Genomic DNA, 115,343 nt, shown 5'->3' on the forward strand with positions numbered 1-115,343 from the left:
TTTGCGATAGCACGCTTTCATCATCAATCCAACCGCCGGGCGTACCGGCTCTAACATCATTAAAATCAATGATCGCAATTATCTGGCGTAGTAATACGCTCTTTTTATTGCCATTATCCTGGTAACTAAAGGCGCGAGGTTCATCGCCCAGACGATATTTGGTCATAGCTCATTTCCATGTTGCGCACCTTAGTTAAACGTAGCAAAGTTTTCCGCACTGGCTAAATTCGTAGAAATTCCATAAAATGTATTTCAAATATACTTTAAAAAATAAACAAAATGAGTAAGAACAAGCAAAGTGAGCGAGTCCTCAATCTTCCGGCCGGTTATTTTGGCATGGTACTGGGTATCATCGGGATGGGGTTTGCGTGGCGTTATGCCAGCCAGGTATGGTCTGTAAGCCACTGGATTGGCGACGGTTTAGTGATCCTCGCAATGGTCATTTGGGGGCTGTTGACGCTGGCCTTTATTAGCCGTTTACTGCGTTTTCCTCATAGCGTATTGGCGGAAATTCGTCACCCGGTGATGAGCAGTTTTGTCAGTTTGTTTCCAGCCACAACGATGCTGGTCGCGATTGGTTTTGTCCCGTGGTATCGACCGCTGGCGATTGTGTTGTTCAGCATCGGCGTGGTGATACAGCTGGCGTACGCGGCCTGGCAAACGGCAGGATTATGGCGTGGCGAACACCCGGAAGAAGCCACCACACCGGGTCTGTATCTGCCAACCGTTGCCAATAACTTTATCAGCGCCATGGCCTGCGGTGCGCTTGGTTTCAACGATGCCGGGTTGGTGTTTTTGGGCGCAGGAGTATTTTCCTGGCTCAGCCTGGAGCCAGTGATTCTGCAACGTTTACGAAGCTGCGGCGAGCTGCCGACGGTTTTACGGACTTCACTTGGTATTCAGTTGGCCCCCGCGCTGGTGGCCTGTAGCGCCTGGCTTAGTGTGAACGGTGGCGAGGGGGATACGTTAGCCAAAATGCTGTTCGGCTATGGTTTGCTGCAACTTCTGTTCATGCTACGCCTCATGCCGTGGTATTTGTCACAGCCGTTTAATGCGTCTTTCTGGAGCTTCTCGTTTGGCGTGTCGGCCCTGGCGACGACAGGATTGCATCTGGGACACGGCAGCGAATCAGGATTTTTTCATACGCTATCGATCCCACTGTTTATTTTTACCAATTTTATCATTGCATTATTACTGGTACGTACGTTTGCACTGTTGATGCAGGGAAAACTGCTCATCCGCACAGAGCGTGCTGCATTACTGAAATCTGAGGATAAATAATGACCCTTTGCGACGAAAACTACTTTACTGAAAAATACGATTTAACCCGTACGCATTCCGATGTCGTTGAAGCGGCAAAAATTGTCAAACCGGGCAAAACGTTAGACCTGGGTTGTGGTAACGGTCGTAACAGCTTGTACCTTGCGGCAAATGGCTATGACGTGACTGCATGGGATAAAAACCCCATGAGCATCGCTAACCTTGAGCGCATCAAAGCGGCAGAAGGGCTGACCAACCTGAACGTGAAGGTCGCTGACCTAAATGCGTTACGTTTTGATGGTGAATACGATTTTATTCTTTCTACCGTTGTGCTGATGTTTCTTGAAGCCAAAACTATCCCTGGCCTTATTGAAAATATGCAACGTTGCACTAAACCGGGTGGATATAACTTAATCGTTGCGGCGATGGATACCGATGATTTTCCGTGCACAGTTGGTTTTCCGTTCGCGTTTAAAACCGGAGAATTACGCAACTATTACAGCGGGTGGGATCTGCTGAAATATAACGAGGACGTAGGTGAACTTCATCGTACGGATGAAAACGGTAACCGAATTAAACTGCGCTTTGCCACCATGCTGGCACGCAAAACTTCCTGAACCTCCCGTCTGGCTTAACTCTTTCTGCGTTCAGCATTTTTTGTGCTGAGCGCAGAGATAAAATTGTGCGGTGCTTACCATTTTTAGTACATCCAAAATGAAACTGTTTTGCTATCCTTTTTAGGCATCATTGCGAAAACTAAAGGGATCGTTTCATGCGTACTCAAACTTTATTTAAAGTTGCAGTGCTTACTGGCTTGTTGGCATTATCCGGTTGTGCGTCAAAAGTGACCGAGCCGGATAAATATTCTGGGTTTTTAAAAAATTACTCTGATCTGAAGGAAACAAAATCAGCATCGGGACAAACGGTACTCCGTTGGGTTGATCCGAGCTACAACGAATCCAAATATGACAACATCGTATATAACCCGGTAACGTATTATCCGGTTCCTAAACCTACTACGCAGGTAGGGCAGCAGGTTCTTGATCAATTACTGACTTATACCAATACACAGTTGAAATCCGCCATCAGCAAGCGTAAGCCTCTGGTTACGACCCCTGGACCGCGTAGCCTGATTTTCCGCGGGGCGATTACCGGTGTAGCGACCAGCAAAGAAGGGCTGCAGTTCTATGAAGTGGTCCCGGTTGCACTGCTCGTTGCGGGAACGCAAATGGCGACGGGTCACCGTACCATGGATACCAACCTCTATTTCGAGGGTGAGTTGATTGATGCGGCGACCAATAAACCGGTGATTAAAGTTGTACGTAAGGGTGAAGGTAAAGACCTGAACAACGAAAGTACGCCGATGGCGTTCGAAACGTTGAAGAAAGTTGTTGATGACATGGCAACCGATGCTTCCATGTTTGATGTGAACCAAAAACCACAATAAAGATGAACGCACCATCTCAGGATGGTGCGTTTTTTTATGCCACGCGACGACGATAGAATAGTTTACCCATCAGCGCTTCCGGTCGGGCAAACATCACCATGTTACCCAGTAAAATCAACACGAGTCCGGCAATCGCGTTAACTTGCCAGATGTATCCTTCATACAATGTTGACAACGTCAGCGCCACCAGAGGGAACAGCAGCGTGCTGTATGCCGCCTTGCTGGGGCCAATGCGACCGACCAGTGTGAAATAAGCGCCAAAGGCAATCACCGAGCCGAAAATAGCCAGATATAACAGCGCGCTAAGATAGCTGAATGTCCACTGAGGCGTGAAGTTGTCCCCACGAACCAATGCAATGGCAGCGATTAGCAGCGTACCGTACAGCATGGCCCAGGTATTGGTCGTTAATACTTCCAACCCTTTTTTCTGGTGACGCAGACTTATCATATTGCCCAGTGAGAAGCCGAAGGTTCCCAGAGCGCTCAAACCGATACCGAGCAGCAGTGAATGATTAAACCCGCTGTTGAGCAAATCCTGCCAGAACAGAGTCACAATGCCCGTCAGTCCCAGACCCGCTGCAATATAGAAACGCAGCGGTGGTTTTTGCCCAAAAAAGATGAAGCTATTGACTGCATTGAACAGGACAGCCATTGAGAAAATCACCGACTCCAGTCCGGTATTTATCCACGCCGCAGCTGTATAAAAACACCAGAAGTTGAAGCAAAAAACGCATCCGCCCTGTAACAGACAAAACAGATGATCTCGACCAGACAGTTTGCGTAATTTACCGCTTAACAATAGGATCACTATCATCACTGAGCTGGCAACGGCGAAGCGCCAAAAGATAGAAACCGGCGCAGAAACCGGACCTTGCTGCAAATAAATCGCAATCCATGTCGTTCCCCAAATAACCACCACCAGGCAGTACAACAGTGCGTTCATACAACTCTCTCTTTTTGTAGTCAGGCTCACACTGTGTCATGTCTGGCTGCTGGAGGCTTTCATGGGCTTGCGGCGGACTTGCAAAATCTTGCGCTTTTTTAGCGTAAAAGCGAAAAGGCAGCTGTTAACAATATGTGGCTGTTATAGACTGAACGCCTGCTAACTTATTTGAATGTGATGGTATGCCTCAGTCCTACGATGCCTTTGAAAACTTACGCAAACATAATGCCGTGCTGCATGAATCGGTTGCGTTACATTCAGGGATCCAACTGGCGGCCTGGTCGAACAAGCGCGATACCATCACCCAGTATTGCGATCATCATACGCTCAGTTTATACATCGCAGATGGCTACGAGAGTTACCACAAAACGGCGGGAGGCTGGAAGAATGGCGGCGGGCCGGACCGTTTTTGCCTGATGCCGAAAGAGAGTGAGTCCAGTTGGGATATTCGTGACGATCTTTCCTTTGTCCATCTCTATTGTACGGACGCTCATCTGCGCGAAGTGGGTGAAAAAGTCTGGGACAAAAGCCCCTATAGCTTCACGCTGGACGAGCACACGTTTGGCAGCGATCCGGGGATCACGGCGGTTTACCGTCAGTTTTTGCTTGGTAACGACTGGCAGCAACCCGCTAATCACCTCACGCTTAGCGCGGCATCTTCACTACTGTTAACGCATCTGATCCAGCATTACAGCAATGTGCAATGGCGACTTCCCGTTGTCACCGGGGGGCTTGCGCCTGCCACATTGCGTAACGTGCTGGCCTATATTGAAGCGCATCTGGCATATCCCATAACGTTGAGCGATCTGGCAAGCGAGGCTGCGCTAAGCGAATTCCACTTTGCCAGAATGTTTCGCCAGTCAATGAATATGGCGCCGCATCAGTACGTTATGCAACGCCGTATGGCGCTGGCGCAGCAACTGGTCCGCTATTCATCACGCAGCCTGTCAGATATTGCAATGGCCTGTGGATTCAGTTCAGCGAGTCATTTCAGTAACCGGTTTAAACAAGTGACGGGTAAAACGCCAACGCAGCTACGCGCGGCGAAATAACGTCAACACTGCGTAGCAGATACCGCCGACGACCAGCCCCCAGAATGCCGAGCCAACGCCAAATACCGTCAGACCACTGGCCGTAACCAGAAAAGTCACAATGGCCGCATCGCGTTCTGCTTCATTATGTAAGGCTTGATATAAACTACCGCTAATCGTGCCAAGCAATGCCAGACCAGCCAGCATCTGGATCCAACTTACGGGCAGGGCTGCCATCAGTCCTGTGACCGAACCGCCAAACACTCCAGCCAGAAGATAGAAAACACCCGCGGCAGCAGCGGCGAGCCAGCGTCGATTGACATCAGGATGGGCTTCGGGGCTTTGACAAATTGCGGCGGTTATGGCGGCGATGCAGATGGAATAGACGCCAAACGGCGAAAATAGCAGTGCCAGCAGACCCGTAAAAACAATCAGGGGTGAAACGGGTAACGAATATCCCGATGCTTTCATAGTTGCAATACCGGGGGCATTTTGCGAAGCCATAGTGACCAGAAACAGCGGTAGCGCAATGCTGATACTGTGGGCTAATGAAAAGTGTGGGGCAATAAACGCTGGCATAACCGGTGACAGATTAACACCATCGGTGACAATGTCACCTTTAACCAGAGCGATGGCAATACCCACCAGCATCGCTGCGATAACGGCATATCTTGGGGCAATCACTTTTAGCACCAGCCATGCTACCAGCATACTACCGCACAAAATAAGCTCACTGTTCAGGCTATTAAATGCCTGCAACCCAAAACGCAGCAAGATCCCGGCCAGCATGGCTGATGCCAGCGAGTGGGGAATGATTTTCATCAGGCGGGCAAACAGTCCGGTTACTCCGCACAGCACAATCAACGCATTAGCCACGATAAAAACGCCGATGGCATCCTGAATAGATACCCCGTGCAGGCCCGTCACCAGCAGCGCGGCACCGGGCGTTGACCATGCGGTAAGCACAGGGGCGCGATACCACAATGTCAGCGCCAGCGTACTGACCCCCATTGCTAGCCCAAGTGCGGTCATCCAGCCCGCAATTTGTCCGGTCGTCGCACCTGCGGCGAGCGCCGCTTGCCAGATAATGGCCGCCGAACTGGCATAGCCGACCAGGACCGCCACAAAACCCGATAATACGGTAGGCAGGGGGATGGAAAATGTGCGCATAGCAACTCCGCGTGCGTTATAACGGTCGATTACTGTAACACTGTGCGTTATAGCGTACAAGTGCTAAGCTGTAACCCTGAGAAGGGAGAGCAGGAAGGAGAAAAATGGACAACTTAACCCACTATCTGGCCACAACGCTCAAGACGCTCCGCCACCAGCGTGAATGGAGCCTTTCGCGTCTGGCGGAGGAAACTGGCGTTTCAAAAGCGATGCTGGGGCAGATTGAGCGCAACGAATCCAGTCCAACGGTGGCGACATTGTGGAAAATTGCCACCGGACTGAACGTCCCGTTTTCAACGTTTATTTCACCGCCGGAGTCAGACTGCGCGCCAACATTCGATCCCCAGCAGCAGGCGATGGTCGTCACGCCGTTGTTCCCGTGGGATCCGCAACTGTGCTTCGATCATTTTTCGATATTGTTGGCACCCGGCGCGCTCAGTGAATCAACTCCGCATGAGACCGGCGTAATAGAGCACGTGGTGGTGATAAATGGGCAACTGGATATGTTTATTGAGGGCCAGTGGCGCACCCTTAAATCCGGTGAGGGTGTCCGTTTCGCCGGAGATACGGCACATAGCTACCGTAACAGTAGCGACCAAACGGTTCATTTTCACTCGCTGATCCATTACCCACGTGGTTAATCGGGAAAACTATTTCGAAACGCCGCGCTTGTGACTACAATAACTGCCATTTTTACCGCTTGTGGATGGTAACAACTGTATGCGCCAGCAGCCTCATCACCTTGAATTGTTAAGCCCGGCTCGGGATACCGCCATTGCGCGCGAAGCCATTTTGCACGGCGCAGACGCCGTTTACATTGGTGGACCGGGTTTTGGCGCGCGTCATAACGCCAGTAATAGCCTGAAAGATATTGCCGAATTAGTGCCTTTTGCCCATCGTTACGGGGCAAAAATCTTTGTGACGCTAAATACGATCTTGCATGATGATGAGCTGGAGCCCGCACAACGATTAATTACCGATCTGTATCAGACCGGTGTTGATGCCCTGATCGTGCAGGATATGGGGATTCTGGAACTGGATATTCCCCCGATTGAACTGCATGCCAGCACCCAGTGCGATATTCGCAGCGTTGAGAAGGCTAAGTTCCTATCCGATGTGGGATTCACCCAGATTGTGCTGGCGCGCGAACTGAGCCTTGAGCAGATTAACGCTATCCATCAGGCTACCGATGCGACCATTGAGTTTTTCATTCATGGTGCGCTGTGCGTTGCCTATTCAGGCCAGTGTTATATTTCACATGCGCAAACCGGACGCAGCGCAAACCGCGGCGACTGTTCCCAGGCTTGCCGTCTGCCGTATACCCTGAAAGACGATCAGGGGCGCGTGGTATCCTATGAAAAACATCTGCTGTCGATGAAAGATAACGATCAGACCGCCAACCTCGGTGCGTTGATTGATGCAGGTGTGCGTTCCTTCAAAATTGAAGGGCGCTACAAAGACATGAGTTATGTAAAGAATATTACCGCCCATTATCGCCAGATGCTCGACACCATTATTGAAGAGCGCGGCGATCTGGCCCGTTCATCAGCGGGACGTACCGAACATTTCTTTACCCCATCCACAGAGAAAACCTTCCATCGCGGCAGCACCGATTATTTTGTGAATGCCCGTAAAGGGGATATTGGCGCATTCGACTCACCAAAGTTTATCGGCTTGCCGGTTGGCGAAGTCCTGAAGGTGGCGAAAGATCATCTCGATGTTGAGGTGACCGAACCGCTGGCAAACGGGGATGGCCTGAACGTGTTAATCAAACGTGAGGTTGTTGGATTCCGCGCCAACACCGTGGAAAAAACGGGGAACAATCGTTATCGGGTATGGCCGAATGAAATGCCTGCCGATCTGCACAAAGTGCGTCCGCATCATCCGCTGAATCGCAACCTCGATCATAACTGGCAGCAGGCATTGACCAAAACTTCCAGCGAACGCCGTGTTGCGGTCGATATTGAGCTCGGTGGCTGGCAGGAGCAGTTGATTCTGACGCTCACCAGTGAAGAGGGCGTGAGTATCACCCATACGTTGGACGGTCAGTTTGAGGAAGCGAACAATGCGGAAAAAGCGTTGAGTAACCTACAGGACGGACTGGCAAAACTTGGGCAGACAGTGTACTACGCCCGCAATATTCAGGTGAATCTGCCGGGCGCGCTGTTCGTGCCAAACGGTCAACTGAATCAGTTACGGCGTGAAGCCGTTGATATGCTGGATGCAGCGCGCCTGCAAAGCTATCAGCGCGGTAGCCGCAAACCGGTATCTCAGCCAGCGCCGGTTTATCCGCAAACGCACTTGAGTTTCCTGGCTAACGTCTACAACCAAAAAGCGCGTGAGTTTTATCATCGTTATGGCGTTCAGTTGATTGATGCAGCCTATGAAGCGCATGAAGAAAAGGGCGAAGTGCCGGTGATGATCACCAAACATTGCCTGCGTTTCGCCTTTAACCTGTGTCCGAAACAGGCGAAAGGGAACATCAAGAGCTGGAAAGCGACACCGATGCAACTGGTTAACGGTGATGAAGTTCTGACGCTGAAATTTGATTGCCGACCGTGCGAAATGCACGTAATCGGCAAGATGAAACATCACATTCTGAAGATGCCGTTGCCGGGCAGCGTAGTGGCTTCGGTCAGTCCGGAAGAACTGATGAAGACTCTGCCGAAGCGCAAAGGGTAATCGTTAGCTCAGATGTGTATCGGGTTTGCGTGATTTTTGCCAGTGATGGTGTTCACGAAGATCGGCGGCGGATTCTTCCGCCGTCACTCGCAGCTCATCGCTGTCGGCCGTGTGTCGTAATAAGTGATCGGCATCCTGCACCTGAAGATATTCATGTCCCTGATTAGTAGCGAAAAGTTGACCGGAAAAAAGCGCGCAGGCCAGCAATAACACCGTTAACCCTTTCTTAAACATCATGCACCCTCTGGTACGTTAGCTGCGGAATTGGCGATAATTTCGCCTGGTGACTATTCAATATTTTAATCGGGAAAATGACAATCTCTGTTTTGCCATTTCGATGTTTTTTACATTTTTGTTTAGCTAACGTTAGGGTTTGTCACAACCGAGCAATGCAGTGCTGCCCGGTTGTTAGCAAGCAGGGAATCAGGACTTAAATCCTGCGGCCGTCATCAGGAGACGAAAGAACATGCCAACAGCGGCGAGGGCCAGCACGCTGCCGCCCCAGAGGATCACCAGCCACATCAGGCGTTTCCAGATTGTTTGTTGCATCAATGATACCCCTCACCATGTTGAACTTTCCCGCGGAAAACGTAGTAGCTCCAGAAGGTGTACACCAGGATTATCGGGATAATCAGCAGTGCGCCGACCAACATAAAGCCCTGACTTTGTGCCGGAGCCGCCGCCTGCCAGAGCGTAATAGACGGTGGAATGATGTGTGGCCAGATACTGATCCCCAGCCCGCTAAACCCGAGAAAAATCAGCCCCAGCGTCAATACAAAAGGCAGCGTATGGCTGTTTTGCTGGCCCAGTGAGCGCCACAGCCAGATGCTGATAAGCGCAACCAGCAGTGGAACCGGCATCAGGAACCACAGATTCGGCAGGCTAAACCAACGCTCGGCGATTGCACTGTGTGCCAGCGGCGTCCACAGGCTGATAATGGCAATCACTACCAACATTGCCAGCAGCAGTTTTTTGGCCACACGACGCATTTTATCCTGCAATGGATTTTCGCTTTTCATCACCAGCCATGTCGCCCCCAGCAGGGCGTAAGCCACGACCAGACCAACGCCACAGAACAGCGTGAACGGTGTCAACCAGTCGAAAGGACCGCCGCTGTAGCTGCGTCCGGTAACGGAAAATCCGTTGAGTACGGCACCCACCACGACACCTTGCGTGAATGTCGCGAGGATTGAACCGCCGAGAAAGGCTTTATCCCAGAAGGGGCGATGCGCCGGTGTGGCTTTGAAACGAAACTCGAACGCGACGCCGCGAAAAATCAGGCCGATCAGCATCAGAGTTAACGGGATCGTCAGCGCATCGACAATCACCGCATAGGCCAGGGGGAACGCGCCAAATAATCCCGCTCCGCCCAACACCAGCCAGGTTTCATTGCCGTCCCATACCGGGGCGACGCTGTTGACCATTACATCGCGGTCATCAGAGTCCTGAATCGCCGGGAATAAGATACCGATCCCAAGATCAAAGCCGTCCATCACGATATACATCAGCGTGGCGAACACGATAATTACAAACCAGATAACTGATAAATCGATACCCATTAGCGGTGTGCCTCCGGTTGAGAATCGAGGACGGCAGCAGAAAGCGGCCGTGCAGGCGTGCCGGTTGGCGGAATGGTCGGGTCATCTTCCTGTGGTCCTTTACGGATCAGGCGGATCATGTAGCTGTAACCCACTCCAAACACTGAGCCGTACACCACAAAGAAAGACAGCAGGCTGATGCTCATATGTAAATCGCCATGTGCGGAAACCGCATCCGCCGTACGTTGCAGACCGTAAACAACCCACGGTTGACGGCCAACTTCAGTGGTCACCCAACCGGCAAGGATGGCAATCAGACCGGAAGGACCCATCCACAAGGCAAAGCGCAGGAAAGGGCGCGAGGTAAATAAACGCTGCTTATAGCGCAGCCACAGGGCAAACGCGCCCAGCAGAATCATCAGCATGCCTAGCCCGGCCATTATGCGAAACGACCAAAACACCATAGTTGAGTTAGGCCTGTCTTCTTTAGGAAACTCTTTTAGAGCCGGGACCTGTTTGTCCAGACTATGGGTCAGGATCAGACTGCCCAGCGCCGGGATTTCCAGCCCATAGCGGGTGCGTTCCTGCTCCATATCCGGCCAGCCGAACAGCAGCAGCGGAGTCGGTTCACCAGGGGGATTTTCCCAGTGTCCTTCAATCGCGGCAATTTTTGCTGGCTGATGCTTCAGGGTATTCAAACCGTGCATATCGCCAATCAAGGCCTGCAGCGGAGCGACGATTAATGTCATCCACAGCGCCATCGAAAACATTGCGCGAATAGCCGGGGTGTTATTCCCACGCAGTAAATGCCATGCGCCCGACGCCGCGACAAACAGAGCACTGCTCAGGAAGGCGGCGACCGACATATGCAGCAGACGATAGGGGAATGAAGGATTGAAAATAACGGCGAACCAGTCGACGGGAACGACCTGGCCGTTAACTATTTCATAGCCTTGCGGTGTCTGCATCCAGCTGTTGGAGGCGAGGATCCAGAAGGTTGAAATAATGGTACCCAGCGCGACCATGCAGGTGGCAAAGAAATGAAGTCCTGGACCAACCCGGTTCCAGCCAAACAACATCACCCCAAGGAAACCTGCTTCGAGGAAGAAAGCGGTTAACACTTCATAGGTCAGTAACGGCCCAGTGATACTCCCGGCGAACTCGGAAAAACCACTCCAGTTGGTACCGAACTGATAAGCCATCACCAGCCCGGAAACCACGCCCATCCCAAAGTTAACGGCGAATATTTTCGACCAGAAATGGTATAGCGACCGCCAGGTGGGATTTTTCGTTTTTAGCCATAGCCCTTCAAGCACAGCCAGATAACTGGCGAGCCCGATAGTAATAGCCGGAAAGATGATGTGAAAGGATACCGTAAACGCGAACTGGATCCTTGCCAGGTGAAACGCGTCAAGACCGAACATGCTTAACTCCGCAGGCAAAATTGATTTAGCGCAATTCTAAGCCGCGCCACATCTGGGTTGCAGAAACAGAACCAGTCTTTTTTCCCATAACAGTTACCCGACTGTTATGGGCCTTCCCCAAAACTCCTCCCCAATAATGGCTAAAATTAAGTCGCCAGAATCACCCAACCATCATTCCGTTCATCGTGATATTTCTCGGTCATTTTGGCCGATTTATGACCCAGCAGTCCTGCGTGCAGCGTTGTCCTTGCATTACCGCCAGCTAGCTATTCATACGGTTGAGCTCTCATGGCGGTGTAGTGAGGGAAAGAGGGGGAATGGCATTACTGAGTTTCGGGTGACATCCGGTTATCGTATCAATCAGACTGAAATGAAAATAGCGATCTGCGACCAACAACGGAACTGCCCGGTATCTGCCTGGAATTTTTATCCCTGGTGAGCGTTATTCTTAAAATGAACAGTCCCGAGCTGTCTAATTATGGAGTGTACATAAAATGATCGCTATGATTGTGTTTAAAATAATACCATATGGACCTTAAGGGATGGGATACGCAAAAAATTTGGCAAAGGAAATGCTCTCAGCTCTGAATTTAGAAAATGAAGGGATGCTGGTTGCATACATTAAAGGCTTGATTCACTTTCCTGTAGACTTGTATTCTCTCGCATCCGATTTTATCCATACCGATGACAGACGGCAAAACATGGATGATAATATGAGGATTGCGGGACTAGTGAAGCGGGCAACATCAACGAAAAATATTAACATTGTGGAAAAAGCGGTCAATGTATTCATTGATGATTTCATGCAGCACGTTAATTTATTTGATATCGTAACAAATGTAGCAAAAGACACTGTAGCTTCTACATTGGGTAGTTATACTTTCGGTGAACTTTCTGGTTTAAAAATTGGAGCCTTAATCTCTTCACGGATCACCGTGTCTATTGCTTTTAGTATGTCTGTCAGCACATTGTTAATGATTGGTGGTGGAGTATCAAGTGCTATACATGCTTCGAGATACCTAAAAATATCAAACTATGAAGTTTACCGGAAGCTTAAGGACTTGGGAGATTTAGATCTTCTCTATTTTGCTATTCAGGAGCGGGTTGAGCCATTTGAGAAAGCAACCAGATTATCAAAAGAAAATCCTGCTTTGTTCAAACAAGCGGTAGAGTATTTTTTTAAGGGGATGTAGCTCATCAAATTTTTGTTAAGCGATAAAGCAACCAGCAAATAAGAATCATTGCTGCCGTAAATGTCCAACGTCCAAATATAAACATATAAGCATATTTGTCCCCGAAAGAATCAGGATAAGCACTAAACATTAGTATTACATTTGATAATGTTGATGCTATTGCTAAAAATGCTGCTAAAGCGATCCCAACCCAGATTAAGAAAGATAATACTTGTTTCATTTACTAATCTCTTATCGGTTGCCAGATATTTTTATCTGGCAGTGTACTGAATCGAAACTAATGAGTAAATAATTAGATGCAACAAATTCATTTAGCCTAATTAATTGAATTGTCATGCTGTAACTCGCTGATTATCTGTGGATATTTTTCCGCAAACTCCATCGGCAACCTCTCACTTTCGGTGTGTCGTTAAATACTCCCTGTGGGATTTGCAGAAATTGCAGTTGCTTTATTCCTGTTACTGCGAAAACCACAAAAGCGAAAGCAGGTCACGTTATAGAAAGCAAAAACTCCACTATGGTGTCAAATGACGCAGGCATCCGTGATGCTGCAACGCGTCGTGAACGTGGGTTGAGTGTTCTGTGCCTGGCTGATATGAAGTCTGGAAGCTGGTTCCTGTTATATTAACTCAGGGAGAAACCCGCCATGAGGCTTTGCAAGCTGCGCAGGGTGCATTGGTTACCGCTTTTGAATTCTATTTCGACGATAACGAACCGATTCCTTTACCTTCTGCAGTAGGTACTGAAGCTGACTATGTGGAAATACCACTGAGCGTTGCGTCTAAAGTTCTGTTGTTAAATGCCTTCCTTGAATCGAATATTACCCAGCAGGAACTGGCAAACAGGATCGGCAGGCCTAAGCAGGAAATCACTCGCTTATTCGATTTACAGCACGCGACAAAAATTGATGCTGTGCAGATAGCTGCCCGCGCCTTAGGCAAAGAATTGTCATTAACGATGTTGTAAAACTGTTAACTATAACAGTTATATAAAATATCCTGATTATGTAAACTGATATACACAGTGGTTGTCACCGACACCGGTAATCAGGACAAAAAATGAAAAAGTACCAGCGACTGGCAGAGCAAATTCGCGATCAAATTGCGTCTGGCGTATGGCAGCCAGGCGATCGCTTGCCATCCTTACGTGAGCAGGTGGTCAGCAGCGGCATGAGCTTTATGACCGTCGGACACGCATACCAGCTGCTGGAAAGTCAGGGGCGGATTATTGCCCGGCCACAGTCAGGTTACTATGTCGCCGCGCGTCCCGAACGTGAACTGGCAGCGCCGCAGGTGCAGGTCATGCGCGATGAAGCGGTGGATATCAATACCTATATTTTTGATATGTTGCAGGCCAGTCGGGATGCGTCAGTGATGCCCTTTGCCTCCGCATTCCCCGATCCGCGTCTGTTTCCACTTCAACAGTTGAACCGCTCGTTGGCGCAGGTGAGTAAAACTGCTACTGCCATGAGCGTGATCGAAAACCTGCCGCCGGGAAATGCTGAGTTGCGTCATGCCATTGCCCGTCGCTATGCTCAACAGGGGATGACCATTTCACCTGACGAAATCGTCATCACCACCGGAGCGCTTGAAGCCCTTAACCTGAGCCTGCAAGCGGTCACTGAACCGGGTGACTGGGTGATTGTCGAAAACCCCTGTTTTTACGGGGCGTTGCAGGCCCTGGAACGATTACGTCTGAAGGCGCTGTCGGTGGCCACCGACGTTAACGAGGGGATCGATCTTGCTGCGTTGGAGCAGGCGTTGCAGGAGTATCCGGTAAAAGCCTGCTGGCTAATGACCAACAGCCAAAATCCGCTGGGTTTTACGCTCAGCGCAGAGAAAAAGGCGCGTCTGGTTGCCTTGCTGGAAAAATACCACGTAATGCTGATTGAAGATGATGTTTACAGCGAGCTGTACTTTGGCCGCGAAAAACCGCTGCCTGCCAAAGCCTGGGATCGCGCCGACAGTGTTCTGCATTGTTCATCTTTCTCGAAGTGTCTGGTGCCAGGATTTCGTATTGGCTGGGTGGCAGCTGGGAAACATGCCCGGCGTATTCAGCGACTCCAGCTAATGAGCACCCTATCTACCAGTTCCCCCATGCAGCTTGCACTGGTTGATTATCTTTCAACCCGGCGTTATGACGCGCATCTGCGCCGCTTGCGTCGGCAACTGGCGGAACGTAAACAACAGGCCTGGCAAACGTTGCTGCGTCATCTTCCGGCGGAAGTCAAAATTCACCACAACGACAGCGGTTATTTTCTGTGGCTGGAGCTGCCGGAACCGCTTGATGCCGGTGTGCTCAGTACCCATGCGCTGGCACATCACATCAGTATTGCACCGGGGAAAATGTTCTCGACCTCGGGAAGCTGGACACGTTTTTTTCGTTTTAATACTGCATGGCACTGGGGAGATCGCGAAGAGCAGGCTGTAAAACAGCTTGGCAAATTAATTCGTGAAATGATGAAATAAACCAGAACGCGCTATTCAATATAAATGAATAGCGTGTTCTTATTTTCGAAATAGTGAATGCTGAACCACGTTATTATTTAGAACGGGTGCGGCCATACAAAATATCAATAGTTAATACTATTGCCACCTCTGCGTCTAACTCCTTGTCTATACTCCAGAAGATTACCCCCAGGTCAGAGTCTGTAACGTAATGAGCGTTAGCTCACAACCTGATTAAATTTCCTTGCGCCAGCAGGAACGCTTACAACACCCCGACTATTTTTAGAAAAGGACATATATTTACGGCAAGGCTGCCGCTCAATATTTTTTAGACAGGAGTAAGACGTTATGAGCAAGCAGTTTGCCCTCAGTAGCCTGTGCGCACTCAGTATGACGCTGATGACTGCGCAGGCAGCCGAACCCCCCACATCATTAGATAAACCGGAAGGCCGCCTGGATATTATTGCCTGGCCGGGTTATATCGAACGTGGACAAACCGATAAACAATATGACTGGGTCTCGCAGTTTGAGAAAGATACCGGCTGCGCGGTTAATGTAAAAACGGCAGCCACATCTGATGAAATGGTCAGTCTGATGGCAAAAGGCGGCTACGACCTGGTTACCGCTTCTGGTGATGCCTCACTGCGCCTGATTATGGGAAAACGCGTTCAGCCGATTAATACCGCGCTGATCCCTAACTGGAAAACCATCGATCCGCGGGTGGTAAAAGGCGAATGGTTTAACGTTGGCGGAAAAGTTTACGGCACGCCGTACCAGTGGGGACCAAACCTGCTGATGTATAACACCAAAATTTTCCCAACGCCGCCGGATAGCTGGAACGTGCTGTTTGTTGAGCAAAAACTTGAGGACGGGAAAAGCAATAAAGGGCGCGTTCAGGCCTACGATGGCCCGATCTATATTGCCGATGCCGCGTTATTCGTTAAAGCCACTCAGCCGCAGTTGGGTATTACCGATCCCTATCAGCTCACTGAAAAGCAGTATCAGGCGGTGATCAAAGTCCTGAGCGACCAGCACGCGCTGATCCATCGCTATTGGCACGATACCACCGTGCAAATGAGCGACTTCAAAAACGAAGGCGTGGTGGCGTCAAGCGCCTGGCCTTATCAGGCTAACGCCTTGAAAGGCGAAGGTCAGCCAATTGCCACGGTCTTCCCAAAAGAAGGGGTTACCGGATGGGCTGATACCACCATGCTGCACAGTGAAGCGAAGCACCCGGTTTGTGCTTACAAATGGATGAACTGGTCATTAACCCCGAAAGTACAGGGCGATGTAGCGGCCTGGTTTGGTTCTCTGCCCGTGGTGCCTGAAGGTTGTAAAGCCAGCCCTCTGTTAGGTGAAAAAGGCTGTGAAACCAACGGCTATAGCTATTTCGACAAAATTGCCTTCTGGAAAACGCCGATTGCCGAAGGTGGAAAATTCGTTCCTTACAGTCGCTGGACGCAGGATTACATCGCCATTATGGGCGGTCGTTAATTCCGCTGGGGGTTTTATGACGTACGCAGTGGAGTTTCATAACGTCTCGCGTTTGTATGGGGATGTTCGTGCAGTAGATGGGGTGAGTATTGCGATTAACGACGGTGAGTTTTTCTCTATGCTGGGGCCATCCGGCTCCGGCAAAACCACCTGTCTGCGCCTGATTGCCGGGTTTGAGCAACTGTCAGGTGGCGCAATCACCATATTTGGCAAACAGGCCAGTGAATTGCCGCCCTGGGAACGGGACGTCAATACGGTATTTCAGGATTACGCGTTATTCCCACATATGTCGATTCTCGACAACGTCGCCTATGGGCTGATGGTCAAAGGCATTGATAAAAAACAGCGCCACGCGAAAGCACGTGAGGCGCTGGATAAGGTCGCGCTCGGTTTTGTTTATGAACGTAAACCATCGCAGCTTTCCGGTGGTCAGCGGCAGCGTGTGGCGATTGCCCGGGCGCTGGTCAATGAACCGCGCGTTCTGCTGTTGGATGAACCACTCGGGGCATTGGATCTCAAACTGCGTGAGCAGATGCAGCTGGAGCTGAAAAAATTACAGCAATCTCTTGGCATCACCTTCATTTTTGTTACCCACGATCAGGGTGAAGCCCTGTCGATGTCCGATCGTGTGGCGGTGTTTAATAATGGTCGCATCGAACAGGTGGATTCTCCGCGTGAACTGTATATGCGCCCACGTACGCCGTTTGTGGCAAGTTTCGTCGGGACGTCAAATGTCTTCGATGCGACGATGTCGGCGAACGTTTGCGGGCTACAGGGGATGTTCTCCCTGCGTCCGGAACACATTCGCTTGAATGATACCGGAGGAGAAGTTCAGGCCAGGGGTGTTATCCAGGCGGTGCAGTATCAGGGGGCGGCGACGCGGTTTGAACTAAAACTCGCCGGAGGGGAAAAATTGCTGGTTAGCCAGGCGAACCTGACGGGAGATATGCTGCCGTCAACGTTGTCGCCGGGTCAGCAGGTGATGGCATCCTGGTCACGCGACGTGATGGTACCGCTGGTTGAGGAGAGGTGAATGGCTATGAACGTCTTACATTCGCCTCCACAGTCGACAAGTCTGAACCGGATCTCAGGTTACTTCTGGCGTAATCCGGCGCTGGGGCTGTTTTTGCTGCTCCTCGGACCGCTGATGTGGTTTGGCATCGTCTACTTCGGCTCATTACTGACGCTGTTATGGCAAGGTTTTTATACCTTCGACGATTTCACCATGTCGGTCACACCAGAGCTGACGTTGGCGAATTTGCAGGCGCTGTTTAATCCCGCTAACTACGACATCATTTTGCGCACCCTGACGATGGCGGTAGCTGTCACCATCGCCAGCGCGATTCTGGCGTTTCCGATGGCATGGTATATGGCGCGCTATACCAGCGGCAAAATGAAAGCCTTTTTTTACATTGCCGTCATGTTGCCAATGTGGGCCAGCTACATCGTTAAAGCCTATGCATGGACGCTGCTGTTGGCTAAAGACGGCGTGGCGCAGTGGTTTTTAACCCACCTCGGGCTGGAGCCGCTGCTGCTTTCGTTCCTGACGCTGCCTGCGGTAGGCGGCAATACGCTGTCGACTTCAGGGTTAGGGCGTTTCCTGGTGTTCGTCTACATCTGGCTGCCGTTTATGATCCTGCCGGTACAGGCCGCGCTGGAGAGACTTCCGCCGTCGCTATTACAGGCTTCTGCTGATTTGGGCGCGCGTCCGCGTCAAACCTTCCGCTATGTGGTGCTTCCATTGGCGATACCCGGTATCGCAGCGGGTTCGATCTTTACCTTCTCTCTGACGTTGGGTGATTTTATTGTGCCGCAACTGGTGGGGCCGCCGGGCTATTTCATCGGCAACATGGTGTATTCGCAACAAGGGGCGATCGGCAATATGCCGATGGCGGCGGCATTCACTCTGGTGCCGATTGTGTTAATCGCACTGTATCTGGCGTTCGTGAAGCGTCTGGGAGCTTTCGATGCACTCTGAACGCGCACCCTGGCTACTCAAACTGGCGGCATGGGGCGGGGTTATTTTCCTGCACTTTCCCATCCTCATCATCGCCACCTATGCTTTTAATACTGAGGAGGCTGCTTTTAGTTTTCCACCCCAGGGATTAACGCTGAAGTGGTTTAGCGTTGCGGCGCAGCGTAGCGATATCCTGGAATCTGTGACGTTGTCACTTAAAATTGCTGCGTTGTCGACGGCTATTGCCCTTGTTCTGGGGACGCTGGCCGCGGCCGCGCTGTGGCGTAGGGACTTTTTTGGCAAAAGTGCAATATCGCTGTTGCTACTGTTGCCGATCGCGCTGCCGGGCATTATTACCGGACTTGCGCTGTTGACGGCGTTTAAAACCATCAACCTGGAACCGGGTTTTCTCACAATCGTAGTGGGCCATGCGACGTTTTGCGTGGTGGTGGTGTTTAACAACGTTGTGGCGCGTTTTCGCCGTACCTCATGGAGTCTGGTCGAAGCGTCTATGGATCTTGGCGCCAATGGCTGGCAAACCTTTCGTTATGTCGTGCTGCCAAACCTGGCATCGGCACTGCTGGCGGGAGGGATGCTGGCGTTTGCCTTGTCGTTTGATGAAATCATCGTGACAACGTTCACCGCTGGACATGAAAGAACACTTCCTCTGTGGCTGCTCAATCAATTGGGCCGTCCACGGGATGTGCCGGTCACCAACGTTGTGGCATTGCTGGTAATGCTGGTGACAACACTGCCAATTTTAGGGGCCTGGTGGCTAACGCGTGAAGGCGACACTCTCGCCGGAAACGGTAAATAAACGACGATATGGGAAATTGCTATGCAACATCAATTACTGATTAATGGCGAGCTGGTCAACGGTGAAGGTGAAAAGCAGCCAGTCTATAACCCTGCCACTGGTGAACTCATTCTGGAAATTGCCGAGGCCTCAGCCATGCAGGTTGATGCCGCGGTACGTGCGGCAGACACCGCGTTTGCCTCCTGGGGGCAAACCACGCCGAAAGTCCGCTCTGAACTGCTGCTGAAACTGGCGGACGCTATTGCTGATAACGCGCAAACCTTCGCTGAGCTGGAATCACTCAACTGCGGTAAACCGCTGCACTGCGTCCTCAACGATGAAATTCCCGCTATTGTCGATGTTTTCCGCTTCTTCGCCGGCGCGGCGCGTACGCTGCAAGGACAGGCGGCCGGTGAATATCTGGAAGGGCATACCTCGATGATTCGCCGTGATCCACTGGGCGTGGTGGCCTCTATTGCACCGTGGAACTATCCGTTGATGATGGCGGCGTGGAAGCTGGCTCCAGCGTTGGCGGCGGGAAACTGCGTGGTGATTAAACCGTCAGAAATTACCCCGCTGACGGCGCTTAAATTGGCCGAATTTGCCAAAGACATTTATCCGGCAGGCGTTGTCAACGTGCTGTTTGGTCGTGGTAAAACGGTAGGGGATCCGCTGACCGGCCATGAAAAAGTGCGTATGGTTTCGCTGACCGGCTCCATTGCAACCGGAGAACACATTATTCAGCACACCGCGCCGTCAATTAAGCGTACGCATATGGAACTGGGCGGAAAAGCTCCGGTGATCATTTTTGATGATGCCGATCTGGATGCAGTAGTGAGCGGCGTGCGGACCTTTGGTTATTACAACGCCGGGCAAGACTGTACCGCCGCTTGCCGAATTTATGCTCAGAAAGGCATTTATGATGCATTGGTCGAAAAACTTGGCGCTGCGGTTGCCAGCCTGAAAATCGGTCCGCCGAATGATGAATCGACCGAGCTGGGACCAGTGAGCTCGCAGGCACATCTCGATCGCGTGACTAAAGCGGTCGATGAGGCTAAAGCGCTGGGCCATATTAAGGTCATCACCGGCGGTAAAAAAGTGGATGGTTCAGGCTACTATTTTGCCCCGACGCTGCTCGCTGGGGCGAAGCAGGAAGATGCCATCGTACAGCGGGAAGTTTTTGGTCCGGTGGTCAGCGTGACCGTATTTGATGATGAAGATCAGGTGCTGGCATGGGCCAACGATTCGAAATACGGTCTGGCATCCTCCGTCTGGACCCGGGATGTTGGGCGCGCGCATCGCTTTAGCGCTCGCCTGCAATATGGTTGCACCTGGGTCAACACCCATTTCACGCTGGTTAGCGAGATGCCGCACGGTGGGCAAAAACAGTCCGGCTATGGTAAGGATATGTCGGTTTATGGGCTGGAGGATTACACGGTTATTCGCCATGTCATGATCAAGCACGAGTAATATCTTAAGCGCGAGCGGTAAATGGGGCACGGATAGCTAAATATTGGCAAGCGTGTGTCTATACTATTTCGCGCCACTGGCCTCGTCGCCATCGGACGGCGGTAAGTTGGAAATATCCGCGAGGTCAGGCTAATTGATAAAATAAAGCCCCAGCATATCGCCGGGGCTTTGTGCTTTCAGGAGCGCCATCGGGTTTATCTGCGGCCCAGGCTGCAAAGCCAAGCGAGTAGGGCACAGACGCTCAGAACCAGCCCCAATTGCTGCACCATGCCTGCTAAACCCAGCATCATTCCCAGTAACAGGTAATAGCTTAATCCGAACAATGCACCGGCGGCCCCGGCCTGTTCACGGTAGTGACGCAGCGCCTGACTCAGCACATTGGGAATGGCGATACCATAGGCAATCACCACGCCGAACACCGGGATCAGGATCCACGCGGAGTGCTGTAAACACCACGCCGAACACCGGGATCAGGATCCACGCGGAGTGCTGTAAACACCACGCGACGAGACCTGACAACGCTGCCAGCACACAGGCATAACGTACCAGTCGCTCCGGCGTCAGACCTGTCGTTAACAGTCTTCGGTTCAGCAGACTACCCGACAGAGAAGCAAACGCAAGTAGCAAGCCCGTCCAGCCAAAGGCTCTGGAGCTCCATTCTAATTGCCCAAAAAGAAACGGCGCCAGGCTGTAATAGCTAAACAGCATGGTGTTCAGTAGGGCAACCAGCATGGCATTTTTCCGCAACTCATTGTCCCGCATCATGCGGGAGAACAATCCGGCAAGTTTCGGGCTGAGCGTATGTTCGGGCCGGGTTTCTGGCAGCATGGTCGCTGTTAGTATTAGCAGTAGCAACGCCAACAGCACAAGGGCAACAAAGACACCGGTATGACCATACAGGCTTACCAGCCAACCGCCGCTTAGCAGGCCAAAAACCGGACTCAATGCCAGCGCAGCACCCATTACGGAAAAGACGCGGGATAGCGCAGTTGATTCATAACAGTCCCTTAGCATGGTCTGTACCACGACCGACCCAGCAGCCGCACCGATGGCGGAGATCATCCGCGCCAGCAGCAAAACGCTGAAGTCGGTGGCAACAACAGCTGCTGCGCAACCTGTTCCATAGCAGATAAGTCCTGCCAGCATCGCCCAACGTCGTCCGATGCAGTCGCTCAGCCAACCCCACATCGCTACGCCGACGGCGAAAGCAACAAAATAAACGGAGAGCGTTTGAGCCGCGCGCTCACTGCTTACGTGAAAAGAGGTAGCGATACCCGGCAATGCTGGGCTGTAAATGGTTTCCACCAGTTGTGGAAACATAATCAGTAGCGTAAGAAACCACAGGGGTGGGCGACGAAGTGTGTTCATAGCAATATCCAGAGAGGCATAAAACAGGTGGGCATTATTGCTGAAAAGGATATGTCGCATTACCATTGTCAGGACTTTAAATATCAAATATCGGACAGATAATGAAAATTGCCCCCGATGATGCTTTTGATGCGGATAGCTTTGATAAACCGGTAATCGGTATTGCTGCCGATATGGGTGTACATGATTCCGGGCGGCACAGTCATCTTCGTCATCAGCTACTTTTTTCGGCAGCGGGAAGCATTACGATTGAACTGGAGCAGGCCCTGTGCCTGCTACCGCCACGTCGTGCGGTTTGGATCCCGGCAGGCACGGTACATCGCGCCATAATGCGTGGTGTCATGGCTTATCGCTCTTTGTACTTTTCAACCACATTGCCGTTATCTGAGTTACCGCTGCAGATAGTTGAAGTTAATCCACTTTTTTTTGAAGTGATTGAACGTATGGCCTTCTGGCCATGGGAAATGCCTGCCGCACAGCAGTCCAGCCTCATTACCGTTTTTTGCGAGGAAATCCGTGCCGCCCGCAGTGAAAACTGGACATTGCAGTATCCCTCAGATCCGCGGCTTAACGTGTGGCTCAAGGGCTTACGCATGGGTGAATTGCCACCACGACTGAATCAATTGTCCCGACAGGTTGGAGCATGCGAGAGGACGATCAGCCGAATATTTATCAGGGATACCGGGATGAATTATCAGGACTGGCGGCAGCAATTCAGGCTGTTAAAAGCCATGGAGATGTTGGCTGACGGATGCCATATCAGCCAGGTCGCGCAATATCTGGAGTTTGTCAGCGACAGTGCTTTTATTGCTTTCTTCCATAAACATACCGGCACAACACCAGGCCGTTATTCGGGCAATATAATGCCGCAGAAGGATTAGGGGTATTACATATTAAGGATAATTTACCCGGTGATGGCAGAGTGGGAAGATCGTTTACTGATGGCAGAGAGATGATCCTCTCTGCCAGCGGACGCTGCAATTAATCGAGAAGAGTTACATCAAGCAAACCAGCCGAACCTTGCGGATATCAGACTGAAAAGTCCTACAGCAGCAAATATATTTATCAGCACCACAGTTTTACTGGAAACATTCATTTTTGCCACCTTTCGTTTTAACCCTTATGGGTATAGTACGGCTTATAACTATCCGCAATAGTACGAATTCTGAACATAATGAAAATGAGGTGTTTTACGGCCGCTTTTCTTAAATTAATTAATAAAACTTGATGTGAGTCATGAAAAAGAGCATATTGCGCGCGATTTTCCCTTCCGGCCAGGATGCCTTAAATGTCCCTATACCAAAAAATGTTGGTTTTTTATGCGGTGATGGCCGTCATCACGGCAATCATCACCTGGTTTCTTTCCCGCGATAAAAAGCGGATCCGCTTTCTTAGCGCGGTATTAGTTGGGGCGACCTGGCCGATGAGTTTTCCCGTTGCGCTGATGTTTTCTCTTTTCTGATGACGGCGTATATGCCGTTTCAGGAGGAAAGCAGGGCATCTAATCGTTTTTTGTCGGTTTCAGTGACATCCTGTGGATGCTGATATCCCACATTCTCATTCGCGCGGGTGTACAAGGCAACCAGCCAGTCGTAAACATACCGGCTTGCACCGTGGGAAGGTTGTTCATCCAGCTTCGTCAGACGTAACATCGGTTGTTGCTTCGGCGCGCTAAAAATAGCCGATCCTTTTTGGATCCTGCTGGCAGGGCGCTGTTCCTCAGCAACGTCGGCAAATCCAAGCCAGGTAATAAAATCACCAATATCGGCGTGTAGCTGCGCGGCACAGACGTTTTCTCGCTGCATAATGCGCTGTAAGCGTTGTGGCATCTCCAGTCGATAGCTGGTGGTGACAAGGATGTCGGCAACCTGCCTTAACGTACGAGGATCGAGTCGTAAACGGCGGGCATTGTTTTCATCGCGACACCACTGACGCACGTGGTTAATCCACATTTTGTGTGCCTGATATCCGGTCTCCTGGCTTTCCGGCGAGTGCAGTGTGTCACGCACCTCGGCAAAAAGATCAATTTCTTCATTAAATAAACCGCTTACCTGCTCCTCGCGCGGTTGCTGAATACGCAGCAGCGACTCAAAAATACGCATCGGCGGGAGCAAACCATCCAGCAGTTCGCCATGTTTTGCAGCTTGTGCCTGTAACTGGCGGATCACCGACTCATGGCTACCCGATTCGGCTTGAGCGGGATTAATCCAGCTTATCAGGGTTTCGCGGATGCGCTGTTGATGCTGCTCGCGTAGAGAAGTCAACCTGGCCTGGCGCTGCTGTGGTGAGGTTGCCTGTGTCAGCCATTCGACAAGGCGTTGTAAGCTATGTTTATCCAGCGCCTGCAATGTACCCCAATGCAGCCCGGGCTTGCCCATCAATTGCTGCACGGATTCATCAAGGTTTTGCTGGGTACTAAAACGCGCATCCTGCGGGGTAATGGCCCAAACCACGCCCGGTAATGCGGCATCATGAACGGGTTGGGTATCGTTGACCCAGCCCAACAGCTTGCGGGTGATGGCGGGCGTCTGGGCGCGGGTAGAGACTGCATTGCAGATTAAGAGCACATCCGGTTGCAGGTGCTGGCGATAATGTTCCAGCATCCAGCCTAATTTTGCCTGCCACAGTGGATGCGAATGAGCATCCGGGGCGAGGGGAATATCGAGCAGATCGACATTCTCCAGCACCGCGTCTTCAACCGTCAGGACCAACTCGCGTGTGAGCAGCGCCAGTGACGCCTGAGAGAGGCTGACCGCATTGAGCAACTGATGGTTTTCAATGGGATGAACCACCACATCGCTTTGCGCCTCATTATTGCCGGTCAATGCCACCTGAGTCAGGAAGCTTTCGGCAGGTAAACCAAAATGGTCAACCAGCAGGCTCAGCGGGGCCGCTAATTCTTGCGCGTGTCCGGTTTGTTGCAACGTGTGCGCCAGCGCCAGCCACTGCTGCGTCAGCTCTGGTTGTTCTCCCCACAGTAACGCCCAGGCGTTTGCCCGGGTAGTCAGATCCAGTGCGGGCAGCAACGTGGCAAACTGATGCCATAGCGCATCGTCAATTTGCTGCTGGTTTGCCGGTACGCAGGAGCGCCAGAAACGACCGATTGCCGCGACATCATGTGCGGTAATGCCCGGCACCGGGTGACGCTGACGCAACGTTTGCCATTTTTCCAGGCGCGCCTCAATAATCGATTTCTCAACCTGTCGGTTGTCCGGGAGCGCGCTGAACTGGGCGATAAATAGCTGTACCAGTTCAGCTTCACTGAGTAACCGCAGACGCAACGGCCATTCGCTATCATGCGGATTTTCATCGCGCGTAAAGCGGATCGCCATATTGGTTGGCGCATGGCCCGGATTAATATGCGAGAAATAATCAAAGCTGCGATCCGGGGTAACAATATTCACTTTGCCAGCGGCATTGCTGCACAATGCCGCAAGCAGATGTGCTTTTGCCGATTGTGAATGTCCGTATAACCCTATACATCCTTGCGATGAAAAGGTCGTCTTCAGCGCAGATTCACTCACTGCGGCTAGCGTAAGCTGTGCCAGCAGGGCATCCGCTTCATCATCAAGACGCGCCGCACGTTTACGGGTATCTACCACCCACTCGATGGCGGCCTGCGCGGTATTTAACATCTTACTCATTTCAGGTACACGCTCCCGCTATCAATCCAGTAATGGCTACCGCTATGGCGACGGTCTGCCAGCGTATTCAGTTTTAACGTTAAGGCATTGGCGGCAACGGGGGTGCCATCCTGTAACCAGGCATCGCTCAGGACGAAGAATTCCGGGCCATTTTCTTTGCTGCCGCCGCGTAGCTGCAGCCGAACATTCAACACGCCATCTCCGGCGATAGTTTTTGCCAGTTCGGCAGAGTTTATGCTGAGCGTATACAGCGGTGTGGCAGGCCAGCGGCTGTTTGCCAGTTGGCGGAATCCTAACGTCACGTTGCCACGTAACGGGAAGTGCAACCGGGCATCCAGCTTCGCACCGGGTTTATCCAGATCGATATCGTGATACCAGATGTTCTCATCGCGCAGGGTATTGACCGTATTATCCAGCACACCGAGAAAGCGTACGGTTGAGTAAGCGCCGATATCGGCAGCTTTAAAGTTGAAACGCGGCAAGCGTAAATCCAGCGCCAGGCTGCACAGCATAGCGCCTACAGCAGCGGTGGATTTAGGGTTACCAATCCGCCCCTGTTGGCTGAACGGATACCACTCATGCACGCGATAGTTATCCATCCAGATCATACGGTTAACCGGAACAGGTTGCAGATGGCGGATCAACGCCTGTACGCCCGGCAAGCACGCGGGCCTGCCGGTAACTAATAAGATATCGCAGCGATAATGTGAAATGGCCTCACAAACCGCGTGCAGCGGGGAGGTCAGGGTAAATTGCCCCGCTAATAGTGCTTCTTGTAACTGCCTGAACTGTACCTGCAACGGCACGCTTAGAACATCAAACGCTGGCGACCCTGCTGGTAACGCATGGTCGATAGCCTGTTGAATGTAGTTCATCACGTTGCGCGTGGGTCGTTGGCTCAGGAGTTCGCCAAAGGTGGCATGCAGACCGGCGACTGGATCGTTAATATCGCTTTGTTCCCAGGCAGAGAGGACCGCATGACCGAGCGGCATAAAGAGCTGCAATGCCGTTTGTTGGCGCAAAATCGCCTGGGTATCGATGCGCCCGGAATCGCCAAACAGCGTGGCCAGCAATGCGGCGGCGTCGGTCACGCCAGCCTGTTGTAAGCGGGTTTGTAGCGCAGGTAACACGCAGCGCTGAATCACGTCCAGCAGCATGTCATCGCCCGCAACTTTAAAGCCTTCGCGGAACAGCAGATGCGGGGTAATTTTGACGTTCGCGCCAACGCCGTCATCAAGCTGGTAATGAACGACGGCCATATCCGTTGTCCCGCCGCCAATGTCGATCGATGCTACGCGCAGCGCACGGCCTTTAGTCTCACCAGGCTCCGGCAAACGGTCCGGGCGGGCAAGGGCGTTAAAGAACGATTCGGTGTGGCCATCGTAGTGAGAGATAGCCTCGTTATACAGCCACACCAGTTGTCCGCAGCTGGCTTCATCCCATTCCATCTGAATTTCAGGAACGGGAACCACACTCTTTTCCTGCTGCTTGCGGGTGGTGAAGTCTTCATCCTGCGGGTGCCAGCCCATCGCTTTCCAGACCAGGGCAATAGCTTCAAACATGCGCAGGCGGAAAATCTCGCGCTCCTGTTTGGGCATCGCCGACGGTAGGGTCAGGATCAGCGTCCGCAACTGACGCGGAGACGCCGGGAATCCGAGGCGCAAACGCGTCGCTACGCTGTTAATTTGCCCCAGCGCCTGGGCCAGTATTTCACACAGCATATGCGTCATCAGCGTGCTGCGGCTGTATTGCGGTGAGAACACAGGCAGACGATCGTCCTGAGGCAGGCTGAACAGTGGTTGCCCGTCATCATTCATCAGGTTCATCAGCGGGAAGGCGGTAGCCAGCGGTTCGCGCTGGGTTTTGCCATTCATCTGACTAAAGCGCCAGTCATGCAGCACCGGCGTTTCATCCCACAGATAACGGCGTGGGCTGGAAATCCCGCTGTTGCCCTCGGTGCCCATACGCTGCATCGCCAGCTTACGGGCTTCATCACCTACTCGCACAATCGATGGCCAGATAAAGGCGTCATCACGTCCGCTCTCAACGGAAAAGTGCTGCTTACCAAAGCGCGCTTCGGAAAACTCCAGCCGACTGGTGAACAGCGGATCGTTGAGAAACTGCGGCTCGCTTAATGAACGGACCTGCAATTCAGCGGTCTGACGCAGCCCGTCATTGGCATCCCCGTGATCTTCAATCAGGACGCCACAGGTATGGGTATTACCGATATCCAAAATAAGATCGACGGGAATGGCGGGCGTACTAAGGGTGTGCGTAACCAGTTTCACTTCCGGGACAGAAAGCTGCTCGCCTAACAGGGTCAGCACATTCAGCCAGTGCGCCTGGTATTCAAAGTTTCGCAGTGCCTGCTGGATCTCTTGTTCTGAGCGGTTCTCATGTTGGGTGACATGGTGCATAAAAGATTCGCGCAACCAGCCGTCAATCCAGGTCTGGTCGAGGAAATCAGCAATTTCGTTGTCATGCCAGGCCAGCGCAAACCGCGTACCGTTAAGCAGATCATTTTCGTTGGGGGTTAACGCCGCAGGGGCATTTTCAGTAAGCTGGCTGTCAAGCGCTACGGTAACACGGTGGGTGTTGCCCGCGCTGTCCGGCTGCGCCAGCTTTCGCACCTGCACGCGTGCCCAGTTATCCGGGCCTTCAACAAATGTACGCGGCGGGTTAAAGCGCAAAAACGGCAGCGGCAACCAGACACCGTCGAGCACGTCCAGCGAATAGTGCAGCGTCTGAGTACTTTCCGGCTTCACCACTTCGGGTTGCGCGCCGGTGCTGCCCGGCAAGGTATAGCGTCCTGACGTAAGATCGAAGTCTAGTCTCAGTAGTGGACCGTTTGCCGTTTTGCGCACAAAGCGTCCATGGTGCGCAGATTCCTGCGGCGTGAGGCCGAAATCCAGGAATTGCACACCGCTATTGGCGATGAGCGTCACGCTCTGTTTGTAATCACACAGATTCACCAACATAAAATCAGGCACCTATCTTTTTGATCGTCAGAGGGATTTCCGCGTGATCGTCATAACGCGCGGTACAGGCGGCGACGTCATTGGTTCCCGCTTTGCAGGTAATTTCAGGCATCGGATAACGTGACCCGTCGGTACAGCGGGCATTGCCACGACTCTTAATCATTAATTCACCCGACTGGTGCAAACCGGAGAAAATCTCGGCACGACAAACAATATTGTCACCATGAACTACGCGCGCAGTGCCTTTATTAGCCTGGATCTGATAGCGCAGCGACGGCGCTTTGCCGCTCACCGGATCTTTAACATCGACCATGACGCGCCAGTTACCGTTGAGAAAACGCGTCGTTCCTGCCTTCATCTGGTTGGCATCCATCACCAGCGCATCTTTTGGAATCGCGGCAATCACCACCGGTCCTTCTACAGGCTTCTCTTTCTTCACTGCTGGAGTCACTTCAGCACGATGCAGGGGCAGTGCAGATGTCAGTGCTGGCAGCGGTGCCATATCAACCTTAGCGACTTCAATAGCGGCGGCTGCGGGTACGGGCTGGGTGGTCTGTTGCTTCCACAGCAGCGGCCCAACGATGGCTGCAATAATCACTGCAGCAACGGGCAGGCTCCACAGCGGCAGGCGGCGTATGGGCTTCTCCTGTACCGGCGGCGCAGTGACGTCAGGTTCGTTAACAATGACCGGGGGTTGAGGTTCAGGTTCTGGTTCAGTCGGTTTTGGCAGATCAACGACCGGAGTCAGTAAGGGGGCATCGGCCTCGGCAAAGGTAATTTCCGGTGCGATTTCTTCTTCCTGTTCCGGCTCTGTTACGGTAACCACAGGAGGGACATCGGCAATGCGCAGGCAGTCGAGCACATCGTCGCGGGGATTTTCATTCAGATTGACGAAGCCCCAGAACGTAATAACGGGTTTGCCATCAACCAGAAACACGTGGTTTTCACCGGGAAACTGGATGGCTTTTTCGAGCAGCGAGCCAAACAGCTGTAGTGAGGTTTTCCCCGATTGCAGACTTTTACGGCTCAGGACCGCCGCATTTTCCAGCGTGCTTCCCAGATAGCGCAGCGCACGAAAACGTGCCTCTTCATCAGCGGCTTTCCACGCCACGGCTTTCCCTTCTATCGGGGAATACCAGTCAACCCGATCGCCGTTGTCGTTAATTTGTGGGATCGCCAGACAATCCACCATCGCCTGCTGTTTACGCAGACGAAGCGTTTCACGAATTTGCAATGCTGAATCAAACACGGCCTGACCACCGCCGCCCACGGCCTGATAGTCATCCAAATTGCCGCTGCGCAAGAGAGTTTTTGCCACGTTGTTACCCCTTAGACTTCTTCACGTATCTACTTTACGTTTTATAAATACGAGCAAACGGCGAAAGAGAGGCAAAAAGGGGCTAATTTTCACGGCATAGAGTGCTGGGAAAAATCTTGACGTTTTGAAAAAGACTTAAGGGAAATTAATTCGCTTAGGGTGATGAATTATTCAGCGAAATACACCGGATTAGAATAACCTGATAGTGATTTGTTATTGGTCAGTTTTTGTCAGCTATGCTCTGATATCCCTGTTAATAATAAAATAAGAAGGCTTATAACCATGATTGCAAGGAAAACGTTACTCGCGCTGGCTCTCAGCACCGTCTTACCGTCAGGTGCAGCATTTGCGGCCAATACTGATACCATTATCTATTGCTCTGAAGCATCGCCGGAGTCATTTAACCCGCAAATCGCCAGTTCCGGTCCCTCATTTGTGGCCAGTTCACAAGTACTCTACAACCGACTCATCAACTTTGATCCGGTAAAGAATACCCCGATACCGTCTCTGGCAACGGACTGGACGATTTCCCCGGACGGTAAGACTTACACCTTTACCCTGCGTCAGGGCGTAAAATTCAACAGTAATAAATTCTTTAAACCGACCCGCGATTTCAACGCTGATGACGTGATTTTCTCGGTATTACGGCAGAAAGATGCCGATCATCCGTATCACAAGGTTTCTCAGGGAAGCTACGAATACTTTAACGATGTTGGTCTGGATAAACTGATTAAAGAAGTGAAGAAGGTCGATGAATATCACGTTCAGTTTGTCCTCAATGAACCTAACGCTGCGTTTCTTGCCGACTGGGGTATGGATTTTGCCTCCATCCTTTCTGCGGAATATGCCGACGTGATGCTGAAAAAAGGCACTCCGGAAAACGTCGATAATTGGCCGATTGGCACCGGGCCTTACGTGTTGCAGCAGTACAAGCAGGACTCGCAAATCCGTTATCTCGCTAACCCGAACTACTGGGATGGCGCTGTTCCAACGAAGCATCTGATCTTCTCAATCACGCCAAACGTCCAGACGCGGCTGGCAAAACTGCAAACCAATGAGTGCCAGATAATCCCGGCGCCAGCCCCCGTACAGTTTGACGAGATTAAAAAGAATAAAGATTTGACGCTGCATTCGGTTGAAGCGCTGAACGTTGGGTATCTGGCGTTTAATACCGAGAAAAAACCGTTTGATAACGTGCTGGTGCGTCAGGCCTTGAACTACGCGACTGATAAAAAAGCCATTATTAACGCCGTCTTCTTAGGTTCAGGTACGGTGGCAAAATCGCCGATTCCACCGAATATGATGGGATTCAATAAAGATCTGCAGGATTACGCTTACGACCCGCAAAAGGCGAAAGACCTGCTGAAGCAGGCAGGGCTGGAAAATGGCTTTGAAGCGACACTATGGTCAATGCCGGTTCAGCGCCCTTACAACCCGAACTCCCGACGGATTGCTGAGATGATCCAGAGCGACTGGGCAAAGGTGGGCGTGAAGGCGAAAATTGTGTCGTACGAGTGGGGGGAATATCTCTCCGGAATGCGTAAAGGTGAGCATGACACCGCGTTGTTTGGTTGGATGTCAGACAACGGCGATCCGGATAACTTCGCCGATGTACTGCTGGGCTGCGACAGCATAAAAACCGGATCTAACGCCGCGCGTTGGTGCGATAAAGAGTATAATTCGCTGGTTGAAAAGGCGAAGCTGGTGAGTAAACCGGAGGAGCGCGCCGCGCTTTACCAGCAATCGCAAGAGATTTTCTACCAGCAGGCTCCGTGGATAGCCCTGGCAAACGGTAAAACGTTTTATGCTACGCGCAGCAACGTCAGCGGATACAGCGTCAGCCTGATGGGCAGTGATTTTTCAAAAGCAAAATTAAATTAATGAGTTAAGGAGAGGTTATGTCGCATCTGGATGAGGTCAGCGCACGTGTTGATGCCGCCATTGAAGAGAGCGTCATTACGCATATGAATGAATTGCTGATTGAGCTCAGCGATGATGTCGCGTTGAGCCGGGAAGACCGCTATACCCAGCAACAGCGTTTGCGTACGGCTATCGCACATCATGGTCGTCAACATAAAGAGGATATGGAAGCCCGTCGCGAACAGTTGACCAAAGGCGGCTCTATTCTTTAATTCGTTATTACTGTATCCGGCCTGTATGTTCAGGCCGGATAAATTCTGTAGGCCTGATAAGCGAAGCGCCATCGGGCAATTAAAACGAACGTCTCGCTACCAGCCACGCTCCGATGACCAACATTACCGCGCCACAGATGGGGCCTACCAGCGCCCGCAGCGGCACGCCATGGCTGCGCAGAATATCCAGCACCAGCCCGCCGATTAACTGGCTGGCAACCAGTACCGCGATCGTCGTGGCGGCACCTACATTTTGATATCCACTGATACTGGCAAAAACAAAGAACGATCCCAGCAAACCGGGGATGAGCGTCCACCAGCGCACGCTGGAGACCAGTTCTCCAAATCCCGCAGCTCCTTGCTTAAACCACAGTATGCTGACAAACAGCACGATCCCGACCAGCGAGTTAAGCAACATGGCGATGAGGATCGTCGAGGACGTCTGCGTGATGCGTACCATCAGGGTATTTTGCACCACCAGACCAATACCTGCGGCAATTAGAAAGGAGAGGGTCAGCGTCTGGTTCATCTGCCGGCATCCGGATCGCGGCGATCGTCTAGCTGCAACTGCATGAAGGTCAGATCCAGCCAACGCCCAAATTTGGTGCCAACCTGCGGCATTTGCGCGGTGGTTTTAAAGCCCAGCAAGCTGTGCAGATGCAGTGATGCCTGATTCTGAGACTCAATACCTGCCACCATCACATGCTTGCCGCATGCGCGGGCTTCGTCTATCAGTCTGCTGAGCAGTGCCCGACCGAGCCCTTTTCCCTGATGTTCAGGATGGACATACACCGAATGTTCAACGGTATGACGGAAGCCATCAAAGTTACGCCAGTCGCCAAAGGAGGCGTATCCCGTAACCACGCCATTCTCTTCACTCACCAGCACCGGATACCCCATCAATTGTCGGGCTTCATACCAGGAAATACGGTTTTCGGCATCGACCGTTTGATCGTTCCAGATAGCCGCCGTATGCAGTACCGCATGGTTGTAGATTTCTGCAATGGCGGCGCAGTCTTCTTTGCTGGCAAATCGAATTGACATGTTGAACCTCAGGGCTTGTTCACTATAGTATTACAATATGAATACTATTGAAGACAGCATAAATCAACGGATCAGTGCAAGAATTCGCATTGAGCGGGAATCTCGCGGTTGGTCACTCACGGAGCTTGCCGAGCGCGCGGGCGTGTCGCGGGCGATGATCCATAAAATAGAGCGTGGCGAGAGCAGTCCAACAGCTACGTTGCTGGGTAGGCTTTCCGGTGCATTTGGCATCAGCATGTCTACCCTGATTGCGCGAGCTGAAATGCAGGAGGGCAAGCTGCTGCGCTTCGCTGACCAGCCCGTCTGGCACGACCCGCAAAGCCACTATCTGCGACGCCATGTTTCACCGCGCAGCGATCTGCCTATCGATCTGGTGCAGATCGAATTACCCGCCGGAAGCGACATCCCGATGCCAGCCTCTTCCTATGTGCAGGCCAGACAACTTATCTGGTTACAGCAGGGGGAATTAGTGTTTGTGGAAGGGGACGTACGTCATGAAATGCAGGCTGGTGATTGCCTGGAACTTGGCCCGCCGAATGACTGTCGGTTTATCAATGAAACCGCGCACCCCTGCGTTTACCTGGTTGTGCGGTTAAACCACGTCGTCAGCTAAATAGCAGGCGCAGACTGCTACTATTGATGGATTCATGCCAAAAGCAGAGGAGCACATCATGGGTCAACAGACTAATCGTAACCGTCGTTGGGTACTGGCTTCACGCCCGCATGGCGCGCCGGTCCCAGAGAACTTCCGTCTTGAAGAAGATGAGGTGGCAACGCCAGGTGAAGGCCAGATTTTGCTGCGCACCGTTTACCTTTCTCTCGATCCCTACATGCGTGGCCGCATGAGCGATGAGCCATCTTACTCACCACCAGTAGAGATTGGTGGTGTTATGGTGGGGGGTACAGTAAGTCGCGTGGTGTCATCCCGCCATCCGGACTACCAGCCAGGCGAATGGGTATTGAGCTACAGCGGCTGGCAGGACTATGACATCTCCGACGGTAACGGACTGGTGAAGCTTGGCGATCATCCCGAGCATCCCTCCTGGGCGCTGGGTGTTATGGGTATGCCGGGGTTTACCGCTTATATGGGCCTGCTGGATATCGGTCAGCCGAAAGCGGGAGAAACGCTGGTGGTAGCCGCCGCAACCGGGCCGGTTGGCGCAACGGTTGGGCAGATCGGTAAGCTTAAAGGTTGTCGGGTGATCGGTGTGGCGGGTGGGGCAGAGAAATGCCGACATGCCACCGAAGTCCTGGGTTTTGATGTCTGCCTCGATCACCACGCGCAAGATTTTGCGCAACAACTGGCAAAAGCCTGCCCGCAGGGAATTGATATTTATTACGAAAATGTCGGTGGAAAAGTATTTGATGCCGTTCTGCCATTGCTCAATACCTCAGCGCGGATTCCGCTTTGTGGCCTGGTCAGTGGTTATAACGCAACGTCGCTTCCGGCCGGACCTGACAGATTACCGCTGTTAATGGCAACGCTGCTGAAAAAGCGTATCCGCATGCAGGGCTTTATCATTGGTCAGGATTACGGACACCGCATTCATGAGTTTCAGCGGGAGATGGGGCGCTGGGTTAAAGAGGGCAAAATCCACTACCGCGAGCAGGTGACCGACGGTCTGGAAAATGCGCCACAAACCTTTATCGGTCTGCTGACCGGCAAAAACTTTGGCAAGGTAGTGATTCGTCTTGCTGAGGATTGATGTGTAAAGGTGGAAGACGGTGAATGCCTGAAACCAGGCCTGCTTCGTACAAAATGTAGGCCTGGTAAAATCCCAATGTCGTTATCTGGATGAAAAGCGATTTTTCATGGAGAAAATAAGAAGGTTACTACCCTAAAGCGAATAAACACTCCACATTGAGATAAATAATGATTACTATTCTCATTCTTAAAAAGGCAAAACCATGATTTTGCTCATTGAAGCTATGTGAAGCAGTAACAAACGAATTTATCAAAGGGAGTCGTCATGTCTTTACGTCATCTGTTTTCACCGCGTCTGCGTGGTTCTTTGCTGTTAGGTTCACTGCTCGTTGCATCATCTTTTACTACGCAGGCCGCAGAAGAACTGCTGCGCAAAGCCGTCGGCAAAGGCGCCTATGAAATGGCGTACAGCCAGCAAGAGAACGCGCTGTGGCTGGCGACCTCACAGAGCCGCAAACTGGATACCGGCGGGGTGGTTTATCGTCTTGACCCGGTCACCCTCGAAGTGACCCAGGTTATTCATAACGATCTCAAACCGTTTGGTGCCACCATCAACAACGCCACGCAAACGCTGTGGTTCGGCAACACGGTAAACAGCGCGGTAACGGCGATGGATGCCAAAACGGGTGCGGTGAAAGGACGTCTGGTGCTGGATGCGCGTAAGCGCTCTGAAGATGTTCGTCCGCTCCAGCCGCGTGAGCTGGTCGCCGATGATGCTACCAACACGGTATACATTAGCGGTATTGGTAAAGAGAGCGTGATTTGGGTGGTGGACGGTGAGACGATCAAGCTGAAGGATACCATCCAAAATACCGGCAAAATGAGCACCGCTCTGGCTGTCGACAGCAAGGCTAAACGCCTGTACACCGCCAATGCCGACGGTGAATTCATCACCATCGATACCACCACTAACAAAATTCTCAGCCGCAAAAAACTGCTGGATGATGGGAAAGAGCATTTCTTCATCAACCTGAGCCTGGACACCGCTGGCAACCGCGCATTTGTCACCGACTCTAAAGCGGCGGAAGTGCTGGTCATCGACACCCGTAATGGCAACGTACTGGCAAAAGTCGCCGCGCCGGAATCTCTTGCTGTGCTGTTCAACCCAACGCGTAATGAAGCCTACGTAACTCATCGCCAGGCCGGTAAAGTGAGTGTGATCGACGCGAAAAGCTATAAAGTCGTCAAAACATTCGAGACCCCAACGTTCCCGAATAGCCTGGCGCTCTCCGCCGACGGTAAAACCCTGTACGTCAGCGTGAAACAGAAATCTACCCGCGAGCAGGAAGCTACCCAGCCGGACGATGTTATTCGTATTGCGCTGTAAAAAATCCGGAGGGGGAAACCCCTCCTGTCATTTCTCTAAACCCCACGATACGCCTCGTTACACCCCGCCAGTAGCCCGACCCACTTCAGGGACTTACACTACGCCCTCAACGGCTAACTGAATAACACGGGAATACCATGAAAAAGCCATTTATCTGTCTGTGTGCAGGCGTAATGCTGTTTACCCTGGCAGGATGTACTACCGATTACGTCATGACGACCAAAAGCGGACAAACCATTACCACCCAGGGTAAGCCAAAACTGGATAAAGATACGGGAATGACCAGCTATACCGATCAGGATGGAAATGCGCGGGAAATTAACAGCAACGATGTAGCGCAGTTGATTGAAGCGAACTAAAAATGAAGGCCTGAAGGGTTAACCTGTCAGGCCTTCAGCCATTACGGCGCGGTGCGGTGGATTTCCGCGACGCGTTTACGCACGCCGAACCAGCCTGCAACCAGCAGGATGGCAATCAACGGTAATGACGCAATGGTGTAGGTGCCGTTTGGATAGTCAAACGCCATCAGCACCAGCACACTCAGCAGGAACAGTAGGGTCAGCCACGAGGTAAACGGAGCGCCCGGCAGTTTAAAGCTGACGTCTGCCGTTTTACCTTCTTTTATGGCCCGGCGCAGACGCATCTGACAGACCATGATAAAGCCCCACGACGCAATAATGCCCAACGACGCGAAGTTCAACACGATCTCAAACACCTGTGACGGCACCAGATAGTTCAGAAATACCCCGACGACATAGACGACCAGCGTGGCGAGGATCCCAGCCCAGGGTACCTGTTGACGGCTCATTTTAGCCATGAATTTCGGTGCCGATCCGCCCATCGACATGGAACGTAAAATACGTCCGGTGCAGTACAGTCCAGAGTTAAGGCTGGAAAGCGCCGCGGTGAGCACCACAATATTCATGATACTGCCGATATACGGCACGCCCAGTTTAGAGAAGAAGGTAACAAACGGGCTTTGCCCCGCCTGATAGGCATTCCACGGCAGTAACAGAACCAGCAGCACCACAGAACCCACATAGAACAGACCAATACGCCAGATAACGCTATTGATCGCTTTCGGCACCATGGTTTGTGGATCTTTGCATTCTCCAGCAGCGGTGCCAACCAGTTCAATGGAGGCAAATGCGAAAACTACCCCCTGAACCAGTACCAGCGCGGGCAGCAGGCCATGTGGGAAGAATCCACCGTTGTCGGTGATCAGATGGAAACCGGTGGTGTTACCATCCAGCGGCTTTCCAGTGCCTAAAAAGACGGTACCCACCACCAGGAAAATCACAATCGCCAGCACTTTGACCAGCGCAAACCAAAACTCCATCTCCGCGAACCATTTCACGCCGATCATATTCATGGTGCCAACAATAGCCAGCGCGCCGAGGGCGAACACCCACTGCGGTACATCGCCAAATGCGCCCCAGTAATGCATATACAACGCCACTGCGGTGATATCGACAATACCGGTCATCGCCCAGTTGATGAAGTACATCCAGCCAGCCACATAGGCGGCTTTCTCACCTAAAAATTCACGGGCGTAGGAGACAAAACTGCCGCTGGAAGGGCGATGTAAAACCAGTTCACCAAGCGCACGCAGTATAAAGAACGAAAAAATACCGCACACCAGATAAACCAGCGCCAAAGCAGGACCCGCCATCTGCAAGCGTGCGCCAGCCCCTAAAAACAACCCGGTACCAATTGCGCCGCCAATGGCGATCATCTGTACCTGTCGATTTCCCATCGCTTTGTGATACCCCTCTTCGTGGGCATTCAACCAGCGTCGTTTCGCCGCATGTTGTTCTGCGGCTTGCGTGTTGTTTGTGTTCATTACTTTTCCTGTTGACCTGACAAAAATACAAAATCCTTTTTGCCGCACCTGCTGCGGCGAAAACAGCCTTACCCTTCATTGTGTTACGGGGGAAAACTGCCGGCCGAGCATCCTACATTCAATTGTTCGGTTCCGCAAAGCCCCGATAACAAGAATTCAGCATTTTTGTACAGCCAGCACTGGCGCGGTGTGGCCTCGATTCAGCCAGTAAAAGAGAAGGGCATAAATACGTGGAGAGGAGTGCGCTTATCGAGACATTCACCCGATAAGCGCCGTAAGGTTATGCTGATACGCCAAAGACCTGAACGGCCTGCTGTAAGCGCGATGAACGTTGAGTCAGATCGGCGGTAGCATCGGTGACACGCTCCACCATCTCGGCGTTATTGTGTGTCATGGTGCCAACGCGGGAAATCGAATCGTTAATCAGATCCAGCGCCTGGGTTTGCTCACGCGTCGCCAGACTAATATCTTTGATCATCATCGACATTTGCAGGACATCGCCAATCATCCCGGTAAGATGCGTTTCCGTTTGCTCCACCATTTTGACGCCGCTATTGACGTTGGCGACATTCTTCTCAATCAGCTGTTTGATCTCTTTTGCTGCAGACGCCGAGTGCTGCGCCAGATTACGAACCTCTGCCGCTACAACGGCAAAACCACGCCCGGACTCTCCGGCTCGCGCGGCCTCAACCGCGGCATTGAGCGCCAGAATATTGGTCTGGAAAGCGATACTGTCGATAACGCCGATGATGTCGACTATCTGCCCGTTGTCACGCGATATCGCCTGCATCATGGCGATAGTTTGTTTCATAATGTCGCCGCCTTCTGCCGCATTGGCGCTGGTTTTATCGGCCATGGTCATAGTATGCGCCGCAGTCTCAGCAGTTTGCTGTACCGCGCTACCAATTTCTTCAATGGCGGCAGCGGTTTGTTGCAGGTCGGCGGAGGTTTCTTCTGAACGCTTGTGCAGTGCCGTACCTTCTTTTGATACCCGCTGACTGATGGCGCGAATACCGGATATTTGCGTACTGACATCATCGACCAGTGAATTCAGATTAAGCCCAGACTGATTAACCAGACGCATCAGCATTCCGATTTCATCCACCCGATTTAAATGACAGTTATCAGGTTTTCTCCCGGATACCACTTTCTTCATTTGCGTCAGTAGCGTATTAACTGGCTGACAAATTTGATACTTAAGGTAAATAGCAAGCATCAGAAATAAGAACAGCAACCCTCCCGCCTGAATAAAGGGATTAACAGGAGCGAAGAGAAATAGAACAGCGAGCAGGGCGATTACCCCTAAAGAATAATTGACGCGCTGGCTGATGCTCAGCCATTTAAACATTGATGCCCATGACAATATTCCGCGACGAATGACAATGCCTTTAAAAAGTCGAAATCCTTTAAGCTGCTGATTATTAATTTTATGATATAGGCTTTCGCTTTGAGTTATTTCATCGCGCGAAGGAACGGTACGCACCGAGATGTAGCCGGTGAGTTTTTCATTGTGCCAGACCGGCGTAACGTTGGCGCGAACCCAGTAATGGTCGCCATTCTGCCGACGATTTTTCACCATCCCCGTCCAGCTGTCTCCCTGCTGTAGCGTGTACCACATATCGGCGAACGCCGCGGGAGGCATATCGGGATGGCGAATAATATTATGCGGTTCGCCCATTAATTGCTGTTCGTTAAATCCGCTGGTATCAATAAACGCGGAGTTGGCGTAGGTAATATGACTTTCTTTATCCGTCGTAGAAAGCAGCGTCGCTTTATCGTTAAGTGCGTGCTCAATTTGTGTAACGGGCATGTTACTTTTCATAGAGATCCCATGGTGCTATGTATAATCCATACAAAAATCCCCGCAATAAAATAGGGGGATATTAGAAATCTGTTTTAAACCGTTTTAATAAGAAACGTGCATTCTCTACTAATCATCATTTCTGTGGAAGTAGTTAAAATAAAAATTTCTATGTAAATCATTCACCCTGCGTCATAAAAGTGAAACAATTAACACAAGCGCATAACGTGACAAGTTGTTTAAACTGACTTAACGTAAATCGCGTTAAAAAACCTTTTCGTAAAAAGAAAACTGGCATGAAATGATTTTAATGTTATTACCGTGATAGCAACGACCCTATTATATTTTGTAGGCTATTAATTGCGGGTGTTTTTCAGTTTAGCGTTACGACCATTACTGGGCGATCCAAATTTTAACCCTGGAAGCGACAGGGTTTGTTATCTACTTTTTAGCTGAGCAAATGTGAATTAAATGTTTCAGTATGGCTATTTGATAAATTAATAATGAAGACATGTTAACAAACATAGGCTCGTAACATGTCATATCGCCTGAGTATTCTGGATAAAAGCCCTATTGGGGAAGGTGAAACTGCCGCAACCGCGCTTTCCCGGACGTTGCGCCTGGCGCAACTGGCAGAAAAGTGGGGGTATCATCGTTTCTGGGTCGCGGAACACCATAATACGCCACAGCTGGCCAGCCCATCGCCGGAGCTGGTGATCGCCTGGATCCTCGGGCAAACCCAGCATATCCGCGTAGGTTCCGGCGGCGTGATGCTGCAACATTACAGCCCGTACAAAGTGGCGGAAAACTTCAATCTTCTGGCATCGCTGGCGCCTGGACGTGTCGATCTCGGCGTAGGGAAAGCTCCTGGCGGCTTACCGCTGTCGACCCAGGCGTTACAGCATGGACTACATCAGGAAGAAAAAGGTAGCTTTGCAGACCAGCTTTTTCAGCTTAACGATTGGCTGGCGCTGAGCGGAACGGAAAACGGGGAAACGGTATTCCCGACGCCAATTCCACCGATACCACCGGAAAAGTTTGTACTGGGAGCCAGTGTGCAAAGCGCGCAGTTAGCAGCGCAATCCGACTGGGATTTCATCTTCGCAGCGCACCTCAACGGTGACACAACATTATTGCGTGACGTTTTGTCTTTCTGGCAGACCCACAGTGCACGCCCGACGATAGTCGCCGTCCAGGTGATTGTGGCTGACAGTTACGACACCGCTGCGCGACTGGCGGAAAACATACAAATCTGGGGCGTGGAGCTCGAAGATGGTCAACGTGTCACGGTAGCCAGTGAAGAACAGGCGCTGGCGTTTGCCGCTCAGGCGGGCAGCCCACCACGCAAAATCGCGCGCCGTGAGCAGGCGTTGTTACACGGCACCGCTCAGGAGGTGATGGCAAAGCTGAATGCTCTGCATACGCAATTTGGCATTGACGAGTTCATTATTGACACGCCAGTGGCGGAAGGTCACGCACGTCTGAGGTCGCTTCGTTTGTTGGCGCAAGCCCATAATGCCGTGGAGGTACTCTGATGACTCTCGGCTCAACGCTTATCGACTGGCGTCGTGAACTACATCAGCATCCGGAGCTTTCTCTACAGGAGGAAGCAACCACGGCGCGCATTCACGCCTGGTTGCACGCCGCGGACGTCGACATTTTGCCGTTCGAGCTGAAAACCGGTCTGGTCGCGGAAATTGGCCAGGGAGACGATATTATTGCGCTGCGGGCGGATATCGACGCGCTACCGATAGAAGAAAGCGCCGACGTTCCGTTTCGCTCCCTCACGCCGGGCGTGATGCATGCCTGCGGGCATGACGTCCATACCAGCGTCATGCTTGGTGCAGCACTGCTGCTAAAACAACAGGAAACAACCTTACCGGGGCGAGTACGTATTTTGTTTCAGCCAGCTGAAGAGAGTTTCGGCGGCGCAAAAACGTTGATCCGCGCCGGTGCGCTGCAAAACGTAGCGGCTATTTTCGGTATGCACAATGAGCCCGGTTTGCCGGTGGGTGAATTTGCCACACGTGGCGGTGCATTTTATGCCAATGTTGATCGCTTCGTGCTGCGCATAAATGGCAAGGGCGCACATGCAGCGCGTCCACATGAAGGTAAGGATGCCATCCTGCTTGCCAGCCAACTGGTAACAGTGCTGCAAAGCGTTGCCAGCCGCGACGTTAACACGCTGGATTCAGTCGTGCTCAGCGTGACCCGCATTCAGGGAGGAAACACATGGAACGTACTACCAGAATCCGTAGAGCTGGAAGGGACGCTCAGAACGCACCGGACTCAGGTACAGCAGCAGGTTAAGGCTCGGGTTAATGACATCGCCGCCGGATTTGCTCACGCCTTTGGCGCACAAATCGACGTAATCTGGCATGCGGGACCGACCGCGTTGGTAAATGACGATCGTTGGGCCGATATTGCCACCACAGTGGCGAAACAGTCAGGCTATACCACCCACCATGCCGATCTGCATATGGGCGGGGAGGATTTTGCCGTCTACCTGCAAAATACGCCCGGCGCATTTGTCAGTATTGGCAGCGCCAGTGAATACGGATTACATCATCCGGGATTCAATCCGGACGAGCGTTTAATTGAACCTGCCGCGCATTACTTTGCGCAGTTAGCAAAAACGGCATTCGCACACCTTTAAGTTTACCTGTTGAGTAGGGGTTATTATGGCTGAAAATCGGCAACTACGGCTCGGCACTATTCTGCATGGCGCATCGGGAAATATGTCCGCATGGCGTCATCCGGCAGCTCAGGCCGATGCCAGTATTAATTTTGATTTTGTCAAAGAGACGGCGCTTATTGCGGAAAAAGGGAAGCTGGATTTTATTTTTGTCGCTGATGGTCTGTATATTAATGAAAAATCAATCCCGCACTTTTTAAATCGTTTTGAGCCGCTGACGGTATTATCCGCTTTGGCCAGCATCACCCAGAATCTGGGACTGGTTGGCACAGTGTCCACATCATACAGCGAGCCGTTTACTACCGCTCGGCAGTTCGCTAGCCTGGACCATCTCAGCCAGGGGCGCGCCGGGTGGAACGTGGTTACGTCACCTCTGGAAGGATCGGCAAAAAACTACTCTCGCGCTCAGCATCCTGAGCATGCCCAGCGTTATCGCATTGCTGATGAATATTTACAGGTAGTGAAAGGACTGTGGGATTCCTGGGAATACGATGCGTTTACTCGTAATAAAACAAGCGGGGAATTTTTTAATCCGCAAAAACTGCATACGCTTAACCATCATGGTGATTATTTCCAGGTTGCCGGGCCGTTAAATATTGGGCGTACGCCACAAGGCCGTCCGATTATATTTCAGGCGGGAGCTTCAGCAGATGGCAAAAAATTAGCGGCGCAGCATGCTGATGCCATTTTTACCCATCAGGAGTCGCTGGCAGAGGCTAAAGCGTTCTATCAGGATGTAAAAAGCCAGCTGGAAATCGCCGGACGACATCCCGATCAACTGCATATATTCCAGGGTGTCAGCGTTATTGTTGGCGACAGCGCAGAGGACGTGGAGCAGCAGTATCAGACTACCGCTGCGCTGGTCTCCGTTACTGACGCGCTGAACTATCTTGGCCGCTACTTTGAACATCATGATTTTGCCCAATATCCGCTGGACGCACCGTTCCCGGATCTGGGTTCCCTCGGACAAAACAGCTTTCGCAGTACGACTGATGAGATCAAGCGCAACGCGCGTGAGCGAGGCTTAACACTTCGTCAGGTCGCTCTGGAAGCGGCCAGTCCACGTCCGCGTTTCAGCGGCACGCCACAACAGGTTGCCGACGGCCTGCAGCAGTGGTTCGACGAAAAAGCCGCAGACGGTTTTATCATCCAGGGAGGTACGCCTGATACCTTCCCGCGTTTTGTCGAACAGGTTGTCCCTGTGCTTCAGACGCGCGGCCTGTTCCGCCATGAATATCCCGGTACGACCCTGCGCGCAAGCCTGGGATTAGCGACACCTGCAAATCAATTCACACAATAAGAGAAAAACGCTATGCAGAAAAAATCAGTATTTCTCGCGCTGTCACTGGCTTTCAGCGCGACCGTTTGGGCAAATGAGGTGACGATTAACGGCACCGGCGTAAGCCTGGAAGCCAATAAAGCGCCGATCAATACGGCAAAGAATCCGCAGGCGATTGCGCAGTTGCCCGCAAACCTGCACCTGGCCGTACCGGGTAAATTCACCGTGGCGATTGCCGGGCTCAGCCAGCCGCCGCTGACCGTCTTTGCCGATGACAATAAGACGTTGATCGGCAGCGAGGCGGACATCGCGCGTCTGGTGGCTGACAGTCTGGGACTGGAACTCAACGTTGTGCCTACGTCATGGGAAGACTGGCCGCTGGGCGTCACTTCCGGCAAATACGATGCCGCGATCAGCAATATTACCGTCACCAAAGCACGCAAAGAAAAATTCGATTTCGCGACGTATCGGAAGGACTCTCTTGGCTTTTATGTCAAAACTGGTAGCAAGCTGAAGAAAATCGAGCAGGCGGAAGATATCGCAGGACTACGCATTATCGTCGGTTCGGGGACTAACCAGGAAGCCATTCTGCTGGCCTGGAACGATGAGAACGAGAAGAAAGGGTTACAGCCGTTTACGCCGGTGTATACCAAAGATGATGCCGCGCAAACCCTGGCCCTACAGTCAGGCCGCGCCGATGCCTACTTTGGTCCTAATGTAATCGGCGCGTGGAAAGCTGCACTCAACGGTAAAACGCAATTAGTGGGTAGCGTTGATGGTGGCTGGCCAAACGCGGCACATATCGCCGTGACGCTGAAAAAAGACAGCGGTCTGGTTCTGCCGGTACAAACCGCCCTCAACGGCGTGATTGGCAACGGCGACTATGACAAGGTGCTGAATCGCTGGGGTGAAGGGGTGGAACGCATTCCACAATCTGAAATCAACCCGGCCGGTTTAGGCGACTAAGGAGGTCATCGTGAGCGATCAATTTCGCGTGCTCTCACCTGAAGCCATCGAGCTGCAGCCTATTTTGAACGGTCTGTTCGGTGAATATGCCGCCCGCTATGGCGATTACTTTTCTCGCGACGCTGAAGTGGAACTGACCGAATGGTATCTGGCGCCGCAGGGACTTTTTGTGGTACTGGAGCGCCGCGGCGAAATTATCGCCACCGGGGCTTACAAACCTTACGACAAGGACACCGCCGAGATTAAGCGTATCTGGACAAAAAGCAGCCTGCGTCAGCAGGGGCTGGCGGCGCGCGTGGTGCAGGAACTGGAACGTAGAGCGCTGCTCGCAGGCTACAGCCGGATTTATCTGACCACGGGATTTCGCCAGCCTGAGGCCGTCAGACTTTATTTAAGCCAGGGCTACGATCCGCAATTTGATACGACGCGCGATCCCGAAGAGTACAGCCTGCCGCCGTTTGATGGTCGGCTGCGCTTTACCAAACTGCTGACTATTGCCGGTCAGGCCAGAATCGCCTGAGGAGAGAAGATGAAAACGACAGATAGCATTAAAGTCGTACCGGCGCGTTACCCCATGCGCACCGTAGGCGCGGTCATTGCTTTGTTTGCCCTGGCGGTGATTCTCCAGTCCGTGGCGTTTAATCCGCGCTGGGAATGGGGCGTGTTTGCCCGCTGGTTCTTTGATCCGGTTATCTTGTCCGGCCTCGGGCAAACGCTGTTACTGACGCTGATCGGGACGCTGTTGAGTATTTTCATTGGCGGTCTGCTGGCGCTGGCGCGGCTTTCATCTTCCTGGCTGTTGAACGGTCTGGCATGGGGATATATCTGGCTGTTTCGTTCGTTACCGCTGATTGTGGTGCTGATCGTTTTGTACAACTTCTCCTATCTGTACGACACGTTGACGATTGGTATTCCGTTCACTCCCATTCAGTGGGGCAGTTTTGAGACCATCAATGTGCTCGGTCAGTTTTCCACTGCGGTGGTTGGCCTGACGCTGGTGCAAAGCGCCTATACCGCTGAAATTATTCGCGGTGGATTTTTAGGGGTCGATCACGGTCAGTACGAGGCAGCGGCAGCACTGGGCTTACCGGCAGGGCGACGTACGCTGCGGATTATTCTGCCGCAGGCGCTGCGCACCATTTTGCCTGCTGGCTTCAATGAAATCATCAGCCTGGCGAAAGGGACGGCGATGGTATACGTGCTGGCAATGCCGGAGCTGTTCTACACCATCCAGATGATCTACAACCGCACGCAGGAAGTGATCCCGCTGCTGATGGTGGGTGCGGTGTGGTATCTGGTGATCACCAGCGTCCTGTCGTTAATTCAGCACCTGGTTGAACGCGCGCTGGCACGCAGCGAACGACGTTCAGCGATCAACACAGTCCGGGTGAGTCGTGCAGAAAAACGCAGTCGTCAACGTCCACAGCAGGAGGCCGTCCATGTCCCACTTGCCTGAAGGCCATATTTCTATTACCGGTGTCAGCAAATACTTTGGTCGCCACAAAGCGCTGGATAATGTGTCGCTGGAGATCCCTCCCGGCACGGTAACGGTCATTCTTGGCCCGTCCGGTTCAGGGAAATCAACACTCCTGCGGACCATCAACCATCTGGAACGCGTCGATGAGGGGTTTATTCAAATCGATGGCGATTACATTGGCTATCGTCGGCAGGGAGACAAGCTGTATGAGTTGAAAGAGGCGGAAATTTTGCGCCAGCGCGTTAACGTCGGCTATGTGTTCCAGAACTTTAATCTGTTCCCGCACTTAACGGTGCTGGAGAACCTGATTGAAGCGCCCATTGCGCACGGACTGGCAACGCGTAAAGCCGCCACCGAGCGAGCATTAACTCTGCTTGATGCAGTTGGGTTACGGAATAAAGCCGATGCCTGGTCGCGTCACTTATCCGGCGGTCAGCAGCAGCGTATCGCTATTGCTCGTGCGCTGGCGCTAAATCCGCGCGTCATGTTGTTTGATGAACCTACATCTGCGCTGGATCCTGAACTGGTCGGTGAAGTACTGGATGTCATTAAAGCGCTGGCGAAGTCGGGAACCACGCTGGTTGTGGTAACGCATGAGATTGGCTTCGCCCGGGAAGTGGCGGATCAGGTGGTGTTTATGGTCGATGGAAAAATCGTCGAGCAGGGCAGCAGCGAGCAGGTGCTGAATCATCCACGCCACACGCGCACTCAGCAGTTTTTGTCGAAAGTGCTTTGAGACACATTGCGGCACAAGGCTGTGCCGCACAGGGGTTACAGAGTGACGACGATTTTGCCTACCTAAAAATCAAAAGTAAGCGGAAGAAAAAACGGCCATGTGATGACCAATGATCGGGTTGGCTATCTTACTTAACCTTGCGGGCGTTGTCTGTCTTCAGTTCGTCATAAGAGGCTTCAAGAATCCAGAGGCATTTTGCCCCAGCAGCCGTGCTCAGTAGTGCCTGACGCGTCCGCTGGTAAAATGCGTCCACCTTGTCCGGGGTTTCCGTCGGCGGGGTGCATACGATATCGGAGCCAATCATGTGGGGCCAGTGTCCGGCGTCGAGAACGTCTAACGCCCTCAGTGCGCCGGTGGTGTTTGCTGTCAGTGCCGCCGCGAGCGAATCCTCAAGTATCTGAGCCTGTTTAACGTCGGCAACTGCTGCTAGTGCCGGAACCTGCTCAAGCCATTGAACCTCACCAGCAGCAATGCCTCGGAATGCGTCCGGCCAGTCAGTGGCTCCTGCCATCGCAGGGAGTGACAGCGCTGCCAACAGTAGAATGGACAGGCGCTTCATCGAACGACCTCAAGGTCGCCACCATCGCGGAGTATCAGTCGTCGGGTGGTCAAGGAGAGGATAATACAACCCTCCGAGGCAAAGCCCGCTGGACCGTGCTTGCGCTCGCCGTGAATGCGGAATTCTGAACGTCCGAAAGTCTCCCCGGAGGTCTGCTCCAGAATGATGGTCACAGGTCCTTTAGAGGTTGAATGGCCCGCTATTTTATACGTTCCACGCGGAAGCGGCCCAAGTCCTTTAACCTGCTGGCGGTCCGGGTTGTTTTTATTGGTAAGTGAACCGGAGTAGCCGCTCTCTATCAGTTTACCGTCTTTATACATGTTGCCGGTCGACTGCTCATACTTCCATCCCATAGTATTTCTCCTTATGCGGTCGCGCGTTCGTTCCAGCTATCTGAGTGCATGATGTTACCGTCGGCATAACGCCAAGTGATTTTTTCGTACAACAGCTCGACCAGCTCAATGTGATTATGTTTCTCATAGCACGGGTCTTTGATGTCCAGCATCATCGGGCAGACGCTGACAATCGTCACGCCTTCCATCAGGGTGGAAAAGTATTCAACCTCCTGACCGGCATTATTAATACGGTAAAATTTCACCTCGGCGGATTTGAGTTTCTGGCCAGAGCTAACGGCCTTGTAGAGATACGGGCTAGAGGAGTCGATCTCCTTGTCGAACGAATAAGGAGAATGGACGCGGAGACTGGTTGCCTTGCCATTGTGTTTATCGGTGGGCTGCATGACGCCATGATTCAGGCCAATAATTTCGATACTTCCTTCACGGCCATGAATGTCGACAGAGCCTTTGATATCAGCGCCGCCGTCGTCTTTTAGCCACAAATACGTGGGAATTGCCATTAGTTTAAAACTCCATTTAAGAAAATTCTATTTAAAGTCCTGTAGTGTTAATCAATTACGCGCCGCACCCACGCTATCGCCTATAAAATCACCCGTCAATTTTGTGCGATGAGGATACAAAGCGATCTAAATTTTCTTTGATACAAATAAAAAAAGGCCGGAATAGTCCGCTCCCTATTTCTGAAAAGTTGGTCCAGAATTGATCACCTCCCCACATGCTCTACACTTAGGGTTTTAACTTTGGGGTTGCAGCATGATTAAGGTCTATGGGGTGCCGGGCTGGGGATCGGCCATCAGTGAAGTGATGCTCACACTGGCGGATATCCCTTACAGCTTTATTGATGTGGACGGTTTTGACTGCGATGGCCCTGCACGAGAGTTGCTTAAAACAATGAATCCACTGTGTCAGGTGCCCACGCTGGTACTGGAAAATGGCAGCGTGATGACGGAAACGGCGGCGATCGCGCTGATGATCCTCGATCGTCGCCCTGAACTTTCGCCACCCATTGGGCACCCTGAGCGCCAGCAGTTTCAGCGTCTGCTGATATGGTTGGTGGCAAATGTCTATCCCACGTTTACCTATGCCGATTATTCTGAACGATGGGTACCGGACGCCCCGGCGCAGTTGAAAAAGAACTGCATTGAGTACCGTAAATCCCTCTATTTGTGGCTGAACGACCAGCTAAGCGCCGAGCCGTACGCATTCGGGGATCAGCTAACACTGCTGGACATTTATATTGCCGTTATGCGCACCTGGGGGCCAGGGCATGACTGGTTTCAGGACAACACCCCGAATATTAGCGCTATCGCCGATGCGGTTTGTCAGCATCCGAGGCTGCGTACTGTACTGAAAAGCAATAAGATTATTTGAATAAAAAAACGCTGTTCCGCAGGAGTGCAAATCCCGGAACAGCGGGCGAACTATCGCCATAAGTTTTAAATTACGCGACGGAAGGGGTCAGCGTAATACGCTCCAATGGACCCACGATAAACAGATAAGAGATCAGGCCAATCAACCCCATCGAACCGACGTACAGAATGGCGTAATCAAATGACTGGGTATTTGCCAGGATCACGCCAATCACCAGTGGCGTGATGATGCTGGCCATATTGCCGCACATATTGAATACGCCGCCTGCAATGCCGAGCACCTCTTTTGGCGAGGTATCGCTAAGTACGCACCATCCCAGATTGCCAAAGCCTTTGGCGAAAAATGCCAGACTCATCGCCGCGATCACCACAAATTCTGACGAAGTGTAGTTGGCGATAACGATGACGCAGGAAAGTAACATTCCGCAGATAACCGGCAGCTTACGGGCAATCGTCAGGCTGTAGCCGCGTTTTAAAAGCCAGTCGGAGAAAACGCCGCCTAATAATCCACCGATAAAACCGGCAATGGCAGGGATGCTGGCGACAAACCCCACTTTGAGGATCGACATGCCTTTCGCCTGATACAGATAAGTAGGGAACCAGGTCAGGAAGAACCAGGTAATAGATGTTACGCAGAACTGTCCGATATATACGCCAATCATCATGCGGTTGACGCAGACGCTTTTAATTTGCGCAAAGGTAATCTTCTGTGGCTCTTTTTTATTACCCAGCGACGGTTCACCACCGCCTTCCCGAATATAGTCAATTTCTTGCTGGTTCACCTTTGGATGATGCATAGGATCTCTTACTTTGACCAACCAGAAGATGCCAAGAATAACGCCTATTGCCCCAATGTAATAAAACACAAAGTGCCAACTGAGATTATGCAAAATAATCGTCATTAACGGCGTAATAATCCCTAACGAGATATATTGCGCGGCCTGATAGACTGAGGTAACAAAGCCCCGTTCGTTATTAGGAAACCACTGCACGCTTAATCGGCTGTTGGCTGGAAAGGCCGGTGCTTCAATCGCCCCCATCAGTAGTCGTAAGATAATCAATACGACAAGCGGGCTGGCGTACAGATAAATGGTGCCCTGAAACATAGTCACCAGCGACCAGCCAATCAGGGCGCAGCCGTATACCAGACGAGAACCATAGCGATCCAGCAGCCAGCCGCCGGGCAGTTGCATAATGACATAAGAAATACCGAAAGCAGAGAAGGCCAGCCCCATTGCTTCAGGATCAAAACCTAATTCTTTGCTCATAATCGGCGCCACGACGGATAACGTCGCGCGATCGGCGTAATTAAATACGGTAGCAAGAAACAGAAATATCAGAATGCCGTAACGCACTTTTGTGCGCTTTATTATTGTGTTCATCACCCACTCCTTTCATAAGGTTGAGAGCGTTTTTGTAGGGGAGGAGGGCGGGTATTACTTACCCGCCAAATAAATTAAGGACGTTTGCCAAATTCGCACGTTAATTGCGTCCAGCGGCGCGCCTGCTCGCTGATGCTGAAGCCCAGACCGTGACGATCGGAAACCCACATCCGACCATCGCGCAGCTCAAGTTGTTCATTAAATAACGGGTTCAGCCATTCGAAATGTTCCAGCCATGGCTCAAGCGGATAAGCGGCGGACAGATGCAGGTGAACTTCCATAGCGAAGTGTGGAGCCAGTTTACGACCATGTTTAGCCGCCAGGTCCATAATTTTCAGGAACGGTGAAATTCCCCCCACACGCGGTGCATCGGGCTGCACAAAATCGCTGGCATTGCCGAGGATCAGCTGTTCATGTTCGCGGAAGCTGGTCAGCATTTCACCGGTGGCTATCGGGGTATCAAGCGCGGCGGCCAGTTGGGCGTGGCCTTCAACATCGTAGGCGTCCAGCGGCTCTTCAATCCAGATTAGATTGAACTGCTCCATTTTACGCCCCATACGAATGGCGGTTTCCCGATCCCACTGCTGATTGGCATCGACCATTAGCGGGAAGTCATCCCCCAGCGCTTCACGCACCGCGGTTAAGCGGCGAATATCTTCGGCGCAGTTTGGCTGACCAACCTTGAGTTTGATACCTCCAATGCCGTTTTCACGGGAAATAACCACGTTTTTAAGCACCTGATCCAGCGGGGTATGCAGGAAACCACCGGAGGTGTTGTAGCACTGAACGGAATCCCGATGCGCGCCAAGCAGTTTTGCCAGCGGCAATCCTGCACGTTTGGCCTTCATATCCCATAAGGCGATATCGATAGGGGAGATAGCCTGTACCGCCATGCCGCTGCGTCCCACGGAAGCGCCCGCCCACAGCAGCTTGGTGTAGATCTTGTCGATATCGTTTGGATCTTCGCCTAACAGGTTATCGGCAATTTCTTTGGCATGCGCATAGATTCCCTGGCCGCCAGCCCGCTTGGAGTAACTAAACCCCACGCCTTCAAACCCGTCACGACTGCGGATCTCGGCGATGATTATGGCGACTTCAGTTAGCGGTTTCTGGCGACCGGTCAGCACTTTGGCATCGCTCACGGGTGTTGCCAGCGGAAGGAAAGCCAGGGACAGTTTTACCCATTCAATACGGTCACCGGTTTCTGCTGCGGTTTTGGCGTTGGCCGATTTGGCATAAGTCACGGCATCGGAATTGGCACTTAAAGACATATTGTTCTCTCCTGGTGATAACAAATGATTGCGCTATCATTTTTAATGTTTGCGCAATCATTACGCCAGTGAGTTGATTGTGATTTGAACAATTGCTCACAAATACTGAGATAAAAGGGCAGTAACCTGTAAACGATGTCACATTCCAATATTTTATGGAGAAATGCACAAATCATTGTGATTGCGCTATCATTTTGAGTGGCGATAACTAACTAAGCTGCTGTTTTCCCTGCGTTATCACTGAGCGACGCTGGCAATAGCCAAAATCATGATGAATAATGCCAGGATAAATCGGCGATTTTTGACAAGGGCATCGACAGTGAAAAACTCCAGACCTTCGCGCGCACCCACGCTGGAAGATGTTGCCCGTACCGCGGGATTATCACCCATGACGGTGAGCAGGGCGTTGAATACCCCGCAGCTGGTGCGCCCGAAAACGGTGGAAAAAGTGATGCAGGCGGTGCGCGCCACCGGCTATATTCCCAACGCACTAGCCGGGGGACTGGCATCGCGTCGCAGTAAGCTTATCGCCGTGGTTATTCCGCAAATTAACAACAATATGTTTGTCGATACCATCCAGTCATTAAGTGATGAACTGGCAGAACGCGGATACCACATTTTGCTTTGCGTGTCGGGTTATACGCCGCAAACAGAGGCGGAGCTGGTGGCGACGCTGCTTTCTCGTCGCCCGGACGGTGTAGTACTCACCGGTATTCATCATACCGCCGAACTGAAAAAGGTGATCCTTAATGCGGCCATCCCGGTCGTGGAAATCTGGGATTTAACCCCAACACCCATCGATATGCTGGTCGGTTTTTCGCATGAAAAAGTTGGACAAGCGGTGGCAGACTATCTGCTGAAAAAAGGTTATCGCCGTCCGGGGTTGTTATGGACTGCCGATCGCCGGGCAGGCCAGCGTAAACAAGGGCTGTGCGATGCGCTGAGTCGTTATGGTATTACGGTTGACGCACAGGTGGACGTCCTGCTGCCGGCCTCTCTGGCATTGGGACGCACTGGATTGGCGCAGCTATTGGCGGATCGCGAGTTTGATGTCATTGTCTGTAGCTCAGATACGTTAGCTCAGGGGGCGATCATGGAGGCCGAGAGTCGCGGTATACGCGTGCCACAAGAGTTAGCGATAATCGGTTTTGGCGATCTGGATTTTGCTGCCAGCAATCGGCCGGCCATCACCACCGTCAGCGTCGACAGACGGGCAATCGGGCAACGCGCCGCCTCTCTGCTTGCCGATCGTATAGAACAAATTCCGCGTGAAGACGATATTATTGATGTCGGTTTTCATCTGGTAGAACGAGAGTCCGCATAAGTTACCTGCAACCAAAACAATAAGGAATCTGCTATGCCGCACGTTGATATTAAATGTTTTCCTCGCGCTCTTACTGACGAACAAAAAACCGCCCTGGCGGCGGATATTACTGAGGTTATTATTCGTCATTTGCAAAGCAAAGACAGTTCAGTCAGCGTGGCGCTCAATGAAGTTGAGCCAGAGGCGTGGCAGGGTGTGTGGGATGCGGAAATTGCGCCGCAGATGGCAAGGTTGATTAAAAAACCTGGCTACAGCATGTAAGAAAAAACGGGCGGATTTCCGCCCGTTTTCGTTGTGTTTATGGTGTAACGATGTTGAACCAGAATTCGAACTTATCCATATAACCGAGCATGGCATCAAGCTTGGCGCCGTCACCGGTTATCTTCACATCACCGCTGTCTTGTGCCTGTTTCAGCGTCACTTCCTTGAGGATGATTTTGTTCAGCGTGTCGCGATTTAGCGTGACAGTGGCGTCGGCATCTTTCGCTTCGGCATTGGCGGTATGGTTCAGTACGCCATTCTCCAGCTCAAGCTTGTATTTACCGCCGTCGCTACCAAGATCGATGTTAAACACCGACTTCGCATCGCCCGCTTTTTGTCCGTTAATATGCACTGCAAGGTAATCGAAGAACATTTCCGGCGTCATAGCACGAACGGTATCCGGGCTGGCGGTATTCGGGGTTGGGCCTTTGACCACGCCGTTACGCAGCTCTTGCGCGCCGGTCAGGTAGAAGTTACGCCACGGGCCGGATTCAGCCTGATAACCCAGTTGCTCAAGCGCATCTGCTTCCAGATTACGTGCGGCCTGGTTATTCGGATCGGCAAACACAACTTTGCTTACTACCTGTGCCACCCAGCGGTAGTTACCCTGGTCATAGTCGGCTTTTGCTTTCTGCAAAATGGCGTCCGCACCGCCCATGTAGTCGACAAATTTCTTCGCAGACTCTTCCGGCGGCAGCTCATCCAGCGTTGCCGGGTTGCCGTCAAACCAGCCGAGATACAGCACATAGGTCGCTTTTACGTCATGGCTCACGGAACCATAGTAACCGCGATTAGCCCAGGTATGTGCCAGTGAGTCCGGCAGCTTAAAGTTGGCAGCGATTTCATCGCGGGTCAGACCTTCGTTAGCCATGCGTAGCGTCTGGTCGTTGATGTAACGATACAGGTCGCGCTGGCTTTTCAGCAGGCTGACCACCTTGTCATTCCCCCAGGTTGGCCAGTGGTGCTGCGCCATCAGCACTTCGGCTTTATCACCCCAGCGCACAATCGCTTCGTTGATGTATTTGGACCACGGCAGCGGCTCACGAATTTTGGCCCCACGCAGGGAGTAGGTGTTGTGCAGGGTGTGGGTAACATCTTCCGCGGATTCAATCAGTTTCTTCTCTTCGATGTACCACAGCATTTCCGACGGTGCTTCGGAACCCGGGGCCAGCATGAAGTCATAGGTCAGGCCGTCGATGACCTCTTTTTGTCCATCTTTCTCTATGATATTTGTTGGCGCAATCAGGGTAACGGTTCCCGCGGAGGTCGTGGTTCCCAGTCCCGCGCCGACCTGGCCTTTGGCATCAGGTTTTAGCAGGTTGCCGTACATGTAGCTCGCGCGGCGGCTCATGACGTTACCGGCCATGATATTTTCAGCGACCGCGGCTTCCATAAAGCCGGCTGGCGCATAAATTTTCACTTTGCCCGCTTTAACGTCGGCTTCATCAACAACGCCGCGTACGCCGCCGTAATGGTCAACGTGGCTGTGGGTATAAATTACCGCGACAACCGGTTTTTGACCGCGGTTTTTAAAGTAAAGATCCATCCCGACTTTGGCCGTTTCTGCCGAGACCAGCGGGTCAACGACGGTGATGCCTTCTTTACCTTCAATAATGGTCATGTTCGACAGATCGAGGTTACGAATCTGGTAAACGCCATCCGTTACTTCAAACAGCCCGCTGATGTTGATCAACTGAGACTGACGCCACAGGCTCGGGTTTACCGTATCCGGGGCTTTGTCGCCTTCTTTGATGAACGCATATTGCTGCGGATTCCAGATAACATTTCCCTGTTCGCCTTTGATCACGTCCTGCGGGAGTGGAGCGATAAAGCCTTTGTGGGCGTCGGTAAAGTCGGTGTTATCGGAGAAGGGCAGTTGGTTGTAAAGCGCGTTGTTGGCTTGTTGCGTGGCGGCAGTTGCGTCTTTAGGGGCTTCAGCGGCCATAACGGGAACAGAAAACGATGTGAGTAACCCAGCAAGTATAAAACTTTGTGCGATTCTATTAAGTTGCATCGTAAAACCTCTCTGACACTTCAAAAGTACCGTTGGGGGATGCTGTTTTGACGGATAGCGTTTTGATTAGGTATTTGAGTTAGTGCAAGATTAACTATAATTCACATGAATGATTCAGCAAGGAAGGGAGAGTAATTTATCTAACTGGTTTTTCAGAAGTTTTAAGAAAACAGTTGCGGATGACAGAGCAGAACTGCCATCCGTTAGCATACTATCATTCACCTGCGATAATGCGTTTCCCGCTGGAGACAAACGTTCCGGCCCCAAGGTGATGCAGAGTATTGAGCTTGCCATCATCAAACTGCCAGCGTCCTTCCACGAAGGCTCGCTCATCAGCGGCAGCGGAGACCACTTCCCCAAACAGGGTGTCATACTTTTCCTGTGCCGCCGTGGCTGGCAACAGGCGACACTCCATCCATGCCAGGCATTTCGCTTCTATCAGCGGTAAACCCAGTACCGGCCCGTGTACCACGGGAATGCCATAACAGTTGAATTTATCTTCCACGCGACCGGAAACGCTGCCGACTGCCCAGGTCCAGTTGACGGCGGCAACGCCCGGAATAACGATGCCGAATTTACCGCTACGTTCAATGAGTTCGCGCGACCAGGCGGTCTTATCAACAACAATTGCTATCCGCGGCGGCTCAAATTCCACGGGCATTGACCATGCCGCAGCCATCACATTTCGCCGCTCGGTATGCTCATCCCGGCTGGTTATCAAAATCGTTGGACCGTGATTGAGTAGCCGACTGGCATGTTTTAATTCGATCGGACGAAAATGGCTCATGGCGATACCCTGTGCTGGTCGAAAGGGTGAAGTTTCAATTGCGCCAAGGCAGCAATTCACAAAACTTCATCATTTATTAATGGCTATTTTGTCGTTAATCGACATGATGTAGTCCAAAGGCACATTATGCCGGGCAAGTTCTACAAACGCGTTAAGGTAAGGCACCATGGTGGCGAACATCATTTGGTACCCCTGACAAAAATATGAAATTTTTGCACCTGATCCTGCGTTAATTCTGTGTTTCGGGCACCCACCGTTGCACAACGGCTTGTAGATACAGTGTAGACATTCCTTTGCCAGGAGCTGCTTTTGCGCGGTTAACTGCGTGCTCTCCAGTAAAGATAGCTCTGAGGTTGCTATATTTCCCAGCTTAAATTTTGGCCAGACGAAATGGTCACATTCATAGATATCGCCGTTGGATTCCAGCACAAAGTTATTCCGGCATGATTCCTGGAAGATACAACTGGTATGCCCGTTGCCGAGCACACGGCTAAGGGTGCTTTCAAACTGGCGAATAAAGATCTTTCCTACGTCCTTTTTTACCCATTCATTAAAAATTGCCGACATAAAACGGCCATAATCAGCAGGGTGTACTGAGAAATCAATCAGGTTGAATGTATCTACCGGAGAGTCAAAATGGATATTGGGTTCGCTGGTTTCAAGCAGTTCAATAAACTGCATATGTTGACTGCCAATCGCTTTCAAAAAACGATAAACATCGAGAGGATAATGAACATTATGGTTGTTCACCACGGTTAACGTATTGAATTTAATATCATGTTTTTTCAATAAGTTAATCGCTGACATGACTTTATCAAATGTTCCTTTTCCTGACCGGGTCATACGATAGCGATCGTGTAATGGTTGCGGCCCATCAATAGAAATACCGACCAAAAAATCATGCTGTTTAAGGAACTGACACCATTCGTCGTTGAGTTGAATACCGTTGGTCTGTAAGGCATTATGGATTTTCTTGTTGCCTGCAAACTGCTGTTGGTAGGCAACCGCCATCCGGAAAAAATTAATACCTGCTAGGGTCGGTTCACCGCCTTGCCAGGTGAAATACACCTCCGGTCCACCCGCGTTGATGTATGACTCAATGAAATTTTTTAACGTGTGATCGTTCATCTGAGTCTGATGAGAAAACTGTTCTTCTTTACCCAGATAGAAACAGTACTCACATTTGAGATTACATTGGTAACTGGTTGGTTTAGCAGTGATATGCATAATTTTTCTCTAAAAATTAAGGCAGCAAGGAAACCCCTGCCGCCGTTAGCGCAACCAGGCGATTATTGCTCGCTGTTCAGTGCGTTTTTAATGTTGTTGAATTTTTCCTGGTTAATTTGACTTAACGGTGGTTTGCTCTCCTTGATAAAATTCTTCACAACACCTTGCATATTTTTAACCACATCTGGGTGTTGAGCTGCAAGATTATCTTTCTGCTGTAGATCGTTCAGCTTATACAGACCCAGTTGTTTATTTTCGTAAGTATAAACCAGAGAATAGTCATTGCTGCGCACGGTATAGGAAAATTGACTCAGATCTTCAGTGTTAGGATTATTTGGATAATCGTTGGACTCTTTACGTACATATTTGTGGTAGTTATCCCAGAATGGAATATTTTTTTCATCAAACCAATGGGAATAGGAGGTGACCCAGGTCAGATAATCGTGTGGCGAACCGTTGTTGTTTTTTGTCAGATAAGGCAGCAGAGATGTGCCATCAAGTTTTAAATTTTGCGGAATTGCTATTTTCGCAGCATCTAGTACGGTGGGGTAGAAATCCATGGCTGAAATAAGTTTGTCATAATTTCCAGTATGTAATTTTCCTTTCCACCACATAAACATTGGTGTATGCGTACCCCCTGGATAAGTTTGACTCTTATATCCTTTTTGATCGCCGTTCAAAGGGAGTGGGCCATCAATTACTGCCCCGTTATCTGAGGTGAATAGGATAATGGTATTATCGTACTGCCCGGTTTCCTTAAGTTTTTCCAGTACCCGTTTTACACCTTGATCCACGGAGTACACTGCAGCATAAAAGTTATCTGCTGTCTGACTTCCGGTATTGAACATTTTTTGGTACTGCTCTGGTGCCGGGTTGTCATTTGGCAGATGTGGCGCATTGTAAGCCAGATACAACATGAAAGGTTGATCTAACGTTTTGGCTTTGTCGATGGTGGCAACGGCCTCATCTGTCAGCTGATCGCTAATATATCCCTTGGGTTGAATATGTTCACGATTACGGAACAGAGAGGGGGAGTTATAGTACGCTACACCCGCCGCATGGAACCCCATAAAGTAATTAAAACCGCGGTTTTGCGGCTGCCATTCTTCCGCTGAATATGTAGTGTAGTTATCGTGATAATCGCGAGTTTGTTTATTTTCAGCAACGGGAACATTGCTAATTTTTGACAAATGCCATTTACCAACAGCGGCGGTATAGTAACCATGATTTTGAAACAGTTCCGGCAGAAATGTTTCACTCAAAGGGATACCATCCTGGGCGTCTGTATTAGAATATACACCAAAACGTGCGGGTGAACGTCCCGTCATAATAGCGGCACGAGAAGGTCCAGAAACACCGTGTGCGACATAACCATTCGTAAAGCGAACACCTTCATCCATTAATGAAAGTAATGTCGGAGTGGAATTTTTCGCTGCTTCTATCGCTTTATCAATACCTATTTTATAGGTGTCGACGACCTCTCGATTTTCCATCGATTTGGGGTCAAAAGAACGTTGATCAAAAGGTAACTGTCCGTACCCTAGATCGTCCATCGTCAGGATAATGACGTTAGGCTTTCCTTTGGTACTGTATTCAGTTGGCGTAAAATCGGAAAACGCAACGTTCGTTTTAGTTGCCTTCAGTTTTACGTTATCCGCATAGGAAGGCGACGCCAGTAGACCAGAAGCCAGTATTGCAGAAACGGAAGCCGCAACTGCGCCCTTGCGTGACAAAAGTCTCATAAATCTCAATTCCATATGTTTTGTAGGGATTGTTATTTTGCTTCAGAAAATAAGCTGAAAGAATGAAACAGGTCACAAAATAGCCTGCTCATTAAAATAAGACACAATATTGTTCCATAAAGAGAAAAACCGACTAAATAAATTGCGCCATCAGGAATGGCACTATACTGTCGCCATCAAAGTGCAGAAACTTACCCACAGGACCCCTATGACGCCTTTTTTAACCGCTTACTTTGCCCGTATTGGCTGGTCAGGTTCGGCCAACGTCAACATTGAAACCTTGCAAGCGCTACATCTACTGCACAACAGCGCGATTCCATTTGAAAACCTGGATGTATTACTACCAAGAGAGATGCAGCTTGACGATTTGTCGCTGGAAGAGAAGCTGGTAACGGCGCGTCGTGGCGGTTATTGCTTTGAACAGAACGGCGTGTTTGAGCGCGCGTTACGCGAAATCGGTTTTAACGTACGCAGTCTGCTCGGTCGTGTGGTACTGGCAAATCCGTCAAGCCTGCCGCCGCGCACGCATCGCTTGTTGCTGGTTGAGTTGCAGGGAGAGTTGTGGATTGCCGACGTTGGCTTCGGCGGGCAAACGTTGACGGCGCCGATTCGTCTGCAGGCTAACATTGAGCAGAAAACGCCACACGGTGAATATCGCCTGATTCAGGACGGTGAAGACTGGATCCTGCAGTTCCGTCATCATGAACATTGGCAATCAATGTACCATTTCGACCTGGTCGTGCAGCATCAGAGCGATTATCTGATGGGCAACTTCTGGTCCGCACACTGGCCGCAATCGCATTTTCGCCATCATCTGCTAATGTGTCGCCATCTGCCCGACGGCGGGAAATTAACGTTAACCAATTTTCACTTTACCCATTATCAGGATGGGCATGCGGTAGAGCAGATTAATTTGCCTGACGTTGCCAGCCTGTATGCTTTGTTGCAAGAACGGTTTGGACTGGGCGTGGATGACGTGAAGCATGGGTTTACCGAAGATGAGCTGGCGACGGTCATGGCGGCGTTTGATACGCATCCGGAGGCGGGGAAATAGGGGCGTCGGAATTAGTGCCGGATGCGGCATCATCGCCTTATCCGGCCTACGGAAACGATTAAAAATCTATCGCCCATTCTGCGTGAAACAGAATCACCGCCGAACCGGTAATGGTGACTTTTTCCGGTTGGTTTTCACGGATAGTCACCGTTACATCAACAATCCCATCGCGCCCGAGCGCACGGCCCTGATGCCCCTGAACACGTAACGTTTTCCCATCATGCGCCATCAGCCCATTGTGAACCAGCCACGCCCCCATAGGACCGTTGGCATTGCCGGTAACCGGGTCTTCCACAATACCAATGGCAGGTGAAAACATGCGGCCATCAGTGGCGTTTTCTCCCTCGCGGATTTGAAAAGGGAAAAAGCCGTTACAGCCAATTTGCTGGCTGATGGCGGTCAAAGCCGGTAAATCAGGGGAAAGGGCGTCGAGATCCACCTCGGGTTTCAGTGGAATCATCACTTTCGAATGTCCGGTGGTGGCAACCTGAATCGGTAATCCTGTCAGCATATCGTCTTCGCTCAGGTGCAGAGCATCGATAATCGCAGTACGAACAGCGCCCTCCAGCGGAGGTTCAAAACCCGGTTCACCTTGCTCAAGGCTAATGCGATAGTCGTTCCCGGTAGCGTCAATATCCACACGATGACGACCGGCCAGCGAGGTTTGCCAGACCGTGCAGTTACCCAGACCCAGCACCCTGGCCCGTACATAATGCGCGGCGACGGTAGCATGCCCACAGATAGGAACTTCGACCGTCGGGGTGAAATAGCGGATGCGAACATCGCTGTCGTCACTGGTCAGCAGAAATGCGGTTTCTGAATGACGCAGCTCGCGAGCGATGAGCCGCATCTGCGCGTCACTCAGTCCATCAGCATGTAAAACCACACCTGCTGAGTTGCCGCGAAAAGGGACTGAGGTAAAGGCATCGACGTGGTAAACCTGTGGTTTCATTAGCGTTCTCCCTGAAATGGAGAAGCATCATAGCGTACAAAAAGCGGGATAGCGATGCAGGCCCGGTAAGCGCAAACGCTACCGGGCATCAGAGTCAATTATCGGCGGGAACGTACTATCTGATAGCGGCGAGTGAAGTATTCAAACGGCGCACTCCATACGTGGACCAGACGGGTGAACGGGAATAGCAGGAAGATAGTCATCCCCAGAACCAGGTGCACACGGAAAATCAACGCCACGCCATCCAGATGCGCAGATGCGCCGCCCTGGAAAGTCACCACTGACTGCGCCCAACCAACCAGTTTCAGCATTTCACTGCCGTCAGGATGCTGTGCGGAGAACGGGATGGTGGTTAAGCCGAGGATACACTGAATCAGCAGAACGCAAAGGATCAGAATATCAGCGGTGGAAGACGTTGCACGAACCCGCGGGTTGGTCAGTCGGCGCACCAGCAAGCCCGCGCCGCCGACCAGCGTCAGTACGCCACAAAGCCCACCGGCAATCATCGCCATCTGTTGTTTCACCGCAATCGGCAGGAACCAGGCATACATCCAGTGCGGCGTTAACATGCCGAACAGGTGACCGAAAAAGATCCCCAGAATGCCGATGTGGAACAGATTTGACCACAACACCATGCCGCGTTTGTCCAGCATCTGACTGGAAGAGGCGCGCCAGGTGTATTGCCCGTAGTCATAGCGTAGCCAACTGCCGAGGATAAACACCGTGCCGCACAGGTACGGGTAGATATCGTAAAAAAAGACGTTCAGGTACTGTATCATTTCGGGCCTCCCGCGCTGACGTCGACATACTGAGGTGCCACGTCCTGGCTAAAGCGTCGTTGATAGTTTTGTAACGGTGAACTGTCGCAGGCGGTGGCATTATCCTCGATAAACTTCACCTGTTCCTCTTCCCATACCGCATCCAGCGCCTGACGGGTATCGTCTCGGGTTTCCGCGCCAACCTGTTTGGTGACACTGTCACTTGAAAGAGGGCTTCCGGCAAGCAGCAGCAGGGCGTCAAACAGTTGATACCACGGTGTATCGCGCTGTTTTAAGCGCCCACCCAGCAGAGCCAGAATCGGTGCAACGTTCTGCAGTCCTTCTTTGGCCTGTGCCTCCGGCAACACGCTCAAATACTCCAGATACAACGGCAGATGATCCGGCAGTTCGCGGCAGTCGAGCTGCAGTCCAACCTTTTCGTACTGCGCCAACAGATCAACCATCGCCTGGCCACGGTCACGGGACTCGGCATGCACGTGCTCAAACAACAGCAGAGAGGTGGCCCGGCCCCGGTCGAATATTTCGCACCATTCGGCTTGTTTATCCAGCAGTGGCGCATTGAGCAACCCCTGGCTAAATTCGGTAAGCATGGGGGCATCGCTGGCCACGAGCGCCAGCGCGTCGCCTTTACACTCCCACAGCAGCTCGTCGGGATATTCCATCAGCAGGCCGATAACCTTCAGGATTTGCATTATTCACCCTCCGCTTTATCGCGAACTTCGGTGATGTCGATGGCATCAATACGGCTACTGTTAAACAGGTTGAATTTGGTATCTGAGCCATGGCAGCCGTCACCGAAGGTAAATCCGCAGCCGTTTTTCTCCGGGAAGGCATCACGCGCCATTTCACGGTGGCTGGTCGGGATCACAAAGCGGTCCTCATAGTTGGCGATGGCCAGATAGCGATACATCTCCTCAACCTGCTCAACGGTCAAACCCACTTCCTCAATCGCGCGGGTGTCCGTCACACCTTCCACTGTTTGCGCACGCATATAGTGACGCATGGCCATCATACGTTTCAGCGCGCGCAGCACCGGACCGGTATCACCCGCACTGAGCATGTTGGCGAGGTACTGAACCGGAATTCGCAGCGACTCAACCGCAGGCAAAACGTTACCATTGTGCGGCAGTCCGCCCGCGTCGGCGACCGACTGAATCGGTGACAATGGCGGTACATACCAGACCATCGGCAGGGTGCGATATTCCGGGTGCAGCGGCAGCGCCAGTTTCCAGTCCATCGCCATTTTGTAGACTGGCGAACGTTGGGCCGCTTCGATGACGTTATGCGGAATACCTTGTTTTAACGCCTCTTCAATGACCGCCGGATCATGCGGGTCGAGGAATACATCGCACTGACGCTCATAGAGATCGGTCTCATGCTCGGTGCTGGCCGCTTCTTCGATGCGGTCGGCATCGTACAGCAATACGCCGAGATAACGGATACGTCCAACGCAGGTTTCCGAGCATACTGTCGGCTGGCCGGATTCAATACGCGGGTAGCAGAAAATGCACTTCTCTGACTTACCGCTCTTCCAGTTAAAGTAGATTTTTTTGTACGGACAGCCGCTGATGCACAAGCGCCATCCGCGACATTTGTCCTGGTCGATCAGCACAATGCCGTCTTCTTCACGCTTATAGATGGCACCGCTCGGGCAGGTGGCGACACAGCTTGGGTTCAGGCAGTGCTCGCACAGGCGCGGCAAATACATCATGAAGGTGTTTTCGAACTGGCCGTACATCTCCTTTTGCATCTTCTCGAAGTTACGATCGCGGGCACGCTTTGAGAATTCGCCGCCAAGCAGTTCTTCCCAGTTTGGACCCCAGATAATCTTGTCCATCCGCTTACCATCGATCAGCGAACGCGGACGCGCGGTGGGCTGATTCTTACTTTCCGGCGCGCTATGCAGATGCTGATAATCGTAGGTAAACGGTTCATAGTAATCATCGATTTGCGGGATCACCGGGTTGGCGAAAATTTTGGTGATCACGCCCATCTTACCGCCCAGACGCGGTCTTATTTTGCCGTTAACATCGCGAACCCAGCCGCCTTGCCACTCTTCCTGATCTTCCCAGTTTTTTGGATACCCAATCCCCGGTTTAGTCTCGACGTTGTTGAACCACGCATATTCCATCCCTTCACGCCCGGTCCAGACGTTTTTACAGGTGACGGAGCAGGTGTGGCAGCCGATGCACTTATCCAGATTAAGAACCATGCCTACCTGTGAGCGTATTTTCATTTTTTCGCCTCCTGAACCTGATCGCGACCTTCATCATCCAGCCAGTTAATATTTTTCATTTTTCTAATCATGATGAACTCATCGCGGTTAGAGCCGACCGTACCGTAATAGTTGAAGCTGTATGCCAGCTGCGCATAGCCACCGATCATGTGCGTCGGTTTCGGGCAGACGCGGGTCACCGAGTTATGGATCCCACCGCGCATCCCGGTGACTTCTGAGCCAGGGATATTCATGATTCGCTCCTGAGCGTGATACATCATGGTCATTCCCGGTGGCACGCGTTGACTCACCACTGCGCGCGCGGTGAGCGCACCGTTGGCGTTGAAGGCTTCAATCCAGTCGTTATCCTCAATCCCCAGATCTTTGGCATCGGTCTCGCTGATCCAGACAATCGGTCCGCCGCGCGACAGCGTTAGCATCAGCAGGTTTTCGCTATAGGTAGAGTGGATCCCCCATTTTTGGTGCGGCGTCAGGAAGTTGAGCGCTTTTTCCGGGAAGCCGTTTGGTGGAACCTCGCGCATTTCACTGACGCTGCGGGTATCGATAGGTGGACGATACGCCACCATACTTTCACCGAACGCTCGCATCCACGCATGATCCTGATACAGCTGCTGGCGACCGGACAGGGTACGCCATGGGATCAGCTCGTGGACGTTGGTATAGCCTGCGTTATAGGAAACATGTTCACTTTCCAGCCCGGACCAGGTAGGGCTGGAGATGATTTTGCGTGGCTGCGCCTGGATATCGCGAAAACGGATCTTCTCGTCTTCTTTATTCAACGCCAGATGCGTATGGTCGCGTCCGGTCATCGCCCCCAGCGCTTCCCAGGCTTTCACTGCTACCTGACCGTTTGTTTCCGGCGCCAGGGCGAGGATCACCTCAGAGGCATCCAGCGCGGTGTCAATCAGCGGACGTCCTTTCGCCGGGCCTTCGCGCTTGGTGTAGTTCAGCTTGCCGAGGAAATCGACTTCTGCCTGGGTATTCCACGCAATGCCTTTCCCACCGTTACCAAGCTTGTCCATGAGCGGACCGAGTGAAGTAAAACGTTCGTAGGTGGCGGGGTAGTCACGCTCCACAACAGCGATATTCGGTGCCGTTTTCCCCGGCAGGAGATCGCATTCGCCTTTGCGCCAGTCCAGAATGTCAAACGGCTGTGCCAGCTCTGCCGGAGAGTCGTGTTGCAGCGGCTGCAATACGACATCCGTTTCTTGTCCAAGGTGTCCGACGCAAACCTCAGAGAATACTTTGGCGATGCCTTTATAAATTTCCCAGTCGCTCTTAGATTCCCATGCCGGGTCGACCGCTGCGGATAGCGGGTGAATAAACGGATGCATATCCGAGGTGTTCATATCATCTTTTTCATACCAGGTAGCGGTTGGCAGAACGATATCGGAGAACAAACAGGTGCTGGACATACGGAAATCGAGCGTGACCAGCAGATCGAGCTTGCCTTCTATCGCCGCGGACTGCCATTCAACCTCTTCAGGTTTAATACCCTCGCTTGAACCGAGCGCTTCCCCCTGGATCCCGCTTTCGGTACCCAGTAAATATTTGAGCATGTATTCATGCCCTTTACCGGAGGAGCCGAGCAGGTTAGAGCGCCAGACGAAGAGGTTGCGCGGATGGTTTTTGCCGTTATCCGGCTGTTCGCAGGCAAAACGAATATCACCCGACTTCAGCGCTTGTGCGGTGTATTGCGCAGGAGATAGCCCTGCTTGTTCAGCTTTTGCCTTAACGGTCAGAGGGTTGAGGTTAAGCTGCGGCGCAGACGGCAGCCAGCCCATTCGTTCAGCACGTACGTTAAAGTCAATCAAATGTCCGCTAAACTTCGACGCATCGGCCAGCGGAGAAAGGAGTTCTTGCGCGGTGAGTTTTTCATAACGCCACTGACTGGAGTGGTTGTAGAAAAACGAAGTGCTGTTCATCTGACGCGGCGGACGGTTCCAGTCCAGCGCAAAGGCCAGCGGCAACCAACCGGTTTGCGGACGTAGTTTCTCCTGACCCACATAGTGCGCCCAGCCGCCGCCGCTTTGTCCCACGCAACCACAGAACACCAGGATGTTAATCATGCCACGGTAGTTCATATCCATGTGATACCAGTGGTTGACGCCAGCCCCGAGAATGATCATCGAACGGCCATGAGTTTTGTGCGCAGTATCGGCAAACTCACGGGCGATCTGTTCGATATGACGGCGTGGCACACCGGTAATTTGCTCGCCCCAGGCCGGGGTGTAGGCTTTCACTTCGCTGTAATCTTGTGCGCTATGAACGTCATCCAGACCACGGTCGAGGCCGTAATTCGCCAGCACCAGATCGTAGACGCTCACCACCGGGCAACGGCTACCGTCAGCGAGGGTAAGATGTTTTACCGGCAGTTGACGGATCAGCACCGGTTCTTGTTTTACACTGCGAAAATGTGGGTTTTCGTTGCCGCCAAAATAGGGGAATGCCACGCCGGTCACTTCATCATGCTGACCGAGCAGCGAAAGAGAAAGTTCAGTTTCAGCGCCAGCCGCCAGGGGTTCCAGGTTCCATTTGCCTTTTTCGCCCCAGCGAAAACCGATAGATCCGTTCGGGACAACCAGTTCACCTGCGCTGTTAAAGGCTACCGTTTTCCACTCTGGATTGTTGCTTTCGCCCAGACCATCGACAAGATCTGAAGCACGCATCATGCGTCCAGGCACGTAGCTGCCATCTTCCCGCGCATCCAGTAAAACCAGCATCGGCATGTCGGTATAGCGGCGGCAGTAATTGAGGAAATAATCGCTGGGATTGTCGAGGTGGAACTCTTTCAGGATGACGTGGCCCATTGCCATCGCCAGCGCGCTGTCTGTCCCTTGTTTAGGTGCCAGCCACTGGTCGCACAGTTTGGCGACTTCCGAGTAATCCGGCGTAATGGCAATCGTCTTGGTGCCTTTGTAGCGTACTTCAGTAAAAAAGTGCGCGTCCGGGGTACGGGTCTGCGGCACGTTAGAGCCCCAGGCGATGATATAGCTGGAGTTGTACCAGTCGGCGGATTCAGGAACGTCGGTCTGCTCGCCCCAGGTCATCGGTGACGCAGGCGGTAAGTCGCAGTACCAGTCATAGAAGCTCAGACAGGTTCCTCCAATTAGCGAGAGATAGCGTGTGCCAGCGGCATAGGAAACCATCGACATCGCAGGGATCGGGGAGAAGCCGACCACGCGATCCGGACCGTAAGTTTTCACCGTCCAGACGTTGGCGGCAGCAATCAGCTGATTAAGCTCTTTCCAGTTGGAACGGATAAACCCACCGCGTCCGCGTACCTGCTTGTAGCTTTGGCATTTTTGCGGGTCGTTCATAATCGATTCCCAGGCCAGCACCGGATCGGGCTGGCGGGACAGGGCATCGCGCCACAATTCAATTAAGCGTTTACGCACCAGTGGATATTTCAGGCGGTTAGCGCTGTAGAGATACCACGAGTAACTGGCGCCGCGTGGGCAGCCACGAGGCTCATGATTCGGCAGGTCAGGACGGGTACGCGGGTAGTCGGTTTGCTGCGTTTCCCAGGTCACCAGCCCGTTTTTAACGTAGATTTTCCAGCTGCATGAGCCGGTACAGTTAACGCCGTGGGTAGAACGCACAATTTTGTCGAACTGCCAGCGCTGACGATAGCTGTCTTCCCAGTCACGGTTGGTGTGCATTACTTGCCCATGCCCCTCGGCAAACGTATCGCCCTTTTGTTTAAAGTAGCGAAAGCGGTCTAACAGTTTACTCATGACATAACTCCTGCTTCGATAATATTGCCGACGATGAATCGAACGTCAGGCCGGATCCGGCCTACCTGAATGTCCGATCCTGCGGTATCCATTTTGTTATTTTTTTTGTGATTTACGGCCATAGACCAACCAGGTCACCAGCACGCAGACGATGTAAAATACGAGAAATATTTTCATGGCACCCACCGGAGAGCCGGTCAACGCCAGCGATGATCCAAACGCTTTAGGAATGAAGAAGCCCCCCACAGCGCCAATGGCGGAGATAAATCCCAGGGCGGCTGCGGTATCGGTTACCGCTTCACGTTGAGCCTGCTCTTCAGTACCACCATGCAGCTTCACCCGGTAAATTGTGATTTTGCGAAAGATCACCGCAATCATCTGGAAGGTTGAACCGCTGCCCAGACCCGCGGTCAGGAACAAGCCCATAAACACCAGGTAAAACGCGATAAAGCTTCCTTCACCCGAACCGGGTAAAGTGAGAAACAGCAGGGCGCTGAACAGTGCCATAAAGATGAAGTTAATTAAGGTGACACGCACACCACCAAACTTGTCAGAGATAACACCGCCCGCCGATCGCGCAAGCGCACCGATGAAGGGACCGAAGAACGCCAGTTGCAGGATATTCACGTCGGGGAACTGGGTTTTCGCCAGCATGGCAAAGCCTGCTGAAAAACCGATAAATGAACCGAAGGTGGCGAGATACAACAGACTTAATAACCACAGATGAAAACGTTTGAGGACCGGTAACTGAGAGGCAATTGAGGCCTTCGAACTGGCAATGTCGTTCATTCCCATGCCCGCTGCCACGGTGGCTATCAGCAGTAACGGCACCCAAATCCATGCGGCATTGGCCAGCGACAATAACGAGCCGTCAGCTTGTGGTACGCCCTGTACGCCCAAAAAGGTAAAGATGGGCAGAAAGATCACCAGCGGCGCGATCAACTGCATCACGCTGACGCCGAGGTTGCCGAGACCGCCGTTAACGCCTAATGCGCTACCTTGCTTCGCTTTGGGGAAGAAAAAGCTGATATTGCCCATACTGGAGGCAAAGTTGGCACCTGCAAATCCGCACATCAGCGCAATGATTATAAATACTCCGAACGGAGTAGCGGTATTTTGCACGGCAAATCCGAGCCAGACGCAGGGAATAACCAGAATAATCGTGCTAAAAATGGTCCAACGACGACCGCCAAATATAGGTACCATAAAGGAGTAGGGGACGCGCAATATTGCACCAGAAAGGGAAGGCAATGCCGTTAATAAAAACAATTGGTCGGTGGTGAAATTAAAACCAATTTTATTCAGATTGACGGCAACGGCGCTGAACAACATCCAGACACAGAACGCAAGCAGCAGGCAACTCACTGATATCCACAGGTTTCTGCGTGCAATGTGCTTGCCTTTGTTTTCCCAAAAGCCGGGGTTCTCTGGTTTCCAGTCCGTTAAAAGATAACGATTATTTTTCTCATTTGATGATGACATATTATTCTCCATGCACATGCCGTTCATGAAAAAGAAATAAACGCATGCAGCGCCGCGCGGCTTCTTTTTAGAAACTATTGAAAAGTTTTAGGAATATTGACTGAAAGAATAGATAAAAAAGTGCAATAACGCGGCGTGATAGGAGAATTACACGTTACTCAAGTGTTACTAATTGTAAATATAAAAGATGTATTGTTAATCTATCTATTACATCAAATAAATAACTCCTGCGTTATCATGCGATCAAGATGACGATCGAATGCAGGATCGGCCATTTCCTCAATACCTAATATGTACATACCATCCAGGCCGCAGACTAAAGCGATTAGGCGCCATGCGACATCGGCGGCATCTGGCATGGATGAGAACTCACCGGCTTTCTGCCCTTGAGTAATAATGTTGGCGGTTTCTTCGTGCCACATCCGCATGGTCAGCAGGTAGGCGCTTTTGATTTCTGGATCTTTACCCGCAACAACCTGTGCTTCACGCCATAGCTTAATATAGGGTTCGAGCCCACCATCTTCGCTGCCCAGCATGGCATGCAGCCGCTCACGGAAACTGGCGTCTTCGCTGACCAGTTCGGCATCAAGTAGGGTGCGGATCAGACGCACAAATGCCTGGGATTTGAGTTCGCCGGCAGATGCGAAATGGTGATGTAGCTGGCCCGTCGCGACGTGAGCTTCTGCAGCAATGCGTCGAACCGTCATGGCGGAAAATCCTTCTTCAAGTGCGACACGCATTGCCGCCTGCAGAATCACTTCCCGACGTTCATCCCGATTTAGATAGCTCATCATTCCTCCTGTGTCCGTATAGATCGCAGTCTAACAAAAAGTTGGACATATGTTCAATTTTCCGTAGGATCGCTGAATCTGGACATGTGTCCAGTTTTGGTTTCGTTAGGGAGTTTTATGTTTCGTCAGTGGTTAACGTTAGTCATTATTGTTCTGGTCTACATCCCTGTTGCGATTGATGCAACGGTGCTGCACGTTGCCGCGCCCACGCTGAGTATGACGCTGGGTGCCAGCGGTAACGAGCTGCTGTGGATCATTGATATTTATTCCCTGGTAATGGCCGGAATGGTATTGCCAATGGGGGCGCTGGGCGATCGCATCGGCTTTAAACGCCTGCTGCTGTTAGGCGGTGGATTATTTGGTCTCGCATCGCTGGCGGCCGCTTTTGCTCATAGCGCAAACTGGCTGATTGCCACCCGAGCGGTATTGGCCATTGGCGCGGCGATGATTGTTCCGGCAACGCTGGCGGGTATTCGCGCCACGTTCGCTGAGCAACGGCATCGTAATATGGCGCTCGGCGTCTGGGCCGCGGTCGGTTCCGGCGGTGCGGCGTTTGGCCCACTGGTTGGCGGGATGCTGTTGGAGCACTTCTACTGGGGTTCCGTATTCTTAATTAATGTACCGATTGTCCTGGTGGTAATGGCCTTAACCGCACGCTTAGTGCCGCGCCAGGCCGGACGTCGCGATCAATCGTTAAATTTTGGTCATGCGATAATGTTGATTGTCGCCATTCTGCTGCTGGTCTACAGCGCTAAAACCGCGCTGAAAGGGCATACGGCGACCGTTGCCATCGCCCTGACGCTGTTAACCGGCGCTTTACTGTTGTGGCAGTTTGTCCGCATCCAGCTTGCGGCAGCCCGCCCGATGATTGATATGCGGTTGTTCACGCATCGCATCATTTTAAGCGGCGTAGTGATGGCCATGACCGCGATGATAACGCTGGTGGGTTTTGAGTTGCTAATGGCTCAGGAGCTACAGTTTGTCCACGGCTTAACACCGTATCAGGCAGGGTTGTTCATGCTGCCGGTGATGCTGGCCAGTGGTTTCAGCGGACCGATTGCCGGTATGTTGGTTTCACGTCTGGGATTACGTTGTGTGGCAACGGCGGGCATGGCGCTGAGCGCTGTTAGCTTTTACGGCCTGGCGATGACGGATTTCAGTAGTCAACAGGTACAAGCCTGGATTTTGATGGCTTTGCTCGGTTTCAGCGCCGCCAGTGCGCTTCTGGCTTCAACGGCGGCTATCATGGCAGCAGCACCTGCGGAAAAAGCCGCGGCCGCGGGTGCCATCGAGACAATGGCTTATGAACTGGGGGCAGGACTTGGGATCGCTATCTTTGGCTTACTGTTGAGCCGTAGCTTTTCTGCATCGATTCTGCCGCCAGCCGGACTTAATGCGCAGGAAATGGAACGTGCCTCATCGTCAATGGGGGAGGCGGTACAACTGGCGCACTCGCTCCCGTCGTCACTGAGTGAGGCATTGCTGACGGCTGCCAGAGAAGCGTTCACCTGGTCACATAGCGTGGCCTTAAGCAGCGCCGGCAGCATGCTTATCGTATTAGCAGTAGGAATGTGGTTCAGTCTGGCAAAGGTACAGCGCCAGTAACTAATGGGCTAAATGACAGGGGTAATCCATCTCTTCGACTTCTTTCCCACTGAGTCGAGCGTATTGCCCCGTCAGTCTCCAGAACGCAGGCTGTGTTTCCGTATAGATCTCTGCCGCTAAAACCAGGCGGCGGCGATCCACCTCATTAAGTTCCAACAGCGTCCACGGTACAAAATAGCGATCGCTACCCGTTAGGGTAAACCACAGCGGGCACCCGCAACCGGAACAAAAGAAACGTTCACCACGATTTGAAGAAGGAAAGTGCGAAGGTTCTGCTGAATCTGGCGACATCAGCGGGTGAGCGCTGGCTTCCAGATACATAGCGATGCCACCCGACCACTTCTGGCACAGGGTGCAATGGCAGGCATAGACATCCAGCATTTCGACGTCGACGGTAAAATGACTCTGTCCGCAAAGACAACGACCAGTGAATGTCTGCACGGCATACTCCTTATGACCGAGTCTACATTAAGAGAAAAAGCCAGCCCTGGAAGGACTGGCTTTGTATTCAGACTACAACAAAATTAGAACTGGTAGTTCAGACCAACAGCAACGATGTTGTCAGTGCTGATGTTCGCGCCAGCTTTGCTAGTGAATTCATTGTCATCCAGCAGGTTGATTTTGTAATCAACGAAGGTAGACATGTTTTTGTTGAAGTAGTAAGTAGCTCCCAGGTCTACGTATTCAACCAGATCCTGGTCGCCGTAACCGTTGATGTCTTTACCTTTGGATTTCAGGTAAGCGATGGACGGACGCAGACCGAAGTCGAACTGATACTGAGCAACAGCTTCAAAGTTCTGAGTTTTGTTAGCGATGTTATTAGCATCACCAAACACGGTCATGTTGCGGGTTTCGGAGTAGGTGGTCGCCAGGTAGATGTTGTTCGCATCATATTTCAGACCAGCAGCCCATACTTCAGCGTTTTTACCGCGAGCGTTCAGGTCGCCTGCACGGTTTACCTGAGAATCAGTACGGTCAGATTTCGCATAAGTAGCACCTACGCCAAAGCCTTCGTATTCATAAGTGGTAGACAGACCGAAGCCGTCACCATTAGCTTCATTTGGATTACGGCTGTCTTCGTTTTTGCCCTGGTACTGAGCAGCAAAGTTCAGACCTTCAACCAGACCGAAGAAGTCGGTGTTACGGTAGGTTGCAACGCCGGTAGTACGGCCAGTCATGAATACGTCAGTCTGGGTCCAGGTATCGCCACCAAATTCTGGCAGAACGTCGGTCCATGCACCGATGTCGTAGGCTACGCCGTAGTTACGACCGTAGTCGAAAGAACCGTATTCAGCGAATTTCAGACCAGCGAATGCCAGACGAGTTTTATCTTTGTCAGAACCACCGGTGGATTCGGTACGGTTACCTTTGAATTCATATTCCCACTGACCGAAACCAACCAGCTGGTCATTGATCTGTGTTTCGCCTTTGAAGCCCAGACGCGCATAGGTTTTGTCGCCATCGCTGCTGGTGTCGTCAGAGAAGTAGTGCTGAGCGTGAACTTTACCGTAGATGTCCAGTTTGTTTGCGTCTTTGTTATATACCTCAGCTGCGTTTACCGCACCTGCCGCCAACAGGCTAGTCACTGCCACTGCAACTAATTTAAGTTTCATTCTAAATAATCCTTATAATTTTTTCTTGGTGTGTTTCCTAAACCATTGCTAAACGAAGGAGTTCGTCAATGGCAAACTATTTTTAAATGACGCAGTGGTATAAGTTCAATAATAAGTTTCATAATATTGCGAAATATTTGAAGTTGTGTGATCCAGATCTACATAATATAGCTGATTGTATTAATCTTTATATGTGACAAATCTGAATGGGTATATTTACGCAGGGGACTATTATGGCAACTATGGTTTAAATGGTGTTAGTCACGTATGTGTAATATATGCATGCTGAGGATTATAGGTAAATATGAAATATTTTCGGGAGTTAATCAATTACCAATTATTTAACATTTAATTAAACAAATACAAACACAAACCGCAAGTGGAATGAACATTTATTATTCATTAATTTCATTACAGTGTAGCCGGGTTTTAGATTTGCGCGACAAAACCCGGCTTTTTTTCAGGCGCGGCGAGTTGCCAGCCAGCAAAGTAGCGATCCCGCGCAGACCATTAGTGCACCCTGCCAGAAAGATAGCGAAAGCGGTGCACTGAGTAACACAGCAGCCAGTGCGGAAGAGAGCACGGGGGTAAAATAGGAACCTACTGCCATGATGGTCACGTTGCCATGCAAAATGCCAATATTCCACGCTGCATAGGCAAATCCTAACGTTAATGCCGCTGAGAACATTTTAATAGTTACCGAAGTGCTGAAAATCATTTCTGGTTGCGGAGTCATAAAATAGTAAATCCACAAACTAGCGGCTGTTAGTAAAACGAACACGGTGATGCCGTTAAAGCCTTTTGCATATTTATTGGTCACCGTGCAATACGTTGCCCAGATAAAAGCGCCGAGAAAGGCGAGAAAATAGCTCAGCGGACTGCTGGCAACATTGTTGATAATTTCATCAAGGTTAAGGCCATTTTCACCACCCAAGACCCAACAAACCCCGGTCAATGCGATAATTAATCCAGGAATCACCAGCCAGGTTGTTTTTTGACCATTAAATAAAATAGCAAACAATATCGTCAGACTCGGCCAGAGATAATTGACCATACCGACTTCAATAGCCTGGTGACGAGTAGCCGCATAACCGAGAGCCAACGCTAAACATATTTCATAGGTAACAAAAAGCACGCTACCCGCGATTAAATAACGCACAGGAATTTTTCTGATATTCGGAAAGCCAACGGTAAAAATCAGCAACAGGCCACTTAACGAAAAAATCATTGCTGCGCCACCCGCAGGACCCAGCCCTTCACTTACCCCACGCATGAGTCCGACCATCGTGCTCCACAGCACGATGGCAATGAGCCCAATTAACGTTGCTTTTTGTTTTGTCATTCTGATTGTCTGTCCATGGTACTGGCAAAAATTTAAGCTGAAATTTATAGCATCTTTACATCGTAGCGCGCTAATTAATTGCCTTTCACATACTCCCTTATGGGTACAAAGGTTAAACAAAGTGCACTATTTAGTAGCGGAACCGTTTCGTTATTGATTTGACGCAAAAAAAATATGGATATAGCTGATAGTTTCGTCGCGAAGTTGTACATGTCATCTTTCAATTATGCCGCGCTGGCGCGATTTGAGAGATGTCCTGTACGAATCCCTGCAAAAAAGAGGAAAGCAATGGACGTCAGCCGCAGACAATTTTTTAAAATCTGCGCGGGCGGTATGGCGGGAACAACAGTAGCCGCTTTGGGTTTTGCACCCAAAATGGCACTGGCTCAGGCGCGAAACTATAAGCTGTTACGCGCCAAAGAGATCCGAAACACCTGCACATACTGTTCCGTAGGTTGCGGGCTATTAATGTATAGCCTGGGAGATGGAGCAAAAAACGCCAAAGAGTCGATTTACCATATTGAAGGGGATCCGGATCATCCGGTAAGTCGCGGGGCATTATGTCCTAAGGGCGCAGGATTACTGGATTACGTGCACAGTGAAAACCGTCTGCGTTACCCGGAATATCGCGCTCCTGGTTCCGACAAATGGCAGCGTATCAGCTGGGATGAAGCATTCACCCGTATCGCGAAGCTGATGAAAACTGACCGTGACGCCAACTTTATTGAGAAAAATGAGCAGGGCGTAACGGTAAACCGCTGGCTTTCAACCGGGATGCTGTGTGCATCTGCGGCAAGTAATGAAACCGGCATGCTGACGCAAAAATTTGTGCGCTCACTCGGCATGCTGGCAGTAGACAACCAGGCGCGCGTCTGACACGGACCAACGGTAGCAAGTCTTGCTCCAACATTTGGTCGCGGTGCGATGACCAACCACTGGGTTGATATTAAAAACGCTAACGTCGTGATGGTGATGGGCGGTAACGCCGCTGAAGCACATCCGGTGGGATTCCGCTGGGCGATGGAAGCTAAAAACAACAATGATGCCACGCTGATTGTTGTTGACCCTCGTTTTACACGTACAGCTTCGGTGGCGGATATCTATGCGCCAATTCGTTCCGGCACGGACATTACGTTCCTGTCCGGCGTCTTGCTGTACCTGATTGAAAATAACAAAATTAACGCTGAATACGTTAAGCATTACACCAACGCCAGCCTGCTGGTGCGGGATGACTATGCTTTTGAAGACGGTCTGTTCAGCGGGTACGACGCGAAAAAACGCCAATACGATAAATCGTCCTGGAACTACCAGTTCGATGAAAACGGCTACGCGAAACGCGATGAAACGTTAAGCCATCCTCGCTGTGTCTGGAACCTGCTAAAACAGCACGTTTCCCGCTACACGCCGGATGTGGTGGAAAACATTTGCGGTACGCCGAAAGAAGATTTCCTGAAAGTCTGCGAAGTGCTGGCCTCCACCAGCGCCGCCGATCGCACCACCACATTCCTGTATGCGCTGGGTTGGACTCAGCACACCGTCGGGGCACAGAACATCCGCACCATGGCGATGATCCAGTTGCTGCTCGGCAACATGGGGATGGCAGGTGGCGGTGTCAACGCCTTGCGTGGTCACTCCAACATTCAAGGGTTAACCGACTTAGGCCTGCTCTCTACCAGCCTGCCGGGCTACCTGACGCTGCCGTCAGAGAAACAGACAGATCTGCAAACCTATCTGGCCGCGAACACGCCAAAAGCGACATTGGCAGATCAGGTTAACTACTGGGGCAACTATCCGAAGTTCTTCGTCAGTCTGATGAAGTCTTTCTACGGCAATGCTGCGCAGAAAGAAAACGACTGGGGCTTTGAGTGGCTGCCGAAGTGGGATCAGTCCTACGACGTCATCAAATACTTCAACATGATGGATAGCGGGAAAGTCACCGGTTACATCTGTCAGGGCTTTAACCCTGTTGCGTCCTTCCCGGACAAAAACAAAGTGGTGCAGAGTCTCAGCAAACTGAAGTATCTGGTGATTATCGATCCGCTGGTGACCGAAACCTCAACATTCTGGCAGAACCACGGTGAATCAAACGACGTTGATCCGGCGTCGATTCAGACCGAAGTTTTCCGTTTACCTTCTACCTGCTTTGCGGAAGAGGACGGCTCCATCGCCAACTCTGGCCGCTGGCTGCAGTGGCACTGGAAAGGTCAGGATGCACCGGGTGAAGCCCGTAACGACGGCGAAATTCTGGCTGGTATTTACCACCGTCTGCGCGACATGTATCGCACTGAAGGCGGTAAAGGCGTAGAGCCAGTGCTGAAAATGAGCTGGAACTATAAGCAGCCGGACGAACCGCATTCTGAAGAAGTGGCAAAAGAGAACAACGGCTATGCGCTGGAAGATCTCTATGATGCCAACGGTGTACTGGTTGCGAAGAAAGGTCAGTTGCTTAACAGCTTTGCGTTGCTGCGCGATGATGGTTCTACGTCATCGTCCTGCTGGATTTATACCGGTAGCTGGACCGAGCAGGGCAACCAGATGGCCAACCGCGATAACGCCGACCCGTCAGGTCTGGGTAATACGCTGGGCTGGGCCTGGGCATGGCCGCTGAACCGTCGCGTGCTGTATAACCGCGCTTCGGCGGATCCGCAGGGTAAACCGTGGGATCCTAAACGCATGCTTATCCAGTGGAACGGTACGAAGTGGACGGGGAACGATATCCCGGACTTCAATACCGCGGCACCGGGCAGTGGCACCAATCCGTTTATCATGCAGCCGGAAGGGTTGGGACGTCTGTTTGCTATCGATAAGATGGCGGAAGGTCCGTTCCCGGAACACTACGAGCCGATGGAAACGCCGCTGGGAACTAACCCGCTGCACCCGAACGTGATCTCCAACCCGGCAGCGCGTCTGTACGAAGCGGATAAACTTCGTATGGGCACGAAACAGGACTTCCCGTACGTCGGGACGACCTATCGTCTGACCGAACATTTCCATACCTGGACCAAGCACGCATTGCTGAATGCGATCGCCCAGCCAGAGCAGTTTGTGGAAATCAGCGAAACGCTGGCGGCAGCGAAGGGGATCAACAACGGCGATCACGTGAAAGTCAGCAGCAAGCGTGGATTTATTCGCGCAGTTGCCGTGGTCACCCGTCGTCTGCGTACTTTGAACGTCAACGGTCAGCAGGTTGAAACGGTTGGGATCCCAATCCACTGGGGCTTTGAAGGAGTCGCGCGTAAAGGCTATATCGCCAACACCCTGACGCCGAATGTCGGTGATGCAAACTCGCAAACGCCGGAATACAAAGCGTTTTTAGTTAACATCGAGAAGGCGTAAGGGAGGCGAACATATGTCTATGGAAACGCAGGACATCATCAAACGGTCCGCAACAAACTCCATCACGCCGCCGCCTCAGGCTCGTGATTACAAAGCAGAGGTCGCGAAGCTGATCGACGTTTCCACCTGTATAGGCTGTAAAGCCTGTCAGGTGGCATGCTCAGAGTGGAACGATATCCGCGATGAAGTTGGCCACTGCGTCGGGGTTTATGACAACCCCGCCGATCTCAGCGCCAAGTCCTGGACGGTGATGCGGTTTACCGAAACCGAACAGAACGGCAAGCTGGAGTGGTTGATTCGTAAAGACGGCTGTATGCACTGTGAAGATCCGGGCTGCCTGAAGGCGTGCCCGTCTGCCGGGGCCATCATCCAGTACGCCAACGGGATTGTCGATTTCCAGTCAGAGCACTGCATTGGCTGCGGCTACTGTATTGCCGGGTGTCCATTTAATATTCCGCGCCTCAATAAAGAGGATAACCGCGTGTATAAATGTACGCTGTGTGTGGACCGTGTCAGCGTCGGGCAGGAACCTGCCTGCGTGAAAACGTGTCCAACCGGGGCAATACATTTCGGCACCAAGCAGGAAATGCTGGAAATGGGTGAACAGCGTGTGGCAAAACTGAAAGCACGCGGTTTTGAACATGCCGGTCTCTACAACCCGGAGGGGGTGGGCGGCACGCACGTCATGTACGTTCTGCATCATGCCAACCAGCCGGAACTGTATCACGGCCTGCCAAAAGACCCGCAGATTGATACCTCTATCAATCTGTGGAAAGGGGCGCTGAAACCGCTGGCCGCTGCCGGATTTATCGCCACCTTCGCCGGACTGATATACCACTACATTGGTATTGGTCCGAATAAGGAAGTGGACGACGACGAGGAGGATCATCATGAGTAAGTCGAAAATGATTGTGCGCACGAAGTTTATCGACCGCGCCTGTCACTGGACGGTGGTGATCTGCTTCTTCCTGGTGGCGCTGTCGGGGATTTCATTTTTCTTCCCGACTCTGCAATGGCTGACGCAAACCTTCGGTACGCCGCAGATGGGACGCATTTTGCATCCGTTCTTCGGCATACTGATTTTCGTGGCGCTGATGTTCATGTTTGTACGCTTTGTGCACCACAACATCCCGGATAAGAAAGATATTCCGTGGCTGAAAAACATTGTGGAAGTACTGAAAGGCAATGAACACAAAGTGGCGGATGTGGGCAAATACAACGCCGGGCAGAAAATGATGTTCTGGTCGATCATGAGCATGATTTTCGTGCTGCTGATCACCGGTATCATTATCTGGCGTCCGTACTTTGCGCAGTTCTTCCCGATGCAGGTCGTGCGCTATAGCCTGCTGATCCATGCGGCGGCGGGGATTATCCTGATGCACGCCATCCTCATCCATATGTATATGGCATTCTGGGTGAAAGGATCGATTAAAGGTATGGTCGAAGGGAAAGTGAGCCGTCGTTGGGCGAAGAAACATCACCCACGTTGGTATCGCGAAGTTGAAAGACAAGAAGCGAAAAAAGAGAGCGAGGAAGGGGTTAACTAACCCCAGATGTTCCCTCTACGCAATGGCGCTACATCGGTAGCGCCATTTTTTTGCCAAAAAAACGTCATGTTTCTGTCATCTGCTGAACGTAACGTGTTGTCTTTCCGATAATAGAAGAGTTAAAAGACAATGCATCTGGTGAAAAAATTACTCGCAGTCAGCGTGTTTCTTTGTGCTTCAGCTCAGGCGCAGAACATCCTCGAATTTCCTCAGCCGGAGAACAACCCGGAAGAGTTTTATGCCGTAACCGAAATCCCGGCAGGCGGAATGATTAAATATGAAACCGACGCCAAAACCGGTTTTATCGTTGCCGATCGCTTCCAGTCAATGCCGGTTGCCTATCCCGCCAACTACGGGTCACTCACCCAGTCTTTAGCCGGTGATGGCGATCCGCTGGACGTCATTTTTTATACCCGTGCACCGCTGGCTCCGGGAACGCTGATTAAGCTGCGCGCAATAGGCGTCCTGAAGATGATCGACGGCGGTGAAAAGGACGACAAAATTGTTGCCGTTCCGGCCAGCAAAATTGACCCTACTTATGATGACATCAAAGAATTGAGCGATCTGCCCAAGATTGAAGTTCAACGTCTGGAATCTTTCTTCCGCGTGTACAAAGATCTGCCGGAAGGGCGCAAGAAGGTCGAATTAAACGGTTTCAACGACGCCGCTACGGCAAAGCAAGAGATCAAACAGGCCTGGGATGCCTGGAAAGAGAAAAAACCTCAGTAATAAATGGTATGCCGGATGGCATAAGTTTATCCGGCATTTACTTTTATCACTGTACTGCCAGCTTACGCAGGCGTGAAATATCCACGCTTTTTTGGGCCTCTGCCAAACTCCAGGTATTTTGCAGGTTTAACCACATTTCGGGTGAACTGCCAATCACTACAGAAAGTTTAATCGCCATCTCAGGCGTCAGGGCTGCCTTCCCGGTTAATAGTCGACTTGCCGTTGAAGGCGCAATCTCCATAGCTCTGGCAAACTCGCGCAGGCTGACATTGAGTTCTTCCAGCGCTTCCTGAATGATATCCCCAGGGCGGGGATGATTTGCCATCTTCATCAATGATAGTCCTCGTAGTCCAGTATGTACGCGTCGCCATTGACGAATTCAAACGTAATACGCCAGTTACCTGAAACAGCAATTGCCCAAATGCCGTCACGATCACCCACCAGAGGATGTAGCTTATAACCGGGCATATTGATATCTGTAACCTTGCTTGCCGCATCAATAACGGCAAGCCTGTGCCGTAATCGTCGGACATGTTTCGCCATAACGCCTGATGTTCGTCCATGAAGAAACAATTCGCGCAATCCCTTGTGTCTGAAGTTCATGATCATCCGTATCATCCTTGTTCCTTCAAGAGGAACACTACCATTAATGTTCCGTTAAACGCAACACCAAGATTGCGATATTTAAAATTGTGCGCCGGATGTGCAAAAAGAAAAAGAGAGAAGGGGAATATCTGGAAAGCGTCACGCAAGAATTGCCGGATGGCAGGCCTACACGCGCATTTTGCTGATGTAGGCCAGATAAGCTTGCGCCATCCGGCAATAAAGGTTACTCCAGTTGTGAGTTCAGACGCTCAATCTCTTTACGCCATTGCGCCTGTAACAACGGTTTCTGGTGCTTCGGCTTGCGCGCGAGATCGTCGGCCAGACGCTGTTCCAAATCGAGGAGTTGTTCCAGCAATCCATCGCTGTCACCGCTTATTTCAGCTTTCACTTCGACCACCGTTTTGGGAACGGTTATCTCCGCGGACGTTTCCCGAATACGCGCATTGACCGCCTCCAGATCGTGCCATTCACTGAGCTCGCCATTGTCGATTAACCAGAACCGATTACAGCTTTGGCTGATAAGCTGCCGGTCGTGACTGACCAGCAACACGCCGCCGTTATAGCTTTGTAGCGTTTCTGCCAGCGCCTCTTTGCCTTCCATATCCAGATGGTTGGTCGGTTCATCAAGCATCAGCAGACTGTAGCGCGCAAGCGTCAGCCCAACAAACAATAGCCGGGAGCGCTCACCGCCGCTTAATGTACTGACCCGCTGCGCATGACGAACCCACGGAAATCCCGCGCTAATCAGCGCCATCTTGCGAATCTCTGGCTGCGGGGCAAACGCTTCCAGTGCGTCAAACAATGAATCGTTATCGGCAAGCTGATGCAACGTCTGGTCGTAATAACCCAGCGTAACGCGCGGGTGCAACACCAGTGAAGGCGTTGCCAACTGTGACTGAAACTGTTGCCATATAAGCCTTAACAGCGATGATTTCCCGCAACCGTTACGGCCGACAATCGCCACGCGATCGCCGCTTTTTAACCGGATACCGGCAATGGAAAACAGCGTATCTGCGCCGGGAGCAGGGGCTACAGACAGATTGGTCATCTCCAGCAAACGATCTGCACGCAGGGCATCACCCTGCAATGTTAGTGTCCACTGACTTCCTGACGTCACTTCTGTTTGCACCTCTTTCAGACGCTGTACCTGTTTTTCCATCTGCTTGGCCTTGCGGGAGAGATCTTCGTTGTCGTAGACCCGCCCCCAGGTTGCCAGCCGTTTGGCGCTGGCAGTCACCCGGTCTATCTCTTTTTGCTCAGCCTTGTGACGCAGAGCATCGCTGACATCTCTTTCCGCCAGCGCCTGACGCGCCGCGCTACAGGGTAGATCGAAGGCATGGAGGGTGCGATCGCGCAAGATCCAGGTTCCGTGAGTCACCGCGTCCAACAGCTGAGGGTCGTGGGAAACCACCACAAAACTACCAGACCAGTTCTGTAAGAACTGCTCCAGCCACAGTAATGTTGGCAAATCCAGGTGGTTACCCGGCTCATCCAGCAGCAGCAGGTCAGGATTACGCATCAGCGCCCGCGCTAATAGCAAGCGCGTGTGCTGGCCACCGCTCAACGTTTGCGCTGTCAGAGACAAATTCTCTGGCGTAAAACCCATTTCGGCGAGCAACGCTTCAACCCGCCACTGCTGAGCTGCACGTTCGTGCTCTGGAAGTTGAGCAAGAACCGCTTCCTGCAGCGTAAGGGGCAGTATATCGTCAGGTAAATGTTGTTCTACACGCGCGAGATGGCAGTGATTCGCCTGCGCGATTGACCCACTTGTGGGCGAGATCGTGCCATCAAGCAGTTTTAACAGCGTGCTTTTGCCGCAGCCGTTGTAACCGATAAGCCCGATGCGGTCGCCTTTTTTCAGGGTAAAGGAAAGATCGTCGAATAGCGTGCCGAATGCCGTATCAACGTGTAAGGATTGTGCGGTTAGTAATGTGCTCATTGTTGCTTACTCAAGAGTTACAGGCGTAAAAACGCCTCGTCAAACATCGCTGACGATAACCCGGTAAGCCCGAGAGAAGGGGATTTAGAAGTTAGCTTCGCTCAAGCAGAAGTTATCGCAGCACGATACCGATAACGCTTGAGCACTGGCGATCGCCAAAAGCATGTGAAACGATAAAACGTTCACAGTACAGCATAAGTATCCTCCTTTTATTTTTCAGAATGTTGATCGGTAGCGAAAGTGTAATCGCAAGTTACGCACAAGCGCAAGTGTCGAACGCCCGGCAGCAGAGTGCCGCCGAGCAAACCGTCAAATAGAGGTTCGACGGTAGTCGCGATATTCTGCTTGCCAGAAATTATCGTCAATCGCCTGTTGCAGCGCTTCGGCGGAGGTTTTCACCGCCACGCCTTGCTGCTGAGCCATTTTACCGACGGCAAAGGCAATGGCGCGAGAAACGGTCTGAATATCTTTCAGTTCCGGTAGCACCAGTCCTTCACCGTTGAGCACCAGCGGTGAATACTGTGCCAGCGTTTCACTCGCCGACATCAGCATTTCATCAGTGATGCGGGACGCGCCAGACGCAATCACACCCAGACCAATACCCGGGAAGATATAGGCGTTGTTACACTGGGCGATTGGATAAATTTTATCTTTCCACAGTACCGGTGCGAACGGACTACCGGTCGCAACCAGCGCGTTACCTTCGGTCCAGGCGATAATATCCTGTGGCGTAGCTTCAACACGGGAAGTGGGGTTAGACAACGGCATGACGATCGGACGCGGACAATGCTTGTGCATTTCGCGGATGATCTCTTCGGTAAACAGGCCGGTTTGTCCGGAAACGCCAATCAGGATATCCGGCTTAACGTTGCGCACCACATCGAGCAACGACAGGACATCTTCTTGTGTATCCCAGTGCTGCAGATTTTCGCGTTTTTGCACCAGTTTGGTCTGGAAGGAGAGCAGGTTCGGCATTTTGTCTGTTAACAGGCCGAAGCGATCGACCATGAATACGCGTTGACGCGCCGCTTCTTCGCTTAAACCTTCACGCTGGATTTGCGCAATGATCTGCTCGGCGATCCCGCAACCGGCTGAACCCGCACCGAGGAAGACGATGTTCTGTTCGCTCAACTGGCTACCTGCCGCGCGGCTAGCTGCAATCAGCGTACCGACGGTAACCGCCGCGGTGCCCTGAATATCGTCGTTAAACGAGCAAATTTCATCGCGATAACGGGTCAGCAGTGGCATAGCGTTTTTCTGTGCGAAATCTTCAAACTGCAACAGCACGTCCGGCCAGCGATGCTTCACGGCCTGGATGAATTCATCAACGAATTCGTAGTATTCATCATCAGTGATACGTGGATTGCGCCAGCCCATATACAGCGGATCGTTCAGCAGTTGCTGGTTGTTGGTCCCCACGTCCAGTACCACCGGAAGAGTGTAGGCCGGGCTAATTCCGCCACATGCGGTATACAGCGACAGTTTACCGATTGGAATGCCCATCCCGCCGATCCCCTGATCGCCCAGACCTAAAATACGTTCGCCATCGGTGACAACGATGACCTTGATATTGTGGTTAGGGACGTTTTGCAGGATATCGTCCATATTGTGGCGGTTCTGATAAGAGATAAACACGCCGCGCGCGCGACGATAAATTTCAGAGAAACGCTCACAGGCTGCGCCGACCGTTGGGGTATAGATAACAGGCATCATCTCATCAAGATGATTATGCACCAGTCGGTAAAACAGGGTTTCGTTGGTGTCCTGGATGTTGCGCAGGTAGATATGTTTGTCGATTTCGGTTTTGAATCCCTGATATTGGATCCAGGCGCGTTCAGCCTGCTCTTCAATCGTCTCGACCACTTCCGGCAGTAACCCCAGCAGGTTGAAGTTACGGCGTTCTTCCACACTGAAGGCGCTCCCTTTATTCAGTAAAGGGAATTCCAGCAGTACCGGGCCAGCGTAGGGGATGTAAAGGGAACGCAGTTTTTTGGTTTCGTTTTCCATGTCACTCACTCTTTTTTGAATAACCGTCCCTGGCGCTCTTTATGATCGTATGTGGCCTGTCCGCCAGGGAAACGGGCGAAGTATAAAGCATTGTGAATGGGTTAAGGGGTTTTATAAGCAAAAACACCACTGCGGTTGCAATGGTGTTTATCTCGTTATTCAGTCAGACGTGCGAAAGGCTACTTGCCGTCAGTGCGGCGCTTTCTTCCAGTAGGATTGTTGACCACGTTGGTTTTGTCACCTTCGGTCACGACTTTACGTTGATTTGAGATTTTGTGGTCCAGTCCGAGAATATGACGGGCCTGACGGTTCGATTTCATTCTAACTCCTTAATCCTGTTACTGGTTTCAAGGGCGAGCCCGTATGAAAACGGACGAAATACAACCTGATATAAAGCCGATGTTCAACATAACGGCTTTCTGGATGGTCGGTCATTTTATCTGAAAGGTCAATGCTTAAGCGGCAAATGAGAACTATCCCGTATGTAACATGCTTTTTCCCGGACGTCCTATACTAGTAACTCCGACGACAACACAGGAGAGCGGTAATGACTATCCATAAGAAAGGTCAGGCACACTGGGAAGGCGACATTAAGCGCGGCAAAGGCACTGTGTCGACCGAAAGTGGCGTGTTGAATCAGCAACCGTATGGGTTTAATACACGATTTGAAGGTGAGAAAGGCACCAATCCTGAAGAGTTGATTGGCGCGGCCCATGCAGCCTGCTTCTCGATGGCGCTTTCGCTGATGCTGGGCGAAGCGGGGTTTACGCCAGATGCCATTGATACCACTGCCGATGTTTCTCTGGATAAGGTAGATGCCGGGTTTGCGATCACTAAAGTCGCGTTGCATAGCCAGGTGAGCGTGCCGGGAATAGACGCCGCCACGTTTGACGGCATCATCCAGAAAGCAAAAGCCGGATGCCCGGTATCGCAGGTACTGAACGCGGAAATTACGCTGGATTACAAACTGAAGTCTTAATCGTGGCGTGCCGGATGCGACGATGTCTTATCCGGCCTACAACGTATAAGGATATTGCGCCGGATGTAAGTCGGTCTTATCCGGCATCGGATGATGTTATTGCGCTACCCAACCGCCATCCATATTCCACGCCGCGCCGCGCACCTGCGCCGCACCGTCTGAACATAAGAATAACGCAAGATTCCCTAACTGCTCTGGGGTAACGAATTCACGCGACGGCTGCTTTTCCGCCAGCAGGGCATCACGCGCGGCTTCAGGCTCTGCGCCTTCGGCAATACGCTTGTCGATCTGTTGCTGAACCAGCGGCGTGAGCACCCAGCCGGGACACAGCGCATTGCAGGTTACCCCCGTCTGCGCGGTTTCCAGCGCAATGGTCTTGGTGAATCCCACCACACCGTGCTTCGCCGCTACGTAGGCAGATTTCTCTTTTGAAGCCACCAGGCCGTGAACAGAAGCGATATTAATGATTCGACCCCAGTTACGCTCGCGCATACCAGGAAGCGCCAGACGCGTGGTGTGAAAAACGGAAGAGAGATTAATGGCGATAATCGCGTTCCATTTATCAACCGGGAAGGTTTCCACTGGGGATACATGCTGGATCCCCGCGTTGTTGACCAGAATATCAACACCGCCGAATTCGCTCTCGGCATAGCGCATCATGTCGGCAATTTGCGCTTCATCGCTCAGATCCGCGCCATGATAGCCTGGTGTTTTGCCATATTGCGCAACAGCGTCTTTGGCGGCATCCACATCACCAAACCCGTTAAGGATCAGGGTAGCGCCCGCTTGCGCCAGCACCTGTGCGATACCTAATCCGATACCGCTGGTCGAGCCGGTAACCAGGGCGGTTTTTCCCGTTAAGTTCATGATGATTCTCCTTAAACAATTCCGGTTGTGTAGAAGACGCCGATGACAAACAGTACGGCCAGACTTTTAATGACGGTAATAGCGAAAATTCCGCCATACGCCTGACGATGGCTGAGACCGGTGATAGCCAATAAGGTAATGACCGCGCCGTTATGCGGCAGGGTGTCCATACCGCCGCTGGCCATAGATGCCACGCGGTGGAAGACTTCAAGTGGGATATTGGCAGCGTGAGCGGCTGCAATGAAGGTATCAGACATAGCGGCAAGGGCAATACTCATCCCGCCAGACGCCGAGCCGGTGATCCCGGCAAGCGTGGTGATGCTGATAGCCTCATTGAGCAGCGGGTCAGGAATAGCCGCCAGCGCTTTTGACAGCACGAGGAAACCTGGCAGGGCGGCAATCACTGCACCAAAACCGTACTCTGACGCAGTGTTCATCGCCGCAAGGATCGCGCCGCCAACCGCCGTTCTGCTGCCTTCCGCCAGGCGACCTTTAATGTTGCGGTAGCCGAAGAGCACCACCAGCAGGATCCCAGAAATCAGCGCCGCTTCCACTGCCCAGATAGCGGTGATTTTACCGACTTCGGTGGTAATCGGCTTGGCGAGTCCCGGAAGCTCAAGTTGATGCGTGGCGCCATACCATTGCGGGATCCAGCGGGTAAACAACAGGTTAAATACCCCAACCAGGATCAGCGGAGAGATCGCGATGATCGGATTCGGCAGGTTAATGTTATCCGGCGTTTCCGGCTCGTTTAACAGTTCAGTCCCATAACCCTCATTCTTAGCCTGCGCTTTACGACGCTGACGTTCGAGATAAACCAGACCAACAACGATGATAAACACGGAACCTATCAGACCCAGCCACGGCGCGGCCCAGGCGTTTGTCCCGAAAAAGCTGGTCGGAATAATGTTCTGGATCTGCGGCGTGCCTGGCAGGGCATCCATGGTGAAGGAGAACGCGCCCAGCGCAACGGTTGCCGGGATCAGGCGTTTAGGAATATTGCTCTGACGGAACAGTTCGGCCGCAAAAGGATACACTGCAAACGCCACTACGAACAGCGATACGCCGCCATAGGTCAACAGCGCGCATACCAGCACAATCACCGGGATGGCATGACGACGACCAAGGATGTTGATAGCGGCGGCAACAATGGAACGTGAAAAACCGGACAACTCGATTAACTTGCCAAACACTGCACCCAGCAAGAACACCGGGAAGTAAAGCTTCACAAAACCGACCATTTTTTCCATAAACAGGCCGGTGAAGGCAGGGCCGACGGCGCTGGGTTCGGTAAGCAATACAGCACCTAATGCCGCGATGGGGGCAAACAGGATGACGCTGTATCCGCGATAGGCTGCCAGCATCAGCAGGCCCAGCGCTGCCAGGGCGATTAATACACTCATCATGACTCCTTATTATTATATTGGGGTACAGAAAGAGATGTTATGGTTTCAGGGCAAAGCGCAGTTGATGCTCTCTGCGTTGCTGGATGTATTCCTTGCGTGAATCATCCCAGTGATAAAACCCCTGACCGCTGCGTAAACCGGTATCACCGTTGGCAACCTTGTCAGCGACCAGTGACATCATGTCGCTACCGGTTGCCAGTTCCGGGAGCAGATGTCGGCAAATGTCCTGCACCGTAGAGAGTCCGGTCATATCTGCCGCCTCCAGTGGACCAACCATCGCATAGCGACGTCCGAGCGAGGCGCGCATCACCTGATCAACCACTTCTGCGCTGGCGATGCCGCTTTTAACGATATGTAGCGCTTCACGCAGCAGGGCAAACTGCAGTCGGTTGCCAACAAAACCAGGGGCGGCGCGGTCGAGCACCACCGCCTCAAGTTGCATCGCGATCAGCATTTGTTGTAATTCATGGAGATATTCCGGCTTCGTTGCGGTGCCAAGCACAATTTCGACCAGCGGAATAAAATGAGGCGGGTGCCAGAAATGGGCTATCAGTAACCGCTCGGGATGGACGAGCTTTTCCGCCAGTGCATCCGGCGGCAGGCCGCTGGTGTTACTGGCAATAACGGCCTCCGGCGCGATCAGCTCTTCCAGTTGGGCATACAGTGCATGTTTGAGTTCGAGCCGCTCCGGGATCGCTTCAATCAATAGCTTGCATGCGGCAATATCCTGTAGCGAGGTCGTGCCGCGCAGACGAGACACGACCGTCGTTTTTTCACCAATGGCAAATTGGTCGGTGGCTATCAGCTCATCCAGGATACCGCCGGCAACTCCGCTTATTTCTGCAATTCGGCTGCTATCGGTATCGTATAACCAGACATCGTGACCATAACGGGCGAAGTGGGTAGCAATGCCGACGCCCATTAAACCCGCCCCCAGGACGCAGATAGGTTTACTATGCATGAGATATCTCCTGTGAACGCTCCACTGCCAGCGCCACACCTTGACCGCCGCCCACGCACAACGTAGCCAGCCCTTTTGCGGCGTTGCTGCGAGCCATTTCGTGCAGCAGTGTTACCAGAATCCGGCAACCTGATGCGCCAATCGGGTGCCCTAGCGCAATTGCGCCGCCGTTCACGTTCACCCGGTTGCTGTCCCAGTTCAGGGATTCGCCAACCGCCAGCGCTTGTGCGGCAAATGCTTCGTTGGCTTCGATAAGATCCACGTCATTCAGCGTCCAGCCAGCACGTTTCAGGCACTGGAGGGACGCTTCTACCGGCCCAATCCCCATAATGGCGGGATCGACGCCAGAAACCGCGTAGCCTGCTACCCGGACCAGTACCGGCAGATTGAGTTCTGCTGCTTTGGCAGCGCTCATTAACATCACCGCGGCGGCGCCATCATTGATGGATGAGGCATTTCCGGCAGTCACCGTACCGTTACCTGGACGAAATGCTGGTTTAAGTTGCGCCAGCTTGTCGGCCTGAGTATCCGGGCGAGGCTGTTCGTCACGATCCACCACACGTGGCGGTTTTTTGCCCTGCGGGACGCTGACCGGCGTGATTTCCGCGCTAAAACGACCCGCTTCAATGGCGGCGGCGGCTTTTTGCTGGGAGCGTAGGGCAAAAGCATCCTGTTGCTCACGGCTGATCACAAACTTATCCGCCAGATTTTCGGCAGTAATTCCCATGTGATAGTCGTTGAACGCATCCCACAGACCGTCATGCACCACGCTGTCTTTCATGCTGGCATGACCCAACCGCAGACCGGCCCGCGCGCCGTCGAGAAAATAGGGCGCATTACTCATGCTCTCCTGGCCTCCGGCAATCACGATTTGCGCATCGCCACAGCGAATCGCCTGTACCGCCTGATGCACCGCCTTCAGACCCGAACCACACACAAGATTAATGGTTAACGCGGGCGTGGTGACTGGCAGACCTGCGCGTAATGCCGTTTGTCTGGCCGGATTCTGACCGCAGCCCGCGGCCAGAACCTGACCTAAGATCACCTCATCAATTTGCTCGGGTGCCACAGCCGTTTTTTCCAGCAGCGAACGGATCACCACTGAACCAAGCTCAACCGCGGAAAGTGGTGCCAGCGCGCCATGAAAACTGCCAATCGGGGTGCGCGTTGCCGCGACAATGACAACATCCTGCATGGTCAGCTCCTCAGCTAAATTGCATTTCGGGGACATTTTCGGGAACGATGAGCTTACCGGCGGTTCTGGCGACAATCTCATCCACGCTGATGCCCGGTGCGCGTTCACGCAGAATGAACGCACCGTCGGCAATTTCCAGCAGAGCCAGATCGGTAAGCACACGTTTGATGCAGGCCACACCGGTCAACGGCAGGGTGCAGGCGGGAAGCAGTTTCGACTCACCGCTTTTGGAAGCATGGGTCATTACCACAATGATATTGTCGGCTCCGGCAACCAGGTCCATCGCGCCGCCCATGCCTTTCACCATTTTTCCGGGGATCATCCATGAGGCAATATTGCCGTTAACATCGACTTCAAACGCACCGAGCACCGTCAGATCAACGTGACCGCCGCGGATCATGGCGAAGGATTGCGCAGAGTCGAAAATCGCCGCGCCTTTGCGCGCCGTCACGGTCTGTTTCCCGGCGTTGATCATGTCGGCATCAATTTCGTCTTCTGTGGGAAACGGCCCCATACCGAGCAAACCGTTCTCTGATTGCAGCATCACGTCCATGCCATCAGGGATATAATTTGCCACCAGCGTGGGAATACCGATCCCAAGGTTGACGTAATAACCGTCGCGCAGCTCGCGGGCGACGCGCATCGCCATTTGTTCACGCGTTAACATGGTCAGGCTCCTTTCTGGCGCAGGGTGCGTTGTTCAATACGTTTTTCAAACTGCCCCTGAATGATGCGGTTAACGAAAATTCCGGGAGTGTGAATCGCAGCAGGGTCCAGTTCTCCGGGAGGGACAATCTCTTCGACTTCCACGACGGTAATGCGCCCGGCGGCGGCCATCAGCGGATTAAAGTTCTGTGCGGTGTGGCGATAGATGACGTTGCCGTACCAGTCGGCTTTCCAGCCTTTAACCAATGCAAAATCACCGGTTATCGCCTGCTCAAGGATGTAAGGGCGTCCGGCAAACTCGCGAACCTCTTTCCCTTCCGCCACGGGGGTTCCATATCCAGTCGCGGTAAAAAATGCCGGGATCCCCGCGCCGCCCGCTCGCAACTGCTCTGCCAGCGTACCCTGTGGCGTCAGGATGGCTTCCAGTTCGCCACTAAGCACCTGCTTCTCAAACAGGGCGTTTTCCCCTACATAGGACGCGACCACTTTGCGCACCTGACGCGTTTCCAGCAGTACGCCAAGGCCAAAGCCATCCACGCCACAGTTGTTTGATACAACGGTAAGTCCCTGTACCTCTCGACGGCGTACTTCGGTAATCAGGTTTTCAGGGATCCCACATAAACCAAAACCGCCCGCCAGCAGCGTCATGTTGTCGGTCAGTCCTTCCAGCGCCTCTTGATAAGTGGCAACACGTTTATCCAGTCCAGCCATACACTTGCCTCCCCAGTTGTCCTTGCCGACATCATTGGGGGTGAAAAATGATTTGTTAATTTTAAATTTGTGACTCACTCATTGGGTTTTTTTATCAATTTAATGTTAATTAAAGGTATTCAACAGGTTAAAGGAATGCGAAATGGGAATGAGCATCAAACAGTTACGCGCGTTTTTAGCGGTAGCTCACACTCTGAATTTTGCTCATGCCAGCGAAAGACTGAATATGTCGCAACCCGCGTTAAGCCTGGCGATTAAAGGACTGGAAGATTCTCTGGGCGGGGCGTTACTGTTAAGAACTACCCGCAAAGTGACCCTGACACAGGAGGGAGAAACGCTGCTGAATATGGGGCGACAGCTGCTGGCGGACTGGGAGAATACGGAAGAAGCCATGCGCCAGCGCTTTACGCTGCAACGCGGTAAAATCTCGATCGCCGCCATGCCCTCATTTGCCACTAACGTCCTGCCATCGGTACTGAAAACATTTCGTGATTCTTATTCCGGTATCAACGTAACGGTTCATGATGTGATCAATGAACACGTGATTGAAATGGTCAGTGAAGGGCGTGTCGAGCTGGGCATAGCCTTCGAGCCGGACTATTCGGGACATCTGCATTTCACGCCGCTCGGCGTGGATCGTTTTATCGCGATTGTGCCGCCAACCTGTCGGCTGGCAGGCAGGGATCGTATTGCGTGGCGCGAACTGCTGACGCTGGATTTCATCACCCTGCAACGCCCGTCCGCCGTGCGGCTGATGCTGGAAGAACAACTGGTGCAAAGCGGACATACGCTGGAAGTAGCGCTGGAGAGCCATCAATTGGTAACCGTTGGCCGTCTGGTGGCTAACGGTCTGGGCGGTAGCGCCGTACCGGCACTTTGCCGCACGCAAATGACAGAGTTAGGCGCAACCTGTATCGATCTGGATACGCCGGTGATCCAGCGTCGGATCGGGGTTTTGCGTTCGGCGCATCATAAATTATCTACCGCTTCCGAGGTGCTGGTGGATTCACTGAAAAAGGCGTATCGCACCTGACTTTTCTCAACGGCTCAGGTCATATGACCGCCCGCCAGCAGCGAACGTCACATCCGGTATCACTCTTCAGCAATGCCTGTTTTTTCTCACAACCGTGGGTTGCCAATGGACATCTGTCACGGAAAAAGCAGCCCTGGGGCAACGTTCGGTTTCCCGGTAGCTCAGTTTTACGTAACACCAAATCTTCCGCCAGCGGTGCGCCCGTTTTAGGGACCGAGTCCAGCAATAATCGTGTGTACGGATGGGCGGGGTGAGTGAGAACCTGTTGGGCATCGCCCAGCTCAACAATTTGCCCGAGGTACATCACCGCCACACGGTCGCTCATATGGCGGACCACCGACACGTTGTGCGATATCAATACGTAGGTCAGATTTCTGCGTGCCTGGAGCGACACCAGCAGGTTGAGAATTTGCGCCTGTACGGAGATATCCAGCGCTGAAGTGGGCTCATCGAGGACGATAACATCAGGTTCTGACGATAACGCCCGGGCAATAGCAATTCGCTGGCGCTGCCCGCCGGAAAACGCGTGCGGTAAGCGGTCAAGATATTCAGGACGAATGCCCACCTGTCGTGCCAAATCCTCGGCAAGCATGCGTCGTTCACGCTCCGGGCTCCGTTTTTGGATCCACACCGGCTCGGTAATTATCCGCCACACCGGTAAGCGCGGATCCAGCGATGAAAGAGGGTCCTGAAAGACCATTTGCATCCCGTTATGCTGTTTTTCACCACGGCGAGAATAGCTTCCCTGACTGGGTTTCAACATGCCCATCAGCAGTTGCGCCAGCGTACTTTTTCCACAGCCGGATTCGCCAACAATCCCCAGTGTTTCACCCTGGCGAATCTGTAAATCCAGACCGTTGAGCGCATGCACTCGTTCCGTAATCTTGCCAAGCCAGTTTTTACGCGCAGGAAAGTTGACATGAACATCCTGCAGCGCCAGTAAAAAATCAGACATGTGTTGTCTCCAGTTGCGGATACCAGCAGGCAGATTGTTGATCCGCGCCTCCCTGATTACTTAACGCAGGCGTTTCTTCACAACGAGGACCGGCGGCAAAGCAGCGCTCGCGAAACGCGCATCCGGCAGGTAAGCAGGTTAGGTTCGGCACGGTACCGGGAATGGCTGGCAGCAATGCGCGCGGTTCGCCGTGTTCCGGTGCACATTTCAGCAAACCGATGGAATAGGGGTGCGTCGGGCGTTGAATAACGGTTTGCGTCGGGCCACTCTCAATCACGCTTCCGGCATACATGACGTACAACCGGTCGCATAACTGTGAAACCACCGCCATATCATGACTGATAAATAACACGGCTGTTCCGCTGGCGCGCGCTTTTAACTTCAGCAAACGCAGCACCTGCAGTTGCACCGTGACGTCCAGTGCGGTTGTCGGTTCATCGGCAATGATAAGCTCCGGCTCGCACGAAAAAGCCAGCGCAATCATCACGCGTTGGCGCATCCCGCCGGAAAGCTCAAACGGAAAACGTTTCATGACCTCCGGCGCATCCGGGATTTGCATCTCTTCGAGTAGAGCGACGGCTTTCTGGCGGGCATCCGTGCGGCTTAACGCCTGATGATGGCGGATCACTTCCACCATTTGCTGGCCGATGCGGCGAGTCGGATTCAGTGCCGTCATGGGCTCCTGAAAGATCATCGCGACGCGCGCGCCGCGCCATTGGCGCATTTGTTTCTCACTGGCGTTGAGCACATCTTCACCCAGCAGCGAAACGCGTCCCTGGTGAATACGATAGCTTCCTTCCGGTAGCAGACGCATGGTGAGCATCGCGGTTACGGACTTACCGGAACCGGATTCACCCACCACGCCAACGATTTCTCCGCGGTTGATGTGCAGTGATACATGGTTCAGCGCGTGCACATCAGCTTTATAGCCGGGAAAACTCAGATGCAAATCTTCGATTTCCAGTACGGGTTGTGTCATGACTGTTTTCCTCCGGCTTTCGGATCCAGCAGATCGCGAATACCATCGCCAAAGAGATTAAAGCCCACGGCGGTAATCAGAATGGCGGCGCCGGGAAAAGCACAATACCACCACTGATCAAGCACGTAATTGCGGCCAATTGCGACCATCGCGCCCCATTCAGCGCTGGGCTGCTGGGCGCCCAGACCGATAAATCCGAGCGTGGCGGCCATCAGGATCGCACTGCCGATATCCAGCGATGCCTGCACAATGAGCGGCGGTAGAGAATTGCGTAAAATGTGCCAGCTAATCAGATGCCAGCGTGAAGCGCCGTAGGTCCGGGCAGCCTGTACATAAGTAAACTGGCGTACCACTAACGTCTGACCGCGGGCGAGGCGTACATAGAAAGGGATACGGACGATTGCAATCGCCAGCATGGCGTTAAACAGGCTGGGGCCCAGCGCGGCGGCCAACGCCATCGTCAACACCAGCGAAGGAATTGACAGCATAATGTCCATCATCCGCATAATTATCGCGTCGGCCCGCCCGCCCATGACACCCGACAAGCAGCCCAGCAGTGATCCCAATCCCCCGGCGATACCCACCACCACCAGGCCTGCAACGACAGATTGCTGACTTCCTACCAGAACGCGGCTGAACAGATCGCGGCCGACTTCATCGGTTCCAAACCAGTGAGCGGTTGACGGGGGCAGCAGGCGCGCACTCAAATTGATGGCATTCGGATCGTGGGGTGTTATCCACGGCGACAGCACCATCAACAGCAGTATCAGTATGATGATGACCCCGCCAACCAGCGTCAGCGGGCTACTTTTCATCATCCAGAACAGCCTGGCCCAGTCCGTGCGGCGGCGTGCTGTCTGATGGGCGGTCGGTGTTTCTTGTGTGAGCATCATTCAGCACCTCCACGTCCAATTCGAGGGTCTACCCACAGATAGAGTAAATCCACCACCAGGTTGACCAGCACATAGGCGAACGAGACCACCACCGCAAATCCCATTACCGCCGGGAAGTCGAGCGCCTGAATTGAGGTCACCACCCAGGCGCCCATGCCTGGCCAGGCAAAAACCGTTTCGGTTAATACCGCACCGTAGAGCAGATCGCCCAGCGCCAGGCCGAGGACGGTGATTGATGGGATGAGTGCGTTAGGCAATGCATAGCACAGCACGATGTACCAGCCAGGTAACCCGCTGGCGCGGGCGGTACGAATGTAATCTTCACTCAGTTGCTCCAGCATGGCGGAACGAATCTGACGGGCAACGATCCCGAGATGTACAAAAGCCAACGTCAGCGATGGCAAAATCAGGTGCTGAAGCGCATTGAAAAAGACTTCGCCGTTGCCTTCCAGCAGTGCATCAATCAGGTAGAAACCGGTGACGTGAGCAGGTGGATCCAGCCAGTCGTCTAAACGTCCGCCGCCGGGTAAAATTTGCAGATGGCCGTAAAACAGCACGATAACCCCCAGCCCCAGCCAGAATGCAGGTGTGGAGATACCGGTAATTGCCATTAGCCGAACAAGGTGATCGAGCCAGCGGTTACGCCAGACCGCAGATAAAATACCCAACGGGATACCTATCACCAGTGCCAGCAACAAAGAGCAGAAAGCCAATTCAAGGGTCGCGGGAAAGAAGATGCGCAGCTCATCCAGTACCGGACGCCCGGTGCGAATGGAGGTGCCTAAATCGCCGTGAAAAATGTCGCTGACATAGCGAAAAAACTGGATATACAGCGGCTGATTCAGCCCCAGCTGTTGGCGAATATTTTCGACAATTTCATCGCTGGCACGGTCGCCCGCCAGCAGCCGCGCGGGGTCGCCAGGTATCAGGTGTGAAATAATAAAGGTGATTACGCAAACACCGATAACCACCAGAATAAGTCCCCAGCATCGCTGGCGTAAAATACTCCAGAACGTCATTAGCTTCCCCTTGCGGAGCCAGAGCGGCTCCGCATAAACGTGGCTTATTTACTCATGGTGGAGATATTGAAGACCTGTTCCAGCATGGGGTTGAATACAAATCCTTTGACGTCTTTGTTCATCGCCAGCTGATGGTTTTTCTGGAATAAATAGACGTAGGCAGCTTCATCAATCACGATGGTTTGCGCCTGCTGGTAGTCATTGGTTCTGGCCACCTGATCGGTCGTGGCCAGCGCACTACGCAGCAGCTTATCGACCTCACCGTTTTCATAGAACGAACGGTTACCCGGCAACCCTTTCTTATCTGACTCAAACCAGTAGTTCATAAACATGTACGGGTCGGCAAAATCCGGACTCCAGTTGCCAATGGCAATGTCGTAGTCTCCTTTGCCCACGCGGTCACGCATGGTGGCGTTCGCCAGTTTTTCCAGTTTCACCTTAATGCCCAGTTTGCCAAGGCTTGCCTGGGTGGCGAGCGCAATAGGTTCCCAGTTAGGGTCATTATCGGAATACAGGAAGCTCAGGCTTTCAGGTTTGGTGGCAACTTTGTCCAGGGCCGCTTTGGCTTTGGCTTCATCAAAGCTGTACTGCATGGCCTTATCGTCAAAACCCCACATGCCTTCCGGGATCGGGCCACGCATTTGCTTTCCATTGCCGCTCAGGATCCCGTTGACCATGCCTTTATAATCGGTGGCCCACGAGATGGCGCGGCGTAAATCCACCTGATTGAGCGGGGCTTTACTGTTGTTGAGATACAGATAGGTCACGCGCAATGAGGGATAATCCGCCACGTTCACTTTGCCTTCCTGTTTTAAAGCGGCAAGCTGGTCAACAGGAAGCGCATCGGCAATGTCGATATCACCACGCGACAGTTGCAGGCGACGAGAGGCGCTTTCACCAATGATTTTGACTGAGACGCGCTTAAATGTCGGTTTCGCCCCGGGATAATGCGGGTTCGGCACCAGCACCAGTTGTTGTCCTTTTTGCCAACTCTTCAACATGAAGGGACCAGAGCCTGCCGTGTTCTGCGCAAGGAATCCGCGAGCATCGTCTGCGGCATGCTCTTTTAAGATGGCCGGGTTAATGATTGAGGCACCGTCATTTGCCAGCGTATACAGAAACGGGGCAAACGGCTGGCTGAGAGTAAATTTCACCGTGTTGTTATCAATAACGTCGACCTTCAGATCCTTCGGGAAAGCCTCCGCCGGTCCCTGACCAATTTTGAGCAAACGTTCAAAGGATTGCTTTACCGCATCTGCTGTTACCGGTGTTCCGTCGGCAAATTTGGCATCGTTTTTCAGGGTAAACGTCCACTCTTTCTGATCGTCAGAGGCTTTCCAGCCGCTGGCTAAATCACCTTCAACTTCCGTGGAGCCTTTACCTCCGTCGGTTTTGTATTGAACCAACCGCTGGTAAGAGGGATAGGTGACCGTCCAGTCGTTGTTATCGATGGTCACGGCGGGGTCGAGCGTCTGCGGATCGGCGGCTTTACCAATCACCAACATATCTTTGGGAACGGCAGCCTGTGCGGCGGGCAGGGCAAACGCTAACGCAACGGCTATCAGAGCGGGGCGGAAAAACGTGTTTAACGCAGGTGTAGTCTTCATAACCAGGCTCCAGAATTAAAGGGGATGTTGTGTTGTTATAGGCGTGACAGTGTAACAATTTATTTGATCGTCAAGCAGCGGGTAACGGGCGGCATCAGGTAATTCAAAATGCCACCATTCGCTGTTAATCCCGACAAAACCGCCTCCAAACATAATGGCATTAAGCAGTAGGCGGTTACGCTGCGCTGCCGGGGGAACCGAGGGGTGCCAGGCATGGGAACGGTCGTGCATTTCATCAAAACCGGCCCCCATATCAAGAAGATGGCCGCGATCGTCCATTAACGTAACGTCAATGGCCGTTCCGCGACTGTGATTGGAACCAATTGCAACATCGACAACATACTGTGGGTCGGGACAGGCATTCCACAGTATCGCCTGCGCCTGCTGGGGGCGATACGCGTCGTACACCACCAGCGACAATCCCGCCAGTTGCGCAATGCTGATGCTTTTAGCCAGCGCGGTTACCGCCTCGGTATGCAACAGGCAACGCGCTTCCCGGTAGATAGGTGCGCCGGTAATGTTGTCGGCAGTAGCGTATTTAAGATCGATATGCAGCGACGGAAATATCACCGACAGATCGACCAGTTCTGGGAGTTCTGACATAGCACGTTTCCTGATTATTGTTCGAATTGACCAAATTGTTGTTGTAACTGGCGATTGGTTTGCAGGCGTCCTGCGAGGGCGTCACCCAATTGCGCCACCACCGCAGAAAGTAATAAGTTGAACAGACAGCTCACCGGTGCCAGTGAGTCCCAGAAATGTCCGGTGTCGGTTTTTACCTGAAGTGAATCAATGGAATAATCCCTGGCCCATGGGCACCACACATCGGTAATGAGCGCCAGCGGAATACAGCGTTCTGTGGCGACGCGGCAATATTGTCGCGAAATAGCGGAGTAGGCGCGCATATCGGTAATAACCACGTAAGGCTGGCTGAATCCCGAGTTCAGCGACTCAACCCAACTGCCGGAAAGGCCTTCGGAGTAGCTGACTTTAGGTCGCAGGTATTCCAGGTGACTAAAAAAGGCGTTGGCGATCCCGCGGGTAGACTGGATCCCGAGGATGTAAACGGCTTCCGCATGCGCCAGCTGCTGTGCAATGCGTAGAAATGTCTCACCCTGAGCAAGTTGATAGACGTGGGTAATAGCGTCGATCTCCAGCCACGCGCTTTTCGCTGGGCGTCAGCTGGCTAAAGGTTTGCTCTATGCGGGTAAATAACTCTGGTTTGGCTGTCATTACCTTCTCGCTGTTAGTTGTCTGTCAGATTCCGTATCTCTGTTAGCGAATTAACAATGCAGGACGCGTGCCATGTCAGTAACAACGGCTCGCCGGGCTACTCTTGTTAAATCTCATTCCATATTAATTAACCAATGATCAACATTTGTGCAGCGTAGTTCAGTTTTGGTGCAACGGCAGGGGAAGCGGGGTATGAATCTGCTGATTTCGTCGTAACGATCACATTGTGGACAACATTTATCCCTCAGACATAAGAATCAGTAATGGGAAATATAAATTTCAGCCATATCAATAACCGCAATCTTTATTCTTATAACGGTAAGGGTATTATTTTTCACGAGCTACATTAACGGTGTTAAGCGCAAGTGTAGATATTATTAATATTATACATGGAGTACTACAATGAATAAATTCTCCCTTTCTACAGCAGGTATTCTGGTCGCAGCGCTGTTAACCAGTGTCAGCGTCAATGCAGCAACAGATAACGCTAAAACTGAAGTGACTCCGAAAGGCATGAACTGCCAGGAGTTTATTGATTTGAACCCACAAACTATGGCTCCGGTGGCCTTCTGGGTGCTCAATGAAGACGAAGACTTCAAAGGTGGCGATTACGTAGACTATAACGAAACCGTTACGACCGCAGTTCCTCTGACCGTTGAACTCTGTAAGAAACATCCGCAGAGCGAATTAAGCAAAATAAAAGACGAAATCAAAAAAGAATTATCCAAATAAGATTAAGTTGTTATTAAAACCCAGCCAAAGTGCTGGGTTTTGTTATTTGTGACGCTGTCACTTATTTGTTTTGCAATACTTAAGAAAACTTTATAAAGATATAAACGCCTGTGCCGATACTGGATAAAAGTTAGCCTTTTGCAGAAGGAGTTTGTATGGCCTGGTATCCTACTCGTATTTCAACGCGTTTAACCATCGGCGGCATTCTGCTGCTTGCAGTAACGACCCTTGTTATCGTTGTAATTATGCTCTGGCGCGGTCAGCCGCGTGTCGTTGAAATCAACACCGCCCTGATCGAAGAAACAGGGCAAGGTTTAACCCGTCAGTTGAGTACCGTATTGTCCCGAATTGAAGGTGAGACCGTCAGTCTGTCGCGACTGGCTGAAGTGTTGCCTAACGATGAATCTTTGTACCAAAGCGTCGTTCCGCATCTTATTGGTGAAGGTAAAGACTCGATTATTACCGGCGGGGGCATCTGGCCAGAACCAGACGCCTTCACCGCAGGTGTGGAGAAAAGAAGCTTTTTCTGGGCGCGGAATGCTGAAGGAAAGCTGGTATATTCCAACGACTATAACGTCGAAGGATCAAGTGGATACCACAATGAAAGCTGGTATCAGCACGCCAAAGGGCAATCACAAAACAACTGCCTATGGTCTGATGTTTACCAGGATGCCAGTTCTGGCGTCAACATGGTGACATGCAGCGTGCCTTATCAACAGGCGGGCAAGTTTGCCGGTGTCGCTACCACCGATATCCGTCTGGATAACGTCGCCACTTTCATGCAGCAGCAGGGAAACAGCACCGGCGGTTACGCGTTTGTGGTAGACAAGCAGGGACAAATTCTCTATTTCCCGCAGGCCGACCTGGCCAAACATAAAACCATTAACGATTTGGCGCAAAGCGCGCAATGGCTTATCCCGGTGCAAGACGGTCTGAAATCTTTACGCCCGACAGATGGGGTGAAGACTATCACGCTGGCAAACGACAACGTCCTGAATACAGCGTCACAGGTAATGCTGTTCCCGATGCCAGATACCGGCTGGGTCGTAGGGCTTGCGACACCAGAATCACGTATTGTCGGCCTTGCCAAAGTGATGATGCAGGACGTTCTGGAAGTATTGATCCCTATCATGACGCTGTTGCTGGTGGGATCATGGCTGGTGGTTCGTCGACTGATTTCACGTCTTGATGATACTCGTCAGGCACTTGATGACATCGCGCAGGGAGAAGGCGATCTTACCCGTCGGCTGGATGTTCGTGGCAAAGACGAGATTTCGGCTATCGCCGAGGCGTTTAACCTGTTCGTCGATAAAATCTCGGCCATCCTGATCACCGTCAGAAGCAGTAGCACAGTGGTGGCGAATAACGCTGTTAGCCTTGCTGACAGTAATATGGAGCTTTCATCTCGCGTAACGCAGCAGGCCGCTGCGCTGGAAGAGAGTTCGGCGGCTATGGAGCAGTTAAATGCGACCGTTCATCAAAACGCCAGTAATACACAACTGGCGGATGAGCTATCCGATAGCACCGCGCAAACGGCCAACCGCTGCGGCGATGTGATGCAGGGCGTGATCTCTACGATGGATAACGTCAGCGCCTCATCTGGCAGAATGGTGGAAATTGTCGCGGTCATCGACAGCATTGCGTTCCAGACCAATATTCTCGCCCTGAATGCCGCGGTTGAAGCCGCCAGAGCAGGTGATGCTGGCAGAGGGTTTGCCGTCGTGGCCTCCGAAGTGCGCACGCTGGCTCAGCGCAGTGCCACTGCTGCCCAGGAAATTAAAGCGTTGATTGATGAATCCGTTTCTCATGTAGGTAGCGGAAGTCAGCAAATCCACACTGCCGGCGAACGTCTGGGAGAACTGGTCAGCAATGTGCGTCAGGTGCGCCAGTTGATGGGGGAAATACGCGTTGCGGGTGAAGAACAACGTAAGGGCGTTTCCGAAGTTACGCTCGCCGTTACCGAAATGGACAGCACCGTTCAGCAAAACGCCTCATTAATTGATGATGCCGCAGCACGGACGCAGGCGCTGAAAGAGGAGGCGGAACAGCTGGCAATGCTGGTTTCGTCATTCAGACTACCTGAACCTTCCGTTGCCTGATAACGACATCATATCCGGGTGCAGACCTTGTGCCCGGATAATTCCAGTATAATGGCCCTTAAGTAAGATTTTCCGGTTTAACTCCCTTTTATTGTGTCTTATAAGATTTTGAACTTCACTTCACTTAACTCTATAATATTGTGTGTAAAGTCGTTTTTATCCCAATAAGAGCCAATATTATGGATTTAACGCTAAATACTGCAGCTGATATCGTCAAACTGCTTTGCGACAGATTACGTAAAGAACGACTCGCGCGGCAAATGACGCAGGCTGATGTTGCAGCGCGTTCAGGTGTCGGTGTGAATACCGTTTCAAATCTGGAAACAGGTAAGAATGTAGGATTTGAGAATCTGGTCAAAGTCGCAATGGTGTTAGGCTATGGCGATGCACTGGAGGGGTTATTCAAACCCAGGATTGATAGTCTGGATGACATTTTGCGTTACGAAAAGAGCGCAACGCGCCAGCGGATCAAAAGGAAAAATTCTGATGCCTGAACAAGTTGATGTCTTCTATGAAGGTTGGGGTGAAAAATGGCTGTGGGGAAAACTGGTGTCTTCCACAGCCCTGACCGGACGTCCGTTGATCGCCTTTGAATACAGTGAAGATGCCTTACGTAAGGGCCTGGAACTGTCCCGACTGATGTTACCGCTGAACGGTCCCCGTTTGCGCAGGGATTTCCCGGCTCATCAGTTGGGATTACCCGGACCGGTCTATGATTCACTACCTGACGGCTGGGGCATGTTGTTGATGGACCGATTATTTAAACGCCGCGGACTCAACGCAGCACGCATAGGTCCATTAGAGCGTTTAACCTGGGTCGGCAACAACGCGATGGGCGCCATGACATTCCAGCCCGTTCAGTCAGATGTCGAGATGCTGTCAAAAGAGGATGTTCCTCTCGAACAACTGGCCGCTGAGGTTCAGGAAGTCCTGAGCGGCGAAGGCGGGGAATTTTTGCAAAAACTGCTCCAGATGGGCGGTTCGCCACAAGGAGCAAGGCCTAAGGCGCTACTTTATCGTGACACTGTCACGTCTAAATTCACCACGATGCCGCTATCCGGGAGCGAAAGCTGGCTGATTAAATTTCCCGCCAGGCATGAGCATGCTGAGGTATGTGCCATCGAAGCGGTTTATGCTGAATGCTTGCGCCAATGTGGGATCACCACGCCCGATACGGCGTATTTCAATCTGCCCGGCGGACAGGCGGCATTTGCCACTCGCCGTTTCGACCGTGACCAGTCGACACGAATTCCTATGCAGAGTCTGGCAGCACTTACCGGGGCAAATTACCAGATCCCCGGTGCTTTAGACTACCGGGATTTTCTGCGCGCCACGCAGATTTGTACCAATGATGTCAGAGAAAAGGCAAAAGCGTTTGAGCGCGTGGTTTTCAACGTGGCTTTTAACAACCGCGACGATCATCCGAAGAATTTTGCCTATTTAATGTCAGCCGATGGAAACTGGACTCTGGCTCCGGCTTACGATGTCACCTGGTGCGAAGGGCCTGGTGGGTATCACCAAATGGACGTGCTGGGAGAGGCGCTGGATATCGAAAGAAAGCATCTTCAGTCGCTTGGCGTTCAGGAAGCTGAGTTATCTGCTGACCATGTGAACGGCATAATCGAAAAAATCTGTCACTTTGCCACGGCATTGAGCGCTATCGCCAGGGACAAATACCCCGATCAGATAACGCAATCCACGCTGAAGACGATTCAGAAACAAATTGATGATAATGTCCGCCGGTTAATGTCCCGGTAACGCAGATACAGCCGCTACACTTAGCGAAGAATTAAATCTGAGTGGGGCAACGTTATGGCTGAATTTGTCTTGAATATGCTGCAACACACACCGGTTTGGGTGTATCTGCTGTTTATCTTTCTACTGTACCGAGGGATTAAAGCCAGAACGCCCGCCACGGTTACGCTGGAAAAGCTGGCGCTGATCCCCGCTATTTTTCTTTTCTGGGATATCTACGATTTAATCACTTATCGCGACCCGACCCTCATTACGTATATCCAGTGGGCGATAGGTATTATCAGCGGCGCAATAATTGGCTACATGTTGATTAACCCCAGTCGTTTGAGTCGCAGTAGCGCACCGCGGAGTATTCAGCGTCCGGCAGATTATTCTGCATTGCCATTTATGCTGCTGGCATTCGGCGTTAAGTACGTACTTGGCGTACTTAACGCCATTGCCCCCGACGTTTTACATCAACCCGCAATGAGCGCTCTGGCTATCATTGCAGGCGGCATATTCGCCGGCGTTTTTGTGGGGAAATTTACCCGTTACGTGAGCGTCTGGCTCAGGCTTCCCGCTCAGGACAACCATTAACGTCCCCAACGATTGCGAATATAGGTCACGGCTTCCTGCGTTTGCGGTTGATTAAGGTAATCTTCGCGAAACAGGATCGTGCCGTTGATGTACGGTTCGGATTCGTTTAGATCGAGCTGCTTTTTCAGCTCCGGTACACCGCCTTTGACCGTCCAGTCTGGCTCTTTTCTCGATGGTTCACCGACTTTATACAGCGCTACACCAATGTAGAGGCGAGTGTTGGTTGATTTCACGACATCTGCCCACCATTTTGCCAGCACATCGTAGCGCGCTGCGTCGCGGGCAAAAGGCCAGTAGAGTTGCGGCGCGATGTAATCCAGCAAGCCTTGTTGCACCCAACGGCGGGTATCGGCATACGACTCATCATACGCTGCTGCGCCGCGCGTGTCGGAGCCAGCCGGATCGTGCGAACGGTTGCGCCACACACCCGCAGGGCTGACACCAAATTCAACCTCAGGCTTGAGTTTCTTGATGGTCCGCGATACCTGGGCAATCAGCCGTTGCGTGTTATCGCGACGCCAGTCCGCTTTGGAAGCGAATCCCTGGCCGTATCTTCTGAAGGTCTGGCTGTCGTTGAGCGCAGAGCCGGGAGATTCGGTATAGAAGTAATCATCAAACTGCACGCCGTCAACCGGGTAGTTCTCAACCACTTCCGCCACGACGCTGGTTATCCAGTCACGCACGTCGGGAATTCCGGGGTCTAACACAAAACGCTCGCCCGCGGTGCGGATCCAGTCCCGATGCAGGACGTATACGCTGGACGGTGTTTGTGACAACGTGCTGTTTAATTCAGTGACCGTCGAAGGTTTGGTGTTTACGGACACGCGATAGGGGTTAAGCCAGGCATGAACTTTCATTCCGCGCTTATGCGCTTCATCGAGCATAAACTGCAGCGGATCGTAACCCGGATCCTGGCCAATCGTGCCGGTCAGGGTATCTGACCACGGTAGAATCTTTGACTTCCACAATGCGGTCCCATCGGGCTTAACCTGGAAAAAAACGGTGTTAATACCCAGCCGTTTCAGGTTGTCCAGCTTATCCGTCAGCGCTTTTTGCTGCTGGCTGATGCGCACGGCAGGCGAACTGATGTTCACGGATGAGATCGGCGGCCAGTCAAGACGTGAAACTGTCGCCAGCCAGATCCCGCGCACTGGCTCCTTGCTCTGCTGGGGTTTGCTCACCGGAGGTAGCGGAGTGGTTTTGGAGCCGGGCGGTTGTGAAGAACAGCTGCCAAGTAACAACATACTGCCCACGAGCACAGCAAACCATTTCATGTTGGTCAGCGGTAGTCTGGCACGAGAACGGGCGAGAATCTTCGCCAGTTTTTTCTGATAATTTCCTGAAAAGAAACCGGATGCTGCCATCTGATTTTGCTCTTATTTCTTCTTATTACGGCTGTTAGCCCAGGGGTCGAAGGCCGGTTCGGTGGTGTTGTTTGAGGACTGGTCATGCAGCGAATCAAGGTACAGCGCTTCGACTTCTGCCCGCGCCCACGGCGTACGGCGCAGAAACTTCAGACTGGATTTAACGCTCGGTTCATTTTTAAAGCAGTTGATATTAATGCGTTGCGCCAGCTCGGCCCAACCATAACGTTCAACCAGGGCATTGACCTGCATTTCTAGCGTCACGCCATGTAAAGGGTCTTTAGAATTATGAGCATTCATATGAAGTCCAGTTCAGTGGTTCCAGATTTTGTCAGTAGTGAGACGGGAAGAAGGTTACAAGAAAGCAAAGCTGCCAGCAACGGCAGAAAGCGGTATGGCGCGACAAGCCGTACGCCATACCGGCAATGGATGGATCAATACTCTTTAAAAGCCAGTTCCAGACGGGCAATCAACGGTTTAAACAGGTAACTCATCAGGGTTCGTTCACCGGTCTTGATCGTCACGCTGGCGGGCATTCCCGCTTTAATTTTGTAATCGCCCAACAAACGCGCGCCCTCTGCTGAAACCTGTACTTCCGCAAGGTAGTAAGGCTGCTGAGTGGCTTCATCAATTAAACGGTCCGCAGAGATAGTCAGAACCCGGGCCGGAACCGACGGTAACAGCGCGTGGTTAAGGGCAGGGAATAGCACATCAACGGTTAAACCGGGGACCAGTTTATCAATGGCATGCACGGGTATTTTGGCATCGATTTGCATCGGTTGTCCGGCGGCAACGATATCCATAAGATGCTCGCCGGGTTGAATGACGCCGCCCACGGTACTGACTTTAACATCCAGCACGATACCGTTAATCGGTGAGCGGATCTCGGTGTTATCCAGCTCGTGACGGGTGGACACCAGTTCATCCTCCAGCATTGCCACTTCTTTTTGGTTTTCCGTCAGTTCAGACTCAACTTCACGTAAATATTGATGACGCACCTGGTAGGCTTTAATTTTTAATTCGTTTTGCTGCGATTTCAGTTTGGCAATGTTAAGAATATCTTCTGAAACGCTGCCAGATATTTCCGCCGCCTCGCGCTCCAGCACCAGTAATTGCGCTTTGGGATAATAGTTTTTTTCACTCAGCGCACGAATAGCCCCTAACTCCCGGTTAATCAGAGAGAACTGGTGGTCGCGATAGCCTTTTATTTTATTGAGATTATCCGTCTGACCTACCAGACCATCGAGCGTTTCCTGAATCATCGACAGTTCATCCTGAACCGTTTTGCGACGGGTATCGAAAAGTTTGGCCTGCAAATTTCTGACTTCTGCCAGCCTTTTATTGCCAGACAATTGCTGCGTTAGCGTAGTATTAAAGACGATCGCATCGAGGCCATCGCGTTCTGCTAACAGGCGATCTTCGATACTTTTTGCAGAGATATATTGGGCATTTAACGCGCTGAAACGCATTTCAAGCTGCATTTTATCCAACCGGACGAGGACCTGATTTTTCTTCACCAATTCGCCTTCTTTGATAAAGATATCCGTTACCCGACCGCCGCTCAGATGCTGAATGGTTTTGCGGTTACTCGATACGGTTACCGTACCATCGGCGACCACGCCCGCATCTAATGGAGCTTGCACTGCCCAGAGGATAAAACTACCGACACCAAGCACAATGACAATCACGCCCCGGATAATCGGCGACCAGATATTGGTATCTACGCCAGCAGAGGCCGCGTTCTCAGATTTCTTTTTCATCTTCATGCCTCGCGTTGCTGTTCAGTAGTGGATGGAGAAGGCGTAGCCACCGGCTTCAGTACGTTGGCCTGACGCAAATGGGCAAAAACTTGATCGCGGGTACCAAACTCCTGTATAGCGCCATCGTTAAGCAGCAAAACCTTATTGACCACGCCGAGCAGCGTCGGGCGATGTGAGATAATGACGGTAGTTTGTCCCTGTGTACGCAGGGTGTTGATGGCTTTAACGAGTGCAAATTCGCCCGCATCATCAAGATTGGCATTCGGTTCATCAAGCACGATAAACGCAGGGTTGTTATACACGGCGCGCGCCAGACCGATGCGCTGCCGCTGCCCGCCGGAGAGCTGGTATCCACCTGCGCCCAACAGCGTGTCATAACCTTGTGGCAATCGCAGGATCATCTCATGAACGCCTGCCAGTAATGCGGCGGCGACGATAAGCTCACTGTCATTCTGCGCGAAGCGGGCAATGTTTTGCGCGATGGTACCGTCAAACAGTTCCACATCCTGCGGCAGATAGCCAATAGACGGGCCCAGCAGCGCTTTATCCCACTGACAAATATCTGCGCCGTCTAATCTGACTTTCCCTGATAACGGTTTCCAGACGCCAACCAGAACCTTTGCCAGCGAGGTTTTCCCTGAGGCTGAGGGGCCGATAATCCCCAGCACTTCACCTTGCTCCAGCTGGAATGAGATATTACGCAGTAGCGGGGAAGGCTGGCCGGGGGCTGCAGCGAAGACGCTTTCGACGCTGATGTTGCCATTCGGACGCGGTAGGGTCAGTACCTCTTTCGGCGCCGGATACTCCTTCAGCAAGGTTGAGAGCTGATGCCAGGCGCTACGAAATTGCACGAACTGCTTCCAACTGCCAATAACTTGTTCTACCGGGTTGAGGACGCGACCAAGAATGATCGAGGCGGCAATCATCAAGCCCGGAGTAATATGGCCGCCAATCACCAGTAACGCTCCGGCCCCCAGCGCAATCGACTGTAGCAACACCCGCACAAAGCGGCTGAGACTGCTTAACCCGGCCGTTTTGTCGGCAATCTGCGTTTGTAGCGCCAGCACTTTGTTATGCTGCTCCTGCCAGTTGGACTTCAGGGTCGAGAGCATTCCCATCGCCTCAATGGCATCGGCGTTTTGCAACTGTTTATTCAGTTTACTGGCATTGTTAATGGTTAAGGCGTGCGCTTGCTGAATCGGGCGTTTGGTAGAGATTTCGGATACCAGCGTCAGAATAAATAATAATGTTATTCCGCCGAGAGAAAGGTATCCCAGCAGGGGATGGACCAAAAAGGCGATGAACAGATATATCGGCGTCCAGGGAATATCCAGTAAGGCGAACAGACTATTCCCGGAAAGAAACTGACGGATCTGATCCAGTTCGGCTAAAGATTGCGCCGGGTTGTTATCACCGGTAACCATCTTTCTTTTAAAGGCTGCGTTAAAGACCAACTGACTTAGCTTTATATCCAGCCTGTTGCCAAGCCTGACCATAACCTGCGCGCGGGCAGATTCAATCATGGCAATAACGATGTACAAGCCGACAATTAATAAGGTTAACATTAACAGCGTGGTGGTATTTTTACTAACCAGCACACGGTCGTAAACCTGTAGCATATAAATTGCCGGCGCCAGCATAAGCATATTAATCACACAACTAAAAAACAACAGCATCAGAAAAGTGGGTTTCGTTCCCTTTAATGCATCATTCAGTTCTGTTGGCGTATGCTGGCGCGACATAGTCTTCTCCTTATACGATCAATGAACTATTGCCATTGTTGCTGGCAAGGGTGGTGGGCATTTCCAGATAAAAGTCACCAATATTCACGGTGGTCGAATTGACGCCCACTAATGTGATGGTGTCTGTGCCGATAGTCACAATGGTGTTGCCATTGTTTCCGGTAATAGACACGCTGCTGGCAAAGTTACCCGCGTTGATACCTAACAAGACGAGATCAAGGAAGTCCTGCCCGCCGTTGGGGTTACTGTCAAAACCGGTGATTCGGTCCTGCCCAAAGTTGGCACCAAAGGCGAAGATATCGCTCCCGGTACCACCGTCCAGAATGTCGTTACCTTCCTGACCATTGAGAATATCGTCCCCGCTACCGCCGGAGAGGGTATCCGCACCCGCACCGCCAATCATGACGTCGTTGCCAACTCCACCTTGCAGGTTATCAGCACCATCTCCGCCATCGAGGAAGTCATTCCCGATACCACCAAACAACTGGTCGTTACCGCCCATACCAAACAGATAGTCGTTTCCAGAACCGCCCGTAATGGTATTCGCAATGGCATTACCGGTACCGATAAAGCTGCCGCTACCGGTAAATACCAGCTCTTCCACGTTATTGGTGAGGTCGTAACTGCTAAGGTTGGTTCGGACAATGTCCGTGCCGCCATTCACACCTTCGATAACTACATCACCGAAATCATCAACGATGTAGGTATCATCGCCCGCGCCGCCGGTCATACTGTCGGCACCAAGTCCGCCATCAAGCGTGTCGTTACCGGCATCACCTTGCAGAATATCTTGCCCCGCCTGACCAGAGAGGTTGTCGTTTCCTGCACCGCCGATGAGCAGATCGTCACCTGCACCGCCGAGTAAAGTGTCATTACCCCCTTCACCGCGCAGGATATCGCTCCAGGCAGTACCGACGAGGGTGTTAGCCCCGTTGGTACCAACAATCAGATCGCCCACGGGCTGGGTGGTGGTCGACGTCAGGACAACAGGGGCGTTGCCTTCATCGTCGACGACAGTAACGACCACCTGCAATGTTCTGCCGACCATAGCCTGGCCCGGCGTATACGTAGCGGATGTCGCGCCGTTAATATTGACGAATCCGGTTGGCGAACTCATTCTCCATTGATAAGTGAAATTACCGCCGCTCAGACCATCAGCGTCAGCAATGCCTGAAACCACCGCGGTCAGCGTCAGGCTTTCAGTTGGGGTGAGGTCGTTAATTACCGGCACACCGGTCGTGGCCTGATTTCGCGGTAGGATCGCCTGAGTTTGTGCCGACACCAGGGTTTCAGCGTCGCCCATGCGGTCATTAAAACTGGCTACTACACGTAACGGTGCACCCTGAATAGCGGCAGGCACTCTGAATTCAAGGCCTGTTGCCTGATCTCGCCATTGGCCGTTGACGAATGCTTGCCAGGTCATGGTGATGGCCACATCCGCCGCCAGCCCGTTACCATCCAGCAAGTTCGCCGCGTTGACGCGCAGCAGGTCGCCCACCGAAGGGTTAGGATTGCTGATGGTAAGATCGCCCGTCGCTTGCTGCGCCGTCACCCACAGCTGCTTCCCATCACCAAACTCCAGTTTTTCGATGTTCAACAGACGGTCAATGCCATCATTCAGGTTCAGCGCGGCATCCGGCGTAGCGTGATCGACGCGCAGGCTACCGTCCGCCATACGGGTAAAGACATAGTTGCTGCTAACATCACGGTACACCGCGACGTCAGTTTCCGTGCCGTTACCTTCATGCAGGATTTCTCGCACAATCGACAACTGATTCGGTTTCAGCGTGCCGGCAAGCATGTACGATTTCAGTTCGGCCATACCTTCGGCGCTGGTGAGTCCCGCCATACCAGTAACGGCAATACGAACGTTGAGCCATGCATCACCATCAATGATATCGTTACCGGCTTTACCCATAATACGGTCGCTACCACCACCGCCGAGTAAAATATCGCTACCATCATCAGGGTTTAGTAGCACCGCGTCCGGATTTGTAGAACGCTCTACGCCGAGAATAGCCTGTAAACCGTTGATCCGGTCCGCACCTTCCTGGGTCAGGTTGTTAGAGAGGGGAACGCCCTGAACAGGCGCAGTACCTATCGGCTGTTCTGTCCCGGTCAGGATATCGTCGTATTTCCAGCCCGACAGCCCTTCAACAAGATCAAAACGGTCGCGTAGAATAAACTCCTGCTGGTTGACGAAAATAGGGATCCCAAGGTCAGAGTTAGCGCCATTTGGGTCGCCTTTATGGATAGCCCAGTCGAAACCGGCCATGCCATTATTGCGCTGGATCCCCGCGCCCTGAACCATGATGTCGTCACCGGCTTCGCCATCGTAGTCGGTGTCGTTACCCTGACCGTTGAGGACATCGTGACCGATAATAGTACTGTTGAAGAACAACTCGGAGTTGTCACCCGCTAGCGTGTCAAACCCGTCGCCGCCTTCCAGCCAGTCATCACCTTCGTTGCCCATCAGGAAATCACCACCCGAGCCGCCAAGCGCAAAGTCGTTATCCTGACCCGAGAAGACCTCCTGCGCATCTTCGCCGACCACCACGAAGTCGCTACCGCTGCCACCAAAGACCAGATCGTTTCCGTTACCGGAGAAGATAACGTCATGTCCGGCATCACCGTGCAGGAAGTCCGCATCACCAACTGGCGTACCGGTATCGGTAATAATGTCGTCACCGTCACCGCCATGTACCACATCTGCTTCGTCGCCGCCGTCAAGTCGGTCATCTCCGCCATCACCCCACAGACTGTCGATCCCTTTACCGCCGATTAACGTATCGTTGCCTGCCGTCCCTCCAAGCACCACATGCCCATCGCCGGTATATTTCAGATACCCACCATCGGCAAAACTATCGCCGTCAACATCCGCACCTGGGTCGCGACGCACCAACAACGGCGAGAGCAGATCCTTCAGCGGATTACCCCATTTCGGGTCAATTTCCGTTTGCAGCACGCGGTTCACTTCAAAAATATGGTCCGGTGTCTGGAACAGGTTAGCGGGCAGGTGGGAGGAGCCTTCATCACCAAGATCGCTGTTACGCATTACCAGCGCGGAAAACGAGTTGGCCTCCAGCTCATTGAGTAAGTTCAGCCCCTGAACGCGGCTCAGATAGTAGAAACGATCGCCGTCCTGAAGCATTTCCATTTGCGTTTCAAAGACGAAGTTGAAGGTTGAACCGAGCATGCCGCCAAATTCATTTTTGCGCTCTGCCAGCCCGCCAATCCAGAAATCGACCATATTCAGGCCGGTCTCTTTGGTTGCCCACGCTCCGGTACTGTTAAAGAAATCCATCGCATCCGCAGGTGGGGCATTGCTGGCGTCGCCAAACAACAGGAAGTTAACCGCTGCACGCTTACCTTCGAGGCTGGTGGCGTTGAGGATCAGTTCGTGCTGACCATAGGCGGCCATAAAGTTAATGATTGAAGCGGGGTTTTTCAGGTAGGTAGTGAAGTCAGCCCAACTGGTATAAGGCTTCAGTTGACTATCACCGCTTAATGCAAAAAACTGCTCGCGAGCCTGGTTCAGCGTCGGCATTGCGGTGTCACGGCCACGGGCTATATTAAGCGCACCTAAATCGAGGGGCAGGCCGATGAGATTATTACGCAGAGCATCGGTAATAAATTCATCAATTTCGTTACCCACCTGACGCGTCATACCACGCACAATTGCGCCAATAGCCTGATCGTCCGTGACGGTGGCCCCGTTGATTTGATTAAATGCTACCGGATTCAGGAATGCTGAAATCAGGTCAATATCACCGCTTTGCATATCAATGTCGGTACGCGCCACGGTTTCTGTCAGCATTGAATGCCCAAAACGGTAAACAACATGCGCAAACTCTGCAAAGATCAGCGGGTTAATATCCGCCGTGTTGGAGAAGACAAACGGATCGACGGCAGGTTGTACGGTACGGGCAAACTCCTCGAATACGAGGTGCTGATATTGCATTTCCGTGGAGAAGCGGCCTGCCTGGAATAGGTACTCGCCGTTCCATACCAGAGTATTGGTATCGGCAGGTAATTCCGTGATTTGATGGTTGGGCATCAACCACTGATTAATGAGGTCGATATCGCCGGTTTCCAGCAGAGTGGTTTTATACTGTTCAACCAGGCGGTTATGTTCGCTGTGAAAAACGGCGTGCACCGCGGTTAAACCTATATTTTCGTTCCCACGTCCGTCACCGGTAATAAAGTGACGATCGAGCAGTTCGTTATCATAGGTTCCTGCCGGTTGCGGTCCTTCGCTGCCGATGGCGCTGTCATCATCTGCCAGCAGACCTGCTTTTGGCGCGGCGGTATGAGCGATGTCATCCAAAAACGCATGACCGGTACGGAACGTCTCCGGGGGTAACAGACCGCCGTTGGCTTCAACCAGCCCTCCGGTGGTCACAATCTGTACCTTTCCGTTTTCACTTAAAATCAAATTACCGTAGCGATCCGTTGCCAGCAGGGGAACATTAAATACGTCCTGATCGGTGAGTTTAATACCCAGCAGGGTTTCAGCCTGGTTTTTAACGTCGGCCCAGGTCGCCAGTCCACCGTTCGCACCGCCTAATAAATTCCCTGTAGGCTCAGGTTTCCCATCAATAATGACGTATTCGCGGATGAAAATCTGATGTGAAGGATGGGAGGTGTAGGTTTGGTTTTGGTCGATGAAGGGGGTTGTCAGGTTTACTGTCTCTCGATTTTCATCCACCGTTGCCCGGGTTAATAGCATAAAGTTTGTCGATGACCCTTCCACATATAAAGGGTCATCGGGCTGTAGCGGAATGAAAACGATACCGTTGCCTCCTTTAGGAATCAAATCCAGACCGTGGTCAAAAAACTGGCCAAAGAAGGTCATCCAGCCGTTAAAAGCAGGGGAGAGACCGATATCGGGAGACTGGTTAGGAATGGATAACGTTTCTCCGTCTCCTGTAATAGTCCCCCCGCCGGGGGCATCTTTTAACGCGTTAAATACCTCCAGTGCGGCCGGGTTAGACGCCGTTTGATCAGAAATTAAGTTACTAATAATACGTGGGTCGGCATCAATAACGGTGCCACCAATTTGGATATAACTGGTCATTTGGTCTGCATCTTGCCAGTTTAATGCGGTCAATCTCGGCATTGACTGGTCAGCAGATCCGTATAACTCCTGGCCCGGTAGAAGGTTATTCCATGAACCATCTACCGTACGAAGTCCATAGGGCAATAGCGGACTGGAGACTAATTCTCTAAGCAATTCAGCATTAACGCTACCATCCGGGTTAGTTGCCGCTTCGGATATTTTGATCTGCTTAAGAATAAAAGCAAGATCGTGTAGAGTGACAGTAAAGTCATATTGTGAGGCCATAAGTCATTACCCCTATCTTTACCTGTATTAGCTATCATCACTCTTTTCTTCTGCTTACAGAAACTGACAGAAGAATGAGTCGTATCAGATACCTGATTGTTATTGCATGATTAAAATTCCATATTTTAGAAATGAAGTATCCATGACCTGATTAGAGTTATTCTCCTGAGATTTAGTTAGCACAATAAGATATTCACCTCACTTATATATTAGGTTTTAGCAGTTAATAATCATCGTGCCCCATTGAAATCACA

General features: G+C 52.0%; 104 protein-coding genes and 1 pseudogene (1 of these 105 only partly in view). 45 read left to right on the plus strand and 60 right to left on the minus strand.

What is annotated here, in order from left to right; translation table 11 throughout:
- Nucleotides 1–166 carry the start of a YdcK family protein gene (gene ydcK, locus OGY83_RS04495; protein WP_194210888.1) on the minus strand. The gene continues 815 nt to the left of window position 1, outside the view, so the window shows 166 of its 981 coding nt (coding positions 1–166); the start codon lies at nt 164–166; its stop codon lies off the left edge, out of view.
- 113 nt (nt 167–279) lie between these two features.
- Between ydcK and tehA the strand changes: the two genes are divergently transcribed.
- The 3 genes from tehA (at nt 280) to OGY83_RS04510 (ending at nt 2,707) form a co-directional block, all read left to right on the plus strand.
- On the plus strand, nt 280–1,281 hold the full coding sequence (gene tehA, locus OGY83_RS04500) for a dicarboxylate transporter/tellurite-resistance protein TehA (RefSeq protein WP_123267244.1): 1,002 nt from the start codon (nt 280–282) through the stop codon (nt 1,279–1,281).
- The gene (gene tehB / locus OGY83_RS04505; RefSeq protein ID WP_286635349.1) at nt 1,281–1,877 is read left to right on the plus strand and encodes a tellurite resistance methyltransferase TehB; all 597 of its coding nucleotides are present in this window, start codon (nt 1,281–1,283) and stop codon (nt 1,875–1,877) included. Before tehA ends, tehB begins: the two co-directional genes overlap by 1 nt.
- Nucleotides 1,878–2,032: 155 nt before the next feature.
- The gene (locus OGY83_RS04510; RefSeq protein WP_079937318.1) at nt 2,033–2,707 is read left to right on the plus strand and encodes a DUF3313 domain-containing protein; all 675 of its coding nucleotides are present in this window, start codon (nt 2,033–2,035) and stop codon (nt 2,705–2,707) included.
- Nucleotides 2,708–2,741: 34 nt separating this feature from the next.
- Here the strand turns inward: OGY83_RS04510 and OGY83_RS04515 are convergent, their stop codons facing one another.
- On the minus strand, nt 2,742–3,650 hold the full coding sequence (locus OGY83_RS04515) for a DMT family transporter (protein ID WP_123267242.1): 909 nt from the start codon (nt 3,648–3,650) through the stop codon (nt 2,742–2,744).
- Nucleotides 3,651–3,832: 182 nt separating this feature from the next.
- Here OGY83_RS04515 and OGY83_RS04520 point away from each other — a divergent pair, with 182 nt between their 5' ends.
- Nucleotides 3,833–4,702 carry an AraC family transcriptional regulator gene (locus OGY83_RS04520; protein ID WP_191214520.1) on the plus strand — a complete coding sequence of 290 codons (870 nt, stop codon included), beginning with the start codon at nt 3,833–3,835 and terminating at the stop codon, nt 4,700–4,702.
- Here OGY83_RS04520 and OGY83_RS04525 read toward each other — a convergent pair.
- Nucleotides 4,685–5,851, minus strand: a complete 1,167-nt coding sequence (locus OGY83_RS04525) for a benzoate/H(+) symporter BenE family transporter (RefSeq protein ID WP_286635350.1) — start codon at nt 5,849–5,851, stop codon at nt 4,685–4,687. The genes OGY83_RS04520 and OGY83_RS04525 overlap by 18 nt on opposite strands.
- Before the next feature lie 104 nt (nt 5,852–5,955).
- Here OGY83_RS04525 and OGY83_RS04530 point away from each other — a divergent pair, with 104 nt between their 5' ends.
- Nucleotides 5,956–6,492 (plus strand): helix-turn-helix domain-containing protein, encoded by a 537-nt coding sequence (locus tag OGY83_RS04530; protein WP_191235329.1) that lies wholly within the window; start codon nt 5,956–5,958, stop codon nt 6,490–6,492.
- A gap of 79 nt (nt 6,493–6,571) precedes the next feature.
- Nucleotides 6,572–8,533: a 23S rRNA 5-hydroxycytidine C2501 synthase gene (rlhA, locus tag OGY83_RS04535; protein ID WP_194210890.1), complete on the plus strand. Its 1,962-nt coding sequence runs from the start codon at nt 6,572–6,574 to the stop codon at nt 8,531–8,533.
- 3 nt (nt 8,534–8,536) lie between these two features.
- Here the strand turns inward: rlhA and OGY83_RS04540 are convergent, their stop codons facing one another.
- The 4 genes from OGY83_RS04540 to OGY83_RS04555 all read right to left on the minus strand — a co-directional run bounded on the left by OGY83_RS04540 (nt 8,537) and on the right by OGY83_RS04555 (nt 11,495).
- A complete protein-coding gene (locus tag OGY83_RS04540) occupies nt 8,537–8,767 on the minus strand; it encodes a DUF2554 family protein (RefSeq protein ID WP_123267237.1) in 231 nt (76 codons plus the stop codon).
- A 189-nt stretch (nt 8,768–8,956) separates the two neighbouring features.
- Nucleotides 8,957–9,082, minus strand: coding sequence for a DUF2474 domain-containing protein (locus tag OGY83_RS04545; protein ID WP_003020230.1), 126 nt, complete (start codon nt 9,080–9,082; stop codon nt 8,957–8,959).
- The gene (cydB, locus tag OGY83_RS04550) at nt 9,082–10,092 is read right to left on the minus strand and encodes a cytochrome d ubiquinol oxidase subunit II (RefSeq protein ID WP_123267236.1); all 1,011 of its coding nucleotides are present in this window, start codon (nt 10,090–10,092) and stop codon (nt 9,082–9,084) included. The genes OGY83_RS04545 and cydB overlap by 1 nt, the downstream gene beginning before the upstream one ends.
- The gene (locus OGY83_RS04555) at nt 10,092–11,495 is read right to left on the minus strand and encodes a cytochrome ubiquinol oxidase subunit I (RefSeq protein WP_286635351.1); all 1,404 of its coding nucleotides are present in this window, start codon (nt 11,493–11,495) and stop codon (nt 10,092–10,094) included. The genes cydB and OGY83_RS04555 overlap by 1 nt, the downstream gene beginning before the upstream one ends.
- Before the next feature lie 542 nt (nt 11,496–12,037).
- Between OGY83_RS04555 and OGY83_RS04560 the strand changes: the two genes are divergently transcribed.
- Nucleotides 12,038–12,688, plus strand: coding sequence for an Ssp6 family T6SS pore-forming effector (locus OGY83_RS04560; protein WP_286635352.1), 651 nt, complete (start codon nt 12,038–12,040; stop codon nt 12,686–12,688).
- Nucleotides 12,689–12,692: 4 nt separating this feature from the next.
- On the opposite strand, the gene OGY83_RS04565 is transcribed toward OGY83_RS04560, so the two are convergent.
- On the minus strand, nt 12,693–12,908 hold the full coding sequence (locus tag OGY83_RS04565) for a hypothetical protein (protein WP_286635354.1): 216 nt from the start codon (nt 12,906–12,908) through the stop codon (nt 12,693–12,695).
- Between the two features lie 389 nt (nt 12,909–13,297).
- Here OGY83_RS04565 and OGY83_RS04570 point away from each other — a divergent pair, with 389 nt between their 5' ends.
- From OGY83_RS04570 to patD, 7 genes are all read left to right on the plus strand, one after another.
- The gene (locus OGY83_RS04570) at nt 13,298–13,654 is read left to right on the plus strand and encodes a type II toxin-antitoxin system HicB family antitoxin (RefSeq protein WP_079937308.1); all 357 of its coding nucleotides are present in this window, start codon (nt 13,298–13,300) and stop codon (nt 13,652–13,654) included.
- A gap of 92 nt (nt 13,655–13,746) precedes the next feature.
- Nucleotides 13,747–15,156 (plus strand): aminotransferase-like domain-containing protein, encoded by a 1,410-nt coding sequence (locus OGY83_RS04575; RefSeq protein WP_149280979.1) that lies wholly within the window; start codon nt 13,747–13,749, stop codon nt 15,154–15,156.
- A gap of 327 nt (nt 15,157–15,483) precedes the next feature.
- Nucleotides 15,484–16,629, plus strand: a complete 1,146-nt coding sequence (gene ydcS / locus OGY83_RS04580; protein WP_286635355.1) for a putative ABC transporter substrate-binding protein YdcS — start codon at nt 15,484–15,486, stop codon at nt 16,627–16,629.
- A 16-nt stretch (nt 16,630–16,645) separates the two neighbouring features.
- Complete coding sequence (locus OGY83_RS04585; protein WP_079937305.1) at nt 16,646–17,662, plus strand: ABC transporter ATP-binding protein; 1,017 nt, start codon at nt 16,646–16,648, stop codon at nt 17,660–17,662.
- Nucleotides 17,663–18,607: an ABC transporter permease gene (locus OGY83_RS04590; RefSeq protein ID WP_079937304.1), complete on the plus strand. Its 945-nt coding sequence runs from the start codon at nt 17,663–17,665 to the stop codon at nt 18,605–18,607.
- Complete coding sequence (locus tag OGY83_RS04595) at nt 18,597–19,403, plus strand: ABC transporter permease (protein WP_003020204.1); 807 nt, start codon at nt 18,597–18,599, stop codon at nt 19,401–19,403. The genes OGY83_RS04590 and OGY83_RS04595 overlap by 11 nt, the downstream gene beginning before the upstream one ends.
- A 21-nt stretch (nt 19,404–19,424) precedes the next feature.
- Nucleotides 19,425–20,852 (plus strand): aminobutyraldehyde dehydrogenase, encoded by a 1,428-nt coding sequence (gene patD, locus OGY83_RS04600; protein WP_286635356.1) that lies wholly within the window; start codon nt 19,425–19,427, stop codon nt 20,850–20,852.
- Between the two features lie 194 nt (nt 20,853–21,046).
- On the opposite strand, the gene OGY83_RS25260 is transcribed toward patD, so the two are convergent.
- Together OGY83_RS25260 and OGY83_RS04610 are read right to left on the minus strand one after the other, a co-directional pair.
- Nucleotides 21,047–21,262, minus strand: a complete 216-nt coding sequence (locus tag OGY83_RS25260) for a hypothetical protein (RefSeq protein ID WP_286635357.1) — start codon at nt 21,260–21,262, stop codon at nt 21,047–21,049.
- A complete protein-coding gene (locus OGY83_RS04610) occupies nt 21,198–22,220 on the minus strand; it encodes an MFS transporter (RefSeq protein WP_286635358.1) in 1,023 nt (340 codons plus the stop codon). Before OGY83_RS04610 ends, OGY83_RS25260 begins: the two co-directional genes overlap by 65 nt.
- A 101-nt stretch (nt 22,221–22,321) precedes the next feature.
- Here OGY83_RS04610 and OGY83_RS04615 point away from each other — a divergent pair, with 101 nt between their 5' ends.
- Nucleotides 22,322–23,101 (plus strand): AraC family transcriptional regulator, encoded by a 780-nt coding sequence (locus OGY83_RS04615; RefSeq protein WP_286635359.1) that lies wholly within the window; start codon nt 22,322–22,324, stop codon nt 23,099–23,101.
- 119 nt (nt 23,102–23,220) lie between these two features.
- On the opposite strand, the gene yncL is transcribed toward OGY83_RS04615, so the two are convergent.
- Nucleotides 23,221–23,316, minus strand: coding sequence for a stress response membrane protein YncL (yncL, locus tag OGY83_RS04620; protein WP_071524268.1), 96 nt, complete (start codon nt 23,314–23,316; stop codon nt 23,221–23,223).
- A gap of 192 nt (nt 23,317–23,508) precedes the next feature.
- On the opposite strand from yncL, the gene OGY83_RS04625 reads away from it, so the two are divergent.
- Complete coding sequence (locus tag OGY83_RS04625; protein ID WP_003020198.1) at nt 23,509–23,682, plus strand: GhoT/OrtT family toxin; 174 nt, start codon at nt 23,509–23,511, stop codon at nt 23,680–23,682.
- Between the two features lie 19 nt (nt 23,683–23,701).
- Here the strand turns inward: OGY83_RS04625 and OGY83_RS04630 are convergent, their stop codons facing one another.
- The 3 genes from OGY83_RS04630 to OGY83_RS04640 are packed head-to-tail and all read right to left on the minus strand — an operon-like array spanning nt 23,702 to nt 30,160.
- Complete coding sequence (locus OGY83_RS04630) at nt 23,702–25,864, minus strand: virulence factor SrfC family protein (protein WP_286635360.1); 2,163 nt, start codon at nt 25,862–25,864, stop codon at nt 23,702–23,704.
- A complete protein-coding gene (locus tag OGY83_RS04635) occupies nt 25,861–28,842 on the minus strand; it encodes a virulence factor SrfB (RefSeq protein ID WP_079937519.1) in 2,982 nt (993 codons plus the stop codon). The genes OGY83_RS04630 and OGY83_RS04635 overlap by 4 nt, the downstream gene beginning before the upstream one ends.
- A 4-nt stretch (nt 28,843–28,846) precedes the next feature.
- Nucleotides 28,847–30,160, minus strand: coding sequence for an SrfA family protein (locus OGY83_RS04640; RefSeq protein WP_194210898.1), 1,314 nt, complete (start codon nt 30,158–30,160; stop codon nt 28,847–28,849).
- Between the two features lie 282 nt (nt 30,161–30,442).
- Here OGY83_RS04640 and OGY83_RS04645 point away from each other — a divergent pair, with 282 nt between their 5' ends.
- Together OGY83_RS04645 and OGY83_RS04650 are read left to right on the plus strand one after the other, a co-directional pair.
- Nucleotides 30,443–32,041 (plus strand): ABC transporter substrate-binding protein, encoded by a 1,599-nt coding sequence (locus OGY83_RS04645; protein ID WP_286635361.1) that lies wholly within the window; start codon nt 30,443–30,445, stop codon nt 32,039–32,041.
- A 17-nt stretch (nt 32,042–32,058) separates the two neighbouring features.
- Complete coding sequence (locus tag OGY83_RS04650) at nt 32,059–32,292, plus strand: YdcY family protein (RefSeq protein WP_048211611.1); 234 nt, start codon at nt 32,059–32,061, stop codon at nt 32,290–32,292.
- Nucleotides 32,293–32,371: 79 nt separating this feature from the next.
- Here OGY83_RS04650 and OGY83_RS04655 read toward each other — a convergent pair whose 3' ends face one another.
- The gene (locus OGY83_RS04655; protein WP_079937297.1) at nt 32,372–32,821 is read right to left on the minus strand and encodes a DMT family transporter; all 450 of its coding nucleotides are present in this window, start codon (nt 32,819–32,821) and stop codon (nt 32,372–32,374) included.
- On the minus strand, nt 32,818–33,336 hold the full coding sequence (locus OGY83_RS04660; protein ID WP_079937296.1) for a GNAT family N-acetyltransferase: 519 nt from the start codon (nt 33,334–33,336) through the stop codon (nt 32,818–32,820). The genes OGY83_RS04655 and OGY83_RS04660 overlap by 4 nt, the downstream gene beginning before the upstream one ends.
- Before the next feature lie 37 nt (nt 33,337–33,373).
- On the opposite strand from OGY83_RS04660, the gene OGY83_RS04665 reads away from it, so the two are divergent.
- The 4 genes from OGY83_RS04665 to OGY83_RS04680 all read left to right on the plus strand — a co-directional run bounded on the left by OGY83_RS04665 (nt 33,374) and on the right by OGY83_RS04680 (nt 36,727).
- Nucleotides 33,374–33,949 carry a helix-turn-helix domain-containing protein gene (locus tag OGY83_RS04665; RefSeq protein ID WP_191228731.1) on the plus strand — a complete coding sequence of 192 codons (576 nt, stop codon included), beginning with the start codon at nt 33,374–33,376 and terminating at the stop codon, nt 33,947–33,949.
- 58 nt (nt 33,950–34,007) lie between these two features.
- Nucleotides 34,008–35,042: an NADPH-dependent curcumin/dihydrocurcumin reductase gene (curA, locus tag OGY83_RS04670; protein WP_286635362.1), complete on the plus strand. Its 1,035-nt coding sequence runs from the start codon at nt 34,008–34,010 to the stop codon at nt 35,040–35,042.
- Nucleotides 35,043–35,306: 264 nt separating this feature from the next.
- On the plus strand, nt 35,307–36,368 hold the full coding sequence (gene yncE / locus OGY83_RS04675; RefSeq protein ID WP_191235339.1) for a 7-bladed beta-propeller protein YncE: 1,062 nt from the start codon (nt 35,307–35,309) through the stop codon (nt 36,366–36,368).
- A gap of 137 nt (nt 36,369–36,505) precedes the next feature.
- Complete coding sequence (locus OGY83_RS04680) at nt 36,506–36,727, plus strand: YgdI/YgdR family lipoprotein (protein WP_003020157.1); 222 nt, start codon at nt 36,506–36,508, stop codon at nt 36,725–36,727.
- Nucleotides 36,728–36,768: 41 nt separating this feature from the next.
- Here the strand turns inward: OGY83_RS04680 and ansP are convergent, their stop codons facing one another.
- Nucleotides 36,769–38,211: an L-asparagine permease gene (gene ansP, locus OGY83_RS04685; RefSeq protein WP_079937292.1), complete on the minus strand. Its 1,443-nt coding sequence runs from the start codon at nt 38,209–38,211 to the stop codon at nt 36,769–36,771.
- A gap of 280 nt (nt 38,212–38,491) precedes the next feature.
- The gene (locus OGY83_RS04690; RefSeq protein WP_286635363.1) at nt 38,492–40,033 is read right to left on the minus strand and encodes a methyl-accepting chemotaxis protein; all 1,542 of its coding nucleotides are present in this window, start codon (nt 40,031–40,033) and stop codon (nt 38,492–38,494) included.
- A 515-nt stretch (nt 40,034–40,548) separates the two neighbouring features.
- Here OGY83_RS04690 and OGY83_RS04695 point away from each other — a divergent pair.
- Genes OGY83_RS04695 through OGY83_RS04720 form a run of 7 tightly spaced genes read left to right on the plus strand, consistent with a single transcriptional unit; the run spans nt 40,549 to nt 47,165 of the window.
- Nucleotides 40,549–41,547, plus strand: coding sequence for an MsnO8 family LLM class oxidoreductase (locus OGY83_RS04695; RefSeq protein WP_286635364.1), 999 nt, complete (start codon nt 40,549–40,551; stop codon nt 41,545–41,547).
- Entirely contained in the window at nt 41,547–42,668 is a 1,122-nt protein-coding gene (locus tag OGY83_RS04700) for an amidohydrolase (protein ID WP_286635365.1), read from the plus strand. The genes OGY83_RS04695 and OGY83_RS04700 overlap by 1 nt, the downstream gene beginning before the upstream one ends.
- Nucleotides 42,669–42,693: 25 nt before the next feature.
- Entirely contained in the window at nt 42,694–44,007 is a 1,314-nt protein-coding gene (locus tag OGY83_RS25265) for an LLM class flavin-dependent oxidoreductase (protein ID WP_191235343.1), read from the plus strand.
- 12 nt (nt 44,008–44,019) lie between these two features.
- Entirely contained in the window at nt 44,020–44,952 is a 933-nt protein-coding gene (locus tag OGY83_RS25270; protein ID WP_502873067.1) for an ABC transporter substrate-binding protein, read from the plus strand.
- Nucleotides 44,953–44,962: 10 nt separating this feature from the next.
- A complete protein-coding gene (locus OGY83_RS04710; protein WP_079937287.1) occupies nt 44,963–45,472 on the plus strand; it encodes a GNAT family N-acetyltransferase in 510 nt (169 codons plus the stop codon).
- Between the two features lie 9 nt (nt 45,473–45,481).
- Complete coding sequence (locus OGY83_RS04715) at nt 45,482–46,408, plus strand: amino acid ABC transporter permease (protein ID WP_286635366.1); 927 nt, start codon at nt 45,482–45,484, stop codon at nt 46,406–46,408.
- Nucleotides 46,392–47,165 carry an amino acid ABC transporter ATP-binding protein gene (locus OGY83_RS04720; protein WP_191235345.1) on the plus strand — a complete coding sequence of 258 codons (774 nt, stop codon included), beginning with the start codon at nt 46,392–46,394 and terminating at the stop codon, nt 47,163–47,165. Before OGY83_RS04715 ends, OGY83_RS04720 begins: the two co-directional genes overlap by 17 nt.
- A gap of 127 nt (nt 47,166–47,292) precedes the next feature.
- On the opposite strand, the gene OGY83_RS04725 is transcribed toward OGY83_RS04720, so the two are convergent.
- From OGY83_RS04725 to OGY83_RS04735, 3 genes are read right to left on the minus strand one after another with little or no spacing between them, the layout of a single operon-like run.
- Nucleotides 47,293–47,724 carry a hypothetical protein gene (locus OGY83_RS04725; protein WP_003833070.1) on the minus strand — a complete coding sequence of 144 codons (432 nt, stop codon included), beginning with the start codon at nt 47,722–47,724 and terminating at the stop codon, nt 47,293–47,295.
- A complete protein-coding gene (locus OGY83_RS04730; protein ID WP_003833068.1) occupies nt 47,721–48,077 on the minus strand; it encodes a tlde1 domain-containing protein in 357 nt (118 codons plus the stop codon). Before OGY83_RS04730 ends, OGY83_RS04725 begins: the two co-directional genes overlap by 4 nt.
- Before the next feature lie 11 nt (nt 48,078–48,088).
- Nucleotides 48,089–48,580, minus strand: a complete 492-nt coding sequence (locus OGY83_RS04735; protein WP_193134019.1) for an Hcp family type VI secretion system effector — start codon at nt 48,578–48,580, stop codon at nt 48,089–48,091.
- A 253-nt stretch (nt 48,581–48,833) separates the two neighbouring features.
- Between OGY83_RS04735 and OGY83_RS04740 the strand changes: the two genes are divergently transcribed.
- On the plus strand, nt 48,834–49,451 hold the full coding sequence (locus OGY83_RS04740; protein ID WP_286635367.1) for a glutathione S-transferase family protein: 618 nt from the start codon (nt 48,834–48,836) through the stop codon (nt 49,449–49,451).
- 70 nt (nt 49,452–49,521) lie between these two features.
- Here OGY83_RS04740 and OGY83_RS04745 read toward each other — a convergent pair whose 3' ends face one another.
- Together OGY83_RS04745 and OGY83_RS04750 are read right to left on the minus strand one after the other, a co-directional pair.
- Nucleotides 49,522–50,832: an MFS transporter gene (locus OGY83_RS04745; RefSeq protein ID WP_286635368.1), complete on the minus strand. Its 1,311-nt coding sequence runs from the start codon at nt 50,830–50,832 to the stop codon at nt 49,522–49,524.
- A 74-nt stretch (nt 50,833–50,906) separates the two neighbouring features.
- The gene (locus OGY83_RS04750) at nt 50,907–52,103 is read right to left on the minus strand and encodes an L-talarate/galactarate dehydratase (RefSeq protein ID WP_032943493.1); all 1,197 of its coding nucleotides are present in this window, start codon (nt 52,101–52,103) and stop codon (nt 50,907–50,909) included.
- 268 nt (nt 52,104–52,371) lie between these two features.
- Between OGY83_RS04750 and OGY83_RS04755 the strand changes: the two genes are divergently transcribed.
- Together OGY83_RS04755 and pptA are read left to right on the plus strand one after the other, a co-directional pair.
- Nucleotides 52,372–53,427, plus strand: a complete 1,056-nt coding sequence (locus tag OGY83_RS04755) for a LacI family DNA-binding transcriptional regulator (protein ID WP_502873068.1) — start codon at nt 52,372–52,374, stop codon at nt 53,425–53,427.
- A gap of 33 nt (nt 53,428–53,460) precedes the next feature.
- Nucleotides 53,461–53,688: a tautomerase PptA gene (gene pptA, locus OGY83_RS04760; RefSeq protein WP_048227604.1), complete on the plus strand. Its 228-nt coding sequence runs from the start codon at nt 53,461–53,463 to the stop codon at nt 53,686–53,688.
- A 37-nt stretch (nt 53,689–53,725) separates the two neighbouring features.
- Here the strand turns inward: pptA and OGY83_RS04765 are convergent, their stop codons facing one another.
- The 4 genes from OGY83_RS04765 to OGY83_RS04780 form a co-directional block, all read right to left on the minus strand.
- Nucleotides 53,726–55,702 (minus strand): alkyl/aryl-sulfatase, encoded by a 1,977-nt coding sequence (locus OGY83_RS04765; protein WP_003833056.1) that lies wholly within the window; start codon nt 55,700–55,702, stop codon nt 53,726–53,728.
- A gap of 214 nt (nt 55,703–55,916) precedes the next feature.
- Nucleotides 55,917–56,489, minus strand: coding sequence for a flavin reductase family protein (locus tag OGY83_RS04770; RefSeq protein ID WP_079937281.1), 573 nt, complete (start codon nt 56,487–56,489; stop codon nt 55,917–55,919).
- Nucleotides 56,490–56,558: 69 nt separating this feature from the next.
- Nucleotides 56,559–57,716 (minus strand): anaerobic sulfatase maturase, encoded by a 1,158-nt coding sequence (locus OGY83_RS04775; RefSeq protein WP_286635370.1) that lies wholly within the window; start codon nt 57,714–57,716, stop codon nt 56,559–56,561.
- Between the two features lie 62 nt (nt 57,717–57,778).
- Complete coding sequence (locus tag OGY83_RS04780) at nt 57,779–59,458, minus strand: sulfatase-like hydrolase/transferase (protein WP_286635371.1); 1,680 nt, start codon at nt 59,456–59,458, stop codon at nt 57,779–57,781.
- 208 nt (nt 59,459–59,666) lie between these two features.
- On the opposite strand from OGY83_RS04780, the gene nhoA reads away from it, so the two are divergent.
- The gene (gene nhoA / locus OGY83_RS04785) at nt 59,667–60,512 is read left to right on the plus strand and encodes an N-hydroxyarylamine O-acetyltransferase (protein ID WP_136391892.1); all 846 of its coding nucleotides are present in this window, start codon (nt 59,667–59,669) and stop codon (nt 60,510–60,512) included.
- 58 nt (nt 60,513–60,570) lie between these two features.
- On the opposite strand, the gene OGY83_RS04790 is transcribed toward nhoA, so the two are convergent.
- The 7 genes from OGY83_RS04790 to OGY83_RS04820 form a co-directional block, all read right to left on the minus strand.
- Nucleotides 60,571–61,464 carry a PhzF family isomerase gene (locus tag OGY83_RS04790; protein WP_286635372.1) on the minus strand — a complete coding sequence of 298 codons (894 nt, stop codon included), beginning with the start codon at nt 61,462–61,464 and terminating at the stop codon, nt 60,571–60,573.
- Between the two features lie 98 nt (nt 61,465–61,562).
- Nucleotides 61,563–62,243, minus strand: a complete 681-nt coding sequence (gene narI, locus OGY83_RS04795) for a respiratory nitrate reductase subunit gamma (protein ID WP_123267212.1) — start codon at nt 62,241–62,243, stop codon at nt 61,563–61,565.
- Nucleotides 62,240–62,935: a nitrate reductase molybdenum cofactor assembly chaperone gene (gene narW, locus OGY83_RS04800; RefSeq protein WP_286635373.1), complete on the minus strand. Its 696-nt coding sequence runs from the start codon at nt 62,933–62,935 to the stop codon at nt 62,240–62,242. The genes narI and narW overlap by 4 nt, the downstream gene beginning before the upstream one ends.
- A complete protein-coding gene (gene narH, locus OGY83_RS04805; RefSeq protein WP_191214542.1) occupies nt 62,935–64,479 on the minus strand; it encodes a nitrate reductase subunit beta in 1,545 nt (514 codons plus the stop codon). The genes narW and narH overlap by 1 nt, the downstream gene beginning before the upstream one ends.
- On the minus strand, nt 64,476–68,216 hold the full coding sequence (locus OGY83_RS04810) for a nitrate reductase subunit alpha (RefSeq protein ID WP_286635374.1): 3,741 nt from the start codon (nt 68,214–68,216) through the stop codon (nt 64,476–64,478). Before OGY83_RS04810 ends, narH begins: the two co-directional genes overlap by 4 nt.
- A 96-nt stretch (nt 68,217–68,312) precedes the next feature.
- Nucleotides 68,313–69,698 (minus strand): NarK family nitrate/nitrite MFS transporter, encoded by a 1,386-nt coding sequence (locus tag OGY83_RS04815; RefSeq protein ID WP_008784805.1) that lies wholly within the window; start codon nt 69,696–69,698, stop codon nt 68,313–68,315.
- 212 nt (nt 69,699–69,910) lie between these two features.
- Entirely contained in the window at nt 69,911–70,489 is a 579-nt protein-coding gene (locus OGY83_RS04820) for a TetR family transcriptional regulator (RefSeq protein ID WP_286635903.1), read from the minus strand.
- A gap of 117 nt (nt 70,490–70,606) precedes the next feature.
- Between OGY83_RS04820 and OGY83_RS04825 the strand changes: the two genes are divergently transcribed.
- Nucleotides 70,607–72,094, plus strand: coding sequence for an MFS transporter (locus OGY83_RS04825; RefSeq protein WP_286635375.1), 1,488 nt, complete (start codon nt 70,607–70,609; stop codon nt 72,092–72,094).
- Here the strand turns inward: OGY83_RS04825 and OGY83_RS04830 are convergent, their stop codons facing one another.
- The 3 genes from OGY83_RS04830 to yddG form a co-directional block, all read right to left on the minus strand.
- Nucleotides 72,095–72,535 carry a GFA family protein gene (locus tag OGY83_RS04830; protein WP_442878198.1) on the minus strand — a complete coding sequence of 147 codons (441 nt, stop codon included), beginning with the start codon at nt 72,533–72,535 and terminating at the stop codon, nt 72,095–72,097.
- An 83-nt stretch (nt 72,536–72,618) separates the two neighbouring features.
- The gene (gene ompD, locus OGY83_RS04835) at nt 72,619–73,707 is read right to left on the minus strand and encodes a porin OmpD (RefSeq protein ID WP_079937272.1); all 1,089 of its coding nucleotides are present in this window, start codon (nt 73,705–73,707) and stop codon (nt 72,619–72,621) included.
- A 460-nt stretch (nt 73,708–74,167) separates the two neighbouring features.
- On the minus strand, nt 74,168–75,049 hold the full coding sequence (gene yddG / locus OGY83_RS04840; protein ID WP_123267207.1) for an aromatic amino acid efflux DMT transporter YddG: 882 nt from the start codon (nt 75,047–75,049) through the stop codon (nt 74,168–74,170).
- Between the two features lie 288 nt (nt 75,050–75,337).
- Between yddG and fdnG the strand changes: the two genes are divergently transcribed.
- The 4 genes from fdnG to OGY83_RS04860 all read left to right on the plus strand — a co-directional run bounded on the left by fdnG (nt 75,338) and on the right by OGY83_RS04860 (nt 80,661).
- Entirely contained in the window at nt 75,338–78,385 is a 3,048-nt protein-coding gene (gene fdnG, locus OGY83_RS04845) for a formate dehydrogenase-N subunit alpha (protein WP_123267206.1), read from the plus strand.
- A 13-nt stretch (nt 78,386–78,398) separates the two neighbouring features.
- Complete coding sequence (fdnH, locus tag OGY83_RS04850) at nt 78,399–79,283, plus strand: formate dehydrogenase N subunit beta (RefSeq protein WP_003833024.1); 885 nt, start codon at nt 78,399–78,401, stop codon at nt 79,281–79,283.
- The gene (gene fdnI, locus OGY83_RS04855; RefSeq protein WP_003020054.1) at nt 79,276–79,932 is read left to right on the plus strand and encodes a formate dehydrogenase-N subunit gamma; all 657 of its coding nucleotides are present in this window, start codon (nt 79,276–79,278) and stop codon (nt 79,930–79,932) included. Before fdnH ends, fdnI begins: the two co-directional genes overlap by 8 nt.
- Nucleotides 79,933–80,061: 129 nt before the next feature.
- Nucleotides 80,062–80,661, plus strand: a complete 600-nt coding sequence (locus OGY83_RS04860) for an inorganic diphosphatase (RefSeq protein ID WP_079937906.1) — start codon at nt 80,062–80,064, stop codon at nt 80,659–80,661.
- Nucleotides 80,662–80,707: 46 nt separating this feature from the next.
- On the opposite strand, the gene OGY83_RS04865 is transcribed toward OGY83_RS04860, so the two are convergent.
- The 5 genes from OGY83_RS04865 to sra form a co-directional block, all read right to left on the minus strand.
- The gene (locus tag OGY83_RS04865; RefSeq protein WP_003833018.1) at nt 80,708–80,992 is read right to left on the minus strand and encodes a HigA family addiction module antitoxin; all 285 of its coding nucleotides are present in this window, start codon (nt 80,990–80,992) and stop codon (nt 80,708–80,710) included.
- Nucleotides 80,992–81,270, minus strand: coding sequence for a type II toxin-antitoxin system RelE/ParE family toxin (locus OGY83_RS04870; RefSeq protein WP_286635376.1), 279 nt, complete (start codon nt 81,268–81,270; stop codon nt 80,992–80,994). Before OGY83_RS04870 ends, OGY83_RS04865 begins: the two co-directional genes overlap by 1 nt.
- Nucleotides 81,271–81,490: 220 nt before the next feature.
- The gene (locus OGY83_RS04875) at nt 81,491–83,206 is read right to left on the minus strand and encodes an ABC-F family ATP-binding cassette domain-containing protein (protein ID WP_286635377.1); all 1,716 of its coding nucleotides are present in this window, start codon (nt 83,204–83,206) and stop codon (nt 81,491–81,493) included.
- A gap of 309 nt (nt 83,207–83,515) precedes the next feature.
- The gene (gene maeA / locus OGY83_RS04880) at nt 83,516–85,213 is read right to left on the minus strand and encodes a malate dehydrogenase (RefSeq protein ID WP_003833011.1); all 1,698 of its coding nucleotides are present in this window, start codon (nt 85,211–85,213) and stop codon (nt 83,516–83,518) included.
- A 179-nt stretch (nt 85,214–85,392) separates the two neighbouring features.
- Nucleotides 85,393–85,533 carry a stationary-phase-induced ribosome-associated protein gene (sra, locus tag OGY83_RS04885; RefSeq protein WP_079937903.1) on the minus strand — a complete coding sequence of 47 codons (141 nt, stop codon included), beginning with the start codon at nt 85,531–85,533 and terminating at the stop codon, nt 85,393–85,395.
- A gap of 227 nt (nt 85,534–85,760) precedes the next feature.
- Between sra and OGY83_RS04890 the strand changes: the two genes are divergently transcribed.
- Complete coding sequence (locus OGY83_RS04890; RefSeq protein ID WP_286635378.1) at nt 85,761–86,192, plus strand: OsmC family protein; 432 nt, start codon at nt 85,761–85,763, stop codon at nt 86,190–86,192.
- 96 nt (nt 86,193–86,288) lie between these two features.
- Here OGY83_RS04890 and OGY83_RS04895 read toward each other — a convergent pair whose 3' ends face one another.
- The 6 genes from OGY83_RS04895 to OGY83_RS04920 are packed head-to-tail and all read right to left on the minus strand — an operon-like array spanning nt 86,289 to nt 91,998.
- Nucleotides 86,289–87,059, minus strand: coding sequence for a 3-hydroxybutyrate dehydrogenase (locus tag OGY83_RS04895; RefSeq protein ID WP_286635379.1), 771 nt, complete (start codon nt 87,057–87,059; stop codon nt 86,289–86,291).
- A gap of 11 nt (nt 87,060–87,070) precedes the next feature.
- On the minus strand, nt 87,071–88,465 hold the full coding sequence (locus OGY83_RS04900) for a GntP family permease (protein WP_196776256.1): 1,395 nt from the start codon (nt 88,463–88,465) through the stop codon (nt 87,071–87,073).
- Between the two features lie 37 nt (nt 88,466–88,502).
- Nucleotides 88,503–89,426: a 3-hydroxyacyl-CoA dehydrogenase family protein gene (locus OGY83_RS04905; protein ID WP_286635380.1), complete on the minus strand. Its 924-nt coding sequence runs from the start codon at nt 89,424–89,426 to the stop codon at nt 88,503–88,505.
- Nucleotides 89,419–90,621 (minus strand): acetyl-CoA C-acetyltransferase, encoded by a 1,203-nt coding sequence (locus OGY83_RS04910; RefSeq protein ID WP_286635381.1) that lies wholly within the window; start codon nt 90,619–90,621, stop codon nt 89,419–89,421. Before OGY83_RS04910 ends, OGY83_RS04905 begins: the two co-directional genes overlap by 8 nt.
- A gap of 10 nt (nt 90,622–90,631) precedes the next feature.
- Nucleotides 90,632–91,288 carry a CoA transferase subunit B gene (locus OGY83_RS04915; protein ID WP_191214553.1) on the minus strand — a complete coding sequence of 219 codons (657 nt, stop codon included), beginning with the start codon at nt 91,286–91,288 and terminating at the stop codon, nt 90,632–90,634.
- Between the two features lie 2 nt (nt 91,289–91,290).
- Nucleotides 91,291–91,998, minus strand: coding sequence for a CoA transferase subunit A (locus OGY83_RS04920; protein WP_003020020.1), 708 nt, complete (start codon nt 91,996–91,998; stop codon nt 91,291–91,293).
- Nucleotides 91,999–92,140: 142 nt separating this feature from the next.
- Here OGY83_RS04920 and OGY83_RS04925 point away from each other — a divergent pair, with 142 nt between their 5' ends.
- On the plus strand, nt 92,141–93,031 hold the full coding sequence (locus OGY83_RS04925) for a LysR family transcriptional regulator (protein WP_079937899.1): 891 nt from the start codon (nt 92,141–92,143) through the stop codon (nt 93,029–93,031).
- Between the two features lie 19 nt (nt 93,032–93,050).
- Here the strand turns inward: OGY83_RS04925 and OGY83_RS04930 are convergent, their stop codons facing one another.
- From OGY83_RS04930 to OGY83_RS04960, 7 genes and pseudogenes are all read right to left on the minus strand, one after another.
- Nucleotides 93,051–93,986, minus strand: coding sequence for an ABC transporter ATP-binding protein (locus OGY83_RS04930; protein ID WP_286635382.1), 936 nt, complete (start codon nt 93,984–93,986; stop codon nt 93,051–93,053).
- Complete coding sequence (locus OGY83_RS04935; protein ID WP_079937897.1) at nt 93,979–94,965, minus strand: ABC transporter ATP-binding protein; 987 nt, start codon at nt 94,963–94,965, stop codon at nt 93,979–93,981. The genes OGY83_RS04930 and OGY83_RS04935 overlap by 8 nt, the downstream gene beginning before the upstream one ends.
- A complete protein-coding gene (gene ddpC / locus OGY83_RS04940; RefSeq protein ID WP_286635383.1) occupies nt 94,962–95,858 on the minus strand; it encodes a D,D-dipeptide ABC transporter permease in 897 nt (298 codons plus the stop codon). Before ddpC ends, OGY83_RS04935 begins: the two co-directional genes overlap by 4 nt.
- A complete protein-coding gene (locus OGY83_RS04945; protein WP_123267195.1) occupies nt 95,855–96,877 on the minus strand; it encodes an ABC transporter permease in 1,023 nt (340 codons plus the stop codon). The genes ddpC and OGY83_RS04945 overlap by 4 nt, the downstream gene beginning before the upstream one ends.
- Nucleotides 96,878–96,921: 44 nt before the next feature.
- Complete coding sequence (locus tag OGY83_RS04950; protein ID WP_286635384.1) at nt 96,922–98,484, minus strand: ABC transporter substrate-binding protein; 1,563 nt, start codon at nt 98,482–98,484, stop codon at nt 96,922–96,924.
- 15 nt (nt 98,485–98,499) lie between these two features.
- The gene (gene ddpX / locus OGY83_RS04955) at nt 98,500–99,087 is read right to left on the minus strand and encodes a D-alanyl-D-alanine dipeptidase (RefSeq protein ID WP_191235363.1); all 588 of its coding nucleotides are present in this window, start codon (nt 99,085–99,087) and stop codon (nt 98,500–98,502) included.
- 14 nt (nt 99,088–99,101) lie between these two features.
- Nucleotides 99,102–99,641 (minus strand): annotated as a pseudogene (locus OGY83_RS04960) (MurR/RpiR family transcriptional regulator); the annotation flags it as partial.
- Between the two features lie 478 nt (nt 99,642–100,119).
- On the opposite strand from OGY83_RS04960, the gene hdeB reads away from it, so the two are divergent.
- From hdeB to OGY83_RS04985, 5 genes are all read left to right on the plus strand, one after another.
- Nucleotides 100,120–100,449, plus strand: a complete 330-nt coding sequence (gene hdeB / locus OGY83_RS04965) for an acid-activated periplasmic chaperone HdeB (protein ID WP_003019999.1) — start codon at nt 100,120–100,122, stop codon at nt 100,447–100,449.
- A 155-nt stretch (nt 100,450–100,604) separates the two neighbouring features.
- Nucleotides 100,605–102,548 (plus strand): methyl-accepting chemotaxis protein, encoded by a 1,944-nt coding sequence (locus OGY83_RS04970; protein WP_194210922.1) that lies wholly within the window; start codon nt 100,605–100,607, stop codon nt 102,546–102,548.
- A gap of 179 nt (nt 102,549–102,727) precedes the next feature.
- Nucleotides 102,728–103,042, plus strand: a complete 315-nt coding sequence (locus OGY83_RS04975; RefSeq protein WP_123267191.1) for a helix-turn-helix domain-containing protein — start codon at nt 102,728–102,730, stop codon at nt 103,040–103,042.
- Nucleotides 103,035–104,306 (plus strand): type II toxin-antitoxin system HipA family toxin, encoded by a 1,272-nt coding sequence (locus OGY83_RS04980; protein WP_194210923.1) that lies wholly within the window; start codon nt 103,035–103,037, stop codon nt 104,304–104,306. The genes OGY83_RS04975 and OGY83_RS04980 overlap by 8 nt, the downstream gene beginning before the upstream one ends.
- A gap of 54 nt (nt 104,307–104,360) precedes the next feature.
- Complete coding sequence (locus tag OGY83_RS04985; RefSeq protein WP_194210924.1) at nt 104,361–104,879, plus strand: hypothetical protein; 519 nt, start codon at nt 104,361–104,363, stop codon at nt 104,877–104,879.
- Here OGY83_RS04985 and OGY83_RS04990 read toward each other — a convergent pair.
- From OGY83_RS04990 to OGY83_RS05010, 5 genes are all read right to left on the minus strand, one after another.
- Nucleotides 104,876–106,243 carry a glycoside hydrolase family 10-like protein gene (locus tag OGY83_RS04990; RefSeq protein ID WP_286635385.1) on the minus strand — a complete coding sequence of 456 codons (1,368 nt, stop codon included), beginning with the start codon at nt 106,241–106,243 and terminating at the stop codon, nt 104,876–104,878. The genes OGY83_RS04985 and OGY83_RS04990 overlap by 4 nt on opposite strands.
- 12 nt (nt 106,244–106,255) lie before the next feature.
- Nucleotides 106,256–106,543, minus strand: coding sequence for a VF530 family protein (locus tag OGY83_RS04995; RefSeq protein WP_286635386.1), 288 nt, complete (start codon nt 106,541–106,543; stop codon nt 106,256–106,258).
- Nucleotides 106,544–106,677: 134 nt separating this feature from the next.
- Nucleotides 106,678–108,003 carry an HlyD family type I secretion periplasmic adaptor subunit gene (locus OGY83_RS05000; protein ID WP_079937887.1) on the minus strand — a complete coding sequence of 442 codons (1,326 nt, stop codon included), beginning with the start codon at nt 108,001–108,003 and terminating at the stop codon, nt 106,678–106,680.
- 2 nt (nt 108,004–108,005) lie between these two features.
- Nucleotides 108,006–109,745 carry a type I secretion system permease/ATPase gene (locus OGY83_RS05005; protein WP_086504087.1) on the minus strand — a complete coding sequence of 580 codons (1,740 nt, stop codon included), beginning with the start codon at nt 109,743–109,745 and terminating at the stop codon, nt 108,006–108,008.
- Nucleotides 109,746–109,755: 10 nt separating this feature from the next.
- Nucleotides 109,756–115,089 carry a peroxidase family protein gene (locus OGY83_RS05010; protein WP_286635387.1) on the minus strand — a complete coding sequence of 1,778 codons (5,334 nt, stop codon included), beginning with the start codon at nt 115,087–115,089 and terminating at the stop codon, nt 109,756–109,758.
- Nucleotides 115,090–115,343: the final 254 nt, after the last annotated feature.

The organism is Citrobacter sp. Cpo090 (genome assembly GCF_030332665.1).
GTDB lineage: Bacteria > Pseudomonadota > Gammaproteobacteria > Enterobacterales > Enterobacteriaceae > Citrobacter > Citrobacter portucalensis.

Excerpts from the sequence above, each read along its gene's own strand:
- tehA (WP_123267244.1), top strand. The coding sequence starts at position 280 with ATGAGTAAGAACAAGCAAAGTGAGCGAGTCCTCAATCTTCCGGCCGGT.
- tehB (WP_286635349.1), top strand. The coding sequence starts at position 1,281 with ATGACCCTTTGCGACGAAAACTACTTTACTGAAAAATACGATTTAACC.
- OGY83_RS04510 (WP_079937318.1), top strand. The coding sequence starts at position 2,033 with ATGCGTACTCAAACTTTATTTAAAGTTGCAGTGCTTACTGGCTTGTTG.
- OGY83_RS04515 (WP_123267242.1), bottom strand. The coding sequence starts at position 3,650 with ATGAACGCACTGTTGTACTGCCTGGTGGTGGTTATTTGGGGAACGACA.
- OGY83_RS04520 (WP_191214520.1), top strand. The coding sequence starts at position 3,833 with ATGCCTCAGTCCTACGATGCCTTTGAAAACTTACGCAAACATAATGCC.
- OGY83_RS04525 (WP_286635350.1), bottom strand. The coding sequence starts at position 5,851 with ATGCGCACATTTTCCATCCCCCTGCCTACCGTATTATCGGGTTTTGTG.
- OGY83_RS04530 (WP_191235329.1), top strand. The coding sequence starts at position 5,956 with ATGGACAACTTAACCCACTATCTGGCCACAACGCTCAAGACGCTCCGC.
- rlhA (WP_194210890.1), top strand. The coding sequence starts at position 6,572 with ATGCGCCAGCAGCCTCATCACCTTGAATTGTTAAGCCCGGCTCGGGAT.
- OGY83_RS04540 (WP_123267237.1), bottom strand. The coding sequence starts at position 8,767 with ATGTTTAAGAAAGGGTTAACGGTGTTATTGCTGGCCTGCGCGCTTTTT.
- OGY83_RS04545 (WP_003020230.1), bottom strand. The coding sequence starts at position 9,082 with ATGCAACAAACAATCTGGAAACGCCTGATGTGGCTGGTGATCCTCTGG.
- cydB (WP_123267236.1), bottom strand. The coding sequence starts at position 10,092 with ATGGGTATCGATTTATCAGTTATCTGGTTTGTAATTATCGTGTTCGCC.
- OGY83_RS04555 (WP_286635351.1), bottom strand. The coding sequence starts at position 11,495 with ATGTTCGGTCTTGACGCGTTTCACCTGGCAAGGATCCAGTTCGCGTTT.
- OGY83_RS04560 (WP_286635352.1), top strand. The coding sequence starts at position 12,038 with ATGGGATACGCAAAAAATTTGGCAAAGGAAATGCTCTCAGCTCTGAAT.
- OGY83_RS04565 (WP_286635354.1), bottom strand. The coding sequence starts at position 12,908 with ATGAAACAAGTATTATCTTTCTTAATCTGGGTTGGGATCGCTTTAGCA.
- OGY83_RS04575 (WP_149280979.1), top strand. The coding sequence starts at position 13,747 with ATGAAAAAGTACCAGCGACTGGCAGAGCAAATTCGCGATCAAATTGCG.
- ydcS (WP_286635355.1), top strand. The coding sequence starts at position 15,484 with ATGAGCAAGCAGTTTGCCCTCAGTAGCCTGTGCGCACTCAGTATGACG.
- OGY83_RS04585 (WP_079937305.1), top strand. The coding sequence starts at position 16,646 with ATGACGTACGCAGTGGAGTTTCATAACGTCTCGCGTTTGTATGGGGAT.
- OGY83_RS04590 (WP_079937304.1), top strand. The coding sequence starts at position 17,663 with ATGGCTATGAACGTCTTACATTCGCCTCCACAGTCGACAAGTCTGAAC.
- OGY83_RS04595 (WP_003020204.1), top strand. The coding sequence starts at position 18,597 with ATGCACTCTGAACGCGCACCCTGGCTACTCAAACTGGCGGCATGGGGC.
- patD (WP_286635356.1), top strand. The coding sequence starts at position 19,425 with ATGCAACATCAATTACTGATTAATGGCGAGCTGGTCAACGGTGAAGGT.
- OGY83_RS04610 (WP_286635358.1), bottom strand. The coding sequence starts at position 22,220 with ATGAACACACTTCGTCGCCCACCCCTGTGGTTTCTTACGCTACTGATT.
- OGY83_RS04615 (WP_286635359.1), top strand. The coding sequence starts at position 22,322 with ATGAAAATTGCCCCCGATGATGCTTTTGATGCGGATAGCTTTGATAAA.
- yncL (WP_071524268.1), bottom strand. The coding sequence starts at position 23,316 with ATGAATGTTTCCAGTAAAACTGTGGTGCTGATAAATATATTTGCTGCT.
- OGY83_RS04625 (WP_003020198.1), top strand. The coding sequence starts at position 23,509 with ATGTCCCTATACCAAAAAATGTTGGTTTTTTATGCGGTGATGGCCGTC.
- OGY83_RS04630 (WP_286635360.1), bottom strand. The coding sequence starts at position 25,864 with ATGAGTAAGATGTTAAATACCGCGCAGGCCGCCATCGAGTGGGTGGTA.
- OGY83_RS04635 (WP_079937519.1), bottom strand. The coding sequence starts at position 28,842 with ATGTTGGTGAATCTGTGTGATTACAAACAGAGCGTGACGCTCATCGCC.
- OGY83_RS04645 (WP_286635361.1), top strand. The coding sequence starts at position 30,443 with ATGATTGCAAGGAAAACGTTACTCGCGCTGGCTCTCAGCACCGTCTTA.
- OGY83_RS04650 (WP_048211611.1), top strand. The coding sequence starts at position 32,059 with ATGTCGCATCTGGATGAGGTCAGCGCACGTGTTGATGCCGCCATTGAA.
- OGY83_RS04655 (WP_079937297.1), bottom strand. The coding sequence starts at position 32,821 with ATGAACCAGACGCTGACCCTCTCCTTTCTAATTGCCGCAGGTATTGGT.
- OGY83_RS04660 (WP_079937296.1), bottom strand. The coding sequence starts at position 33,336 with ATGTCAATTCGATTTGCCAGCAAAGAAGACTGCGCCGCCATTGCAGAA.
- OGY83_RS04665 (WP_191228731.1), top strand. The coding sequence starts at position 33,374 with ATGAATACTATTGAAGACAGCATAAATCAACGGATCAGTGCAAGAATT.
- curA (WP_286635362.1), top strand. The coding sequence starts at position 34,008 with ATGGGTCAACAGACTAATCGTAACCGTCGTTGGGTACTGGCTTCACGC.
- yncE (WP_191235339.1), top strand. The coding sequence starts at position 35,307 with ATGTCTTTACGTCATCTGTTTTCACCGCGTCTGCGTGGTTCTTTGCTG.
- OGY83_RS04680 (WP_003020157.1), top strand. The coding sequence starts at position 36,506 with ATGAAAAAGCCATTTATCTGTCTGTGTGCAGGCGTAATGCTGTTTACC.
- ansP (WP_079937292.1), bottom strand. The coding sequence starts at position 38,211 with ATGAACACAAACAACACGCAAGCCGCAGAACAACATGCGGCGAAACGA.
- OGY83_RS04690 (WP_286635363.1), bottom strand. The coding sequence starts at position 40,033 with ATGAAAAGTAACATGCCCGTTACACAAATTGAGCACGCACTTAACGAT.
- OGY83_RS04695 (WP_286635364.1), top strand. The coding sequence starts at position 40,549 with ATGTCATATCGCCTGAGTATTCTGGATAAAAGCCCTATTGGGGAAGGT.
- OGY83_RS04700 (WP_286635365.1), top strand. The coding sequence starts at position 41,547 with ATGACTCTCGGCTCAACGCTTATCGACTGGCGTCGTGAACTACATCAG.
- OGY83_RS25265 (WP_191235343.1), top strand. The coding sequence starts at position 42,694 with ATGGCTGAAAATCGGCAACTACGGCTCGGCACTATTCTGCATGGCGCA.
- OGY83_RS25270 (WP_502873067.1), top strand. The coding sequence starts at position 44,020 with ATGCAGAAAAAATCAGTATTTCTCGCGCTGTCACTGGCTTTCAGCGCG.
- OGY83_RS04715 (WP_286635366.1), top strand. The coding sequence starts at position 45,482 with ATGAAAACGACAGATAGCATTAAAGTCGTACCGGCGCGTTACCCCATG.
- OGY83_RS04720 (WP_191235345.1), top strand. The coding sequence starts at position 46,392 with ATGTCCCACTTGCCTGAAGGCCATATTTCTATTACCGGTGTCAGCAAA.
- OGY83_RS04725 (WP_003833070.1), bottom strand. The coding sequence starts at position 47,724 with ATGAAGCGCCTGTCCATTCTACTGTTGGCAGCGCTGTCACTCCCTGCG.
- OGY83_RS04730 (WP_003833068.1), bottom strand. The coding sequence starts at position 48,077 with ATGGGATGGAAGTATGAGCAGTCGACCGGCAACATGTATAAAGACGGT.
- OGY83_RS04735 (WP_193134019.1), bottom strand. The coding sequence starts at position 48,580 with ATGGCAATTCCCACGTATTTGTGGCTAAAAGACGACGGCGGCGCTGAT.
- OGY83_RS04740 (WP_286635367.1), top strand. The coding sequence starts at position 48,834 with ATGATTAAGGTCTATGGGGTGCCGGGCTGGGGATCGGCCATCAGTGAA.
- OGY83_RS04745 (WP_286635368.1), bottom strand. The coding sequence starts at position 50,832 with ATGAACACAATAATAAAGCGCACAAAAGTGCGTTACGGCATTCTGATA.
- OGY83_RS04750 (WP_032943493.1), bottom strand. The coding sequence starts at position 52,103 with ATGTCTTTAAGTGCCAATTCCGATGCCGTGACTTATGCCAAATCGGCC.
- OGY83_RS04755 (WP_502873068.1), top strand. The coding sequence starts at position 52,372 with ATGATGAATAATGCCAGGATAAATCGGCGATTTTTGACAAGGGCATCG.
- pptA (WP_048227604.1), top strand. The coding sequence starts at position 53,461 with ATGCCGCACGTTGATATTAAATGTTTTCCTCGCGCTCTTACTGACGAA.
- OGY83_RS04765 (WP_003833056.1), bottom strand. The coding sequence starts at position 55,702 with ATGCAACTTAATAGAATCGCACAAAGTTTTATACTTGCTGGGTTACTC.
- OGY83_RS04770 (WP_079937281.1), bottom strand. The coding sequence starts at position 56,489 with ATGAGCCATTTTCGTCCGATCGAATTAAAACATGCCAGTCGGCTACTC.
- OGY83_RS04775 (WP_286635370.1), bottom strand. The coding sequence starts at position 57,716 with ATGCATATCACTGCTAAACCAACCAGTTACCAATGTAATCTCAAATGT.
- OGY83_RS04780 (WP_286635371.1), bottom strand. The coding sequence starts at position 59,458 with ATGAGACTTTTGTCACGCAAGGGCGCAGTTGCGGCTTCCGTTTCTGCA.
- nhoA (WP_136391892.1), top strand. The coding sequence starts at position 59,667 with ATGACGCCTTTTTTAACCGCTTACTTTGCCCGTATTGGCTGGTCAGGT.
- OGY83_RS04790 (WP_286635372.1), bottom strand. The coding sequence starts at position 61,464 with ATGAAACCACAGGTTTACCACGTCGATGCCTTTACCTCAGTCCCTTTT.
- narI (WP_123267212.1), bottom strand. The coding sequence starts at position 62,243 with ATGATACAGTACCTGAACGTCTTTTTTTACGATATCTACCCGTACCTG.
- narW (WP_286635373.1), bottom strand. The coding sequence starts at position 62,935 with ATGCAAATCCTGAAGGTTATCGGCCTGCTGATGGAATATCCCGACGAG.
- narH (WP_191214542.1), bottom strand. The coding sequence starts at position 64,479 with ATGAAAATACGCTCACAGGTAGGCATGGTTCTTAATCTGGATAAGTGC.
- OGY83_RS04810 (WP_286635374.1), bottom strand. The coding sequence starts at position 68,216 with ATGAGTAAACTGTTAGACCGCTTTCGCTACTTTAAACAAAAGGGCGAT.
- OGY83_RS04815 (WP_008784805.1), bottom strand. The coding sequence starts at position 69,698 with ATGTCATCATCAAATGAGAAAAATAATCGTTATCTTTTAACGGACTGG.
- OGY83_RS04820 (WP_286635903.1), bottom strand. The coding sequence starts at position 70,489 with ATGAGCTATCTAAATCGGGATGAACGTCGGGAAGTGATTCTGCAGGCG.
- OGY83_RS04825 (WP_286635375.1), top strand. The coding sequence starts at position 70,607 with ATGTTTCGTCAGTGGTTAACGTTAGTCATTATTGTTCTGGTCTACATC.
- ompD (WP_079937272.1), bottom strand. The coding sequence starts at position 73,707 with ATGAAACTTAAATTAGTTGCAGTGGCAGTGACTAGCCTGTTGGCGGCA.
- yddG (WP_123267207.1), bottom strand. The coding sequence starts at position 75,049 with ATGACAAAACAAAAAGCAACGTTAATTGGGCTCATTGCCATCGTGCTG.
- fdnH (WP_003833024.1), top strand. The coding sequence starts at position 78,399 with ATGTCTATGGAAACGCAGGACATCATCAAACGGTCCGCAACAAACTCC.
- fdnI (WP_003020054.1), top strand. The coding sequence starts at position 79,276 with ATGAGTAAGTCGAAAATGATTGTGCGCACGAAGTTTATCGACCGCGCC.
- OGY83_RS04860 (WP_079937906.1), top strand. The coding sequence starts at position 80,062 with ATGCATCTGGTGAAAAAATTACTCGCAGTCAGCGTGTTTCTTTGTGCT.
- OGY83_RS04865 (WP_003833018.1), bottom strand. The coding sequence starts at position 80,992 with ATGAAGATGGCAAATCATCCCCGCCCTGGGGATATCATTCAGGAAGCG.
- OGY83_RS04870 (WP_286635376.1), bottom strand. The coding sequence starts at position 81,270 with ATGATCATGAACTTCAGACACAAGGGATTGCGCGAATTGTTTCTTCAT.
- OGY83_RS04875 (WP_286635377.1), bottom strand. The coding sequence starts at position 83,206 with ATGAGCACATTACTAACCGCACAATCCTTACACGTTGATACGGCATTC.
- maeA (WP_003833011.1), bottom strand. The coding sequence starts at position 85,213 with ATGGAAAACGAAACCAAAAAACTGCGTTCCCTTTACATCCCCTACGCT.
- sra (WP_079937903.1), bottom strand. The coding sequence starts at position 85,533 with ATGAAATCGAACCGTCAGGCCCGTCATATTCTCGGACTGGACCACAAA.
- OGY83_RS04890 (WP_286635378.1), top strand. The coding sequence starts at position 85,761 with ATGACTATCCATAAGAAAGGTCAGGCACACTGGGAAGGCGACATTAAG.
- OGY83_RS04895 (WP_286635379.1), bottom strand. The coding sequence starts at position 87,059 with ATGAACTTAACGGGAAAAACCGCCCTGGTTACCGGCTCGACCAGCGGT.
- OGY83_RS04900 (WP_196776256.1), bottom strand. The coding sequence starts at position 88,465 with ATGATGAGTGTATTAATCGCCCTGGCAGCGCTGGGCCTGCTGATGCTG.
- OGY83_RS04905 (WP_286635380.1), bottom strand. The coding sequence starts at position 89,426 with ATGCATAGTAAACCTATCTGCGTCCTGGGGGCGGGTTTAATGGGCGTC.
- OGY83_RS04910 (WP_286635381.1), bottom strand. The coding sequence starts at position 90,621 with ATGCAGGATGTTGTCATTGTCGCGGCAACGCGCACCCCGATTGGCAGT.
- OGY83_RS04915 (WP_191214553.1), bottom strand. The coding sequence starts at position 91,288 with ATGTTAACGCGTGAACAAATGGCGATGCGCGTCGCCCGCGAGCTGCGC.
- OGY83_RS04920 (WP_003020020.1), bottom strand. The coding sequence starts at position 91,998 with ATGGCTGGACTGGATAAACGTGTTGCCACTTATCAAGAGGCGCTGGAA.
- OGY83_RS04925 (WP_079937899.1), top strand. The coding sequence starts at position 92,141 with ATGGGAATGAGCATCAAACAGTTACGCGCGTTTTTAGCGGTAGCTCAC.
- OGY83_RS04930 (WP_286635382.1), bottom strand. The coding sequence starts at position 93,986 with ATGTCTGATTTTTTACTGGCGCTGCAGGATGTTCATGTCAACTTTCCT.
- OGY83_RS04935 (WP_079937897.1), bottom strand. The coding sequence starts at position 94,965 with ATGACACAACCCGTACTGGAAATCGAAGATTTGCATCTGAGTTTTCCC.
- ddpC (WP_286635383.1), bottom strand. The coding sequence starts at position 95,858 with ATGATGCTCACACAAGAAACACCGACCGCCCATCAGACAGCACGCCGC.
- OGY83_RS04945 (WP_123267195.1), bottom strand. The coding sequence starts at position 96,877 with ATGACGTTCTGGAGTATTTTACGCCAGCGATGCTGGGGACTTATTCTG.
- OGY83_RS04950 (WP_286635384.1), bottom strand. The coding sequence starts at position 98,484 with ATGAAGACTACACCTGCGTTAAACACGTTTTTCCGCCCCGCTCTGATA.
- ddpX (WP_191235363.1), bottom strand. The coding sequence starts at position 99,087 with ATGTCAGAACTCCCAGAACTGGTCGATCTGTCGGTGATATTTCCGTCG.
- hdeB (WP_003019999.1), top strand. The coding sequence starts at position 100,120 with ATGAATAAATTCTCCCTTTCTACAGCAGGTATTCTGGTCGCAGCGCTG.
- OGY83_RS04970 (WP_194210922.1), top strand. The coding sequence starts at position 100,605 with ATGGCCTGGTATCCTACTCGTATTTCAACGCGTTTAACCATCGGCGGC.
- OGY83_RS04975 (WP_123267191.1), top strand. The coding sequence starts at position 102,728 with ATGGATTTAACGCTAAATACTGCAGCTGATATCGTCAAACTGCTTTGC.
- OGY83_RS04980 (WP_194210923.1), top strand. The coding sequence starts at position 103,035 with ATGCCTGAACAAGTTGATGTCTTCTATGAAGGTTGGGGTGAAAAATGG.
- OGY83_RS04985 (WP_194210924.1), top strand. The coding sequence starts at position 104,361 with ATGGCTGAATTTGTCTTGAATATGCTGCAACACACACCGGTTTGGGTG.
- OGY83_RS04990 (WP_286635385.1), bottom strand. The coding sequence starts at position 106,243 with ATGGCAGCATCCGGTTTCTTTTCAGGAAATTATCAGAAAAAACTGGCG.
- OGY83_RS04995 (WP_286635386.1), bottom strand. The coding sequence starts at position 106,543 with ATGAATGCTCATAATTCTAAAGACCCTTTACATGGCGTGACGCTAGAA.
- OGY83_RS05000 (WP_079937887.1), bottom strand. The coding sequence starts at position 108,003 with ATGAAAAAGAAATCTGAGAACGCGGCCTCTGCTGGCGTAGATACCAAT.
- OGY83_RS05005 (WP_086504087.1), bottom strand. The coding sequence starts at position 109,745 with ATGTCGCGCCAGCATACGCCAACAGAACTGAATGATGCATTAAAGGGA.
- OGY83_RS05010 (WP_286635387.1), bottom strand. The coding sequence starts at position 115,089 with ATGGCCTCACAATATGACTTTACTGTCACTCTACACGATCTTGCTTTT.